The organism is Streptomyces odontotermitis, from assembly GCF_050510915.1.
In the GTDB taxonomy this organism is placed as follows: Bacteria; Actinomycetota; Actinomycetes; order Streptomycetales; family Streptomycetaceae; genus Streptomyces.
Genome location: NZ_JBNJLS010000008.1, coordinates 165,275 through 277,776 on the forward strand (window position 1 = coordinate 165,275; position 112,502 = coordinate 277,776).

Sequence of the window (112,502 nt, forward strand, 5' to 3'; positions counted from 1 at the left end):
GCACCGAGTCCGGGTCGAGCGAGAACAGCTTGGCGAGTTCGTCGGCCACCCAGCGGCTGCCCTGGTTCGAGTCGACGATCTCCAGGCGGCCGTTGTCCCAGCGGGCCGTGGCCGCGTGCGGCTCCATCGAGCTGTGGTGCTCTTCGGGTGTGGTGTAGCGGGCGTCCACGACGTGGGCGGACGCGGCGAGTTCGGCCTCCAGGTCGCCCTTGAGGGTGTCCGCGTCGAAGCCGGGGTTCTCGGGGGTGTAGGTGCCGGGCCGTCCGGCGGAGAAGGAGACGTCGTGCGGCTCCTCCTCGTACTCGACGACCAGCGCCTCGGCGGCCTCCCTGGCCTGCTCGGAGGTCTCGGCGACGACGAGCGCCACCGGCCAGCCCACGAACGGCACGCGATCGTCCTGGAAGATCCGCACGATCGGGTCGGGGCGGCCGAGCGCGCCGATGTAGTCGACGTCGAGGCGGGGCGCGTCGCCGTGGTGCAGGACGGTGAGGACGCCGGGCATCGCCTCGACGGGCTCCGTGTGCACCGCGCGGATCCGGCCGCGGGCGACGGTCGACAACACCATCCAGCCGTGGGCGAGTTCGGTGAAGGGGATCTCCCCCGCGTACCGGGCCGCGCCGGTCACCTTCTCGACGCCCTCCACGCGGGTGCGGGCGGTGCCGACGGCTCCCGTCACGCCGGCGGGGCGGGCCGCGGTCGTCGTGCCGGTCGCGCCGGTCGGGCTGCTCGGTGCCGACGGAGCTGTCAGCTCTGTCATCGGGTCGCCTCCTCGGTGAGTTCGGTCAGCACGGCCACGATGAGGTTGCGCAGCAGCGTCACCTTGTAGCCGTTGTCGGGCAGGGGCTCGGCGGCGGCCAGTTCGGCGTCCGCCGCGGCGGCGTACGCGGTGGCGTCCGCCGGGCCGCCGGTGAGCAGCGCCTCGGCGGCGTGGGCGCGCCACGGCCGGGAGGCGACGGCGCCGAGGGCGAGCCGGGCCTCCCGTACGACACCGTCCTGGATGTCGAGGGCGGCGGCCACGGAGCCGATCGCGAAGGCGTACGAAGCGCGTTCGCGCACCTTGCGGTAGCGGGACGCGGCGGCGGGCGCCGGGGGCAGGGTGACGGCCGTGACGAGCGCGCCCGGCGGCAGCGCCGTCTCCAGGTGCGGGGTGTCGCCGACGGGCAGGTAGAAGTCCGTGAGCGCCAACTCGCCCGGCCCGGTCTCCGTTTCGTACTCCACGACCGCGTCGAAGGCGGCCAGGGCCACGCCCATGTCTGAGGGGTGGACGGCCACGCAGTGCGCGGAGGCGCCGAGGATGGCGTGATTGCGGTGCTCGCCCTCGACGGCGGGGCAGCCGCTGCCGGGGACGCGCTTGTTGCACGGCCCCGCGACATCGGCGAAGTAGCCGCAGCGGGTGCGCTGGAGCAGGTTCCCGCCGACCGTCGCCATGTTGCGCAGCTGACCGGAGGCACCCGCGAGCACGGCCTGTGTCAACGCCGGGTAGCGGCGCCGGACTTCGGGGTGGGCGGCCAGGTCGCTGTTGGTGACGGTCGCGCCGATGCGCAGGCCGCCGGCCACGGTCGGCTCGATGCGGTCCAGGGGCAGTTCACGGACGTCGACGAGGCGCCCTGGCCGCTCGACGCCGCTCTTCATCAGGTCGACGAGGTTGGTGCCGCCGCCGAGGAAGCGGGCCTCCGGGTCGGCGCCGAGCAGCGCGACCGCGCCGGAGACGTCCTGCGCCCGCTGATAGTCGAACTCCCTCATGCCGCGGCCTCCTTGGCCTTGTTTTCGCCGTCTTCGCCGTCTTCGCCCTGCTCCGCGGCCTCGGCCGCCCGCGCGACGGCCTGCACGATGGACACGTAGGCGCCGCAGCGGCAGAGGTTGCCGCTCATGCGCTCGCGGATCTCCTCGGCGGTCAGCGCCGGGACACCCGCCTCGGGCCGCACGTCGGTGGTGGCGGCACTCGGCCAGCCCGCCGCGTGCTCCTCGATGACACCGAGGGCCGAACAGATCTGGCCGGGCGTGCAGTAGCCGCACTGGTAGCCGTCCAGATCGAGGAACGCCTGCTGGACGGGGTGGAGTTGACCGTCTGCCGCCACGCCTTCGATGGTGGTGATCTCGCGGCCCTCGGCCGCGACCGCGAACTGCAGACAGGAGACGGTGCGACGGCCGTCGACCAGCACGGTGCAGGCACCGCACTGGCCTTGGTCGCAGCCCTTCTTGGTACCGGTCAGATCGAGACGCTCGCGCAGTGCGTCGAGCAGGGTGGTGCGGTGGTCGACGGGCAGGGTGTGCTTCTCGCCGTTCACCTGCAAAGTGATGGCACTGGACGTCGAGGGGGCCATGAACAGCCTTCTTTCGCGAATGTCGGGCGAGGGCTGGGGCAAAGGGGGCAACGTCGAAAGAGGAAACAGGGAAGTCGACAGAGGAAACAGGGAAGGGGACGGCTGGGGGCTCTTTCCAGCCGCGGGTCCCGCTATGGTGGAGTCAACCGGACAGCTGTCCGCTACATGAACCTAACGGACAACTGTCCGCTTATCAAGGGCGGCCCGGCCGACATTCCCGGAGGAGGACGCGTGCGGCGGAAAAGCGACGCACCTCTGCGCTCGGACGCGCAGCGCAACCGCGAGCGCATCCTCGAGGTGGCGCTCGCGGAGCTGACGCGCTCGGCGGACGCCCCGCTGAGCGCGATCGCGAAGAAGGCCGGGGTCGGGCAGGGCACGATCTACCGCCACTTCCCCAACCGCGAGGCCCTCGTCCTGGAGGTCTACCGCTACGAGGTCCACCAGGTCTCCGAGACCGCCGAGCAGCTCCTGCGGACCCGGCCGCCGGACCAGGCTCTGCGCGAGTGGATGGACCGCCTCACGCAGTACGCGATGGCGAAGGCGGGCCTGCTGGGCGCGTTGCGCAACGTCACCAGCGCACACGGCACGTTGAAGGGCCTCGGCCACGGCCCGCTGACCGCGGCCGTCACCCTGCTCCTGGACGCCAACGAGAAGGCCGGAACGATTCGTCCCGGGGTGAGCGCCGACGACTTCATGCTGGCCATCGCCGGGCTCTGGCAGATCGACCCGCAGGGCGACTGGGAGGCTCGGGCGGGCCGGCTGATGGACCTGGTCATCGACGGGCTGCGGGCGGGGGCGCCGGGGCGCTGACCGGCCGCCTACTCGCCCTTCAGCCGCTCCGCCAGCGCGTCGGTGTCGGGCAGGAACCAGGTCTGCTGCCCCCGGTTGCACTCCCGCACGAAGTCCGTCAGCGCCGAACTCGCCTCGGTGTACGGGGAGATGTCGCCGACGACGGCGAGCCGCACCCGGTACTGGACGAACTTCTGGATGATGTCCCCCGCGATCCGGGTGCTCAGCTCGAAGAAGTCCGGCGCGAGACGCCCGGCGGGGACCACGACCCACTCGGCACCCTGGTAGCCGGCGTCGCCGATGAGATCCAGGGCGTCGCGCTCGGCGGCGAGGGGCTCGCCCTCGGCGGCGCAGATCAGGACGGGAACGTCGTGGATCGTCTGGATCATCGGCACAGAGCTCATGATCGTCGAGGGTACTTCCCGGGGCGGGAGTGGCAGACGGTGGATCCCGCCCCGGCCGCAGCGGGGCCTGAGCCCTGAGCCTTGGGCTCCGAGCCTTGGGCCTTGGCTTACGAACGCCGCCGCGGCCTGCCGCTCCGGCTGTTCTTTGCGGCCTTGCCGCTCTTCCCGCCCTTGCCACCCTTGGCGCTCCCACCGGACCCGCCGCCGCTCGGGCGTCCGGAACCGCCGCGCGCGGGCTTGCCCTTCGCCTTGGCGCCGGACTGCCGGGCGGCGGGCTTCTTGGCCGCGGGCTCCTCCTTGGCGCGGCCCCGGCTGCTGTTCACGGTGCGGCCGCGGACGATGCCGATGAAGTCCTCCACCTGGTCGGTGGTGGCGTCGGCGGGCCACGACAGGGCGACACGTGACTCGGGGGCGTCCAGGAGCGGACGGTAGGTGAGGTCCTTGCGGTGGTGCAGGCGGGCCAGGGACTGGGGGACCACGAGCAGGCCGATGCCCGCCGCCACCAGTTCGATGGCGTCGGCGGTCGTGTCGGGGCGGGCGTACGCGGGCTTGCCCGGAGGGCCCGCCCAGTCGAGCACGTCGTCCAGGGGGTGCAGCAGGATCTCGTCGGCCAGCTCTTCGGAGGTCAGTTCGTCGGCCGCCGCGAAGAGGTGGTCCTTGGGGACCACGACCACGGTCGTCTCGGTGTAGAGCGGGATCGCGCTGAGGTCGTCCCGGTCGACCGGGAGGCGCACGAATCCCGCGTCGGCGCCGCCCTCGCGCAGCAGCCCGTACGACGCGGCCGCGGTCACCTGGACGAGCTCCAGGGGAATGTCCGGCAGCCGCTCCTTCCAGATCCGCACCCACTTCGCGGGCGTCACCCCGGGGACGTACGCGAGCCGGAAGGACGGCACCGCGGGTCCGGCGCCGGGGGCGGGCGAAGCGGGGGAAGAGGGAGGGGGAACGTCCGAGCCTGTCACCTCGCCAGGCTACCCGCCCTGGTCAGCGGCGGCGCACGCGCTCGTTACCCTTGACGCATGACGTCGCACCAGACCGCCCAGACCATGAAGCCCGCGACCGCGGCGAAGAAGCTGGGTGTGTACCTCGAGGCCACCCCCGCAGAGTTCCAGGAGGGTGTCGTCTCGCGTACCGAGCTCAACGCCCTCCAGGCCGACCCCCCGGAGTGGCTGCGCGAACTGCGGGCCAACGGTCCGCACCCCCGCCCGGTGGTGGCGGCCAAGCTCGGCGTCTCCATCTCGGGCCTCGCCCGCGGCGGGATCACCGAGCCGCTCACCACCGAGCAGATCGAGGCGCTGAAGCAGGAGGCGCCGGAGTGGCTCCAGAAGGAGCGCACCACCCAGGCCGAGGTCCGCAAGGAGACCGTCCGCATCAAGGCGAAGCACGCGGAGCAGGCCGAGAAGAAGGCGCAGCGGTCCGGGAACGACGCGTAGTCGCGCCGCAGTCCTCGTGGCCGGCCTCTGCCCGTACGGGCGGAGGCCGGCCTCTTTGCGTGAGGGGGCCGCGCCTCCGGACGGCTGTGCGTGAGAGGGTGCCGCGCCCTCAGGCGGCGGGCGCCGCGGCCGCCGCCCGCACCGCCTCCACCACCTCTCCCCGCAGCCGCGCGAACGCGGCCGTCGCCCGCAGCGCCCCCGGGTCGGTGTCCGGCGCACGGTCCAGCTCGATCGGGAGTTCCGTCACGATGCGACCCGGGCCGCCCGCCATCACCAGGACCCGGGAGCCGAGGAGGACCGCCTCCTCCGCGGAGTGGGTCACGAACAGCACCGTGGTGCCGGTCGAGGCGGCGAGGGTGCGGACCTCTTCCTGGAGGCGTTCGCGGGTGAGGGCGTCGAGGGCCGCGAACGGCTCGTCCATGAGGAGGAGTCCGGGTTCCGAGGCCAGCGCGCGGGCGATCGCCACGCGCTGTTGCTGGCCGCCCGACAGCTCCCAGGTGCGGCGGCGCGCCATGCCGGAGAGGCCGACGCGGGCGAGGAGTTCCTCGGTCTGCGCGCGCCGCAGCCGCTCCGGCACTCCGTGGCGGGCCAGCGCGAACGCGATGTTGCCGCCGACCGTGCGCCACGGGAAGAGCCGGGGCTGCTGGAAGACCACACCCGTGCCCCGGCCGGGCACCGGCGCGCCGCCCCGTACGCGTGCCGTGCCCGACGCCGCCCGCTCGAACCCTGCGACCAGCCGCAGCAGTGTCGTCTTGCCGCACCCCGACGGCCCGACCAGGACCACGAACTCGCCCTCGGACACGGTGAGGGAGACGTTCTCGACCGCGGCGGGCGAGGGTGTCCGTCCCTCTCCCCGGGCCCAGCGCAACGCGCCTCGGGCCTCGCTTCCGTAGCGGACCGTCACCCCGTCCAGGGCGATGGCCTCTGCGCTCCGTACGGACGTGTCAGCCTGCGGCACGGGACACCTCCTTCACCGCGAGGGCCTTCTCGAAGACGGGGCGGCCAGGCACCGCGTCCACGGCCTTCTGCCCCTTGAGGAACACGGCCGCGTCCCGCAGGTGTCCGGCGAACGCGCCCGGCGCGCCCGGCCTGCCCAGGTACTTCGGCGACGTCTGCTCCTCGGCCGTCAGGAGCACCAGCTGGGCCAGCTGCTTCTTCGCCTCGGCCGCGGGCAGGTTCAGCTCCTTGCCGATCGACTCCGCCGCCCTGTCCGGGTCCGCCTTGGCCTGCTTGACCGCCCGGTCCTCCGCCTTCAGCCAGGCCGTGACGATCTCGGGGTGCTTCGCCGCGAACGCGTCGGTGACGAAGCCCAGGTCGGCGGTGGGCTTGCCGCGCCCCGCCAGCTCGCGGCTGGATGTCAGCACCGAGCCGTCCTTCTTGAGGTCGTCGAGCGTCGGCGTCCACACGTAGGCGGCGTCGACGTCGCCGCGCCGCCATGCGCTCAGCGCGTCCTGCGGCTGCAGGTCGACGATGTCCGCCTGCCCGGGCTTCACCCCGGCCTCGTCGAGCGCGGCGAGCAGCGAGTAGTGCGCGGTCGACCCGAAGGGCGTGGCGATCTTCTTGCCCTTGAGCTCCTTGACCGAGCCGATGCCCTTCTTCGCGACCAGGGCCTCGTTCTCGCCGATGAGGTCGTGGATCCACAGCACCTTGTAGGGGATGTCGAGGGGTTTGGAGAGGCCCTTGGTGACGGGGCTGGAGCCCGCGAGGCCGATGTCCACGGAGCCCGCGATGACGGCGGTGTTCACATCGGCGCCCGAGTCGAACTTCACCCACCGCACGTCGGCGTCGGGCAGCGCCTTCTCCAGCAGCCGCTGGTTCTTGACCACCAGGTCGGCGTTGGGGATCGACTGGTACGCGATCCGCACCTGAGTCTTGCCGCCGCCCGCGCTGTCGGAGGAGCCGCCGTATCCGCAGCCGGTCGCGGACAGGGCGGTCAGAGAGGCGGCCGCGGCCAGGAGTGCGGTGCGGCGGGTGAGTGACGGCATGAACGGGCTCCAGGGGAAGGGACGTTGAGGGGGTACGGGGAAGGGAGAAGAGGCGTGTCAGGTGCGGCCGCGCCAGGGCACCGTGAGTCGTTCGACCGCCCTCAGCAGCGCGTCGAGGAGGATGCCGGAGAGGCCGATGGCGAGGATGCCGACGATGACGACGGCGGTCTGGTTGTAGCGCTGGGCGTCGCGGATCATGCCGCCGATGCCGGGGACTCCGTTGACGGTCTCGGCCGCGACGACCGAGGTGTACGCGACGCCGACGGCGATCCGTATGCCGGTCAGGATCTCCGGCAGGGCGGCCGGCAGCCGCACCGACAGGAGCAGTGAGAGCGGGCCGGAGCCCAACGCGCGGGCCGCCTCGACCAGTTGGCCCGGCACCGTGCGCACCGCGGCGGCCGTGGCGGCGGCGATGGGCGGCAGCGCCGCGATGATCAGGAGCCAGATCTTGGGGGCCTCGTCGATGCCGAACCAGATGACGAGGAGGGAGAGATACGCGAGCGGGGGCAGGGTGCGCAGGAAGGTGACGGCGGGTTCGAGGACCACCGCGAGCGGGCGCACCACGCCGATGAGCAGGCCGAGCGGAACGCCTACGAGGACCGCGTAGCCGGTGCCGATGCCGATGCGGCGCAGGCTCACGCCGAGGTGCTCGATCAGGAGGTGGCCGCTGTAGCCGCGGACGCCGTCGTGCGTCGTGGAGGCCAGCACGAACTGGTGCCAGACGTCGCCGGGCGCGGGCACCAGGACGCGCGGCCACACCTCGGCCACGACGACCAGCTGCCAGGCGGCGAGCAGCACGGCGAGGGCCACGGCGCGCAGGGCGAGCCAGCGCAGGGCGGCGAGGCGGGGGCCGCGACGGCGGGGCGGCGCGGCGGGTGACGGGCTCGGGTCGACGGTTTCCGCCGACTTCTCCGTCCGGTCCGTCTTCTTCGACAGGCCGGTGGTGTCGTCCGTGACGCTCACGCCCGGCCCCCGTCGGCGTCGACCAGCGCGCGCAGCCGGGGCGCGACCTCTTCGCCGACGCGGTACGCCTCTTCGAGGTGCGGGTAGCCGGAGAGGATGAACTCGTCGACGCCCAGGGCCCGGTACTCGTAGAGGCGCTCGGCGACCTCGTCGTGGGAGCCGACGAGCGCCGTGCCCGCGCCCTCGCGGACGAGGCCGATGCCCGCCCAGAGGTTGGGCGCGACGGTGAGGGCGGAGTGCGCGGAGTGCGCGCCGCCGTGCAGGGCGGTCATGCGGGCCTGCCCGGTGGAGTCCATGCGGGCGAACCGTTCCTGGCTGGCGCGCACGGCCTCGGGGTCGAGGCGGGACAGGATGCGGTCGGCCTCCGCCCAGGCTTCGTCGGCGGTGTCGCGGCTGATGACGTGGAGGCGGAGCCCGTGGCGGAGCGTGCGGCCCGCGGCGGCGGCCCGGTCGCGCAGCCGTGTGATGCGCTCGCCGACGGCGGCGGGCGGTTCACCCCACAGCAGCTGGACGTCGGCGCGGCGGGCGGCGACCTGTTCGGCGGCGGGGGAAGCGCCGCCGAAGTAGAGGGGGACGGGGTGCTGGACGGCGGGGTCGGTGAGCCGGGCACCTTCGATGTGCAGGTGGGTGCCGTCGTGGGTGACGGGCTTGCCGTCGAGCAGGTCGCGGAGCACTGCCATGAGCTCGTCGGTGCGGGCGTAGCGGTCGTCGTGCGTCAAGTGGTCGCCGTAGGCGCGCTGTTCGGCCGGGTCGCCGCCGGTCACCACGTTGAGCGCGACGCGTCCGCCCGCGAACCGGCGGAAGGCGTCGGCCTGTTGGGCGACGAGGGTGGGGCTTGCCAGGCCCGCGCGGAACGCGACGAGGAAGCCGATGCGGTCGGTGTGCTGGGCGAGCGCCGAGGTGAGGATCCACGGGTCGGCGCAGCCGAGCCCGACGGGCGTCAACAGCGAGTGGAATCCGGCTTGTTCGGCGGCGCGCGCGACCTGGGCGAGATAGCCGATGTCGGCGGGGCGCCGGGTCGCGGCGGCGGTCCTGGACTGGACGGCGGTGACGCCGCCCGGGTCGCGGCCGTCACCGCCCGTGGGCAGGAACCAGTGCAGCAGGGGGCTTTCGGGCATGGAGGTACCTCGGCGGGGCGCGCACGGCGGCGCGCGGTCAGGGTGCGGCGGGCAGGGGGTGGCGCGTCCCCGGCGGAGAGCGAGCGGGGACGTGCGTCGCGTCGAACGCGTGGGAGCGGCGGAGCTGCCGTACGGGAGGAGTGGCGTCAGGGGCGCGGGACAAAGCGCCCGCGGGGGCGGCTCAGCGCCCGGTCGACGGCCGGGCGGGCCGGGTCAACAGCCGGGCGTACGGCGGGAGATGGCCCGACACTGCATGCTCGCGACACGCAGCAGATCCACGTGACGACGGGATACGAGTACGGGGGCCATGTCCGGCATCCTTTCCGCGCCCGCCCCGGCCTGACAACTCTGTTCCGCATCGTGGACAGTCGGGTACCACGGTTCGGGACGGCGGCCGGGGCCTGTCGTGGGGTCGGACCCTGGCGTCAGCAGTGCGTGACGGGCCCGTAGTGGGCCGCGTCGGCGCCCGTCGTGTGGGCCCAGTAGCGGTCGCCGTAGGACCAGTGCCACCACTCGGTGGGGTAGTTGACCAGGCCGGCCGTGGCGAGGGCGGCGGCGAGGGTGCGGCGGTGGGCGCGGGCGGTGTCGGAGATGCGGTCGGTCTGCGTGTAGCAGGCGCCGTCGCTCTCCTCGGGGCTGGCGTTCACGGGGGTGCCGAGGTCGAGTTCGGTGCCCGAGGTGGTCGCCAGGGTGAGGTCGACGGCGGCGCCCGCGACGTGCGGGCCGACGCCGGGGGGTGACAGGGAGCGGCTGGCCTGCCGGTGGAGGTGGTCCTCGGTCCAGTCGGGGTGGGCCTGTCTGAGCTCGGCGGCGTACGCGTCGAAGTACTGGATCTGCAGGGGCAGGGGCCGATAGCCCTCGGTGACCAGGAGGCGCAGCCCCTCGGGCAGCAGCCGGGCCGCGCGGGCCAGGCGCCAGGCGACGCCCTCGCGCAGCTGGGCGTAGGCACCGGCCGCGTCGGCGAGCCGGTCGTCGACATCCACGAACGGCAACTGCCGCAGATCGACGAGGGGTTCGCCGCACTCGCGGACCGGGATGTCGACGATCCGGGGATCGCTCATGAGGATGATCGGCGGCATGCTGCCCTTTCGCGGCGACGGTGGCCACGGCTCCGGGGGCGGACTGCCGCCCGCCCCCGGAGCCCCCTGACAGTGGTCCTTCCGCGACGACCGGCCCACACGCGCGACGGTGAGCCGTCGTGTGGGCCGGACGGGACGTCAGCGGCCTGTCCCCGTGAATCTCCCCCGTTGAATTCTCCGAGGTCCCCCGTAATTTCCCTGCATTCCCCCGTGGTCCCGCGTCCCACGGCTCCCCCGTGGCCGTCGGCGCAGTGGCCGCCGACATCAGGATCCTGACGCACGGCGCTGCAAATTCTCTGCAAGTCCGCCTCAAGCCCCGCCCTCAGGGGCGCAACTCCCCCCGCTCACGCGCCTCGTACGCCTCGAAGACCTCGCACGCCTCGGCGCGCAGGGCCCGCGCCGCCGCCCCGTCCCCCGCGGCCTCCCGCGCCGTGGCGAGGTCGCGCAGGGTGCGGGCGCGCGGCAGCGGCAGGCCGAGGTCCTGCCAGAGCGCTGCCGCCGCGGTCAGCTGCTCCAGGGCGGTGCCGAGGCGGCCGCCGGCGAGCGCGCACTCGCCGAGAGTGCGCAGCGCGAGGGCCTCGCCGAAGCGGTCGCGGTGCGCGCGGCACACGTCGAGGACGCCGCGCAGGTCCCGGTCCGCCGCCTCATGGCGACCGAGCCGGATCCGGCACTTGGCGAGGGCCTGCACCGCGTACGCCGACATCAGCGGGTCCCCGACGCCGCGCAGCAACTCCACTGCCTGTACGGAGAGTTGCTCGGCCGTCTCGTAGTCGCCGAGGGCGCGGTGGACCAGGCCGAGGGAGCGCAGCGTGAGGGCCTCGCCGCGGCGGCTGCCGAGCCTGCGGTACGCGTGCAGGGACTCGTCGAGGAGGGCGCGGGCGGCGCCGTGGTCGCCGAGTTCGAGCTGGACGGACCCGGCGTAGCGGCAGGACAGGCCGATGCCGGGGTCGTCGCCGAGGGCGCGGAAGCCGTCGGCGGCGCGGACCAGCGCGTCCTGGGCGGCGCGCAGCCGTCCCGACTCCCGCAGGGCACTGCCGAGTCCGGCGAAGGCGGCGGCCCGGCCGCGCTCGTCCCCCAACTCGTCGCAGAGCCGCACCGCCTGCCGGAAGTAGTCCTGCGATTCGTCGAACCGGTCCTGTTCGTAACGGAGTTGGCCGAGTCCGATGAGCAGCAGCGCCTCGCCCGCCCGGTCCTCGGCGCGGCGCGCGGCGGCCAGGGCGGCGTCGTGGGTGCGCCACCACGCCTCGAAGCGGTTGCCGAGGGCGTACGCGGAGGAGCACAGCAGCGCCGCGGCCTCGCAGGCGAGGGTGTGCAGATCGAGCGCGGCGGCGCGTTCGACGGCGGCCGCGATCGCGTCGGCCTCGGCGTCGAACCAGGCGGAAGGGTCGGCGAGGGCGCTGCGGACGGCTTCCGGGCCGACGGTCCTGATGACGTGGTCGAGGGCGTTGCGCGCGGAGGGGCCGGGTTCCCCGGTCTTGCCGGTGTTCCCAGCGTTTTCGGTGTCTTCGGCGTTCTCGGTGTTTTCGGTGTTGCCAGTGGTATCGGTCTGGGGCGGGACGTTGCCGACGCGGCCCGGGCCGCGGTGGAGTTCGACGGCGCCCGAGGGGGTGGCGGAGGCGACGCGGCGGGTGAGCCAGAGCCAGCCGCCGAGGGCGCGGCCGACGGCGGCGGCGCGCAGGGCGGGGGTGTCCTCGGCCTCGGCGCGTTCGGCCGCGTACACGCGCACGAGGTCGTGGAGGCGGAAGCGGGGCTGGCCCGCGCGGTCGACGGCGGTGAAGTGGAGGAGCTGGGCGTCGACGAGCTGGTCGACGACGCGCTCGGCCTCGTCTCCCGTCGCGTCGAGGAGCGCGGCGATCACCCAGGCGGCGACGTCGGGCGCGCCGAGCAGGCCGAGGCGGCGCAGGGCGGTGCGCGCGGGCCCGTCCAGGGCCCGGTAGCTCAGCCCGAGTCCGGCGCGCAACTCCAGGTCGCCGACGGCGAGTTCGTCCAGGCGGCGGTGTTCGTCGCCGAGCCGCTCGGCGAGGGTGCGGGCCGTCCAGTGGCGGCGGGTGGCGAGGCGGGCCCCGGCGATGCGCAGGGCGAGCGGCAGTCCGCCGCAGAGCTCGACGATGTCGCGGGCGGCGTCGGGTGCGCCGCGCAGCCGGTCCTCCCCCGCGACCCGGGCGAGCAGTGCCGTGCCCTGTTCGGTGTCGAGCACGTCGAGTTCGGCGCGGTGGGTGCAGGGCAGTCCGGCGAGGCGGCCCCGGGCGGTGATGAGGACGCCGCAGCTGGGGCTGCCGGGCAGCAGGGGGCGCACCTGGGACTCGCTGCCCGCGTCGTCGAGGACGAGCAGGACGCGGCGCCCGGCGACCAGGCTGCGGAACAGGTCGCGCCGCTCGGCGTCGCCTTCGGGCGGCTCGGCGCCGAGGGCGCGCAGGAGGCGGCCGAGGACGTCGGCGGGGGCCACGGGGTCGGTGGCGCCGCGGAGTTCGGCGTAGAGCTGGCCGTCGGGGTAGGCGTCGGTGACGCGGTGGGCGGCGGTGACGGCGAGGGCGGACTTGCCGACGCCACCGGGTCCGGACACGACGACCACGGGGGTGGCGTCGCGGGTTCCCGTGAGGGCGGCCCGCACGTCGGCGAGGGGCTCGGCGCGGCCGGTGAAGTCACCGGGGGCGGGCGGCAGGAGGGCGGCCACGGGTGCGGCCTTCGCCGGATCACCTGTGGGGCCCGGCTCCTCGGCGGGCAGCAGACCGTCGTCGGCTCGCAGGATCGCTTCGTGGAGCTGGCGCAGGGCGGGCCCGGGGTCGATGCCCAGCTGTTCGGCGAGCACCTCGCGCCCCTCCATGTACACGGAGAGCGCGTCGGCCTGCCGGTCCAACCGGTAGAGCGCCACCATCAGTTGGCCGCGCAGGCGCTCGCGCGTGGGGTGGGTGGCGACCAGGGCGGTGAGCTCGGCAACGAGGTCCGTCTCCCGGCCCGCCTGGGCGAGGTCCGCGGCGATGCGCTCCTCCAGGGCGGCCTCGCGGGCCTCCTCCAGCTGGTCGGCCATGGCCCGCAGGGTCTCCCCGATGCCGCCGAGCGCGGGGCCGCGCCAGAGCGCGAGGGCCTGCCCGAGGAGGCGGGCGGCCGCCGGGTGGTCGCCCGCGGCGGCGGCCTGGCGCCCCTCGGCGGTGAGCCGTTCGAAGGCGACCCGGTCGACCAGGGCGTGGTCCGCGTGGATCACGTAGCCGGGCGGCCGGGTCTCGATGGCGTCGGCGGACAGCGCCCGGCGCAGCGTGGAGACGTACGACTGGATGAGACCGCGCGCCGTGCCCGGCGGCCGCTCGCCCCACAGGGCGTCGATGAGGGCGTCGGCGGAGACGACCCGGCCGGGTTCGAGGAGCAGCGCGGCGAGCAGGGCGCGGGGCTTGGGCCCTCCGAGAGAGAGCCGCCGCCCGGCGCGCCACGCTTCGACGGGTCCCAGTAACCGATAGTCCGTGTCCGTGCTCACGCCTCGCCGTCCCATGGGTCCCCGCCCCGCGCCTCCCCGCCCTTCCCCGTCGGCCGCCCGCCTGGTCATGCTACGCAGGCGGGGGCGCTGTTCCCGCGCTGATGAGGGGGATTCGGCCAGGTGGCGGCGGTGGGCAGAAGGGCGGCGGATGTCGACCTTCAACCGGCCAACCCGCCAACCCGCCAACCCGCCAACCGGTGACCCGCTCCCCCGCTCCCCCGACGGCCCCACCCCTCACGGGCTCACCACTCCACCCACACCCACCCGTAGTACGGCACGTGCCCCTGCGGTCGGAGGCTATTGCCGTCCCGTGTGAGCGGGACGTCTCGCGGCGGCGCCAGCGGGGCCAGCAACGTCGCGCGGGCCGCCTCGGGTGCGGTGTCGGGCCACGCGACGCGGGGGCGGACCGGGTCCGCGCTGCCGTTGGCGAGGGCCAGGCGGTGTGTGCCGTCGTTCCGGGTCAGGCGGGGGATCAGGTGGGGGCCGCCGGAGACCAGCGGGAGCGTGGGGTGCTCGCCCTCCAGGAAGCGGATCGCCGCGTGCACGAGGCGGCGACCGGTGTCGCTGCGCGCCAGTGCGCGCGGCTCCGTCCCGGCGAGGACCACCACGCGGCCGCCGAGCCGGTTGACGTACGCGCTGCGGCCGACCCCCCACGGACGGCCGTCGGGCGTGCGGACCCCGGTGAGCACGGTGGCGCCCTCCGCCGCGTCGAGGCGGGCCAGGGCGGGCTGCACGTCGACGCTCAACACTGCGTCGGCGTCGGGGAGATGGCCCTCGGGCACCTCCCCGACGTGTTCCGACGCGTACGGCCCCGACCGGTCGTCCTCCTCGCGTCCGACCACGCCCCGTACCCGTACGCCGAGCAGATCCGCGAAGCCGCGTGCGGCGAGAATCGCGGCGGCCGTCCCGTCCAGCAGCAGGCCGCCGCCGAGCAGTGCGAGCAGCTCGTCGTCGTCGAAGGCATCCGCGAGCCGCCCGAACAGGGCCTGCACCGGGGCCGGTTCGGCGGTGACCGGAACGCCGTAGCCGAGCAGGAAGTCCGCCGCCGGTTCGGGGTCGACGGCGAGGTCGGCGATGCGGGGCCCCGGGGCGCGTACACGGCTCGCGGCGTCCTGACGGAAGGGCAGGCCGACGCCGAGCGGCTGCGGTGAGCGGTCCGTGCGTGCGGCCGTCCAGTCGAGGGCCGGTCGGGCGCGGCGCAGCAGGGACTCGACCTCGGGGTAGCGCTCGGGGCGGGCGCCGTGGGTCGGGTAGAGGTTCAGCAACAGGGCGTCGGCGCCGTGGAGTTGGGCCGTGACCAGTTCGGACCAGGTCTGGGTGTCGGACTTCGCCCAGGAGGTGTGCGGCCAGTTCTCGATCTCGGGCTCGGTGGTGGCGGCCGGCGGGCGCAGCGTGCGCTGGAGTTCCAGCGACCAGAACCCGGAGGTGAGTCCGCGGCCCGGCGCGTCCGCGTACGGGGCGAAGTGCGGCCGGTGCACCACGTGGCCGTCGACGGCGGCCAGGGCCTGGAAGAGGGCGGGCCAGTCGCGGCCCTCCGCAGAGGAGAGGTCGGGCCGCGAGCTCATCAGGCCGAGGCGGGAGCGTCCGGCGGAGCGGTCGGCGACGACGCGGGACAGCGTGTCGGCCACCTCCAACTGGGCGGTGCGCCACACCTGTTGGAGGAGGCGGCGCCAGGGGTGGGGCGGGCCGGGGGCGGTGAACGCGCGCGCCGCGGCCTCGCGGGTGACGGGCTCGCCGGCGAGCGCGGAGAGCCGCTCCAGCATGAGGGGTTCGAAGCCGCCGCCCCAGTCGAGGGGCGCGTGGTTGTGGATGCGGAAGTCGTCCTCGATCCACAGCACGCGCAGACCGAGCCCGGCGAAGCGCCCGTAGTGCGCGTACAGCCACTCCCGCCACCTCGGGCAGGCGAACGACGCCTGGGCGGCGGCCACTTGGCCGGTCGGCGACACCATCGGCGCGAAGCCGTGCGGGTCGCGGCGGCCCCGGTCGGCATGCCCGACGGTGACCCAGGGGTTGAGGCTGACGCCGACGCCCTCGGCGGCGAGCACGTCGCGGGCCTCGGCGACCGTGTCGTACCAGCGGTCCTCGGCGGCCCCGGCGAGGTGCCCGGGGTGGGCCTCTTCGGCGGCGAGCAGCAGCACGACCTCGTCGACCCCGGCCGCGCCGCACGCCTTGGCGAGCGCGGCGGCGTCCTCGGCGACGTGCCCGGAGGGGCGGATCTGGAACCGCAGGTGGTAGCGGGCCCCCCGCGGGCCGGGGGCCATCTGGCCCGATCTGTCCGTCACTTGACGCTCCCCGCGACCAGGCCCGAGCGCCAGAAGCGCTGCAGACAGAGGAAGAGGACGACGAGCGGCACGACGGAGATCAGGGCGGCGGTGATGACCACGTTGTACGGGACGGCGGTGCCGATGCCGCGCTGGGCCTGCCAGCCGACGATGCCGACGGTGACCGGCTGCAGCTTGTCGTCGGCGAGCATCAGGACGGGCAGCAGGTAGTTGGTCCAGATGCTCACGAACTGGAAGAGGAAGATCGTGACGAGGGCCGGAGACATCACGCGCAGCGCGATGGTCGCGAAGATGCGGGTCTCCCCCGCCCCGTCGACGCGGCCCGCCTCGATGAGCTCGTCGGGCACGGACGCGGCGGCGTAGATCCGCGCCAGATACACCCCGAACGGGCTGACCATGCTGGGCAGCAGCACCCCCCAGTAGCTGTTGACGAGGTGGACGGGCGAGAACATCAGGTACAGCGGGATGGCGAGCAGCGGCTGCGGCACGAGCACGGCGGCGAGCACCACGTTGAAGACCAGCTCCCGCCCGCGGAAGGCGTACTTGGCGAGGGCGTACCCGGCCGCGGCGGAGACGACCGTGCTCACGGCGGCGCCCCCGACCGCGTACACGGCGCTGTTGAGGAGCCAGCGCGAGAACACGCCGTTCTGCTGTGAGAAGACGGACTGCACGTTGTCGAAGAACGCGAAGTCGCCGAACCAGAAGCCGTTTCCGGTGAACAGCCCCGAGCTGGTCTTCGTCGCGGAGACGAGGAGCCACCAGACCGGCAGCAGGAAGTAGCAGGCGGCGATGCCCATGACGCCGAGGACCACCCAGCGGGAGGCGCCCCGGCCGGGGTGCGCCGGGCGGCGGGCAGCGCGGGCGGAGCCGGTGACGCGCCGCCGCTGCTCAGGGGTTTCGAGGGTCGCGGTCACAGGGCCTCCCCCTTGCGCTGGACCAGCTTGAGGAAGCCGAAGGACAGGACGAGGGCGAGCAGCGCGAGGATCACCGACTGGGTGGCGGCGTAGGGGAAGTTCCCGGCGTTGACCGCGTTGTAGGCGGCGAAGATCGGGGTGTAGTCGCTGCTCAGGTTGGGGGCGACGTTGTGCAGGATGGACGGCTCGTTGTAGAGCTGCGCGGTGCCGATGATGGAGAACACGGTGGTCAGGACGAGGGCGGGCCGCACCATCGGGATCTTGATGCGCCAGGCGATGCCGAGGGCGGAGCAGCCGTCCATGGTGGCGGCCTCGCTGATCTCGGGCGGGATGGACTGCAGCGCGGAGTAGATGATCAGCATGTTGTAGCCGGTCCAGCCCCAGGTCAGCATGTTGCCGATGACGGGGCCGAGCAGGCCGTCGGAGGTCAGGTCGAGGTGCAGGCCCAGGTGTTCGGCGGCGGCCGTGATGGGGCTGAGGCCGGGCGCCACCAGGAACGACCACATGATCGCCCCGATGACGCCGGGCAGCGCGTACGGCAGGAAGTAGGCGAGCCGGAAGAACCGCTTGAACATGGTCTGCTTGGCGTCGAGCAGCAGCGCGAGGGCGAGCGACAGGCCGAGCATCAGCGGCACCTGGACCACGCCGATGAGCAGGACGCGCAGCAGTGAGGCGCGGAAGCCCTCGTCGCCGAGGGCGCGGGTGTAATTGGCGAGCCCGGCGAAGGACTTGGTGGGCGCGCCGAGGCCGAGTCCGGAGCGGTGCTGCTCGAAGAGGCTCTGGTACACGGTGTACGCGATCGGCGCCAGGTACATGCCGACGAACAGGACGGCGAAGGGGGCGAGGAAGAGAAGGGCGGTCCGCGTGCGGCGGCGCGCGTGCCGCGAGGGGCGGCCGCGCGGGGGCGCCGCCGCCTTCCCGGGTGCTGCGGTGGTGGTCACGGGGTGCTCCGGTCAGTACGTGTGGTGACTCAGTGCGTGGCGCTCATGTCTCGGTGCGAGGTGGTGACGCCTCAGCGCGAGGTGGTGACGTCGAGGCCCTGCTGCTTCATCTCGCCGACGGTCTTCTTCTGCGTGGCGGCGAGGACGTCGGGGAGCTTCTTGCTGCCGCTGCCCGCGGCGCCGAGGCCGTCGGCGACGTCCGTGGAGGTCTGCGTCATCGTGGGGCCCCACTGCCAGCTGGTGTCGATGTGCGGGGTCTCCTTCTTGAAGACGTCGTAGATCTTCTGACCGCCGTAGAAGGGGTCGGGCTTGGACAGGGCGGGGTGGTCGAGTCCCGCGGTCGCGGCCGGGTAGATGCCGGTCTTCTTGATGAGCGTGGAGAGGCTGTCCTTGTCCGTGCTGAGCCAGGTCGCGAACTCCGTGGCCTGCTCGGGGTGTTCACAGCCCTTCATGACGGCCGTCGCGGAGCCGCCGTCGTTCCCGTACGCGGGCTTGCCGGCGTCCCAGACGGGCATGGGCGCCACCGCCCACTTGCCGGAGGTCGACTTGACGCTGGAGGCGAGGATGGGCGCGGCCCAGACGGCGTTGACGTCGGCGATGACCTTGCCGGCCGCCATGTCCTTGTAGAGCGAGGGGTCGAAGCTCGGGTGGGAGGCGAGGAGCTTCTTGTCGAGGAGGCCCTGCCAGTAGCCCGCGACCTTGCGGCCCGCCGTGCTGTCGAGGGTGACGTGCCACTTGTCGCCGCCGGTGCCGAACCACTTGGCGCCCGCCTGCCAGGCGAGGCCCGCGTAGTTGTAGGCGTCGTTGCCGAAGGAGCCGAGGGAGACGTCCGGGTCGGCCTTGTGCACCTTCTTGGCGGCTGCCTCGTACTCGGCCCAGGTCGCCGGGGGCTTGTCGATGCCGTACTTGGCGAACAGGTCCTTGCGGTAGAAGAGCGCCATGGGGGCCGTGTCGACGGGGGCGCCGTAGGTGTGGCCCGCGACGGTCACCTGGTTCCAGGTCCAGTCGGCGAACTTCTTCTTGCTCGGCGCGGCGTACTCGGTGACGTCCTGGAGGGCGCCCGCGGCGACGAAGCTCGGCATGGTCTCGTAGCCGACCATCGCGAGACAGGGCGCGTTGCCCGCCTTCGCGGCGGTCAGCATCTTGGTGTAGCCGCCCTTCGAACCGGACGCCGTCTTCTGGTAGTTGACCTTGATGTCGGGGTGCGACGCGTTGAACTGCGCGACGGCCTCCTCGTAGCCAGGCGCCCATCCCCAGAAGTCGAGGGTCACCTTGCCGCCGGCCCCCGCCGAGTCGCTGTCGTCCGACGAACAGGCCGTCACGGCGGTGGCCGCGACCAGCACGGAGGCGGCCAGGGCCACCGCTCGTATCGCTCGCATCTTCAACGTCGTCTCCCTCGCTGGCAATTAGTTCGAGTAGGATCCAAACTAACTTCGGGCCCGTCAAGGGAGTTGAGGCAACGAACTAAGTTGGCGTACTGAAGGGGATGCCGGTGACGATCGAGCCGAGCTACATCGAAGGACGAGGACAGGGAGCAGCCGCGTGAAGGCGGACCTACGGGATGCGGGTGTGCGGAGCCTCGGCATGGCGGGGCCGCCGCGGGCCACCGACCGGGCGTCGGTGCGCAGGACCAACCTGGGTCTCGTGCTGCGCCTGCTGCGCGACGCGGGCGCCCGCTCGCGGACCCGGATCGCCGCCGAGACCGGACTGCCCAAGGCCACGATCACCAGCCTGGTGACCGAACTCGTCGAACTCGGCCTGGTGCGCGAGGGCGAGGCCGAGCGCGACGGGTCCGTGGGCCGCCCGAGCCGCACCGTGGAGCTCGACGGCCGCGCGATCTGCGGCATAGGCGTCGAGATCAACGTCGATTACGTCGCACTGGCCGCCCTCGACCTGCGCGGCGAGGTCACCGTGGAGCGCCGCACGGCCCTGGACGCCCGCGGCGCCGACCCGGGCCCGGTCCTGGACGCGACGGCGCGCCTGATCGAGGAGACGGTCACCGGCCTGCGCGATCAGGGCGTGCGCACGGTGGCGGTCACGGTCGCCGCGCCCGGCGTCATCGAGCGGGACTCGGGCGTCGTCTCGTACGCACCCAACATCGGCTGGCGCGACGTGGACGTGGCCACGGGCCTCCGCGACCGCCTCGGCCGTTCCTCCCCTCCCCTGCGCGTGGAGAACGACGCCAAACTCGGCGCGGTCGCCGAGTACTTGGTGGCCTCCGCGGCCGACATCCACGACCTGATCTACGTCACCGGCGAGACCGGCGTCGGCGGCGGCATCATCAGCGACGGCCAACTCCTGCGCGGCTCGGCCGGGTTCGCGGGCGAGATCGGCCACATGCCGCTCGACCCGGCGGGCCACCCCTGCGCCTGCGGGCGCCGCGGCTGCTGGGAGACGATGGTCGGCCTCGCTGCTCTGCTGCGCCGCGCGGCTCGCGACGACGACCCCGTGCTCGACCCCACCGTCGACCTCGAACACCGCCTCGCCGAGCTCCGCCGTCGCGCCGACGCCGCCGACCCGGCCACCCTGGCCGCGTTCGACGAGGTCGCCGAGGGCCTCGGCGTGGGCCTCGCCCTCCTCGCCGACGTCCTCAACCCCCGCGCGATCGTCCTCGGCGGCTACTTCGCCTACTTCGCCGACCTCCTGACCGACCGCGTCCGCGAGGTCCTCCACGCCCGGGTGATCGCCCCCGACGCCGGGGGCTGCGCGCTCCTGCCGTCCACACTGGGGTTCACGGCGCCGGCGCGGGGCGGGGCGTACTTGGCGCTCGACTCCGTGTACGGGGATCCGAGCGGGGCGTCCGCCTGACAACCCGTACGAGAGCTGCCGATCACTTGTGCGCGGGCCGGAGCCGAACTCGCGCGGTGGGCGGCAGCGCAGGCGCGTGAGTGGCCGGATCGAGCGGGTGGAAGCCGCCGTCCGCCGCCTCGTACTCCCACTCCAGGGAGCGTGTGACCACCCCGGTGATGGGGTGGTTGAGGTAGAAGCGCTGCCAGTCCGGCCAGGGCCAGGTGCGGTCGCCGTCGGACAGCGCGGCGAGGCGGGACCGCTCCGCGGCCAGGGCGGCCTGGATGCGCTTGGCATGACGCCGCACTCCGTCGACGTCCTCGGGCCAGGTGCGGCCCTTGTAACCGGTGGGCGAGCGGAACGGCGCGGTCGAGCGGGTCGTGGTGCCGTCCGTGTCGGTCCAGTCGACGGTGACCTGCCCGCTCTCGTGCACGGTGATGACGGCCTCCGCGGCGGAGTTCCACCACAGGGCGCCGTGGCCGATCCAGCCGACCGTCAGCGTCCCGTCCTGCTCCAGCCCGAGCCGGGGCACGGTGCGCTCGGCCAGCTCATGGGGCGGGACGCCCAGCCGGGCGGCGGCCTTCTTCACGGACTTCACCAGCACTCGCTGGGGGTGCCGGGAGTCCGACACCCAGTAGTGCAGGTTCCACAGCTCCTCCAGCACGGCCTGGCCCCGCAGTTCGCCCAGCGAGGCGAAGGCGGCTCCGGCCAGGTCGTCGTCCACCCGGTAGTAGGTGTCCATGGCCTGCACGTTCTTGCGGGCCACCAGCGCGAGGTCTGCGGCCAGCGAGCCCGGGTCCTGACGGATCCACCCCGCAGCGAGCGTGCAGCCGATCGCCGGCCCGCGCGCCGGAGAAGGCGGCTTGTCCTGGCCCAACTCCTTGATCACGTGGTCGGGTTCGGCGGCCCCGTGGAAGGAGTGTCCCGCGGCGAGTTCCCGGACCAAGTACCGGACCAGGTCCTCGGCGCCGTCCGCCTTGAGGAGTTGCTTGGTGCGGCGCTTCCATTCCGTGTCGACCTTGTATCGCCAGTTCCAGAAATCCAGTGCGGTGCCGAGGTGACAGACCAGCTCTGTCAGGTCGGACGGCAGACCGGTCAGCCGGTCCCGGGTGCGCGCGCTCCATTCGTTGCCAGGGTCGAGCAGATGCGCTGTCGAGTCGTTCATTCCTTGATCGTGCCAGGGAGCACTGACATCGGGCCGTGGGAGGCGGGCCCAGAGCCGGGCCCAGAGCCGGGCCCAGAGCCGGGCCGAGGGTCGGCTCGGCTCAGCAGCGCCGCATACAGGTCCAGCCTGTGGTCGAGCCGCGACAGATCCCGCCCCGTGAGTGCCTCGATGCGCTGGACCCGGTAGTGGACCGTGTTCACGTGCACGTGGAGGGCCTCGGCCGTGCGGGCCCAGGAGCAGTCGTGGGCCAGGAATGCCTTCAGGGTATCCAACAGCACGTCGCGGGAGCCCTGTTCGCCGTTCACGAGGGGGCCAAGGACGGTGGTGCGGTAGATCGTGCGGACCTCTTCGGGGATGCCTGCGAGGAGCGGGGCGAGTGCGGTGATGTCCTGGACCGCGGTCACGCGGGGGCCGTGCGGGTCGGTGGCCGTGGCCGCCACGCGGGCGTAACGGGCTTGCGCGAGGGCGGAGTTGAGGGTGGTGGGGTCGGTTGCCGGCGTGCTGAGGCCGCCGTGCGGGAGGGCGTCGGGGGCGCAGGCGTGGAGCAGGGGCCAGGTTTCGGCGAGGCGTGCGGGGGTGGTCGCGTCGGGGTCGGCCATTTCCTCGGGCCCGGCGGTCCCGTCGGTCTCGGCGGGCTCGGCGGTCTCGGCGGGCTCGGCGGGCTCCTTCTCGGTCACGGTCGGCTCGGGCCGCTCCTGGAGCACCGCTATCGCCTCGCCGTGCGGGAGTCGGCCCACTGCGAACCGCGCACCCGGGAGGTGGCCCAGCGCTTCGGTGAGGGCCGCGGCAGCATCCGCGTCGTGCGGGCCGTCGGTGCCGGTCAGGGTCGTGGAGAGGACGCGGTAGGGGCCCTGCGCGCGCGGGAGGGCGCAGGCCGTCAGGGCGGAGTCGAGGGCCATGGCGTCGGCGGCCGGGGAGTCGACCAGGGCGGCGAGGTGGTCGGCCGCCCGGCGACGGGCCGTGCGGTGGCGTTCCCGTTGGGCCCGGTGCTGCGCGATGACCTCGGCTATGTCGTGCAGGACGCGCGGCGGGGCCTCGGTCGTGCCCGGCAGGTGGAGGTGCCAGCTGTCGTACGGGGTGGCGTCGCTGTCGACGCGCAGCGTGAAGCCGTCGCCGCCCGCGAGGCGTGCCGCGGCCTTGCGGGCGGACAGCGGGGGCGCCGCCCGGGTGCGGGCCAGGGTGCGGCCGGTCGCGGTGAAGAGGTAGCAGGGCAGCGGGCCGAGCGGGGCGAAGGCCCGGTCGAGGAGTTCGGCGGTGGGGGCGTCGCGGTCGAGGAGGCGGCCCAGTTCGGTGCGGACGTTCTCGGGGAGGGCGTAGTGGTCGGTGGAGCGGCGGCTCAAGTCGCCCCACTGGCGCAGGTAGACGGTCTCCGTGATGGCCCGGAAGGTGGTGTGCGCGGGCACGGCGAGGAGTGGAATGCCGTGCTTGCGGCACGCCTTCACGACGTCCTCGGGGACGGTGCCGTGGTGCTCCTCGCCCGCCAGGAGCGCGACGGCCCCGGCCGTGCGCAGGGCCGAGACGAAGCGCTCGGTCCTCGCCGCGCCCTCCTCACGGTTCCACCACACCAGGGCGCTCAGCACGATCTCCCCGGACTGCAGGAAGCGGACCGGGTCCTCCAGGTCGGTCGTCGTCACTCCGCCGATCTCCCGGGCGAGCAGCGGCGGCTCGCCCCACAGGAGTCGCAGGCCGAGCTCTTCGAGCTGGAGGAGGTGGTCGACGTGCATGCGGTGGCTCCTTGTGTGACTGCCGGGGAGGGGACGGGCAGCGGCCCCGGCACCTCGCATTCGCCGGGCGAGCACGAGTGCATGCATCGTAGATGCAAGATCAACAGTCGGCGAAACCCCTTGCAGCGCCCCTCGGTCGGCGTCTCGGACGATGCCTCGAAGCCGCTCCGCGCCCTTCGGTCGATCCGCCAGTTGCCCTGCCACGGGGCAGCCGGATATCCGTAGAGAGAAGTGCGCATCTGCCAGGGGCGCTCTCATCATCACTTCATGTATGCGAGGAATCTATCGGATTCGGCTCGATTCTGAGATCCTCCTCTTCTTGATGGACCGGCGGATCGGCGGCAGGGGGCGGGCACATGGACCAACTCGGCACGCGCACAGGGACGTTCGCGCTCCGGGGCGAGCTGCTGCGCCCCGCGACGCTGTCCGTCGCCGACCTGCGCCGGGGCTGGCCCCCGCACCGCGCCGAGGTCACCTTCGACTGTGCGACGAACGGCCCCCAGCACCACGTCTTCGAGGGGCCGTTGCTGCGGGACGTGGTCGCCGACGCGCGTCCCGCCTTCGACGCCCGTCGCCGCAAGGACCGCTCGCGCTTCCTCCTGGCGGTCCGGGGCGGCGACGGGCACCACACGGTGCTGTCCTGGGCGGAGCTCGACGCCGACTTCGGCGACGTGCCGGTCCTGCTCGCCACCTCGCTGGACGGCGCGGACCTGGACCGGGCGGGCAGCCAGCTCGTGGTGCCGTCCGACCGCTGCGGGGCGCGCTACATCAGCGCCATCACCCAGGTGTGGGTCGGGGCCTGCGCCGTGCCCGGCGAGGTCCTGCCCGCAGCCGGGTAGACGGGGGCGCCCGGCTGGTGGATGGTCGCGTCATGGAGAGAGCCGACCGACCCGAGTTCGACGTGACCATCGAGATTCCCCAAGGGTCCAGGAACAAGTACGAGATGGACCACGCCTCCGGGCGCATCCGCCTGGACCGGATGCTGTTCACCGCCACCCGCTACCCCGCCGACTACGGCTACATCGACGGCACCCTCGGCCGGGACGAGGACCCGCTGGACGCCCTCGTGCTCGCCGGCGAGCGGACGTTCCCCGGCTGCACCATCCGCTGCCGGGCCATCGGGATGTTCGTGATGAGCGACGAGAAGGGGCCCGACGAGAAGGTCCTGTGCGTGCCCGCGCACGACCCCCGGCACGAGAACGTGCAGGACATCAGCGACATCCCCGAGTTCGACCGCCGCGAGATCACGCACTTCTTCGAGGTCTACAAGGACCTGGAGCCCGGCAAGTCCGTGGAGGGCTCGCACTGGGAGGACCGCGACCACACCTACGCGGAGATCGCGGCGGCCCGCCTCCGCCTGCAAACAAACCGTTCACAATAATCCGTTGACGCGTTCTTGTGTGGCCCACCACCCTGGACGCATGGCACCCACTTCTGCCCCTGAACCCGCCGAATCCGCCGCATCAGTTGGATCCACCGAACTCGCCTCGTCCGACGCCGCGTTCACTCCCCCGGACCCCGACCAGGCGCGGGCCCGACGGGCCCCCGCGGCCCTCTTCCGCATCGCCGAGCGGCACGCGGCCGACGCGGCGCAGCGCGGGCGCCAGGTCCACCCCGCGGTGCTCGCGCCGCACGAGGCGATCAGGCTGGTGTCGTTCCTGCTCAGCGGCGCGGCCCAACTCACCGACGGGGAGGCCGAGGTGGACCGCGCGGACCTCACCGCCGCGCTGACCCTGATACCGCTGGCGCGCGGCGAGATGGACGAACTGGAGGCCGGGCTCCTGCAGATGGCGCGCGGCCGCGGCATGACCTGGCCGGAGATCGCCTTCGGCCTCGGTCTCGGCACCCCGCAGGCCGCCCGGCAGCGCTATGAGCGGCTGGTCTCCCGTACGACAGCGGACGCCGCTCCTGCGACGGCGGACGTCTCCCCCGCAGCGGCGGAAGGAGATCGCGACCGTTAGGTAGGGTGGCCCGTGCAGCTGGTTCGCCCCGCCCGCCAGGCGGGAGCGTCGCAAGAGGGAACCCGGTGGGAATCCGGGACTGCCCCGCAGCGGTGAGCGGGAACGACCGCCGTCACACGCACTGGCCCCGGGAAGGGGCTGGGAAGCGACGGCCAGTAGATGTCCTCCACGTGAGGACGCGCCCGCGAGTCCGAAGACCTGCCAACTGCCCGCGCACGAACCACTCGTGCACGGACATCCCGGTGACCTCGAGGGCGGGTCGGCGTACATACCAGGCGGACGAACCGTGCCGTGCCGTGCACGCTCGCCCCGCCGGGTCCGTCGCCCTTCGCGCTCTCGTCCCGTCCCCGGGATCTCAGGGATTCATCTCGCGAAGGAGATCTCCGTGACCACCAAGCCCGCAGCCGCGGCAGCACGGGCCACCGTGTACGGCTACCCCCGCCAGGGCCAGAACCGGGAACTGAAGAAGGCGATCGAGGGCTACTGGAAGGGCCGCGTCGACGCCGACGCCCTCCGCGCCACCGCCGCCGAACTGCGCAGCGCCACCTGGCGGCAGCTCGCCGACGCCGGCCTCCACGAGGTGCCGACCGGCGACTTCTCGTACTACGACCACGTCCTGGACACCAGCGTCATGGTCGGCGCCGTCCCCGACCGCCACCGCACGCCCGTCGCCGCCGACAGCCTCGACGGATACTTCGCGATGGCGCGCGGCACCCAGGACGTGGCGCCGCTGGAGATGACCAAGTGGTTCGACACCAACTACCACTATCTGGTCCCGGAGTTGGGACCGGACACGGTCTTCACCGCCGACTCCACGAAGCAGGTCGCCGAGCTCAAGGAGGCCCTGGCACTCGGCCACAACGGGCGGCCGGTCCTCGTCGGCCCGGTCACCTACCTGCTGCTCGCCAAGCCCGCGCCGGGCGTCGCCGCCGACTTCGTGCCGCTGACCCTGCTCGACCGGCTCCTGCCGGTGTACGCGGAGGTCCTCGCCGACCTGCGCGCGGCGGGTGCCGACTGGGTGCAGCTGGACGAGCCCGCCCTCGTCCAGGACCGCACCCCGGCCGAACTGGGCGCCGCCGAGCGCGCCTACCGGGACCTCGGCGCGCTCACGGACCGGCCGAAGCTCCTGGTCGCCTCGTACTTCGACCGGCTCGGCGACGCGCTGCCCGTCCTGGCCAAGGCGCCGGTGGACGGCCTTGCCCTGGACTTCACCGGGGCCGCCGCCGCCAACCTCGACGACCTCGCGGCCGTCGGCGGTCTTCCTGGCAAGCGGCTCGTCGCGGGCGTCGTCGACGGCCGCAACATCTGGATCAACGACTTCGAGAAGTCCCTCGCGACGCTCGGCACCCTGCTGGGTCTGGCCGGCCGGGTCGACGTGGCGGCTTCCTGCTCACTGCTGCACGTGCCGCTCGACGCGGCCGCCGAGCGGGACATCGAACCGCAGATCCTGCGCTGGCTGGCCTTCGCGAAGCAGAAGTCGGCGGAGGTCGTCACGCTCGCCCGCGGCCTGGCCCGCGGCATCCACACCATCGCCGCCGAACTCGCCGCGAACCGCGCCGACCTGGCCTCGCGCGCAGGCTCGGCGATCACCCACGACCCGGCGGTGCGCGCCCGCGCCGCCGCCGTCACGGACGCGGACGGCCGCCGCTCGGCGCCGTACGAGCGGCGGGCCGAGGCCCAGCGCGCCCAGCTCGGCCTGCCACTCCTTCCGACCACCACGATCGGCTCGTTCCCGCAGACCGGCGCGTTGCGCACCGCCCGCGCCGACCTGCGCGCCGGACGGATCGACACGGCCGCGTACGAGGAGCGCATCGAGGCCGAGATCCGCGACGTCCTCGCCTTCCAGGAGAAGGCGGGCATCGACGTCCTGGTGCACGGCGAGCCCGAACGCAACGACATGGTCCAGTACTTCGCCGAGCAGCTCACCGGCTATCTCGCCACGCAGCACGGCTGGGTCCAGTCCTACGGCACCCGCTATGTGCGCCCGCCGGTCCTGGCGGGCGACATCTCCCGGCCCGAGCCGATGACGGTGCGCTGGACGGCGTACGCGAACTCGCTCACCGACCGGCCGGTCAAGGGCATGCTGACCGGCCCGGTGACGATGCTCGCCTGGTCCTTCGTCCGCGACGACCAGCCGCTCGGCGACACCGCGCGCCAGGTGGCCCTCGCGCTGCGGGACGAGGTCGAGGACCTCGAAGCGGCCGGGACGTCGGTCATCCAGGTCGACGAGCCCGCCCTGCGCGAGACCCTGCCGCTGCGCGCCGCCGACCACCCGGCCTACCTGGCGTGGGCGACGGAGGCGTTCCGGCTGACCACGAGCGGCGTGCGCGCGGCCACGCAGATCCACACGCACATGTGCTACGCGGAGTTCGGCGACATCGTCCAGGCCATCGACGACCTCGACGCCGACGTGATCAGCCTGGAGGCCGCCCGCTCCCACATGCAGGTGGCGCGCGAGCTCGCGGCGCACGGCTATCCGCGCGAGGCCGGGCCAGGGGTCTACGACATCCACTCGCCGCGCATCCCCAGCGCGGAGGAGGCGGCGGCCCTGCTCCGCAAGGGACTTGAGGCCATTCCGCCGCAGCGGCTCTGGGTCAACCCGGACTGCGGCCTGAAGACCCGCGGCTGGCCCGAGACCCGGGCGTCCCTGGAGAGCCTGGTGGCCGCCGCCCGTACGGTCCGCGAGGAGATCACCCCGTCCTGACCGGCATCACCCCGTCCTGACAGGCAGCGTCCGCTGGTCCGGCCCCGCGTACGAGGCGAGGGGCCGGATCAGCGCGTTGTGGGCGAGCTGCTCGGTGATGTGGGCCGTCCAGCCGGTGATGCGGCTCATCACGAAGATCGGTGTGAAGGCCGGGGTGTCGAAGCCCATCAGGTGGTAGGCGAGGCCCGCCGGGTAGTCCAGGTTCGGGTGGAGGGACTTGCGGGCGAGCATGGCGTCGCGCAGGGCCGTGTGCAGAGTGGCGAGGCGGGTGGTCTCCGGGTCGGCGGCGCGGGCGACCAGGCGGTCCAGGGCGTCCTGCATGACCGGGACGCGGGAGTCGCCGTCCTTGTAGACGCGGTGGCCGAAGCCCATGATCCTGCGGCGGGCGGCGAGGGCCTCGTCCAGCCACTCCTCGGCGCGCGCGGGGTCGCCGATCTCGTCCAGCATGCGCATCACGGCTTCGTTGGCGCCGCCGTGCAGGGGGCCCTTGAGGGCGCCGATCGCGGCGGTGACCGCGCTGTGCAGGTCGGAGAGGGTGGAGGTGACGACCCGGGCGGTGAACGTCGAGGCGTTGAAGCTGTGTTCGGCGTACAGCGTCAGGGAGATCTCGAAGCAGCGCACCACCTCGGGGGCGGGCACGCCGCCGAAGCACATGTGGAAGAAGTTCTCGGCGTAGCCGAGTTCGGGGTGCGGCGGGATCGGGGCGAGCCCCCGGCGGCGGCGCTGGTCGGCGGCGACCACGGTCGGCAGCTTCGCGAGGAGGGCGAGGGACTTGGCGCGCTGGGCGGCGGGGCTGCCGTCTTCCTCCGTGGGGTCCTCGGCGCCGAACAGGCTGACGGCGGTGCGCAGGACGTCCATCGGGTGGCAGGTCTCGGGCAGCCGGGCAAGCAGCTCCGACGTGGTGCGGTCCAGGGGGCGCAGGGCGCGCTCGCGGGCCCGGAAGGCGTGCAGCTGCGCGGCGTCGGGGAGTTCGCCGTGCCACAGGAGGTGGGCGACCTCCTCGAAGGAGCGGTGGGCGGCGAGGTCCTGCACGGGATAGCCGCGGTAGGTCAGGGAGTTGGTCTCCTGGATGACGGTGGAGATCGCGGTGGTGTCGACGACGACACCGGCGAGGCCGCGGTGGATCGCGGGGGCGGTGGTGGGCATGGAGGTGCCTCCGAAGCGTCAGGTGCCGGGTGCGGGGCGTCAGATGCGGGGTGCGGGTGCGTCAGGTGCCGGGCGGGAGCGTGAAGTCGAAGACGGCCGTGTCGAAGGCCGCGTAGTCCTCGTAGCCGAGGAGCCCGTACAGCCGGGAGCGGGTCTGCATCCGCGGCAGCAGGGCCTCCTGGGTGCCGTCGGCGGCCAGCGTGCGCAGGCCGTCCTCGACGGCGCCCATGGCCAGGCGGAGCAGGGTCACCGGGTAGAGGGCGATGTCGTAGCCGAGGTTGTCCAGCGTGCGCGCGTCGAGCAGCGGGCTCTTGCCGAACTCGGTCATGTTGGCGAGCAGGGGGACGTCCACGGCCTTGCGGAACGCCTCGAACTCGGCCTCGCCCGCGAGTGCTTCGGGGAAGACCGCGTCGGCACCGGCGTCGACGTACGCCTTCGCCCGGTCGATCGCGGCGGCCAGTCCCTCGGCGGCGCGGGCGTCGGTGCGGGCCATGAGCAGGAAGTCAGGGTCGCGGCGGGCGTCGGCGGCCGCGCGGACGCGGCGGCACATCTCCTCGCGTGCCACGACCGTCTTGCCGTCGAGGTGGCCGCAGCGCTTGGGGTTCACCTGGTCCTCCAGGTGCAGCCCGGCCAGGCCCGCGTCCTCCATCAGCTGGACGGTGCGGGCGGCGTTGAGGGGTTCCCCGAAGCCGGTGTCGGCGTCGACGAGGACGGGCAGGTCGGTGACCCGGGTGGTCTGCTGGGCGCGGGCGGCGACCTCGCCGGCGGTGGTCAGGCCGATGTCGGGCAGGCCCAGGTCGGCGGCGAGGACGGCGCCGGAGAGGTAGGCGGCCTCGAAGCCGGTGTCCTGGATGAGGCGGGCGGAGAGGGGGTTGAGGGCGCCCGGCATGGTCAACAGGCCCCCGGTGGCGAGCCGTTCGCGCAGGGCGCGGCGGCGCTGGGCGGGGGTGGTGCGGGTGTGCAGCATCAGGAGTGCCCCTTCGGCGTCACAAGGGTTCATGGCGGTTCCACAGCAGGGCCTGCGGGATCAGAACAGCCCCTTCGGCAGCCGTGCGTCGTACGCCGTCACGGCCTCGCCGTCGACGGCCGGGAAGAGGCCGTCCAGGTCGGCGGCGCCGAGGTCGGCCAGGTGCGCGGCGGCGGCCAGGAAGCGGTCCTGGTCGGCCGGGGCGACCGTGCCGTCGGCGAGGGTGCGGAACTTGCCCTCGTAGGCGGGACGTTGGAAGGGGCGGGCCCCGGCCGGGTGGGCGTCGGCGACGGCGAGCTCGTCCTCGATGACCGAGCCGTCGTCGAGGGTGAGGACGGCGCGGCCGCCGAAGGCGCGCCGGGCCGGGTCGGGGTCGTGGTAGCGGCGGGTCCACTCCGGGTCCTCGACGGTGCTGATCTTCCGCCAGAGCGCGACGGTCTCCGGGCGGCGGGCGCGCTCGGGGGCGTAGGACCGCTCGTGGTGCCAGACCCCGTCCTCCAGGGCGACGGCGAAGATGTACGGCACGGAGTGGTCGAGGGTCTCGCGGCTGGCCGTGGGGTCGTACTTCTGCGGGTCGTTCGCACCGGAGCCGATGACGTGGTGGGTGTGGTGGCTGGTGTGCAGGACCACGGAACGGACCCGGTCGAGCGGGCCGGTCTTCTCGCGCAGGCGCCGGGCGAGGTCGATGACGGCCTGGGCCTGGTACTCGGCGGAGTGCTCCTTGGTGTAGGTGTCGAGGATCGCGCGGCGCGGCTCGCCGGGCCCGGGGAGCCGGACGGTGTAGTCGGCGCCGGGTCCGTCCAGCATCCAGGCGAGGAAGCCGTCCTCGCCCTCGTAGATCGGCGAGGGGGAGGTCTCGCCGCGCATCGCCCGGTCCACCGCCTCGACGGCCGCCTTGCCCGCGAGGGCGGGGGCGTACGCCTTCCAGCTGGAGATCTCGCCCTTGCGGGACTGCCGGGTCGCGGTCGTGGTGTGCACGGTCTGCTGCACGGCCTGGTACACCGTCCCGGTGGGCAGCCGCAGCAGGGCGCCGAGGCCGCAGGCGGTGGCGGCGCCGAGGTGGGCGACGTGGTCGATGCGGTGCTCGTGCAGGCAGATGCCCTTGACCAGGGCCACCTGGATCTCGTACGCGGTGATGATGCCGCGCAGCAGGTCGGCGCCGGTGCGGCCGGTGTGCTGGGCGACGGCGAGGAGCGGCGGGACGGTGTCGCCGGGGTGGGAGTAGTCGGCCGCCAAGTAGGTGTCGTGGAAGTCGAGTTCGCGGACGGCGGTGCCGTTGGCCCAGGCGGCCCACTCCGGGGAGACGCGGGTACGGGCGCCGAAGACCGAGGCGCCACGCGTCGTCCCGTTCGCGCGGTGGGCGGTGGCCTGGGCGCGGGCGACGGCGACCGGGCGGCGGAGCAGGGACGCGACGGCGACCGCGGCGTTGTCGATGACGCGGTTGACGGCCATGGCGGCGCTGTCGGTGTCCAGCTCCTCGGTGGCGGTGGCGACGGCGGCGAGTTTCCAGGCGAGCTGGTCCTCGCGCGGGAGGCGGTCGGCGCTGGGGTGGACGCGGACGCGGTGGTCGATCACGGGGCTCCTCGTACGGGGGTCCTGGTGGGTGCTGACGTATCGAGGCTGCCCCCGCCACGGCCTCCGGGCCACCGCTCCAACCTGCGGATTCGGTCCATGTTCTGACGGTGAATCCGCGAATCTTGCGAAGAGTGCGGATGTTAGGTTCGCAAGGGCCGCCGCCCACAAGGAGGTCCGCGATGGCCCGGCGACCCGCCGACCGCAAGATCTACGCCCACGCCAAGCTGCGCAGGCTGCGCCGCGAGCACGGCATGAACCAGGTCGACATGGCCCGCGCGCTCGCCATCTCCACGAGTTACGCCAATCAGCTCGAACAGAGCCAACGGCCGCTCACCGCTTCGGTGTTGCTGCGGATCGCCGAGGTCTTCGGAGTGGACGCGGAGTTCTTCTCCGAGGCGGCGGGCGACCGGCTCGCCACCGATCTGCGGGCGGCGCTGGCCGACGAGGCGTGCGGAATCGAGCCGCCCGGCGCCGAGGAGGTCACGGAGGCCGCCCGCGACCACCCCGAGGTGGCCCGCGCCCTGGTCGCCCTGCACCGCCGCTACCGCGACGCCGCCGAGCAGGCCGCCGCCCTCGCCGCACCCGGCCGGGCCGACGGCGCGCTCCTCCCGCCCGGCGAACCCCACGACGAGGTACGGGACTTCTTCTACGCCCACCACAACCACTTCGAACCGCTGGACACCGCGGCCGAGCACCTGGCCGAGGAGTGGCGGCTGCGGCCCGGCCGCTGCGCCGACCCGCTCACGGCACGGCTCGCCGAACGGCACGGCGTCACCGTGGTCCAGGCACCGACGGGACACTCCCCCGACGCCCGCCGCTTCGACGCCGACGCCGGACTCCTGTTCCTCTCCCCCTGGCTGAGCGACGGCCAGCGCGCCTTCCAACTGGCCACACAGCTGGCCCTGTTGGAGCACGGCCCGCTGCTCTCCGGGCTCTGCGCGAACGCCGCCGCCCTGACCTCCCCGGAGTCGCGCACACTGGCCCGCATCGGCCTGGCCAACTACTTCGCGGGCGCCCTGCTCCTGCCGTACACCGCCTTCCACACCGCCGCGGAGGAGGTGCGCTACGACATCGAGCTGCTGTCCGCGCGCTTCGGCGTGGGCTTCGAGACGGTCTGCCACCGCCTGAGCACCCTGCAGCGCACGGGCCGCCGGGGCGTGCCGTTCTCCTTCCTGCGGGTCGACCGGGCGGGCAACATCTCCAAGCGGCAGTCCGCGACCGACTTCCACTTCTCCCGGCTCGGCGGCACCTGCCCGCTGTGGACGGTGTACGAGGCGTTCTCCGCCCCGGGCAGGATCCTCACCCAGGTCGCCGAAATGCCGGACGGCAAGCGGTACTTCTGGGTGGCGCGGACCCTCACCCGGGGCGGCTTCGGCCACCACGCGCCGCGCGCCGAGTTCGCCGTCGCCCTCGGCTGCGACCTGCGGCACGCACACCGCCTCGTGTACGCGGAGGGGGTCGCCCTGACCGATCCGCGCGCGGCGACGCCGATCGGTCTGGGCTGCCGGATCTGCGAGCGCCGCGACTGCGCGCAGCGGGCCCGGCCCCCGGCGGGCGGCCGCCTCGCCGTCGACCCGGACCGGCGCCCGTACGTGCCGTATCAGGTGGAGAACGGCGGCCACCCGTGAGGGAGTGCTTCAGCGGTGCCGGAACTCCGGCGGCCGCTTGTCGGCGAAGGCGCCCATCCCCTCCTTCTGGTCCGCGGTGGCGAACACCGCGTGGAACAGGCGGCGTTCGAAGCGGACGCCCTCGGTGAGCGTCGTCTCGAAGGCCCGGCCCACCGCCTCCTTGGCCATCATCGCGACCGGCAGCGACATGCCCGCGACGGTCTCGGCGACGGCGAGCGCCTCGGTGAGCAGCACGTCGGCCGGGACGACCCGGGAGACGAGTCCGGCGCGCTCGGCCTCGGCCGCGTCCATGGTGCGCCCGGTCAGGCACAGCTCCATGGCCTTGGCCTTGCCGACCGCCCGGGTCAGGCGCTGGGAGCCGCCGATGCCGGGGATGACGCCCAGCTTGATCTCGGGCTGCCCGAAGACGGCCGTGTCGGCAGCGAGCAGGATGTCGCAGAGCATCGCGAGTTCACAGCCGCCGCCGAGCGCGTAGCCGGCGACGGCGGCGACGGTGGGGGTGCGCAGCTGCCCGAGCCGGTCCCAGGCGGCGAACCAGTCGCTGAGGTACATGTCCATGTACGTCTGCGGCTGCATCTCCTTGATGTCGGCCCCGGCGGCGAACGCCCTGGCCGAGCCGGTGATGACGAGACAGCCGCACCCGGGGTCCCGGTCGAGGGCCTCGGCGGCGGCCACGACCTCGTTCATGACCTGGAGGTTGAGGGCGTTGAGGGCCTTCGGCCGGTCGAGGGTGAGCAGGGCGGTGCGGCCCGTGCGTTCGACCCGGATGGTCTCGTACGCGTGCGACGCGGGGTCGGCTGTCGCTTCCTTCGTCACGTCCGCTCTCCGCTCTGGTCCCTGATCGTTCGTACGATGCCGGAGAAGTCCTCCGTGGCACCGGCGCGTTCGGCGTACGCGGCGTACAACTCGGCGGCGCGCAGACCGAGTTCTGCGTCCACTCCGCCTGCGCGCACCGCGTTGGCGGCCAGGCCCAGGTCCTTCGCCATGAGCGACGCGGCGAAGCCGGGCCGGTAGTCGCGGTTGGCGGGGCTGGTGGGGACGGGGCCGGGGACGGGGCAGTTGACACTGAGGGCCCAGCACTGGCCGGACGCCGTGGACGCCACGTCGTAGAGGGCCTGGTGGGACAGGCCGAGGCGCTCGCCGAGCACGAACGCCTCGCTCACGGCGATCATCGAGACGCCGAGGATCATGTTGTTGCAGATCTTGGCGGCCTGTCCCGCGCCCGCGCCGCCGCAGTGGACGGCCTTCTTGCCCATGGCCTCGAGCAGGGGGCGCGCCCGCGCGAACTCCTCCTCTCCCCCGCCCGCCATGAACGTCAGGGTGGCGGCCTCGGCGCCCACCACGCCGCCGGAGACGGGGGCATCGAGGGCGCGTGCTCCCGCGGCGACGGCCCGTTCGTGGGCGGTGCGGGCGTCGGCGACGTCGATGGTCGAGCAGTCGACGAAGAGGGTGCCGGGGCGGGCGGCGGCGAGGAGGTCGTCGTAGAGGGCGAGGACGTGGCGCCCGGTGGGGAGCATGGTGAGGACCACGTCCGCGTCGGCGGCCGCCCCGACCGCCGACGCGGCGGGTTCCACCCCGGCCCGCGCGGCGGCGTCGAGGGCGTCGGCTTGGAGGTCGTGGCCGAGCACCCGGTGTCCGGCCTTGACGAGGTTGGCCGCCATCGGGCCGCCCATGTGTCCGAGTCCGATGAACGCGACGGTCCGGTTCACCAGGCCACCTCCTCGGTGGTGTCGGGTCCGGCGAGGCCGCGTTCGAGCCCGAGTTCGCGCTCGCCGAGAGGGGTGAAGTGGCGCCGTACGTCGGCGTCGGTGACGTCGGCGAGTGCGGCCGGGGACCAGCGCGGAGCGCGGTCCTTGTCGATGACCTGGGCGCGGATGCCCTCCACCAGGTCGGGGCCGGAAAGGGCGGCGCAGGAGACCCGGTACTCCTGGTCGAGGACCCGTTCGAGCGGGCCGAGCCCGCGGGCGGCGCGCAGGGACGCCAGGGTGACCTTCAGTGCGGTCGGTGACTTGGCGAGCAGCGTCTCGGCGGCCTCCTTGGCGTCGGGGTCGCCGTGGGCGAGCAGCCTTCGGACGATCTCCTCTACGGTGTCGGCCGCGTAGCAGGAGTCGATCCAGTCGCGCTGCGCGGACAGCACCCCTGAGGGCGGCGCCTGCACATGGCGGGCGAGGACCTCCCTTACGGGGAGCGCGGCGAGGTCGTCGACGAGTACCGGCAGCGCGGCGGACGGCACGTAGTGGTCGGCGAGTCCGCACAGCAGGGCGTCGCCCGCGCCGACGGGCGTGCCCGTCAGCGCGAGGTGGGTGCCCAGTTCGCCCGGGGCGAGGGCGAGCAGGTAGGTGCCGCCGACGTCGGGGACGAAGCCGATGCCGGTCTCGGGCATCGCGATCCGGGAGCGTTCGGTGACGACGCGGACGCTGCCGTGCGCGGAGACTCCGACGCCGCCGCCCATGACGATGCCGTCCATGACGGCGACGTACGGCTTGGGGTAGCGGGCGATGTGCGCGTTGAGGCGGTACTCGTCGCGCCAGAACGCCGCGGTGGCGCTGCCGTCGCCCGCGCGGGCGTCGTCGTGGATGGCGCGGATGTCGCCGCCCGCGCACAGGCCGCGCTCCCCCGCGCCGGTGAGGACGACGGTCTCGACGGACGGGTCGTGCTCCCACGCGGTGAGCGCCGCGTCAATGCGGCGGACCATGGGGTGGGTGAGGGCGTTGAGGGCGCGGGGGCGGTTGAGTGTGAGGCGGGCGGCCCGCCCTGTGGTGTGCAGCAGGACGGACTGCGCCACGTCGGTGGTCGTACGGACGTCGTCGGCCGTCGTCCGCGCGTCGTCGGCGCTCATGCGATCGCCTCCGTCAGGCCGCGGGCCACGATGACACGCATGATCTCGTTGGTCCCTTCCAGGATCTGGTGGACCCGCAGGTCCCGGACGAGCTTCTCGATGCCGTACTCGCTCAAGTAGCCGTAGCCGCCGTGCAGTTGGAGCGCCCGGTCGGCGACCGTGTAGCCGGTGTCGGTGGCGAACCGCTTCGCCATCGCGCACAGGTACGGCGCCTGCGGGTCGCCCTCGTCCAGGGCCTGTGCGGCCTGGCGTACGAGGGCGCGGGCGGCGGCCAGTTCGGTGGCCATGTCGGCGAGGCGGAAGCGCAGCGCCCCGGCGTCCAGGAGGCGGCGGCCGAACGCCTCGCGGTCGGCGAGGTGGGCGAGGCTGCGGTCCAGGGCGCTGCGGGCGCCGCCCAGCGAGCAGGCGGCGATGCCGAGGCGGCCGCCGTTCAGGCCGTTCATGGCGATGCGGAAGCCCTGGCCCTCGCTGCCGAGGAGCCGGTCTCCGGCCACCCGGACGTCGTCCAGGACGACTTGGCGGGTGGGCTGGGCGTTCCAGCCCATCTTGCGTTCGTTCGCGCCGAAGGAGACGCCGGGGTCGTCCTTGTCGACGACGAAGGCGGAGACGCCGTCGGGTCCCGCGCCGCCGGTGCGGGCCATCACCACGTACAGCTGGGCGGCGCCCGCGCCGGAGATGAACTGTTTGACGCCGGTGAGCAGCCAGTCGTCGCCGTCGCGGACGGCCCGGGTGGTGAGGGCCGCCGCGTCGGAGCCCGCGCCGGGCTCGGTCAGGCAGTAGCCGGCGAGGTCCTCCATGGCGCACAGCCGGGGCAGCCACCGTTCCCGCTGGCCCGGGTCGCCGTAGTGGTCGATCATCCAGGCGACCATGTTGTGGATGGACAGGTAGCCCGCGAGGGACGGGCAGCCGGAGGCGAGGGTCTCGAAGACGAGCACGCCGTCGGAGCGGGTGAGGCCGCTGCCGCCGGACTCCTCGCGGACGTAGACGCCGCCGAGGCCGAGCCCGGCGGCCTTGCGCAGCACGTCGACGGGGAAGTGCTTGTCGCGGTCCCAGTCGAGGGCGTGCGGGGCGATGTGGTCCTGGGTGAAGTCCAGGGTGGTCTCGACGAGGGCCTGCTGGTCCTCGGTCAGGAGGGTGGAGGTCATCGGCGTCAGCCCATCGTCGGGAGGGTGAAGCTGGCGCCCTCGCGCAGTCCTGAGGGCCAGCGGGACGTCACCGTCTTGGTGCGGGTGTAGAAGCGCACGGCGTCCGGTCCGTGCTGGTTCAGGTCGCCGAAGCCGGAGCGCTTCCAGCCGCCGAAGGTGTGGTAGGCGACGGGCACCGGGATGGGCACGTTGACGCCGACCATGCCGGTGTCCACGCGCCGGGTGAAGTCGCGGGCGGTGTCGCCGTTGCGCGTGAAGAGGGCCACGCCGTTGCCGTAGAGGTGTTCGCTGGGCAGCCGGAGGGCCTCCTCGTAGTCGGCGGCGCGCACGACGCACAGGACGGGCCCGAAGATCTCCTCGCGGTAGATCCGCATGTCCGGAGTGACCCGGTCGAAGAGGGAGGCTCCGGCGAAGAAGCCGTCCTCGTGTCCGGGCAGGGTGAAGTCGCGTCCGTCGACGACGAGTTCGGCGCCCTCCTCGACGCCGAGGCCGACGTAGGAGCGGACCCGGTCGACGGCGTCCCGGCCGACCAGCGGGCCGAAGTCGGCCTCGGGGTCGTCGCTGCGGCCGATGCGCAGCGCGGCGATGCGCTCCTTGAGGCGGGCCACGAGGGCGTCGGCGGTCTCCTCCCCGACGGGGACGGCGACGGAGATCGCCATGCAGCGTTCGCCCGCGGAGCCGTAGCCCGCGCCGATCAGCGCGTCCACGGCCTGGTCGAGGTCGGCGTCCGGCATCACGATCATGTGGTTCTTGGCGCCGCCGAAGCACTGGGCGCGCTTGCCGTGGGCGGCGGCGGTGGCGTAGACGTGCGCGGCGACGGGGGTGGAGCCGACGAAGCCGAGGGCGGCGACGCGCGGGTCCTCCAGGAGGGTGTCGACAGCTTCCCGGTCGCCGTGCAGGACGTTGAGGACACCGGGCGGCAGGCCCGCCTCCAGGAACAGCTCGGCGATCCGCAGCGGCACCGACGGGTCCCGCTCGGAGGGCTTGAGGATGAAGGCGTTGCCGCAGGCGAGGGCGGGGGCGGCCTTCCACAGCGGGATCATCGCGGGGAAGTTGAAGGGGGTGATGCCCGCGACGACGCCGAGGGGCGCGCGCAGCGAGTGGACGTCGATGCCGGTGCCCGCGTTGTCGGTGAACTCGCCCTTGAGCAGATGCGGGATGCCGGCCGCGAACTCCACGACCTCCAGGCCGCGTTGGATGTCGCCGTGGGCGTCGGCGATCGTCTTGCCGTGCTCGGCGGACAGGAGCCGGGCCAGGGCGTCCTTCTCGTCCTCGACGAGCTGGAGGAACCGCAGCAGCACGCGGGCGCGGCGCTGCGGGTTCCACTGGCCCCAGCCGGGCTGCGCGCGGGCGGCGTCGGCGATCGCCGCCTCGGTCTCGGCGCGGCTCGCGAGGGGCACGCGGGCCTGGATCCGGCCGGTGTTGGGGTCGTACACGTCGCCGTGGGAGCCGGAGGTTCCCGGGGTGTGCCTGCCTCCGATGAAGTGGGTCAACTCGCGTACGGGGGCGGGGGCTTGGTCGCGGACCATGGGTGTGCCTGCTCTCGTCAGGTGATCCGGGATGGCGCGCCGCCGCGCCGTGCGCACGCGGTGGCGTGCGGGAGCGGGGCTGCGCGAGACCGCGAAGGTCGGTGGGCCGTCAGGGGGTTGCGACGGCCGATCGGCGCTCGCCGTGCGGGGGCCGCGGCCGTCGGGCCGCGGCTTTGCCGGGGACGCGTGTGCACACCGGTGCCATGCGTGTCAGCTCCATCCTCGTGGACAACACGGAACATCCCGCGGCCGGTATCCTGACTCCCGGATCTGCGCGCGCCGCCCGCCTTCCCAACTCCCCCTTCAGGGCGAGTCGGTGGCGTACCGCTCGACGGCACACTCCCCGGTCACAGTGGCGGGACCGTGCCGGATTCACACCGGCTTCCCTGCACCGCGGGCCTTGGTCGCGACTATATAGTTGGACGTCCTAGTAAATCTAGGCTCTCTCCCCGGCCCCTGCCCCTAGGCCCCTTCGTAGGCGTGGAACCCCCGCCCGCTCTTCCGCCCGAGCAGCCCCGCCTCCACCATCCGCTGGAGCAGCGGCGGCGGGGCGTACAGGGGTTCCTTGAACTCCTCGTACAGGGACTCCGCGATGGACGCGACGGTGTCGAGGCCGATGAGGTCGGCCAGTCTGAGCGGTCCCATGGGGTGCGCGCAGCCCAGCTCCATCCCGGCGTCCACGTCGGTGGCGGTGGCGAAGCCCGACTCGGCCATCCGGATCGCGGACAGCACGTACGGGATCAGGAGCGCGTTGACGACGAAGCCCGCACGGTCCCGGGAGCGGACGGCCGTCTTGCCCAGCGTGCGCGTGACGAACTCCTGCACCCTGTCGAGGACTTGGGGCGCGGTGTGCAGCGAGCTCACGACCTCGACCAGCGGCAGCACCGGCACGGGGTTGAAGAAGTGCAGGCCGACCACGTGGTCGGCGCGCCCGGTGGCCATGCCGAGGCGCATCACGGGGATCGAGGAGGTGTTGGTCGCGAGGATCGCCTCCGGGTCCTCGACGATCTTGTCGAGTGCGGTGAAGACCTCCGTCTTGGCGTCGGTGTTCTCCACGACCGCCTCGATGACGAGCTGGCGGTCGGCCAGGTCGTCGAGGCTGCCGGTGAAGGCCGTGCGGGCGAGGGCGTCCTCGGCGGCCGCCCGGTCCGACTTGCCGCGCCGGACGGCGCGTTCGAGGGAGGCGGTGACGCGGTCACGGGCGGCGTGGGCGGCGATCGCGTCGGCCTCGCAGACCAGGGTGTCGAGCCCGGCGCGGGCGCAGACCTCCGCGATGCCCGCGCCCATCTGGCCGCCGCCGACGACGCCGACTCTGGTGATGCCGACTCCGGTGATGCCCGCGTTCGTTCCCGAGGTGCTCATGCGGGGATCTCCGTTCGCGCGGCGAGGTGGCGGGCGTAGGCGTCGGTGGTGAAGAAGGCGGGCAACTCCCGCCCCAGGGCGGTGCGTTCGAAGAGGGAGCGGACCTCGTCGACCCGGGCCCAGGGATGCTCGGCGCCGAGGGCGGCCGCCTCCTCGTCGACGATGCGCAGGACCGTGTCGCGGTCCACGAGGCGGTGCCGGAGCCACTGCCAGATCTGCACGCGGGCGATCTCCGCCGTCGCGGCGTCCTCCATCAGGCCGCCCAGTGCCACGGCCCCCTGCCCGCGCAGCCACGCGTCGAAGTAGCGCAGGGAGACGGCGACGTTGGCGCGAACGCCCTCCGGGGTGGGCGGGCCGACGGTGCGACGCACCGCCAGGAGGTCGGCGGGGGTGACCGCGACGTCCTCGCGGGTGCGGTCCAGCTGGTGCGGGCGCTCCCCGAGGACCTGGTCGAAGACGTCCCGGCACACCGCGACGAGCCCGGGGTGGGCGACCCAGGAGCCGTCGAAGCCGTCCTCGGCCTCGCGTTCCTTGTCGAGCCGCACGGTGGCGAGCGCCGCCGCGTGCGCGTCCGCGTCCCGGCCGGGGACCTGCGCGGCCATGCCGCCGATCGCGTGGGCGCCCCGCCGGTGACAGGTGCGCACGAGCAGTTCGGTGTACGCGCGCATGAAGGGCGCGGTCATGGTGACCTTCGCGCGGTCGGGCAGCACGAAGTCGGGCCGGTGCCCGAGGTTCTTGATCAGGCTGAACAGGTAGTCCCAGCGGCCCGCGTTGAGCCCGGCGCTGTGCTCGCGCAGCTGGTGGAGGATCTCCTCCATCTCGAAGGCGGCGGTGACCGTCTCGATGAGGACGGTGGCGCGGATGGTGCCGCGCGGGATGCCGAGCAGCTCCTGGGCGAGGACGAAGACGTCGTTCCAGAGCCGGGCCTCGTGGTGGTTCTCCAGCTTGGGCAGGTAGAAGTACGGTCCGTGGCCCGCGTCGAGCTGGCGGCGGGCGCAGTGGAAGAAGTACAGGCCGAAGTCCACCAGGGCGGCGGGCAGCGGGCGTTCGTCGATGACCAGGTGCTTCTCGACGAGGTGCCAGCCGCGCGGGCGCACCACGATGGTGGCGAGCTCGTGGCGGTCGCGGAGCCGGTACTCCTTGCCCTCGGGGCTGGTGAAGTCGATGCGCCGCTCGATGGCGTCCAGCAGGGTCAGCTGGCCGCCGACGATGTTGTCCCAGGTGGGTGAGGTCGCGTCCTCGAAGTCCGCCATCCACACCTGGGCGCCGGAGTTGAGGGCGTTGACGGCCATGCGCCGCTCGGGCGGGCCGGTGATCTCCACGCGCCGGTCGGTCAGCCCGGGCGCGGGCGGCGCGACCCGCCAGTCGGGGTCCGAGCGGAGCGCGGCCGTGGTGAGCGGGAAGCCCAACGGCACGCCGGAGGCGATGCGTTCGGCGCGGCGGCGCCGCTCGGCGAGCAGGTCGAAGCGGCGTGCGGCGAACGCCTCGTCCAGGCGGGCGAGGAAGTCGAGCGCCTCGGGGGTGAGGATCTCGTCGTGGCGGTCGCCCGGCCTGCCGGCGACGCGCACCCGGCCGGCGGTCCTGGTGGCACTCATGGCACTCATGGGAATCTCCTCGGCGTGAAGGGAGGGAGGGGGGTGAGGGCCGGACGGAGCGGAGGTGTCCGGCCCTCACCGGATCGGTCACTGGCCGAAGAAGCGGCTCAGTGGAACTGCTCCTCCTCCGTGGAGCCGGAGAGCGCCGTCGTGGAGGAGGCCGGGTTCACGGCGGTGGAGACCATGTCGAAGTAGCCGGTGCCGACCTCGCGCTGGTGCCGGACCGCGGTGAAGCCGTGCTCCTGCGCCGCGAACTCCCGCTCCTGCAGGTCGACATAGGCCGTCATGCCGTGCTCGGCGTAGCCGCGGGCCAGGTCGAACATGCCGTGGTTGAGGGAGTGGAACCCGGCCAGGGTGATGAACTGGAAGCGGTAGCCCATCGCGCCCAGCTCCCGCTGGAACTTGGCGATCTGGTCGTCGTCCAGGGCCGCCTTCCAGTTGAAGGACGGCGAGCAGTTGTAGGCGAGCATCTGGTCCGGGTACCGGGCGTGGATCGCCTCGGCGAACTCACGGGCCTGCGCGAGGTCCGGGGTGCCCGTCTCGACCCAGATCAGATCGGCGTACGGGGCGTAGGCGAGGCCGCGCGCGATGACGGGGGCCATGCCGTTCTGAACCCGGTAGAAGCCCTCGGCGGTGCGCTCGCCGGTCACGAACTCCCGGTCGCGCTCGTCGACATCGCTGGTCAGCAGGTTCGCGGCGAGCGCGTCGGTGCGGGCCACGACGAGGGTGGGGACGTCGGCGATGTCGGCGGCGAGACGGGCCGCGTTGAGGGTGCGGATGTGCTGGGCGGTGGGCACCAGGACCTTGCCGCCGAGGTGGCCGCACTTCTTCTCGGAGGCGAGCTGGTCCTCGTAGTGGATGCCGGCGGCGCCCGCCGCGATCATCGCCTTGGTCAGCTCGAAGGCGTTGAGCGGACCGCCGAACCCGGCCTCCGCGTCCGCGACGACCGGCGCGAGCCAGTCCACGGAGGTGTCGCCCTCGGAGGTGGCGATCTGGTCGGCGCGCAGCAGGGCATTGTTGATCCGGCGCACCACCTGGGGAACGGAGTTGGCCGGGTACAGGCTCTGGTCGGGATAGGTGTGCCCGGCCTGGTTGGCGTCGGCGGCGACCTGCCAGCCGGACAGGTAGATGGCCTGGAGCCCGGCCCTGACCTGCTGCACGGCCTGGCCGCCGGTGAGCGCGCCGAGCGCGTGGATGTAGTCCTGTTCGTGCAGCTGGCGCCACAGCCGCTCGGCGCCGCGCCGGGCCAGGGTGTGCTCCTCGCGGACGCTGCCGGAGAGCCGGACGACCTCCTGTGCGCCGTAGGTGCGCTCGATGCCGCGCCAGCGCGGGTCCGTCGCCCAGCGCCGCTCGAGCTCCGCGGCCGTCGTGCCCTGCTGACCTGCCTGAGCCATGGTCGTCTCCCAGAGTGTGTGGTGAAGTGTGCCAACTCCTGGCACTGGGTGTCGCTGTAGAGCGGGCGCGACCCGCCGGAATCGCGGGGAGGCGATGCTGCGCAACTGGTGCGCCGTGGGCCGCAGTTCGACTCTGGCAGTGGCACTGAGTGCCCTCAACCGTGGACCCATGCCAAGTTCTGCGCATCTTCGGACCCGGAATTGCCAATCTTGCGAAGCCCTCAAACCAGCGTGATCGTCATAGGCTTACGGGCATGAGCAAGACGTACGCGGGGGCGCGGCTGCGCAGGCTGCGCGAGGAGCGGCAGTTGAGCCAGGCCGAACTCGCCCGGGTCCTCGCCATCTCACCGAGCTACCTCAACCAGATGGAGCACGACTCGCGCCCGCTCACCGTGCCCGTGCTGCTCCGGCTGACCGAGACCTTCGGCGTCGACGCCGCGTTCTTCTCCGAGCGGGACACCGGCCGCCTCGTCGCCGATCTGCGCGAGACCCTCGCCGCGGAGGTCACGGCGAACCGGGTCTCCCCCGCCGACCTGGCGGACCTCGCCTCCCGACTGCCCGCGGTCGCCCAGGTGTTGGTGGACCTGGGGCGGCGGGCCCACGCGCTGACCGAGCACCTGGCCGAGACGGCCGACGGCCGGCACGAAGCCTCCGGGGCTCCGCGCTCCGCGCACGAGGAGATCCGCGAGTTCTTCTACCGCCGCCGCAACTATCTGCACGACACCGATCTCGCGGCCGAGGCCCTCGCCCGCGAGATCGGCATCCGCCCCGGCGAGGTCGTGCGCGCCCTGTCCGGGCGGCTCGCTGAGCGGCACGGCGTCCGCCTGGCCACGGGAACGGACGCGGCCGCCCGGCTGCACCACTACGACCCCGAGGCCCGCGTCCTGCACCTGTCGGGGCGGCTGCGCCCCGGCCAGCAGGCGTTCCGCATGGCGACGCAGCTGGCCCTGCTCGAACACGACGCGGAGCTCGACCGGCTCGCCGAGGAGGACTTCGCGGCCGGCTCCCCCACCCACGCCCTGGCCCGCATCGGCGTCGCCAACTACTTCGCGGCCGCGCTCGTGCTGCCGTACACGGCCTTCCACACGGCGGCCGAGGAGGTCCGCTACGACATCGAGCGGCTCACCGACCGCTTCGGCCTCGGCTACGAGACGGTCTGCCACCGCCTCAGCACCCTGCAGCGGCCCCGGCTGCGCGGGGTGCCGTTCTCGTTCGTGCGGGTGGACCGGGCGGGCAACATGTCCAAGCGCCAGTCCGCGACGGGCTTCCACTTCTCGCGGGCGGGCGGCACCTGCCCGCTGTGGAACGTGTACGAGGCGTTCGCCGCGCCCGGCCGCATCCACGTACAGATCGCCTCGATGCCGGACGGCCAGCGGTACTTGTGGACCGCGCGCGCCGTGACCCGCCACCGGGGCGGCTGGGGCGAGCCCGGCAAGACGTTCGCGATCGGGCTCGGCTGCGAGCTGCGCCACGCCCACCGGCTCGTCTACTCCGACGGCCTCGACCTCGCCACCACGGCGGCGGCCACCCCGATCGGCATGGGCTGCCGCGTCTGCGAACGCCTCGACTGCCCGCAGCGGGCGGTCCCGCCGCTCGGCCGCCCGCTGGCCGTGGACGAGCGGAGCAGCACGTTCGTCCCGTATCCGGTGGCGGACGCGCAGCCGTAGCGCCCCGGCCCCGCGCAGACGGCAGCCTCGCTCAGACGGCGCGCGCCTCCTGCCACACGGGCTCCCCAAGGCCCCGCCGCGCCAGCCACCCCCGCAGCTCCTCGACGTCCGCCGCGTCGAGGAGCGCGGGGTCGACGGTGGTCCGCAGCTGGTGCGCCACCCCGGAGTCCACCAGCAGACCCAGGCTGCGCAGCGCGGGCGCGGCGCTGCCCCGCACGCCGGTCACGCGCCCGTACGCCGCCGGGGCCGCCTTCACGTCGAAGCCGACCCAGTCGACGAGGCCCGCGCCCAGGAGCTGCCCGAAGCGGCGCGGGTAGGCGCCGCCGGTGTGCAGGCCGACCTGGAAGCCGAGGCGGCGCACCGCGCGCATCGCGTCGGCGAGACCGGTCTGCAGCAGGGGTTCGCCGCCGGAGAAGACGACGCCGTCCAACAGGCCCCGGCGGCGGGCGAGATGGGCGGTCACCTGGGCCCAGTCGACGGCGGCCGGGGCACGCGGGTCGAGCAGCGCGGGGTTGTGGCAGTAGCCGCAGCGCCACGGGCAGCCCTGGCAGAACACCGTGGTGACGAGGCGGCCCGGCCAGTCGCAGCTCGACAGGCGCGCCCAGCCGCCGATCCGGATCACACCGCCGCTTCCTGGAAGTGCACGCGTTCGGCGTGCTCCCCCTTCTTGCCGATGTTGAAGGACGCCACGGGCCGGTGGTAGCCCATGACCCGCGTCCACACCTCACAACTGCCGCCGCAGGTCGGGCAGTCGTGGTGCTCGCCGGCGAGGTAGCCGTGCTCGGGGCAGATGGAGAAGGTCGGGGTCACCGTGAGGTAGGGCAGCTCGAAGCGCTCCAGCGAGCGCCGTACGAGACTGCGGCACGCCTCGGCCGTGGAGATGCGCTCGGACATGTACAGGTGCAGCACGGTGCCGCCCGTGTACTTGGTCTGCAGCTCGTCCTGGCGCTCCAGTGCCTCGAAGGGGTCGTCGGTCCAGCCGACGGGCAGCTGCGAGGAGTTGGTGTAGTAGGGGTTCGTGTCGGTGCCCGCCTGCAGGATGCCGGGGAAGCGGCGCCGGTCCTCCTTGGCGAAGCGGTAGGTGGTGCCTTCGGCGGGGGTCGCCTCCAGGTTGTAGAGGTGGCCGGTGCGCTCCTGGAACTCGGCCATGCGGGCGCGCACGTGGTCGAGGAGGCGGACGGCGAAGGCGTGCCCGCGCGGGTCGGTGATGTCGTACGCGTCGTGCGTGAAGTTGCGGATCATCTCGTTGATCCCGTTCACGCCGATGGTGGAAAAGTGGTTGCGCAGCGTCCCCAAGTAGCGCTTCGTGTACGGGAACAGGCCGCCGTCGATCAGATCCTGGACGGTGACCCGCTTGACCTCCAGGCTGTCGCGGGCGAGGCCGAGGAGCCGGTCGAGGGCCGCGAGGAGGGCGTCCTCGTCGCCCGCGTGCAGATGGCCGAGGCGGGCGCAGTTGAGGGTGACCACGCCGAGGGAGCCGGTCTGCTCGGCGCTGCCGAAGAGGCCGTTGCCGCGCTTGAGCAGCTCGGTCAGGTCCAGCTGGAGGCGGCAGCACATGGAGCGGATCTGGTGCGGCGCGAGGTCGGAGTTGATGAAGTTCTGGAAGTAGGGGAGCCCGTACTTCGCGGTCATCGCGAAGAGCCGCTCGGCGTTCTCGCTCTCCCAGGGGAAGTCCGCGGTGATGTTGTAGGTGGGGATGGGGAAGGTGAACACCCGCCCGCCGGCGTCCCCTTCGGTCATCACCTCGATGTAGGCGCGGTTGACGAGGTCCATCTCGGCCTGGAGCTCGCCGTAGGTGAAGTCCGCCTCCTCGCCGCCGATGACGGGCACCTGCGCGCGCAGGTCGTCCGGGCACGTCCAGTCGAAGGTGAGGTTGGTGAAGGGGGTCTGGGTACCCCAGCGCGAGGGGACGTTCAGGTTGTGCACCAGCTCCTGCATGCACTGGTGGACCTCCGCGTACGTCATCGCGTCCTTCCTCACGAAGGGCGCCATGTACGTGTCGAAGGAGCTGAACGCCTGCGCGCCCGCCCACTCGTTCTGCAGGGTGCCGAGGAAGTTGACGATCTGGCCGACCGCCGAGGAGAAGTGCCGGGGCGGCGCCGAGTCGATCTGCCCGGGCACTCCGTTGAACCCCTCGGTGAGCAGGGTGCGCAGCGACCAGCCCGCGCAGTACCCGGCGAGCATGTCGAGGTCGTGGAGGTGCAGGTCGCCGTCCCGGTGGGCGTCGGCGACCGCCGCCGGATACACCTGGTCCAGCCAGTAGTTGGCGACGACCTTCCCGGCGGTGTTGAGGATGAGCCCGCCCAGCGAGTACCCCTGATTCGCGTTGGCGTTGACCCGCCAGTCGCTGCGGTCCACATATTCGGTCACCGAAGCCACGGCGTCGATCTGAGTCACGTCGGCCCTCCCACGAGGCAGTACGGAGAAAGGTCCTCGCCGCGCGGAGATGCGCGGGAGGCGGCCGGCAGGTATCGGACTCGGGCCGTCGTGCGGCACTCACCGTTGCGGGGCAGCCCCGGACTCGCACCGGGTTCCCTGTTGCCTCGGCGGGCAGTTGAGCGCCCGCCGAACCGACTGCCGAAACACTACATGTGGGGTTATGGGCGACACGCCGACGCTAGATATTGGGTGACGTTGGGCCCTGGTGGCGGGTCTTTGGTCCCGCGAGCGCGCCCTACGCCTTCCGCTCAACTCCCGCCGCCCCCGCGGTTTCCGTGGCGCCCGCGGCTCCCCCGGCGCCCGCGCCCCCGTCCTCCTTCATCGCCCGCGTCTCGCTCTTGAGGATGCGCAGCGACTTGCCCACCGCCCGCGCGCTGTCCGGGAGCTTCTTCGAGCCGAAGAGCACGACGACGACGAGCGCCACGACCACCAGGTGCCAGGGTTCCAGTGCATTGCGGAGCATGGCCGCCCCACCCCTTCTCACATCGGCCCGAGAGGCGCACCCCCGGCGGACCGCCCGGATGCCCCCTCAGGAAAGGTTGCTACATTGCGCAACTGTACAACCATGGAGGAGGAGCACCCTTGGCAGCCAGTCACAAGCGCAAGCGGGGCCGGGGGCGGCGCGCGCTCCTGACCGTCGTGTCGTTCGGCGTCCTCGCGACGGCCGGTGCGGGCTGGGTGTATCTGCGGCTCAACGGCAACATCAACACCTTCGGTTCGGACGGCATCTCCGACGAGCGGCCGGGCGCGGACTCGTCGAAGGGACAGAACGTCCTGGTCATCGGCTCGGACGCGCGCACCGGCGGGAACAGTGCGCTCGGCGGCGGCGACAAGGGCGACATAGGCCGCTCGGACACCGCGTTCCTGCTGCACGTGTACGCGGACCGCAAGCACGCCGTCGCCGTGTCCATCCCGCGCGACACCCTCGTGGACATCCCGCCCTGCCGGCTGCCGGACGGCTCCTGGACGAAGACGCAGCCGGACACGATGTTCAATGCGGCGTACTCGGTCGGGCAGACCGCCAAGGGCAACCCGGCGTGCACCCAGAACACCGTCGAGAAGCTCACCGGGCTGCGCGTCGACCACACCGTCGTCGTGGACTTCAAGGGCTTCGCCTCGCTGACGGACGTGGTGGGCGGGGTCGAGGTCTGCCTGCCGAAGGACGTGTACGAGGGAGACCTCAACCCCAACCGGGGCAGCCGGGGCGACCGCCTGTTCCGCAAGGGCCCGCAGGAGGTGTCGGGCACCGAGGCGCTGGACTACGTCCGCATCCGGCACGGCATCGGCGACGGCTCCGACATCGGCCGCATCAAGCGCCAACAAGCCTTCGTGGCAAGCCTGTTGAAGAAGGTGAAGAGCGACGGCCTCACCCCGACCAAGCTGCTGCCGCTGGCGGACGCCGCGACCAAGTCGCTGACCGTCGATCCCGGCCTGGGCTCCGCCGACAAGCTCATCTCCTTCGCGATGTCGCTGCGGGACATCGACCTGGGCAACACCACGTTCGTCACCCTCCCCTGGCGGTACGAGGGCTCGCGCGTCGCCGTCGTCCAGCCGGACGCCGACGCGCTGTGGGCCTCGCTCAAGGACGACCGCACGCTCGACGGGAAGGACGCGGGCGGCGGCGGGCGCGACGACGACCGGCCCGCACCCAAGGACAGCGGCCCCGTCCGGGGCGCCGGCATCGAGGTCGCCGTCCGCAACGGCACCACCGTCACGGGCCTCGCCGCCCGCGCCGCCGGGACGCTCACCGAGCACGGCTTCACCGTCACCGGCACCGCGACGGCCGACCGCCAGGACCACACCACCACCCTGATCGAGTACGGGCCCGGCCAGAGGAAGAAGGCCGAGTCCGTAGCCCGGCTCTTCGCGGACGCCGAGCTCAAGGCGGCCCCGGCCGACGCCCCGGGCATCCGGATCACGCTCGGCCGCGCCTACGCCGCCGACCCGTCAGCCACCGCGTCAGACAAGCCCTCCGCCACCCCCTCGCCCGTCCCCTCCAAGGTCGCCGCCGACGCCCGCTCCGGCGACGCCGACGCCTGCTCCGACCTCTCGTACGGCTGACCCTTCGTACGACTGACCTCTCGTACGGCCGACCCTGAGATGTCCCTGATCCGCCCGTGAGCTGCGTCAGGAGACTTTGACAGGCCCCGAGGTACATGTCAGCGTTTCTTGACAGGCACGAGAGAGAGGCCGCGATGGCCGGGGAAAGCGATCGGGAGCCGACGGGCGACCAACTGCTCAAGGTGCTCTCGGCGCTGGGCAATCCGCATCGCATGCGGATCGTCGCGGCGCTCCACGAGAAGCGCAATTACGTGAGCGCGCTGGCCCGTGAGATCGGCATGGGCCGCCCGCTGCTGCACATGCACCTGAAGCTGCTCGAGGGCGCCGGTCTCGTCGTCGGCACGCCCGAGGTGGCGGCGGACGGTAAGACCATGAAGTACTTCGAAGTGGCGCCCTTCCTCTACGAGTTGACGCCCGAGGTCGTCCACCGGTCCGCCTCGACCCTCACCGAGAAATCAGCGAACGAGGAAGCCAAGCGAACGGACAATCGGTGACGCTCGCCGACGGTGACGCGAGCGCCTGGGTGGGTGCCGTCGGCGCGGGCGGCACCTCCCCGTGACGGACGCGGAGTCCCACGCCGTGAGCCGGACGCCGTGAGACCGACTCCGTGAGGCCGACGGGCCCGGACCCTCGGTGGGGTCCGGGCCCGTCGCACGGTCCGCGGTTCAGGCCGCGGCGCCCACGAGTGCGGGGCGCTCGGCGGCCTCCAGCGACTCGATCAGCGAGAGCCGGGCCCGGGACACGCGCGACCGCACCGTGCCCACGGGGCAGCCGCTGATCAGCGCGGCCTCCGCGTAGCTGATGCCGAGGAGCTGGGTGAGGACGAACGCCTCGCGCCGCTCGTCGGGCAGGCCGTCGAGGAGCTCGGTGAGCGCGATCCCGTCGTCGAAACCGGGCAGCCCGCGCGACTGGGTGTGCTCGGCGAGCAGCTGCCAGTCGTCGGTGTCCGAGATCCGGGGCCGGGCCGCGGTGCGCCGGATGCTGTCGACGACCGCGCGCCGGGCGATGGACAGCAGCCACGTACGGGCGGAGGACCGCCCCTCGAACCGGTGCAGGCTGCCGAGGGCCCGCAGGAACGTGTCCTGGGTGAGGTCGTCGGCGGCCTGGGGGTCCGCGCCCAGATAGGTGACGTAGCGGCGCACGTCGAGGTGGAGGGCGCGGACGAAGTGCTCGATCGCGTCGGGGTCACCGCCGCGGGCGGCGAGTGCCCACGCCGTTATCGACTCGTCGCGCGAGGGCGACAGGGCAGGAGTGATCACCTGGTGTCCTTCTCGGGAATCCGGACCGAGGACGGGTGGCCTCTCGCGTACTGCCTGGCGCGTTCTGCCTGGCGCGTTCTGCGCACGCGTCAGCGGATCCGGTGGCGTGAAGTGGTGGGGGACGGCCGGGCGTACGGAGCCGCGTGGTCGGTGCGGTGCGGATCCGGATGAGTACGCGCACGGCCGATGCCTGAGGCACCGCGCGCTGGACGCGCACATGGCCTCGGGAAACCGGCTGTCTCAGATGACAGCGGTCCCCATGGGCGGACCCCGAGAAGTGATGGCGTGGACGAGGAGAAGGCCCGGCACCGCACGGTGCGAACGGGTCCTGCGGACCCGGATCCGCGGGCGGTGCGGCGGCGCGGGCAGCACCAGGGGCACCCGCAGCGGCGCGACCAGCCAGCCCGCGAAGGCCCGCGCGATACGGAAAGCGGCGCGCTCTCCGTACGCGAGCCAGAGGCCGCTCACGAGGGCGGCGAGAAGGTGGGCGGCGAGCATGCCGGTCGGGGACATGCCGCCCATGTCATGGTTCATACCCATGCCGTGGCCCATGTCCATGCCGTGATCCATGCCCATGCCATGGCCCATGTCCGCACCGTGCCCCATGTGCCCCATGTGCCCCATGTCGCCCATGTGCTCCATGTGTTGCCGTGCCGACATAGAAGGCATGGATGTCATGGATGTCATCGACGACATGGCGCCCATGTCATGCACGGACGCTCCGGAGCCGGAGCCGGTCCCGCCCCCGCCTCCGCCCCCAACAGCCCCACACGTCACATCCTGCATCCACCGCGTCGCGAGGGAAGAACCGCCCGGCTGAGCGGGGGCCGCCAGCGTCTGGGCGAGCGTGAACGTGGAGTGGAGGGCCGCCTGGGCGGCCACGGTGGCCGAGACCACGACGAGCAGGCCGCGTTCGGTTCCGGCCAGGCACCAGGCGGCGCCGCCCGTGGCGACGGCGCCCGCGGCGAGCGTCCACCCGGGCAGCCCCGAGCCGGACATCAGCACGTGCCCCAGGGCTGCGAGCAGCACACAGACGGCCGCGAACACCGCGGCCCGGACCGTGCGAGACACCCACTCAGCAGTCATGGCGGGGTCATCCTTGCATTCGCCTCAGGCGCGGCAAGAGCCGGTCCGGAAATTGCCCATGCGGCAAGGGCGCACGGAGAGTTGTGACCCAGGCCACAACAACGTGCGGGAACTGGCGGCGCGTTCGGCCCGACCTCTAGCGGACGTACAGGTCAGGGTTGAAGGGGATGAGGGACGGCTGTGGCGGCGGAACACCGGGCCCGACCGGGCGGAGCGCGACCTGACACGGAAGTACCGGGCCGAGCGGGTCCGGACACGGGCCACGCCGCAGGCGGCCCGACCACGGGCGAACTCCCGGAATCCGCGCCCTCCGCCCGCTCCACCACCGCGCTGCTGACCTGTGCCATGGCCTTCTCGATGCTCCAGCTGTTCCTGCTCGGCGCGCTCGGCCCCCGCCTGGTGGACGAACTCGGCGTGTCACCGGCCACCCTGGGGCTCACCACGACCATCGGTTTCGGCACGGCCGCCGTGCTCTCGCCGCTGGGCGGCCGGGTGGTGGACCGGGTCGGTCCGCGCCGCTGCCTGGTGGCGCTGCTCCTGGTGTCGGCGCTGGCGCTCGCGCTGATCGGCGCGGCCCGGAGCGCCGGGTTCCTGCTGGCGGCGGTCGGCGTCGGCGGGCTGCCGCAGGCGCTGGCCAACCCCGCGACGAACAAGGCGATCCTGGCGGCCGTGCCGCCCGCCGCACGGGGCCGGGTGACCGGGACGAAGCAGTCCGGTGTGCAGCTCGGGGCGTTCGCCGCGGGGCTGCCGCTCACCGCGCTCGCCGGGTGGGTGAGTTGGCGGGGCGCCGTGTGGACGGCGGCCGCGGCCGCGGTGGTCGCTGCCGTCTGGGCGGCGCGGGCCCTGCCCGCCGATCCGCCTCCGAAGTCCGTGCGCGCGGCGTGGGTGCCGCGCGGCATGATCGCCTGGCTCGCGGCCTTCTCCCTGTTCCTGGGCTGCGGCATCGCGTCCGTGAACACGTATGTGGCGCTGTACGGGACGGAGCGGCTCGGCTTCGGGCCGACGGCGGCGGGCGCCCTCGTGGCGGTGCTCGGAGTCACCGGGATCGTGGGCCGGGTCGGCTGGTCGAAGGCCGCGGGGCGACCCGAGCGCGCGGTGTGGCTGCCGGGCGGCCTCGCCGTGGGCGCGGTCGCGGCGGCGCTCCTCCTCACGGCCTCGTCGTCGGCCCAGGTACTGGTGTGGCCTGCGGCGGTGGCGGTCGGAGTGTTCGCGGTGGCGGCCAACGCGGTCTCGATGGTGCTGGTTCTGCAGCGCGCGGCACCGGGCCGCGCGGGCCAGGACTCGGCCCTGGTGGCGGCGGGCTTCTTCGCGGGCTTCGCCGCGGGGCCCCCGCTGTTCGGTCTCTTCGCGGAGGCCGGCCGCTACGGCACCGGCTGGCTCCTGGTCGCGGCCGAGTTCACGGCGGCGGGGGCGGTGGCGCTGGTGTGGGCGGTACGGGACCGTCGGCGTGCGGGAGTGGGCGCGTGAGCGACTCCGGCCGCGCTGAGCAGGTGGACGTCTTCGGCCGCACTGAGCAGGTGAACGTCTTCCGCCGTACTGAGCAGGTGGACGTCTCCGGCCGTACGTCAACGGGTTCACCTTCCGTCGGCGCCGAACCCGACCGGGCGGGTCGGGCGGACCGGCGGTCCGACGCCGCCACCACCCCCTCCCTCACCCCCGACTGGGCCGGGCCGGCCCTCGACTCCCTCCTCACCCGTGCCGCCCGCACCCGGGCCGAAGTCGGCGCCCGCTTCCCGCTGTTCGCGGAGCCCGGGGACGGGCGCTGGACCACGACCGGGCGGGGGTCGTGGACCGGCGGGTTCTGGGCGGGGCTGCTGTGGCTGCGGGCCCGGCACAGCGGGGAGCACGGCGACCGGGCGGCCGCGCGCGACTGTGCCGGGCGTCTCGCGCCGTGGATCGACGCCGACACGGCGACCCGTGGCCTGATCCTCTGGTACGGCACCGCGTTCGCCGACGGCGCGGACCGGGACGCCCTCGCACCGCTGCGGCTGCGGGCGGCCCGCTCCTGTCGCGGCGCGTTCGACGAGCGGCTCGGCCTGGTGCCGTGGGGCTCGGCCTTCGGCGGCCCCCGCCTGCTCGCCCGCGTCGACGGGGTGCCGGGCCTCGTGCCCCTGCTGGCCCTGGTGGACCCCGAAGCGGCCCGCTCCCATCTGCGCGTCCACCTCGAACTCTGCCTCGGGCGGCGGCCGTTCCACTGGGCGTGGCGCCGGGAGGAGGGCGAGCGGTGGGCACCGTGCGCCGAACCGCCGCCCGGCTGGGGGCGGGGGCCCGCCTGGCTGCTGCTCGCCCTGGCCGACGCCCGGCACGCCCTCGGGGAGTCCGGCGCGGGTGATCTCACCCCCGCCGTCGAGCAGTTGACCCCGACCGCCCTCGTACCCGCGGCAGACGCGACCGGCACGACCGTCCGTTCCGACACGACCGACCGCTCCGACAACCCCGACAACCCCGACAACCCCGGCGCCCCCGAAGACCCCGGCGGCCCCGCCAACACCCACAGTCCCGCCGATCCCCGCAGCCCTGCCAACACCCGCAGCCCCGGCAACCCCCACGTCCCCGACCGCCCCCTCGACACCTCCGCCGCCGCCATCACCGCGCTCGCGCTGCTCAAGCTCGGCGAGCGCGAACGGGCCGTGGCGGTGCTCGAACGGCTCGTCCACCGCCATCTCACCGCCGACGGCCGCCTGTTGGACGGCTGCTACGACCTGGGCTCCGCGACGGCCGTCCGACATGAGTTGATCTGGGGCGACTTCTTCCTCGCGCACGCCCTCGCCGCGCTCACGGGCCTGGTGGGACCGCACGAGGCATAGGCGTCGCCCGCCCGCGCTCCCCTGCCCCGCGCTACCCGCGCGCCCCTGCCCCGCCCTCCTGGGCGAGCACCCGCCGCGCCACCGACGCGATGTGCAGCTCGTCGGGACCGTCGAGGATCCGGGCCAGCCGCCCCGTGCGGAACAGGGCGGGCAGCGGGCTGTCGGGGGAGAGTCCCGCCGCGCCGTGGACCTGGATCGCGGAGTCGGCCACCTGCTGGAGCATCCGCGCCGCCGCGACCTTCGCGAGCCCCACCTCCACATGGGCGTCCTGCCCCGCGTCCAGGCGGGCCACGGCCTCGTACACCAGCGGCCGGGTGGTGCGCAGCGCGAGCAGGGCCTCGAAGACGTGGAGCTGGACGAGTTGCAGGTCGGCGAGGGGGCCGCGGGAGCGGATGCGGGTCGTGGCGCGGTCCCGCAGGAGGTCGAAGGCGCGCCGGGCCTGGCCGAGCCACCGCAGACAGCGCAACGTGCGGCCGAGTTGGAGGCGTTCGGCGGCGACGGCGAGCGCGCCGCCCCGGGAGCCGATGAGGTGGTCGGCGTCCACCCGGACGTCGTCCAGCACGAACTCCCCCTGTCCGGCCGCCCCGAGCACCGGCAGCTCCCGCACCACCCGGAAGCCGGGTGCGTCCGTCGGGACCAGGAGAAGGGACAGGCCCTGGCGGTCGGGCGCCGTTCCGTCGGTACGGGCCAGCACCGTCACCAGGTCGGCGTCGCCGATCCCACTGGTGAACCACTTCCCGCCGTTCAGTCGCCAGCTGCCGTCCGGCCCCGCCTCGGCGCGGGTCTCGGTGAGGAAGGGGTCCGTGCCCGGCGTCTCGCGCTCGGTCATCCCGTAACAGGCGCGGACGTCCCCGGCGACCAGCCGCTCCACGTACCGCTCGCGCACGCGCGGGCTGCCGTGCCGCCAGAGCATCAGCGCGTCGAGGAAAGAGTGCGAGCCGAGCGCCGCGGGGCCGTGGTCGCTGGCGCCCTCGGCCTCGGCGATGTGCGCGTACGAGGTCAACGGGAGCCCTTGGCCGCCGAGTTCGACGGGGAGGGGCAGCGCCCACAGGCCCGCGTCCTTCGCCTCCTTCTGGAGGCCGCGCAGCGTGGCCGCCGCGTCCGGGCCGCCCGCGTCGAGCACCGGCTCACAGGGCACGACCCGGCGGCGTACGAACTCCGTGACGCGGTCCCGCACGTCCACGGCCTCCGCCGGGCACGGGGCCCCGCCCACCGTCTCCCACTCCCGGTCCCGCTCCGGCTGGGGCTCCCGCTCCGCTGCCACCGACTCCGCTTCCGTCATCACTTTCCTCCAGCCCCCGGGAACCCCCGGCGACGGCGATCCGACTGTCTGTTCCGTGGAACAGGTCGGGGGCGACCGCCTCCGAGTTCCCGCGCGACGGCATGCGCATCACGAAGGGCAGGGGACGAGGCAATGGGGACACCAGCCACACCGACGGCCGCGCGGACGGTCGGGCAGCCGCTCGACGGACTGCGACTGGAGACTTCGGCTCAGCAGGGCCCACCGGGGCCGCCGGGGCCGGGAGCGGACGTGGTGGTGGAGCACCTGAGGCGCCTCGGCGCCGAGGGGGGAAGGGACGCCGAAGGAGGAAGGGACGGCGAGGACGGCGAGTTCAGGGCCGGTGGCCGGCACATCGCCCTCGGCGGCGCCGAGTTCGGGGACGTCTCCCTCGTCACGGCCTGGGGCGACTCGGCACGCGACGCCACCGACGAAGCGACCGTGCAGGCCACGACCGGCATGATGGCGGTGCACGGCCGCCGCGACGGCTCCCCGCGCGGACTCGCCGTCGACTACGCCGCCACCGCGACCGGCGTCCTCGCCGTGCAGGGCCTCCTCGCCGGACTGCTCGCCCAGGCGCGCGGCACGGCGGCGCCCGGCCGGGTGCGGGTCAGCGCCGAGCGGGCCGGGCTGCTCGCGGTGTCGCAGTATCTGGCGGCGGCCGGGGCGGAGGAGGACGAGGCGGCCGAACTCGCCCCGGGAGGCCCGCCGTTCACGTCGTCCGACGGGACCGTGTTCGAGCTGGAGACCCTCGACCCCGGCGTGTGGGCGGCGTTCTGGCGCGGGCTCGGTGCCCCGCAGGAGGCGATACGCCGGGGCTGGCGCCCCTTCCAGTTCCGGTACGCGACGGCCTGCGCGCCCTTCCCGCCGGTGCTGCACGACGTGGTGCGGGCGCACGCCTGGGGCCGGATCCGGCACGTGGCCGAGGCGTCCGGCGCCGATGTGTGCGCGCTGCGGTCGATCGCGGACCGGGTCGGGGAGGCGGACGGCGCGGCGCCGTGGCAGATCGGTTCGTACGAGGACGCGTACGCACCCTCGTACTCAGGAGACGACGGCTCCCGCACGCGGCCCCTGGCCGGGATCACCGTCCTGGAAGCGGGCCGGCGCATCCAAGCGCCGCTCGCCGCACACCTGTTGGGGCTGCTCGGCGCCGACGTGGTGCGCGTCGAGCCGCCGGGCGGTGATCCGCTGCGCGGGATGCCGCCCGCCTGTGCGGGCGTGTCGGCGCGCTGGCTCGCCCTGAACCGCGGCAAGCGGGCCGTGGAGGTGGACATCAAGTCGGCGGCGGACCGGGCGCGGCTGCGGGAGCTGGTGGCGGGCGCCGATGTGTTCCTGCACAACTGGGCGCCGGGCAAGGCGGCTCAACTGGGCCTGGACAGGGCCGGCTTGGCGGCGTCCGCCCCCGGTCTCGTCTACGCGTACACGAGCGGCTGGGCGGACCGTGTCCCGGACGCGCCGATGGGCACGGACTTCATGGTGCAGGCCCGCACCGGGGTGGGCGAGGCCGCGCGCCCCGCCGACGAGCCGCCCGCGCCGTCGTTGATGACGCTGCTCGACGTGCTGGGCGGGCTGCTGGGCGCCGAGGCGATCCTCGCGGGCCTGCTGACGCGGGAGCGGACCGGGCGCGGCGTGGGCGTGGAGTCGTCGCTGCTTGCCGCCGCCGATGTGCTGACGGCGGCCGCGCGGGCCCGCGTCGCGGCCGGTGGCACGGCCCGCAGGACGGCCGGGTTCCGCCGGCCGCTGCCCACGGCGGACGGCTGGCTGTCCCCCACCGACGCGAGCGCGCCCGCGGCAGCCGCGTACGACCTGCGCCAACTCCCCACGCACGTGGCCGTGGACCTGCTCCGCGGCCACGGCCTGTCCGCGGCCCCGGTCACCACCGATCTCGCGGACCTGCTGCGCTCCCCCGGCCCCTGCGGCCCGATCCCCCGCGACACCCACGGCGCCCCGGCGGTCCCGGCGCCCTGGGTCTTCGCGTGAGCGCCCGCGCCCTCCCCGCGACCGCCGCCGCTCTCCCGCGCGCCACCCACCACTCCGACTCCCAGGAGCCACCCATGACCCTCGCCCTCCCCGACCTCCTCCCCGCCGGCCTGCGCAGGTCCTGGGCCGCCGACGGGACCTGCCCCGACCTGGACCTCTACAGCCTGTTCCGGGCGCGGCAGATCGCCGACCCGCATCGCACCGCCGTCATCGACGGCAAGGGGAAACTCTGTTACACCGCGCTCGACCGGAAAGCGCGATGTCTGGCCGCCGGGCTCGCGGGGCTCGGGATACGGGCGGGCGACGTGGTGGGCGTGCAGCTGCCCAGTGGCCGTCATGCCGTCGTCGCGGATCTCGCGCTCGCCGCGCTCGGGGCCGTCGCGCTGCCGTTCCCCGTGGGGCGGGGCGGGCGGGAGGCCGCGTCGCTGCTGCGCCGGTCCGAGGCGGTCGCCGTGCTCGCGGCGACCGAGCACCGGGGCGCCCACCACGCCGCCGACCTGCTCGCCCTCGCCGGGGAACTCCCCCATCTGCGCACGGTCGTCGCCACCGGCCCCGCGGCGGACGTGCCCGCGGGGGCCGTCGCCCTGTCCGCCCTCCTGCGTGACGGCGACCCCGCCGCCGTCACGCCGGTGCGGCCCGACCCCGACAGTGCCGCGCGCATCCTCGTCTCCTCCGGTTCCGAGGCCGAGCCGAAGATGGTCGCGTACTCGCACAACGCGCTGGCCGGAGGGCGCGGCAACTTCCTCGCCTCCCTCATGCCGGACAACGCCCCGCCGCGGTGTCTGTTCCTGGTCCCGCTGGCGTCGGCGTTCGGCAGCAACGGCACCGCCGTCGCGCTCGCCCGCCACGGCGGCACCCTCGTGCTCCTCGACCACTTCACGCCCGAGGCGGCCCTGGACGCGATCGTCGAGCACCGGCCGACGCACGTCCTCGGGGTGCCGACGATGGTGCGGATGCTCCTGGACCGCGTCACGGGCGGCGACGGCATCACGAACGGCGGCGCCCGCCCCGAACTGCCCTCCCCCACCGCCCTCGTCGTCGGCGGCTCCCCCCTCGACGAGGCGACGGCCGCGGAGGCCCGGCGCGTCTTCGGCTGCCCGGTCGTGAACCTCTACGGCTCCGCCGACGGTGTCAACTGCCATACGGGGCTCGACGCACGCCCCGTCCAGGAGGAGCACGCCGCCGGGGTGCTCGCGGGCCGCCCCGACGCCCGCGTCGCGGAGATACGCATCGCCGTGCCGGACGCGCCCGGCCTCGTCGAGGCGCCCGTGGGCGCCGTGGGCGAGATCGTCGCGCGCGGCCCCATGACGCCGCTCTGCTACGTCGCCGCCCCCGACCTGGACGCCCGCTACCGCACCACCGACGGCTGGGTGCGCACGGGCGACCTGGGGCGGCTCGACGCGGACGGGACGCTGCGGGTCGTGGGGCGGCTCAAGGACGTGGTGATCCGGGGCGGCGCCAACATCAGCCCGGCGGAGGTGGAGGTCGAGCTCGCCGCGCACCCGCTGGTGCGGGACGTGGTGTGCGTCGGGGTCCCCGACCCTCTGATGGGCGAACGCCTCGCGGCCTGCGTGGTCGCGTCCGCCGCTCACCCGCCCACGCTCGCCGAGCTCTCCGCCCACCTGGACGCCCGCGGCCTGGAGCGCCGCAAGCACCCCGAACATCTTCTTCTCGTAGGGGAGTTGCCGCTGACCCCGGCGGGCAAGCCGGACCGCCCGCTGCTACGGAAGCGGCTGGCCGGCGAGGGCGAGGGGGCCGAGGCGGGGCAGCCGTCGCTGGCCGGGGCGGTCTGATCGGGGGCGGCCCGATCGGCCCTACGTGAGGGGGCCACCCGGAATGTCCGGGTGGCCCCCTCACATCTGCACGTGCCGCTACGGGTGGCGGACCCCGCTCAGCTTCCGCCCATCCCCTTCTTCACCGTCCCGGCCGCGTCCCGGTACACCGCCAGCAGGTCCAGGTCGTCACCCGGGTAGTTGACGATCTCCACCTGCCGGGCGCCGGAGTCGGGCAGGACCTTGCCCGTCGTCATGTGGGCGTTGTCCAGGACGAGGGCGGGCTTCTTCTTCGACAGGTCGGCCAGCTGCTTCGCCGTCACGGCCTCCGGGCCGTACGTGCCGACGACGTCCGCGCCCGCGAGCTTCGCGGACCACGCGGTGAACGTCTGCGCGGCGACCTTCGGCGCCTTGCCGCCGGGCCAGGACGCCGTCAGGTCCTTGCGCAGCTTGCCGTACTCGGCCTTGAAGGTCTTGTTCCAGCGGGCGGCCGCCGCCTCGGTGCCGAACTTCCTGCCCAGGCGCGTCACTTCGGCACTCACCTTGGCGGCGTCGTTGTCGAGGCCGACCTCGACGAGCTCGGCGTCGGAGCCGGCCGCGTCCTTGATCTTCGCCGCGTACGGTTCGAAGGGCGCGTAGAGCACGAAGTCGGCGTCGGCGACGGCCGCGAGGTCGGACGGCTTCGGGTCGTAGTCGGGGGCGTGGTGCACCGACTTCGGGACGATCACCTTGACGTCGCGGGCGCCCGCCGCCTTGGCGAAGGCGCCCTCCCAGGTGGTGGTGACCACGACGGACGGCGCCCCGCCCTGGGAGCCCTTGCCCGCGGAGCCGGACTTCTCGCTGTCGCCCCCGCAGGCCGTCGCGGTGAACGCGAGGCCCGCGGCCAGGGTCAGTGCGAGGGAGGCAGGGACGGGGCGGCGGGAGGGGACTGCGGGGATACGGACGCGGGTGCGCGCCATGAGCTGATTCTCCGTTCGGGGATGAGATGGACAGCGAGGACCACGGCCCCGGCCGTCAGGACAAGCACGGGGCCCGGCGGCAGGTCGAACTTGAGCGCGACGAGGAACCCGGAGAGGTTCACGGCGACGCCGATGCCGACCGCCCAGGCGGTGATGGACTTCAGGGACGACCCGAGGCGCCGGGCGGCGAGCGCGGGCAGCAGGGTGAGCGCGTCGACGAGCAGCGCGCCGGTGAGTTTGATCGCCCCGGCGACGGCCACCGCGACCAGGACGAGCAGCAGCAGGGTGAGCCGCTCGACGCGGACCCCTGAGGACAGGGCGAGTTCACGGTCGTACAGGAGCAGGGCGAGGTCGCGGCGGCGCCACCAGAACAGCGCGGGCACGGCGACGGCAAGCGCTCCGACCACCCACAGGTCGGCGGCGCCCACGGAGAGGATCGAGCCCCACAGGAGCGCGAAGGCCCCCGAGGCGTTCACCCCGGACACCGCGAGCACCAGGAGCGCGGCCGCGATCGCGAGGCTCATCAGCAGGCCCATCGCCCCCGAGAGGCCGTCCGGGGTGCGGGCGAGCGGGGCGACCGAGGCGCCCGCGAGCCCGCAGGCGACCAGGGCGCACAGCATCGGGTCGAGGCCGGTGAGCAGGCCCACGGCGATGCCGAGCAGCGCGACATGCATCATCGCGAACCGCACCGGCATGATGTCGAGCCCCACGATGACGACCCCGATCACGGGGAGCCCCAGAGCCGCCAACAGCAGTGCCGCGCCCGCCCTTTGGACGGGCAGCAGCTGCAGCAGGACGCCGAGGTCGGCCGACGCGACGGCGGTCACCGCGCGCCCCCCGCCGCCGAGGCGCCGCGCGCCACCTCGCGCAGGGTGCCCGCGGCCATCTCCAGGGTCCGGTCGCAGCGATCGGCGAGGGACCGGTCGTGGGTGACGACGAGGACCGTCACGGGCAGCGACAGGAGCACATCGGCGGCCTCCTCCTGCCCCTCGAAGTCGAGGGCGGCGGTGGGTTCGTCGGCGAGCAGCACCCCGGCGCCCGCGGCGACGCAGCCGACCGCCCGCGCCAGGTACATGCGCTGGAGCTGGCCGCCGGACAGGGTGTGCAGGGGCCGGTCCGCGAGGTGGGCCACGCCCAGCCTCCCGGCCGCTTCCCCGGCCGGGCCCGCCGCGCCGCCGCCGGCCAGCAACTCCCGTGCGAGCAGCGGGAACCGGCCGACGGCGGGCTTCTGCGGGATCCATGCGCAGGCGCGCCGCCGCCACGCCCACTCGGCGGCGTTGCCCGCCGTACGGCCGCCGACGCGGATGGTCCCGCCGACCCGGCGGTGCAGGCCGAGCACGGCCCGCAACAGGGTCGTCTTGCCCGACCCGTTGGTGCCGGTCAGGGCGATCCGCTCACCGGCCGCGACATCGAGGTCCACGCCGCGCACGGCCTCGACCCGCCCGTGGCGGCAGGAGACGTCGCGCATCCGTACGTCGAGACCGTCGTCCATCCCGCTCCTCACTCCCGCTGTTCCCCTCTCCCGTTGTTCCTGGTTCCTCGACAGGAGTCGGGGCGCGGGGCCGGTGAGTTCCCGGGAGATTCAAGTCCGGTGTCGCGTCAGCCACCGGGCCGGACCACGACCGCCTCCGCCGCGACGCGGCCCCCGTGCCGGAAGGTCAGCTCGAACCGCACCCGGTCCCCCACCCGCCAGTCGGTGCGCGCCGTGAGCATGATGTCCAGGCCGTCGGGCGCCATCGCGAGGGTCGCGCGCGCCGGGACGGTCGCGGAGCCCACCATGCGCATGGAGGCCGCCCCGCCGCCCGACGGCGCGTACCGGCCGAGCATCACGTCGTCGACGCCGGGCGCCGCCACGGACACCAACTGGTCGGCCGCGCCACCGGAGTTGGTGATCCGGAAGAACGCGGCGGTGTCCGTGGTGTCGCCGTAGGGGAGGAAGACGCGCCCGGCGTCGACCTCGATGCGCGGCGGACTGCCCGCGGCGCCGGAGCCGGTCCACAGGACGAGCCCGCCCAGGGCGACGGCGCTCGCCGCCACGGGGGCGAGCCCGGCACGCACGGCGTCCCAGACCCGTCGCCCGGTCCGCACTGTGGTGGTCATCGCAGTCCTCCTCGTACGGGCTGCCAGGTGCGCAGCCGCAAGCTGTTGCCGACCACCAGGAGCGAGCTGGCGGACATCGCGGCGGCGGCGACCATCGGATTGAGCAGCCCGACCGCGGCGAGCGGCAGCGTGACGGCGTTGTAGCCGAAGGCCCACAGGAGGTTGATCCTGATGGTGGCGAGGGTGCGCCGGGCGAGCCGGACCGCGTCGGCGACGGCCTCGATGTCGCCGCGCACGAGCGTCACGTCGGCGGCGCCGATGGCAGCGTCGGTGCCGCCGCCCATGGCGATCCCGAGGTCGGCCCCGGCGAGGGCGGCCGCGTCGTTGACACCGTCACCGATGACCGCGACCCGGCGCCCCTCGTCCTTCAACTGCCTTACGAGGGCTGCCTTCTGCTCCGGTGTGCGGCGGGCGTGCACCTCGTCGATGCCGAGATCCTCGGCGACGGCGCGGGCGGTGGACTCGCGGTCCCCGGTGGCGAGGACGGGCCGCACGCCGAGCCGCCGGAGCCGGTGCACGGCACGGTAGCTGCCGGGCCTCGGCAGGTCCGCAAGGGCGATGAGTGCCGCGGGCTCGCCGTCGACGCGGACCAGGACGGCGGTGTGCGCGGCGGCCTCGGCGTCGGCGAGCGCTCCGCCCAGGACGCCGTCCGGGACACCCTCCAACGCATCGCCCGGCGCGCCCACTTCGACGAGCCGCCCGTCGACGCGGCCGCGCACGCCCCGCCCGGCGTCGGCCCGGAACTCCCGTACCTCCGGGAGCCCTTCGTCGCCCGCGCGGCTCCTCGCGTACGCGGCGACGGCCCGCCCCACCGGGTGTTCCGACCCTTGCTCCACGGCTCCGGCGAGCCGCACCACAGTGTCCGCGCCGATACCGGTGCCGTCGTCGTCGGGGCGGGCGGTGACGCGGGTGACGCTCATGTGCCCGGAGGTGAGCGTGCCCGTCTTGTCGAGGACGACGGTGTCGATGTGGCGCAGCGTCTCCAGGGCGCGGGCACCGCTGACCAGGACGCCGAGCCGGGCGCCGCGACCGGTGGCGGCGAGGAGCGCGGTGGGGGTGGCCAGGCCGAGTGCGCAGGGGCAGGCGACGACGAGGACGGCCACACCGGCGGTGACGGCGGCCTGCGCGTCGGCCCCGGCGCCGAGCCAGAACCCGAGCACGGTGACGGCGAGGGCGAGCACGACCGGCACGAACACCCCGGCCACCGCGTCGGCGAGCCGCTGGGCGCGCGCCTTGCCCGCCTGAGCGTCCGTCACCATGCGGGTGATGCGCGCGAGTTGTGTGTTGGCGCCGACCGCCGTGGCGCGCACGAGCAGCAGCCCGCCCACGTTGACGGCGCCTCCGGTCACCGCGGAGCCCGGCCCGACCTCGACGGGCTCGCTCTCCCCGGTGACGAGCGACAGGTCCACGGCGGAGCCGCCCGCGTCGACGACCCCGTCGGTGGCGACCCGCTCCCCCGGCCGCACGACGAAGACCTGCCCCTTCCTCAACTCCCCGATGGGTACGCGGCGTTCGGTCCCGGTCCCGGTCCCGTCCCCGTCGTCCCGTACCGCGACATCCTTGACCGCGAGCCCGGCAAGGGACCGCAGTGCCGCCCCGGTGCCGCGCCGCGCCCTCGCCTCCAGATAGCGCCCGGCGAGCACGGACAGCGGCACCCCGACGGCCGCCTCCAGGTACACGTGCGCGACGCCCTCCTGTCCCGCGCCGGAGACCCACAGGGTGAACGGCATCCGCATGCCCGGCGCCCCCGCGCCGCCCAGGAAGAGCGCGTACGCGGACCAGGCGAACGACGCGGCGACACCGAGCGACACGAGCGTGTCCATGGTCGCCGCCGAGTGCCGCAGCCCACGCACCGCCCGGATGTGGAAGGGCCACGCACTCCACACGGCGACCGGCGCGGCGAGCACGAAGCACAGCCACTGCCAGTTGCGGAACTGGAGGGCGGGCACCATCGAGAGGGCGAGCACCGGGGCGGACAGGAGGGCGGTGACGAGGAGACGCCGCAGGTCGTCGCGCGACCCCAACTCCGCTTCGCCCGGAGGCCGTTGCTGTTCCTTGGTCTCGGGCTCCGGAGGCAGCTCCGCCGTGTACCCGGCGCGCTCGACGGCGGCGACGAGCTCTTCGGGCGCGAGGTCCGGCGGGTGGCTGACATGGGCGCGACCGGTGGCGAGGTTGACCGTGGCGGTCACCCCTTCAAGGCGCCCGAGCCGCTTCTCGACGCGCTTCACACAGGCCGCGCAGGTCATGCCGCCGACGGTCAGGTCCGTGGTCACGACGGCGGAGTCGGCGGTCACGGCGGCGTCGTCCACCTGACCGCCACCCACCCGCTCTTCGACGCCGCTCACCCGTGTCCTCCGTGCATGCCGCCCATGTCACCCATGTCGTCACCCCCGCCTCCCCCACCGCCCCCGCCGCCACCGGGGTCCCGCGTATCACTCCGGTGCATACCGGGCGCGACCGGCCCGACGGCCGACCCCACGGCGTAGGCCACCGCGAACATCGCCGCGAGCAGCACAAGGAAGGCGCAGAGGGCGAAAGGAATCCGGGACTTGCTCATCACTCCTCAGGAGTCGGACGACGACGGCCGCGAGTTCCCGACGGGATTCCCTCATCCCCCTTGCCCTGCCGAGTAATAAGCAACAAGCTTGACTGGTCCTTACCTACCGTCCAGGAGGCGGAGCCTTCGCATGCCCACGTTCGTGCCGGTCGCCGGGCCCCAACGCACCCTCGCCGCGACCAACTTCGTCTACACCGTCGGCAGCGGCGTCTACCTCACGGCGGGGGTGCTCTACTTCACGGAGGCCGTGCGCCTCCCGGCCGGACAGGTGGGGCTCGGGCTCGGCGTCGCCGGGCTCGTCTCGCTGCTCGCGGGCATCGCCGTCGGGCATCTCGCGGACGCGCGGGGAGCGCGCGGCGTCTACGCGGGGACGCTCGTCGTGCAGGCCCTGGCGACGGCCGGGTTCGTGCTCGCGGACGCCTTCTGGCCGTTCGTCCTCGCGGTGACCGCGGCCACCGGGGCGAAGGCGGCAGGCGTGGCCGCGCGCTCGCCGCTCATCCGGCACTACGGAGGCGAGCGGCCGCAGGAGTTCCGCGCCTATCTGCGCGCCGTGACCAATGTCGGGGTCTCACTGGGCGCGCTGCTGGCGGGCTGGGCGGTACAGGTCGACACCCTCACCGCCTACCAACTCCTCGTCGCGGGGAACGCGTTCGCTTTCCTGGCCTCGGCCGTGATGCTGGTCCGGCTGCCGTCGGTCGCGCCCTCGCCCGCCGCGCGCGGACCGCGCTGGGTGGCCCTGCGGGACCGCCCGTACCTCGTCCTCACCGCGCTCGACGGCGTGATGGCCGTCCAGTTCAAGGTGCTCACGGTGGCCGTGCCGCTGTGGCTGGTGGCGGCCACGAGCGCGCCGCGCTGGCTCATCTCGGGGACCATGCTCGTCAACACGGCCCTCATCATCGCCCTGCAGGTGCGGGCGAGCCGCTCCGTCGACTCGCCCGCGGCCGGGGGCCGCGCCTACCGCCGTGCCGGTGCGGCCTTCCTCGTCGCCTGCGCGCTCGTCTCCTTCTCGGCGGACGTCCCGGCGTGGGCGGCCGCCGCCCTCCTCATGGCCGCGGTGGTCGTCCACACCGTCGGTGAACTCTGGCACTCCGCAGGCGGATTCGAGGTCTCCTTCGCCCTCGCCCCGCACCACGCCACCGGCCAGTACCTGGGCGTCTTCGGCCTGGGCGCGGGGCTCGCCGAGGCCCTCGGCCCCGGTCTGCTCATCTCGCTCTGCATCACCTGGGGCCGCCCCGGCTGGTACGTCGTCGGGGCCCTGTTCGCCGTGACGGGTCTCGCGGCGCCGCTCGCCGTCCGGTGGGCGGAGCGCTCCCGCAGGGGATGTGTCAGTGCGGCGCGTGGCGGCGCGCCTCGTTCTGGCGCCACTCCCGGCCCGCCGCTCGCATCAGTGCCGGGTACACCCCCAGGTACCGGAAGGGCTTGATGCCCAGCATGTACAGGGCGCCGAAGCGGCCGTTGGGCCTGACCAGGACGGCCATCTGACCCCGGTAGCCGCCGTCGCCGTCCGGGACCCAGCCGATGTGCAGCACCCCGTGCATGGTCTTGTTGGCGTACTCGGCGGCCCACTCGTCGTGCGTCTGGAAGATCGAGGTGAAGGGCGCGGAGTCGGGGCCTCGCGGCCCCTTCCGCAGATCGTCCGGCAGCCGGTCGCGCAGCGTCGCCACCCGGCCGCCGACACCGGACTCCGGACCGTCCCAGCCGAGCAGCGCGCCGAGCTTCCAGCGCACCGCGAAGAGGACGCGGCCCACGGCGTTGGCGCCGGTCGGCTTCTCGTCCCCGTCGGCCGCGATCTGCTCGACGAGGTGGTGCAGATCGTCCGGGCCGCCGGGCGTCGGCATCATCCACACGTCCTCCAGCCGGAAGTCCCCGGCGATCTCGTGGATGCGCCAGGCGCGGTGGGTGTGGTCGGTGGCGGGAAGTCGCAGGCTGCTCATGACGGACCCCTGTCCATACGGTCTATACGGTGCCGTATAAGTCGAGCATAGACCCGTCTATACGGCGCCGTATACTCGTGGCAGGCCAAGGGGCTTGTGAAAGGGGACACAATCATGGGCGCGGTCCGCACCCCGCGGGAGAAGTGGATCGAGGAGGGTCTGCGGGCCCTCGCCGCGGGCGGCCCCGAGGCCGTCCGGGTCGAGGTCCTCGCCCAGGCGCTCGGCGTCAGCAAGGGCGGCTTCTACGGCTACTTCCGCAACCGTGCCGCCCTCCTGGAGGAGATGCTCGACACCTGGGAGCGCGGGGTCAGCGACGACGTGATCGAGGAGATCGAGCGCGACGGCGGCGACGCCCGCGAGCGGCTCGGGCGGCTCTTCGACTACGTGGGCGGGCACGGAACCCACGTCACCAGCGCCGCGCTCGAACTCGCGATCCGCGAGTGGGCGCGCCGCGACAAGAAGGTGGCGGCCTGGCTGCGCCGCGCCGACAACCGGCGCATGGACTATCTGCGCGGGCTGTACGGCGCCTTCTGCCCCGACGAGGGCGATGTCGAGGCCCGCTGTCTCATCAGCTTCTCGCTGCGCATCGGCGACCATCTCATCGCGGCCGACAACGGCCCGCGCAGCCGTACGGAAGTCCTCTCAGCGGTCAGGGAGAGGCTGCTCGCCTGAGCGGCGCGGGCAGTTCACGCACCCGCGCCCTCCGGCTCAACTCCACTCACCTCAACTCGGCTCGGCTCGGCTCGGCTCGGCTCGGCTCAGCTCGGCTCAGCGCCGCGCCTTCGCCCGCTCCAGGCCCGCGACGCCGACCGCGGCCAGGCCGATCTGGATGGCCAGTTCGATCCAGTCGATGCCCTTGGTGTCGGCGACGTCGAACGCGGCGGCGACGGCGGTGCCGACGAACGCCGCGGCGATGCCGACCAGGATCGTCCACAGCACACCGATGTGCTGGCGGCCCGGAAGGGCCAGGCGGCCCAGGACTCCGATCACGATGCCGATCAGGATCGCGCTGATGATGCCGGAAATCTCCATGCCGCTCGCCTCTCGTCGACAGAGCACTCGACTTGATGAGTGCCCACGTCAAGGCGGGGCAGTCCTCGGCCCGACCCGGCGCGCACCCGTCCGTTACGGGTGCGACAGGGGCGGGTCACCGAGGCCGTCGCGCAGGAAGGGCAGCATCCCCCGCTCCAGCAGCGCCCGTTCCCACGCGTCCCGGGCCGCGCCGACCTCGGCGTCCTCGGCCACGGAGGGGGTGCCCTCCGCCACGGGCCGGTTGCGGGCCGCGGCCGAGAGCAGCCAGGCCAGATCGCCCACCGCCGCGCCGACCGCCACGCACGCGCACACCACCCCGGCCGTGAGCAGCCCGCCGCCGACGTAGTGGCGGCCGTCGACGGCGCTCATCACGAAACCCCACACCAGGAAGACCACCGACGCGATGCCGGACAGGGCCGGCACGACGATCGCGAGCGCGGGCAGGATGCCGTCGCGGGTGCGGGAGAAGGGGGCGGGGGTCTCGTCGACGCCCTGCGCCAGGCCAGGGGCGCGCTGCGCCGCGTGCTCCTTCGCCTCCTGGTAGGCCGCATACTCGGCGGCGGCCGCGGCCTCTATGGCGCCCTTGCCCCGCAGGGCGCTCGCGCGGAGCCGGGCCCGGTCGGCGGCCCGCGCCGGGCGGGCCAGCTCCCGGGCCATCTCACGGGAGTTCAGGGCTCGGTCGAGTATCTCCTCGAAGGCGGCGGCGCGTTCCGCCGTCGGTTCGTCGTACTCCATGATGCGCATGTCCATCCCCCGATGAATGTCCGTGCGGGGCGCAGGGCCCCGCATGTGGACGACGTGTCGGCTTGCCTGGGCGGTTCCGCGTCGGATGTGAAGGGTTCCGGAACGGAAAACGTCCAGGGCCGACCCTAACGGGCCGGCCCTGGACGTCAGCACCGGGTGATCTCCGGAGGACCCGGGCGATCAGGGAACTGCGGTCAGGCGACGTCGAACCGGTCGAGGTTCATGACCTTGTCCCACGCCGCGACGAAGTCCTTCACGAACTTCGCCTTCGCGTCGTCGCTCGCGTACACCTCGGCGACCGCGCGCAGCTCGGAGTTGGAGCCGAAGACGAGGTCGGCACGGGTGCCGGTCCACTTGACGGCGCCGGAGGCGTCGCGGGCCTCGAACTCGTCCTGCGCCTCGGACGTGGACTTCCACTGCGTGTCCAGGTCGAGCAGGTTGACGAAGAAGTCGTTCGTCAGCGTGCCCGGCCGGTCGGTGAGGACGCCGTGCTTGCTGCCCTGGTGGTTGGCGCCCAGGACGCGCAGGCCGCCGACGAGGACGGTCATCTCGGGAGCGCTCAGGTTGAGCAGGTTCGCCTTGTCGATCAGCAGGTACTCGGCGGGCAGGCGGTTGCCCTTGCCGACGTAGTTGCGGAACCCGTCGGCGCTCGGCTCGAGCGCGGCGAACGACTCGACGTCCGTCTGCTCCTGCGAGGCGTCGACGCGGCCGGGCGTGAACGGCACCTGGACCTCGACGCCGCCGTCCTTGGCCGCCTTCTCGACGGCCGCGGTGCCCGCGAGCACCACGAGGTCGGCCAGCGAGACCTGCTTGCCGCCCTGGGAGTTGAAGGACTCCTGGATGCCCTCGAGGGTGCGCAGGACCTGGGCGAGCTCGTCCGGGTTGTTGACCTCCCAGCCGCGCTGCGGCTCCAGGCGGATGCGGCCGCCGTTGGCGCCGCCGCGCTTGTCGCTGCCGCGGAAGGAGGAGGCGGCGGCCCAGGCGGCGGAGACCAGCTGGGCGACCGTCAGGTCCGTGCCGAGGACCTGCTCCTTGAGGGCGGCGACATCGGCGGCGCCGAGGACCTCGCCGGTGCGCTGCGGCAGCGGGTCCTGCCACAGGAGCTCCTCGGCGGGGACCTCGGGGCCGAGGGAGCGGACGACCGGGCCCATGTCACGGTGCGTCAGCTTGTACCAGGCGCGGGCGAAGGCGTCCGCGAACAGCTCCGGGTTCTCGTAGAAGCGGCGCGAGATCTGCTCGTAGACCGGGTCGAAGCGGAGCGACAGGTCGGTGGTGAGCATCGTCGGAAGCTGCTTCTTCGACGCGTCGAAGGCGTCGGGAATGATCGCCTCGGCGTTCTTCGCGACCCACTGGTTGGCACCGGCCGGGCTCTGCGTGAGCTCGTACTCGTACTCGAAGAGGTTCTTGAAGAAGTTGTTGCTCCACTGGGTGGGCGTCTCGGTCCACGTCACCTCGAGGCCCGAGGTGATCGCGTCCTTGCCGACGCCCGTGCCGTGGGTGCTCTTCCAGCCGAGGCCCAGCTGGTCCATCGGCGCGGCCTCGGGGTCGTTGCCGACGGCGTCCGCCGGGCCCGCCCCGTGGGTCTTGCCGAAGGTGTGGCCGCCCGCGATGAGGGCGACGGTCTCCTCGTCGTTCATCGCCATGCGGCGGAACGTCTCACGGATGTCGCGGGCCGCGGCGACCGGGTCCGGGTTGCCGTTGGGGCCCTCGGGGTTGACGTAGATGAGGCCCATCTGGACCGCCGCCAGGGGGTTCTCCAGTTCGCGGTCGCCGGTGTAGCGGGCGTCGCCCAGCCACTCGGTCTCGGGACCCCAGTAGACGTCCTCGTCGGGCTCCCACTCGTCCACGCGGCCGCCGGCGAAGCCGAAGGTCTTGAAGCCCATGGTCTCCAGGGCGACGTTGCCGGTGAGGACCATGAGGTCGGCCCAGGAGATGGACTGGCCGTACTTCTTCTTGACCGGCCACAGCAGACGGCGGGCCTTGTCCAGGCTCGCGTTGTCCGGCCAGCTGTTGAGGGGGGCGAAGCGCTGCTGGCCGCCGCCCGCGCCGCCGCGGCCGTCGCTGATCCGGTAGGTGCCCGCGCTGTGCCAGGCCATGCGGATCATCAGCGGGCCGTAGTTGCCGAAGTCGGCGGGCCACCAGTCCTGCGAGGTAGTCAGGACCTCGGCGATGTCCCGCTTCACGGCGGCCAGGTCGAGGGACTTGAACGCCTCGGCGTAGTCGAATTCCTCGCCGAGGGGGTTGGCCACGGCGGGGTTCTTGGCCAGAATCTTCAGGTTCAGCCGGTCCGGCCACCACTGGCGGTTGCCTCCGCCCTGGGTCGGGTGCGGGGCGCGACCGTGGGCGACCGGGCAGCCGGTCGGATCCGCCGGCTCGGGGTCGGTGACGATCGCGTCGTGGTTCTCAGTCATGGGAATCCTTCCGGACGGGGCGGATCACGATGCTCAGGAACTGCGGGCGGTGGAACAACGAATACGCGGCCATGGAGGTGTGGAAGGCCACACGCACGGCACTGGGAGGAAGCACGGCACACCAAGGAGTACGGCTGGAGAGGAGCTGCGGCTCACGTCGTCCCACACTCCGGAGGCGTTCGCCTCAGCGTGAGCGGGCCCGCTTCCTGAAGTCACGCACCATTCCTCGCTGTTGCCCTGTCCCTTGGCCGTCGGCCGGAACCGATCCTACGATGGACGAAATCCAAGTCAATACGACAGACAGGCCCGTACGGATTCATCCGTCGGACGACGCACAGTTAGGCTGGTGGCATGAGTGACCTGCTCGAAAGGCTTCGTGGACGCGGCTGGCGGCTGACGGCTCAGCGCCGCGTGGTGGCCGAGGTTCTGGACGGCGACCACATCCACCTCACCGCGGACGAAGTGCTCGCGCGCGCCACCAGCCGGCTCCCGGAGATCTCCAGAGCGACCGTCTACAACACCCTCGGTGAACTCGTCTCGCTCGGCGAGGTGATCGAGGTGGCGACCGACGGACGCGCCAAGCGCTACGACCCCAACGCCCACCACCCCCACCAGCACCTGGTGTGTTCGGGCTGCGGCGCGATCCGCGACGTGCACCCGGGCGGCGACCCGCTGGCCGCGCTGCCGGACTCGGAGCGCTTCGGCTTCACGGTCTCCGACGTCGAGGTGACCTACCGGGGCGTGTGCCCCGACTGCGCCTCGACGGGCCCGCAGCTCACGGGCTGAGGGAACACCAGATCCGCTCCGGAAGGACGCGCGCGGCCTGATCGAGGTCGACACCGTCGATGCCGTCGATGCCGGACAGCCATCGGCGCGCCGTCGCGATGACCGGCCCCATGACGAGCGCCTCCACCAACGGCACGGGCAGCGGGGCGAGTTCACCCGCCGCGATGTGCGCGCGCACCCAGTCGGCCAGCGGCGAGAGCCGGGCCTCCTGGGCGTCGCGCAACTGCTTGGCCTGCGCCATCCCCAGCCGGTCGGCGTACGAGGAGTGGAGCAGCCGGGCCGCGTCCGGGTGCTCCTGGACGAAGCCCAGATAGGTCCGCACCAGGGCCCGCACGCCGGTCCTGGCCGTGCGGGACCGCTCCAGGGCCGCGGCGAGTTCTTCGAGGAGACGGCCGAGCCAGCGGAGCAGCAGCGCGTTCATGAGCCCGTCGACGCTGCCGAAGTGGTGGTAGAGACTGCCCGGGCTGACGCCGCTTGACCGGGTCAGCGCGCTGACGGTGACGCCCTGTTCGCCGCAGTCGGCGTACACCCGCAGCGCCGTGTCCAGGAGGCGGTCCGCGGTCTCGGCGCCGCGTTGTTGCTTGGGACTCATGATGCCGGCCAGCGTAACCACTCCCCGCCGGTGTACGCCGACCCCGAGGGGCGCTCCCTCAGATGCGGTCGGCCGCGATGAGCAGATAGTGGAAGCTGCCCTCGCGGTACGCCGTCAGGAAGGGCTCCTCGATGCCGGTGGCGAGCGTCGACTTGGCGCGCAGCTCCCAGTAGGGGATGGTCGCGGCCGTGAGGTCCACGACGTTGATGGGCACGAGGCCGTTGGCGGCGAGCGCCTTGAAGTAGGCGCTGCGGGGGTGGATGTTGCAGGTGTAGTGCTCGTCGATGCGGCTGACGGCCTTGGAGCGCAGGCCGGTCACGTCGTTGGAGCAGCCCGTGATGGTCACGTAGCGGCCGCCGCGGGTCAACTGCCGGGCGTGCTCGGCGAACAGCTCGTGCAGGTCCACGTACATGGTGGACTCGTTGTTCCAGCTGCCCTGGAAGGCGCCGGTGGGCAGGCCGGTGTCGAGCATGTTGCGGAAGTGGTAGCGGACCTTGTCGTCCACGCCGCGCTTGCGGGCCTGAGTGTTGGCGAAGTCGACCTGGGACTCGGAGATCGACACCCCGTCGACCTCGCAGCCGAAGCGGGCGTTGGCCATGACGCTGGTGCCGCCGCGGCCGCAGCCCGCGTCCAGCAGGCGGTGGGCCGGGGCGATCGGACCCAGGTGGTCGAGGAGGACGTCGGCCTGGGCGGACTCCAGGCGGTGCAGCTCGGCGATGATCTGCTTGTCCCGGGTCTCCTCGGGGCCTTCGAGGACGGCGGGGTCCCAGTCGCCGATGCCGTAGTGGTGGTGGTAGAGGCCGTCGACGTCACCGAGGCGGAGGTTGACCGGGTCCTTCTCGTTGTTCCAGTACTGCGCGACGGCCTGCTGGTAGGCGGTGCGCAGGACGCGCGCGGAGGAGGCGGAGGTCGCGGGGGTGGCGGAGGCTTCCGAGGTGGTCGTCATCGTGCGGGCTCCTTACACAACGTGCCGACGGTTGCGCGGCGTTCGGGGCGGGCGGAGGGTGGGGCGGCGGCCGGTGTCAGTCGGCGGTGCGGGACACCTCGACGTTCTCCAGGACGCCGAGTGCGTCGGGCACGAGCACGGCCCCCGAGTAGTAGGTGCTGACCAGGTAGGAGATGACGGCCTGGTCGTTGATGCCCATGAACCGCACGTTCAGGCCCGGCTCGTACTCGTCGGGGATGCCGACCTGGCGCAGGCCGACCACGCCCGCCGCCTCCTCGCCGGTGCGCATCGCCAGGACCGACGTGGTGCCCTCGGCCGAGACCTCCAGCTTCCCCAGCGGGAAGATCGGCACGCCGCGCCAGGCCGGTATGCGGTGGCCGCCCACCTCGGCGTCGCCGAAGTAGATGCCGCGCCGGTTGCACTCGCGGCCGAACGCCGCGATGGCGCGCGGGTGCGCGAAGAACGCCTTGGTCTGGCGGCGCATGGCGAGCAGTTCGTCGAAGTCGTCCGGTGTGGGCGGGCCCGAGTGGGTGGAGATGCGCTGCCCGTAGTCCGCGTTGTGGAGCAGCCCGAACTCGCGGTTGTTGACGAGCTCCCACTCCTGGCGCTCGCGCAGCGCCTCGATGGTGAGCCGCAGCTGCTGCTCGACCTGGTTCATCGGCTCGTTGTAGAGGTCGGCGACGCGCGTGTGCACCTTCAGGACGGTCTGCGCGACGCTCAAGTCGTACTCGCGGGGCTTCAGTTCGTAGTCCACGAAGGTGCCGGGCAGGACCGGTTCGCCCGCGTGCCCGGCGGCCAGCGCGATGTCGGCCTCGCCGCGCTTGTTCTGCGGCCGCTCCCCCTCGGTCTGCCGCCGCCGCACGTGGGAGCTCAGCGCCTCGCTCTGGCCTGCGACCTCCTCGTACGCCTGCCGGGGCAGCGCGAGGACGGTGCACGCGGTCACGGCGCGCACGGTGAACTCCCAGTCGCCGGGCTCGGCGGAGACGACCTGGCCGCCGAAGAACCCGCCGTCGGCGATGATGCCGAGCCGGGTCTCCTCGCCGTACTTGCCGGTGCCGACCTTCTCCGCCTTGCCGTGGGCGAGCAGATAGACGTGGTCGGCGGGGCGGCCCGCCTCAGCGAGGACCTGGCCGGGCCCGAACTCCCGCTGCTGGAACCGCTCGGCGAGCGCCTGCAGCGCGTCGGCCTCGTCGAAGCCGCGCAGCAGCGGCAGCTCCGCCAGCTCGGCGGGCACCACCCGCACGTCCGCGCCTTCCTGTACGAAGGTGACGCGCCCGTCGCCGACCGCGTACACCAGACGCCGGTTGACCCGGTAGGTGCCGCCGCGCACCTCCACCCAGGGCAGGGTCCGCAGCAGCCAGCGCGAGCTGATGTTCTGCATCTGCGGAACGGTCTTGGTGGTGGTCGCCAGATTGCGCGCCGCCGCGATGCCCAGACTCAACTGGGCCTGTCCCGCACTCTGTTCAGGCTGTTCCGACTGCTCCGCCGACGATGCGGTCGTCATCCCTGTTCCCTTCCACTGCCATTGGGGGCTGCGCGCCGCAAGTGAATCAGCGTGCGACGAGAGTGGTCGAGGGTGACCACAGATGCACACAACGCGTTTGCGCCATGGGCTGCGCACCCCGGCTGGGCCCGCCACGTCCACCGATGCGCTCGCGCGCCGATCACGACCGCCATGGAGGACGTCCGGATTTCGGCGCAAGACCTCAGCCATCGTTCAGACCTTCAACTACCTGGGCTTTTCTCGATGGTGAGGATGTGTCAGAAGTGGCCGCGGATGCCGGGAGCACGGTAGAGGTGTCCTTGTCCGTCCCCCGCGCGCCGTGCTATCCCTTCGTCGTGTGTGCGCCGAGCCGAACCCCTGTGAACGGAGTTGCGGATGGAAACGCTGAACCGGCTGCTGTCCGGCCCCTCCGGGCTCGGCACGAGCTCGCTGCGCCTGGCTCCGGACCCGCAAGAGGCTGATCCGCCGACCGCCGCGCCGTCCCCCTCGCCCTCCCCCTCCCCCTCCTCGCGCATCGAGGGCCTGTACTGCCCGCCCGCCGTGCGGGACGACCGCGCGCTGGCCGACGAGGTCAACGAGCTGGTCGTGCAGTGGGCGGAAGAGGAGGTGGACCTGTATCCGGACACCGATCTGCGCGCGGCCCTGATCGCCTTCGATCCCGGGCGTTCGGTGATGCTGTGCCACCCGGACGCGCCCGGACTCGACCACCTCATGGCCGCCGCACGGCTGTTGGTCGCGGAGAACGCCGTGGACGACTACTTCTGCGAGGAGGAGTACGGCGGCCGCGCGGACCGGCGCGGCGCGGCGCTCGTCGTCGCCCAGTCGGCCATCGACCCCGCCCACAACACCCCGCGCTACGAGGCCGACGGGCGCGCCGCCCTGCACTCCCACCCCGCCCTGCGTTCGATGCGCTCGGCCATGGACCACTTCCTGGAGCTGGCCAGTCCGGCGCAGGGGCACCGCTACCGGCACGACATCGCGAACCTCTATCTCGGCTACAACGCGGAGGGCGACTGCATCACCCGCAACCGCACCCCCGCCGTGTGGGAGTACCTGGTGCAGCGGCAGTTCAACAGCTTCCGCGCCTGTCTCACCATCACCGACGCCATCGGCGGCTACGAGCTGCCCGCCGCGCTCTTCGCGGAGCCCGGCATCCAGCGCGCGGTCGCCCTCTCCTCGAACGCGGCGACGCTCTGCAACGACCTCTACTCACTGCGCAAGGAGCAGCAGAGCGAGCGCTTCCACTACAGCCTGCCCACGGCGATCGCCGCCGAGGAGGACTGCTCCATCGACGGGGCGTTCCAGCTGGCGATCGAGGTCCACAACGACATCGTCCACCTCTTCGAGGAGCAGGCCGCCGCGCTCTCCCCCACGCACCCGGTGGTGGCCCGCTTCATGACCGGGCTGTCGAACTGGATCGGCGGCAACCACGAGTGGCACTCGGGGAACGTGGGCACGCGCTACGCGACGTCGCCCTGAGCGGCGCGCCGCACAGCACGGCCTACGCCATGATCGTCGCGCCCGCTCAGCCGACGGGACCGCGCAGAGTCCAGGCGGACTCGTGCCGGGTGAAGCCGATGTGCGGGTAGTAGTCGACGGCGGCGGGCGCGGACAGGAGGATCACCTTCGCCTGCGGGGCGGCTTCTTGGGTGGCGGCGATGAGTGCGCGGCCCACGCCCTGGCCCTGGAACGCGGCGTCCACGGCGAGGTCACCGAGGTAGGTCGAGTAGGCGCCGTCGGTGAGGGCGCGGGCGATGCCGATGAGGCGGCCCTCCTCGGTGCGGGCGACGACGACCAGATTGGCCCCGGCCAGCATCTTGGTGAACCGCTCGACGTCGTCGACGGGGCGGCGCGCGTCCAGGGTGGAGGCCCGGTACAGGGCGAGGACTTCCTGGACGTCCAGCCCGGCGCCGACAACGTGCTCACACTTCCACATGCGGGGTGACTCCTTGCTCGGTTCTCTCTGGGGGCAGCGGGGGTGTGCAGGTCCCGGTCCAGCTCTTCCAGGCCGCGGCGAGGCCCGTCCCGTCCGCCCACACCTCGGTGGCGGCCGCCTGCACCGGGCGGCAGGCGGATGAGCCCCTGGGGGGCCTCGACGTTACGGGCGATGCGCTCGGGGAACACCCGCAGGCCGCGCAACAGCCCGGCGGCGGAGACGAGTTGATGGTGCGTTCGTGCCACAGCGCGATGTTCTCGTACGTACGCGGCTCCGGCGTTCGCGCGCAGCAGCCGGGCCAGTCCGCACAGCCGCTCGCTCGTCGTCGGGTTGCGCCTGTGCGGCATGTTGTCACATGCCGTTTCGCTGTCAGTCGATGACCGCCGTGGCCTCGATCTCCACCAGGTGCTCGGGGAAGGCCAGCGCCGCGACCCCGATCAGGGTGCCCGGCGGCACGGGAGTGACCCCGAGCTTCGCGGCGGCGCGGGCTGCCCCCTCCAGGAACAGGGGCATCTTGTCGGGGGTCCAGTCGACGACGTACACGGTCAGCTTCGCCACATCGCCGAAGGACGCCCCGACCCCCTCCAGGGCGGTGGCGATGTTGAGGTAGCACTGCTCGACCTGGGCGGCGAGGTCCCCGGCCCCGACGGTGACCCCGTCGGCGTCCCAGGCGACCTGCCCGGCGAGGAAGACCTGCCGGGTCCCGGAGGCGACCGCCACCTGCCGGTACGCGTCGACTTCCGGCAGCCCAGGGGGGTTCACCAAGGTGATGGCCATGTCGCTGTCGTCCTCTCTCGTGGTTACCGGGGAACCGTAAGAGAGCCCGCGCCGACGTGGAAGAACGCACTTTTGGGAGAGTGGGGAACCTCGCGGTGACCCAGCAGCTCAGAGCCTTGAACAGGTCAGGGACCAGGACCGTCAGGGACGGGGACCGTCAGCGCCGCGCGTGCCGGATCGTCAGCCGCCCGAACCCGACGACCCCCGAGATCCGGATCGTCGGCCCGCCCGGCCGGGCATTCCGCGGGGGCCTGTAGCGCGGCTCCTTCCACCCGACGCTCAGCCCCTCCAGGTCCACGGTCGCGTCGCGCGGCACCGTGATCCTGCTCCTGCCGGTACCGAGCTGCACCTCGATGTCGACCACCGGGGTCTCGATGACCGCCCGGGACAGATCCAGGTTCACCCGCCCGAACCCGGTCACCACCTTGAGGGTCCGGGGCACCCGCCAGACGCCGCGCCTGCGGATCCGGCCGGCGGGCGCCGAGATCGTGGCCGTGTCGCCCGCCTGCTCCGCCGGGAGCGAGGCCAGCGCCGACTCGATCTCGCCCCGCGTGCCGGCGGCGAGCACCCGGCCCACGCGCTCGTCCATCTGCTCGTGCGAGAGGTACCCCTCCGCGTACGCCTGCTGGAGGCGCCGGGCGGCACTGTCGCGGTCGTCGTCGCCGACAAGCTGGGACGGATCTTCGGGCAGCTGGGTCACCGCTTCACTCTAGGCCGTACCCACCCCCGTGACTCACCCCCGTACGGTGACCTCGAGCCGCTCCGAGGCCCGCCACTCGCCGGTGGCCCGGTGCACGAGGTAACTGACCCGCGCCGTACCCGGTTTGGGGCCGGACACGGTGAAGACGATGCTGTGGCCCACGTCCTCGGCGCCGACGACATGGCCGTCGATCCGGGAGGTGCGCAGCACCCCGGTGTCCCAGCGCAGCTGCACCTGGTCCCCGCCGCTCATGCCCTCGTACGGCTCTACGCGGACGACGAGCCGCCGGGCCCCGCCCTGCTCCAGCGGGACGACGAGCCGTGGCACCCCGCCATGCGCGGGGACGGTGACGCTGTCCGCCGCGTCGATGACGGGTGCCGCCAAGGGCCCCGAGAACACCTCTGCCGTGTCTGTCATCGTGACTCCCTCGCATCCCGATGCGCCGACGCGCGAACCTGAGCAGGGGCTGCACGCCGCCCCGCCCCTCTCCCCTCATCATCCTCGGCCCGGCCTCCGCCGGTATATGCTCATTCACCCTTTCTTCGCGGCCAGTTCGGCTGGCTGACACATGCCGAAGACACCCGCCCCGGCCCCCACTCACGCCCCTGGTCCACCGGCCGCGCGGGCGTCGGGGAGGATGGGGGCATGACGACGGTGGAACCCTTGGGCGCGGTGCGCGAACGCGTGCTCGCCACGCTGCGCCAAGAGATCATCAGCGGTCGCCTGCACCCCGGAGACCGCCTGGTCGAGCGCGAACTCGCGGACCGTTTCGGGGTCTCGCGGGTCCCGGTGCGCGAGGCCATCCGGGCGCTGCTCGCCGAGGGCTTCGTGACCTTCGAGACGCCGCGCCGCGCCGTCGTACGGACCCTGACGCGCACCGACGTCGCCGAACTCTTCGAGCTGCGCGAGGCGTTGGAGGTCTACGCGGCCGGGCGCGCCGCCGAACGCGGCACCCGCGACGACGTGGCACGCCTGGAGGAGCTCCTGGACGCCGCCGCCCGCGCGACGGACAGCGGCGAGGCGGAGGCCATCACCGACATCAACACCCGCTTCCACGACCACGTCCTGGCCATGGCGGGCAACGGCCTGCTGATCTCCGTCATGGAGCCGGTCGACGGCCGCCTGCGCTGGCTGACCCGGCAGAACGAGGAGTGGCGCCACCTCCTCACCGAACACCGCTCGCTGTACGAGGCCGTGGCCTCCGGCGACGCGGACCGGGCCCGCGACATCGCCCTGGCCCACGTCCGCACCAACTACCGCTCGACGGTGCGGCACCTGTTCGGGGACGACAGCGACGACAACTGACACAGCCGACACAGCTGACACAGCCGGCTCTGTATCGGCCGTGTATCACCCAGGACGGCGTCGGCCATCGATCCGGCGTCCGGGCCCGCATCCCGGGTGATCCGTGCTGAGCCGGGGTTATCGTTCGGTATCACGTGGCATAAAGCCACCTCAAGCCACGTCAAGCCGTACGAAATGGAGCGCCGCCCCGTGTCCCCGTCCGCCCCGGCCCCGGGCTCCTCCCGTCCCCTGCGCGTGCTGCTCGTGGAGGACGACGACCTGATGCGGCGCTCCTTCACCGTCGCCCTGGAGCGCTACGGCTACGAGATGAAGGCCGCGGCCGACGGGCTCACCGGGCTCGAACTCTTCCGTGAGCACAGCTTCGACCTGCTGATTCTCGATGTGATGCTGCCGGGGCTCGACGGGATCGGGCTGTGCCGCAGGGTCCGGGAGAGCAGCCTGGTGCCGGTCCTGATGATGTCCGCGCGCGGCGACGGGCTCGACGTCGTCGCGGGCCTGGAGGCCGGGGCCGACGACTACGTGGTCAAGCCCGTGGACACGTACGTCCTGGTGGCCCGCATCCGCTCTCTGCTGCGCCGGGCGACGTACGCGCCCGCGGTGAGCACCGAGCAGGCCGCCGTGGAGGGCCCGCCGCCCGACGAGGGGCAGATCCTCGCCTTCGGGGACCTGACCGTCGACACCGGCGGACTGGAGGTGTCCGTGGCCGGTGAGCCCGTGGCGCTCACGCCGACCGAGCTGAAGCTGCTGCTCGAGTTCGCCGCCCACCCGGGCATCGTCCTGGAGCGGCACACCCTGCTGCGCAACGTATGGGAGTACGGCTGGGACGGGGACAGCCGGGTCGTGGACCTGTGCGTGCAGCGGCTGCGCGGCAAGCTGGGCCGGGACAGGATCGAGACGGTCCGCGGCTTCGGCTACAAGCTCAGGCGCTGACCCCGGTGCGCCCCCTTCGCCGACCGTCCCTCCTGCACCGGCTGCGGCCCGCCCGCGCCTCCCTGCGCTGGAAGATCGCCGCCCTCGCCGCGGGCACCGCCTGCCTCGTCGTGGCGACGGTGGGCGTGCTGGTCCATCTGTGGACCGCGCGCGACATCCGTGAACGGGCCGAGGCGCAGGCGTTCAACACCGTGTACTCAGCCATGGACGTCTACCGGCGCACGGGCACCCTCGCCGACGGCGCCGAGCTGGATCCGGCCGGTCTGCCCGCGTCCTTGCGCCACCCGGACGACGACAAGCGGCACACGGCCTACGACGGGCACGTCGACGCGGACTCCAACACGGGACCGACCGCGTGGGCCGCCCAGCGGACCGGCGGGCCCGGCAGCCCGGTCCTCGCCGTCAGGATCAACATGAGCTCCCAGTTCCACACTCTGCGGCGTCTCGACATGACCATGACGGTGGCCTCGCTGCTCGCCCTCGCGGCGGCCGTTCCGCTCACGGCCTACGGCGCCGGACTGATCGGCCGCAGGCTGCGGCGGGTGTCCGAGACGGCGGGGCGGATCTCCGCCGGGGACCTCGACGCCAGGACGGGCCCCACCGCGGGCGGCGACGAAGTGGCCGACATCGCCGCCACCGTCGACCTCATGGCCGACACCCTCAGCCAACGGCTGCGCACCGAACGGCAGTTCACCGCGGACGTCGCCCATGAGCTGCGCACCCCCGTCGGCGGTCTGCTCGCCGCGGCCGACCTGCTGCCGCCCGGCGAGACGGAGGATCTGCTGCGGGGCCGGGTGCGCGACCTGCGCGCCCTGATCGAGGACCTGCTGGAGATCTCCCGGCTCGACGCCGGTGCCGAACTGCCGGTCAGCGCGCGGGTGCCGCTGGCAGACGTCGTCCAGGAGGCCGTGACGCGCACAGGTCTCGCGACCACGGTCACGGCGGCGGCCGCGGCCACCGTGGAGACCGACCCGCGCCGCCTCGAACGCATCGTCAGCAACCTCGTCGTCAACGCCCACCGGCACGGCGCCACCCCCGTCGAGCTCACCGTCGAGGACCGCACCGTCGTCGTGCGCGACCACGGCCGCGGCTTCCCCGAGGAGCTGCTGCGCACCGGTCCGCGCCGCTTCCACACGGGCGCCGCCGAGCGCGGCACGGGCCACGGCCTGGGCCTGACCATCGCCCTGGGCCAGGCGCGCCTGCTGGGTGCCGAACTGCGCCTGGACAACGCGCCGGACGGCGGCGCCGTCGCCACGCTGCGGCTGCCCGCCTGAGGGGACCCCGGCGGCGCCCCGCGCGGAACTGCTGCGGAGCGGCGCCGTGACCGATACACGGCGGCGCAGGTCCGGATACGTTCCCCGGACACCCTTCGGAGTGCACATGACCGCACCCGAAGAGGAGTCCCGGTGACCGCCGAACCCCTGGCCCCGTACGTACCGCAGCGCCCCGCCCCCGGCATCGCGGCCGCCACTTCCGGCCTGTCGAAGGCATACGGCACCGGTGACGCCCGTGTCGTCGCCCTCGACCAGGTCAGCATCGCCTTCCGGGAGGGCGAGTTCACCGCGATCATGGGCCCGTCCGGCTGCGGCAAGTCGACGCTGATGCACTGCGCCGCCGGGCTCGACACGGCCGACTCGGGCTCCGTGCGCATCGGCACGACCGAGCTGAGCTCCCTCAATGACCGGCAGCTCACGGAACTCCGCCGCGACCGGGTCGGCTTCATCTTCCAGGCGTTCAACCTGCTGCCGACGCTCACCGCCCTGGAGAACATCACGCTGCCCCTCAGCATCGCGGGCCGCAGGCCCGACCCGGCGTGGCTGGACCGCGTGGTCTCCATGGTCGGGCTCGCGGAACGGCTCGGGCACCGGCCCGGCGAGCTCTCCGGCGGGCAGCAGCAGCGCGTGGCGGTGGCGCGGGCGCTGGTCTCCCGGCCCGCGATCATCTTCGGCGACGAGCCCACCGGGAACCTGGACTCGCGGGCCGGCGCCGAGGTCCTCGGCTTCCTCCGCGACTCGGTGCGCGAACTGGGCCAGACCGTCGTCATGGTGACGCACGACCCGGTCGCCGCCGGATTCGCCGACCGCGTGGTCTTCCTCTCCGACGGCCGCCTGGTCGACGAGATGACGCGCCCCACCCCGGAGCGGGTCCTGGACCGGATGAAGGAGCTGGACACCCGCTCCCGTACGAGCTGAGCCCTCCCTCAGCGAAGCCGCTCGTAACGAATCCGCGCACGCCTCGCCCACGCGTCACGGCACCTGGCCCACACGTCACCACACCTGACCCACACGTCACCACACCTGGCCCACGCCCCACATCCCCGAAAGCCACCATGCTGAAATCAGCCCTGCGCAACGTCCTCGCGCACAAGGCCCGTCTGCTCATGACCATCCTCGCGGTCTGCCTGGGCGTCGCCTTCGTCTCCGGCTCCCTCGTCTTCGCGGACTCGTCCGCCGCGGCCTACCGTGCCGCCGCGTCACGGAACTTCGCGGACATCGCGGTCTCCGTGACGGCGAAGGAACCCCCGCCCGGAGCCACGGCCGACGCCCGCCGGAACGGCTCCGTCCTCGACGACGCGCTCGCCCGGAAGCTGGCCGAGGTCCCCGGCGTGAGCGACGTACGGCCGACCGTCCACGGCACGGCGACCCTCAACTCCGCGGACGGCACGCCGCTTCGGGCCGGCAGCGGCTGGTCCAACCTGGCCGGCGCCTATGTGCCGGGCAAGGACGGCAAGGACAGCCGCCATCCGCTGGTGGAGGGCCATGCCCCGCGCACGAGCGGTGAGATCGCCGTCGACAGCGGCACCGCGGCCGCCGGCGGCTTCTCGCTCGGCGACGAGGTCACGCTCGCCACCGACGGCCCGGCCATGACGAAGCGGCTCGTCGGCATCGTCACCACCAAGGACAGCCGGGTGACCGCGGGCGGTACCCTCGCGCTCTTCGACAAGGCCACCGCCCAGCGGCTGTTCGAGACGCCGGGCCACTACTCGGCAATCGACCTGTCCGCCGCGCCCGGCACCGACCAGGGCACCCTCGCCGGGCGGGTCGGCGCGATGCTCCCGGCGGACCGGGCCGAGGCCACCAGTGGCACCGCCCTGGCCGCCCAACAGGCCACGAACGTCGACATGATGACCCGGGGGCACCAGAAGCTGCCGATGGTCTTCGCCGGGGTGGCGCTGTTCATCGGCTCGTTCCTCATCGTCAACACGTTCACGATGCTCGTCTCCCGGCGCACGCGGGAGATCGCGCTGCTGCGGGCCATCGGCGCCTCCCGCCGCCAGGTGGTGCGCTCCGTCCTGTGGGAGGCGGTGCTGCTCGGGCTCGCCGCGTCGGTGGCCGGATTCCTGCTCGGCCTGGGCATCGCCGCCGTACTGCCCGAGGCCCTCACCACCTCGCAGAAGGCGCTGCCGAGCGGGCCGCTGGTGATCGGTCCGCGCCCGGTGGTGGCGGCGCTCGGCGTGGGTGTCGGCGTCACGGTGCTCGCGGCCTGGCTGCCGTGCCGCAGGGCGGCGCGGATCGCGCCCGTCGAGGCGATGCGCGCGTCCGAACAGCCGCCCACCGCCACCCGGTCCCGGATCCGCAGCGCGACGGGCCTCGCCCTGCTCGTCCTCGGCGCCGGACTGCTGATGTCGCTCAGCGGGGCGAAGGACGCTTCGGAGGACAACCTGCAGAGCGCGATGCTCGGCTGCGCCCTCCTCGTCGCCGCCCTGATGGTCCTCGCGCCGCTGCTCGCCGCCCCCGTGATCCGGCTGAGCGGCCGGCTGACCGCCCGCTTCGGGATCACCGGCCTGCTCGCCCGCGAGAACGCGCTGCGCGACCCGCGGCGCACCGCCGCGACCGCCTCCGCCCTGATGGTCACCACCGCCCTGGTCGCCGGGCTCGCCGTCATCGGCCACTCCACCGGGCAGGCCCTCGACCGGCAGGCCGCCGCCGGGCTCGGCGCCGACTACGTGATCAGTACGCGCACGTCCACGGACGGCCTCGACCAGGCCGCCGTCCGGCGGGTGGCCGGCACCGAGGGCGTACGGACGGCCAGTCCCGTCGCGGACTCCTCCCTGTTCGTCGGCGGCGGGGTCCGGACGGTCTCCGGCGTCGACCCCGCCACCGTGAACTCCGTGATGAGGCTCGACTTCGTCAGCGGCTCCGCCAAGGACCTCGGCCCCGGCCGGATCGCCCTCTCCCGCACCCTCGCCCGGCAGCAGGGCGTGACCACCGGCGGCCGGATCGAGGCGAGCCTGGGCCGCGGCCAGAAGCCCGAGCACTACACCGTCGTCGGCGTCTACCAGGACAACCCCATCGCCCAGGACGCCCTGGGCGCCCGCGGCGAAGTGCAGCGCACCGCGTTCAAGCCCGACTCGGTGCAGCGGATCCTCGTCCGCACGGACAGCGGCACGGTCTCGAAGTCGATGGAGGACCGGCTGCGCGCGGCCGTCGGCAACAACCCCCTCCTGAAGGTCCAGGACCGGCGGGCGCTCGTCGACGAAGCGGCCGGAGCCATGGCCGACCTGCTGACCCTGATGTACGGGCTGCTCGCCATCGGCGCCGTGATCTCGGCGCTCGGCATCGTCAACACCCTGGCCATGTCGGTCTCGGAGCGCACCCGGGAGATCGGCATGCTGCGCGCCCTCGGCATGAACCGCGCGGGCATCCGGCGCATGATCCGCCTGGAGTCGCTGACCGTCGCCGCCTTCGGCACCCTTCTCGGCCTGGCCGCCGGGCTGTTCGGGGCCTGGACGGTCGGCGCGCTGGCGGCCGGCGCGATGTCCGAGTACTCCCTGGCGCCGCCCTGGGGGACGCTGGCCCTGATCTGCCTGGTGTCGCTCGCGATGGGCGCGCTCGCGGCGGCGGTTCCGGCCCGCAGGGCCGCCGGGCTGCGGCCGTTGGAGGCGGTCGCGGAGTCCTGAGACGTGCTCCACGTCACCCTCTTGACCGGTGATGGACACCCCTGACAGAGTCGTCACCTGTTGAACCGGTGATGCATCGGTGACGCACATGGCGGCCGGAGCCGGAAAGCACGAGCCGGGAGAGAGGTCATGGTGAAGTTCTGCGACATCGAGGTCGAGGTCGTCGTCTTCGACGTCCTCGGCACCCTGGTCGACGAACCGGGCGGTCTGCGCGCCGCGTTGCGCGAGGCGATGCCCGCGTCGGACGACTCAGAGGACTCGGAGAACTCGGAGAACTCGGACGAGGCGTCCGTCGAACGGCTGCTGACCGTGTGGCAGCGCCACGTCGAGGAGGAGCAGCGGCGCATCGCGGAGGGCGAGCGCGCGTACGCGAACTCGGAGGTCATCGACGCGGAGGCCGCCCACCGCGTGGCCGACCACGCGGGACTGGCCGACCCGGCGGCCATCGCCCGGCTGGCGACGGCCGGGCAGCGTCTGCCTCCATGGGGGGACACGGTGACCGGCCTGGAGCAACTGGCCCGCCACGTCCCCGTACTGGGCCTCTCCAACGCCTCCGGCAGGACCCTGCTGCGGCTCGACGCGCACGCCGGGCTGCGCTGGCACCAGGTCCTGTCCGGCGAGTCGGTCCTCGCCTACAAGCCGGACCCGCGGATCTACCGACTCGCCCTGGACGCCGCCGGATGCGCACCGGAGCACGTGCTCATGGTGGCCGCGCACGCCTGGGACCTCCGCGCGGCCCGGGCGAGCGGCCTGCGCACCGCCTACGTGCGGCGCCCGGCCGGTGATCCGCCGACGGACTCCGACGCCTTCGACGGGCACTTCGACAGCCTCGACGACCTGGTCGCCGCGCTGAGCGATCAAGCGAGCTGAAGGTCCCGTACGACGTCGGCGACCATCCTGATGGACGCGGCGTCGAGGACGTTGCCGAACTCGATCACCCGCACCCGCCCCTCCAACTGCCGCTTCAGGTCCGGCATTTCGCTGGGGATGATCACGAGGTCGACGCCCCGGAGGTCGTCGTCGCCCGTCCCGGCGAGGACCTGGATGTTGGTGACACCGGCCTGGGCGAGGGAGTCGCGGATGCTCACGGCCTGGTCGTCGGTCGAGTAACGCAGCCCCACCGCACGGTTCTTGGGCACCTGGGCGATCTGGAGCAGCGTCTGGATGTGCGGAGCGACCACGATCGCGATGACGTCGGTCGTGGGGCGGCGCAGCATGCCGCGCACCTCGGCGAGGTGGAAGAAGGTCGTCAGGACCAGGTCGGGGTGCTCGTCGGCGGGCTCGAACTCGCCGAGGACCAGGGGCTTCACGGGGATGCCCACATGCTTCTGGAGCTCGTCGGAGAAGTACGTGGCCCGCTCGACGTTGCATTCCACGAAGGAGACTTGAGGCACCTTGTCGGCCGCGCGCAGCGCGAAGTCCATGACGAGTTCCTGGATGTCGGACGGCCGCAGCCCGAGCTCCATGCACTCGCGGGCGGCCGACTCCAGGATGGAGCGGGCCCGGTCCCGGGCCGCCGAGGTCGAGCGCGCCCGCTCGCCGCCGACCACCACCATGCCGTTGCGCCCCCGCGCCTCGACGAGACCGAGCTCCCGCAGCTCGCTGTAGGCGTGCGCCACGGTGTTGCGGTTGATGCCCAGGTTGTCGGCGAGCAGCCGGGTGCCGGGCAGTCGCTCGCCGTCCCGCAGCTCACCCATCTCGATCATGAACGTCAGCTGCGTGACGATCTGCCGGTAGATGGGGACGTCGGAGTGCTGACTGACACTGACGTTACTGGCGCTGGCGCCCATGACCCTCCGGATCTCCTTTATGACCTAGCCGAGAGTGTAGCGCGGTAGGCCATAAAGTCCCTCTGCTTGCATCACCTTCTATTTGGCATAGCATCCTGTGCCATAGAACGCGGACGACGTTCGATCCGTCGTCCACCCTTGGGCATCCATCAGCACCCATCAGCACCCATCGGCACCCATCGGCGGCTCCGGCGCCGCCACGCACCAGCAAGAGGAGGTCCCCCATGACCGCGGACACCATGTGGGCTGACGTCGAACGTCATGTGGTCCGGTACGGCGCGAGCTTCACGCCGCGCATCATCGAGAGCGCGAGCGGCTCCTACGTCTACGACAGCGACGGCGGGGCCCTCCTCGACTTCACGTCCGGGCAGATGAGCGCCGTCCTCGGGCACTCGCACCCGGACATCGTCCGCGCCGTCTCGCAGTCGGTCGCCTCGCTGGACCACCTGTTCAGCGGCATGCTGAGCCGGCCCGTCGTGGACCTGGCCAAGCGCCTGTCCGCGACGCTGCCGGACCCCCTCACCAAGACGCTGCTCCTGACGACCGGCGCCGAGTCCAACGAAGCCGCCCTCAAGATGGCGAAGCTGTACACCGGCAAGTACGAGGTCGTCTCCTTCGACCGGTCCTGGCACGGCATGACGTCCGGCGCCGCGGCGGCGACCTTCTCCGCCGGGCGCCGCGGCTACGGCCCGACCATGCCGGGCAACCTCACCCTGCCCACCCCCAACGCCTACCGCTCGCCGTTCCGCCGCCCCGACGGCTCCTACGACTGGGAGGCGGAACTCGCGTACGGCTTCGCCCTCGTCGACCAGCAGTCCACCGGCTCGCTCGCCGCGTGCCTGGTCGAGCCGATCCTGTCGTCCGGCGGCATCATCGACCTGCCGCCCGGCTACCTCGCCCGCCTCAAGGAGATGTGCGCCGAGCGCGGCATGCTCCTCATCCTCGACGAGGCCCAGACCGGCCTCGGCCGCACGGGCCAGATGTACGCCTTCGAGCGCGACGGCGTCACCCCCGACGTCCTCACCCTCTCCAAGACGCTCGGCGCCGGGCTGCCGGTCGCGGCGGTGGTGACCAGCGCCGAGATCGAACAGGTCTGCCGGGACCGCGGCTTCCTCTTCTTCACCACCCACGTCTCCGACCCCCTCGCGGCGACCGTGGCGCTCACCGTCCTCGACGTCATCGAGCGCGACGGGCTCGTGGAGCGGTCCGCGAAGCTGGGCGAACAGCTCAGCGAGCGCCTCCTCGGCCTGCGCGACACGTACGAGGTCGTGGGCGACGTCCGGGGCCGCGGCCTGCTGCAGGGCATCGAGCTGGTGCAGGACAAGGAGAGCAGGACCCCCGCGGACGCGCTCGGCCAGGCCGTCACGGCGGCCTGCCTCGACCGGGGGCTGCACCTCAACATCGTCCAACTCCCCGGCATGGGCGGCATCTTCCGCATCGCCCCGCCGCTCACGGCGACCGAGGACGAACTGCACACGGGCATCGACATCCTCACCGACGCCCTCAAGGCAGTTCTGGCAACCGGGAGCTGACCCCACCCCCGGCAGCGCACGGCCCACCCTGAGCCGCCCGCAGGTCACTTCCACCCGTAGGCGTACGCGGCGACCCAGGTGATCTCCAGCTGTGCACTGCTGCCCGGCGCCGCCCCCGGCCCCTCCAGCGCGCTCTCGTTCTGGAGGACCCAGGACAGGGGGTGGTCCGGCACTCCCCTGGTGTCGTGGCCCGTCTCCCGTCCGTCCACGAAGAAGCGCACACTCCCGGGGGTCCACTCGGTCGACACCGTGTGCCACTCGGTCCAGTCGTCGGCGCCGCGGAACGAGCCCTGCTCGCCGCCGCCGCACGGGTGGTGGAAGGCCGTGAGGGATCCGGTCCAGTTGCCCTCGGGGTGGTCCATCTCGCAGCCGCCGCCGTAGTGCAGCCAGGCCGACTTGTATCCGGGGGCCGGACGGGTCACCTTGATGCGGGCGCTGTACTTGCCGTACTTCATCTGCATGACGGCGCGCGGCACGACCGCCGCCGCATGGACCGGCCCTCCGTCGGCGGGCCGCCACATCCGGATGCGCATGCGGCCGTCACCGTTCTGCGCAGGCCCCACGCTCACGGTGTCCTCCGGGTGGTAGACGCCGACGACGTCACGCCCCCGGTCGTTGGCGGTGTCGCGCCAACCGGTCGGGTAGGCCCACCAGTTGTCCCGGTACGCGCCGTCGAGGCCGCCGCAGTACGCGGCCGAGGTGTCGACGTGGTGCTCGCAGTCGCTGAACGCGCCGAGCGGCACCCGGTCGCCGGTGAAGTCCTCGGCGAGGACCTGCCAGAACGGCCCGCAGTCACCGCGCGGCACCTCCGTGGCGCCGGTCGCACCGCAGGCATCCCCCGGCCGCGGCGCACCCCCGGCGCTCGGGATGCACAGCAGGGCGGCGAGCAGCGTGGCGCCGACCGCCACGAGCACGACCGGCCTGCGCCGTCTCCCCGCCGCATGTGATCCCATCGCGATGCCCTTCCTCCCGGCCGCGCACACCCGACGTCATCCGTCCACGGACGCCCCGCACGCGTCAAGCCCCACGGCGGCTCCAGCAGACCACGACATGGCGCCCCGCACGCGCACACCGGAACAAGGAACTCCCCCTGAAGGCGGGCGAGTTGCCCCTCAGCAGCTCCACGGCTCCACGCCGCCACGGCTCCGCAGCTCCACGGCTCCACAGCCCGAAGGGCGGTCCCCATGACCCGCATCGCCTCCGTACACAAGGTCACCGCTCCGCACCGGCACACCCAGGAGACGCTCGCCGCCCGCCTCCGGTCCGCGCTCCCCGACGCCGACCCGGAGCTGCTGCGCCGCGTGCACGCCTCCTCCGGCGTGCGCACCCGTCACCTGGCCCTCCCCCTCGACGCCTACGACACGCTCACGGGCTTCGGTGACGCCAACGACGCGTATCTGCACAGCGCGTCGGAGCTGGGCACCGAGGCGGTCGACGGGGCGCTGAGGTCGGCGCGGGTCAGGCCCGCGGACGTCGACCTGCTGGTGTTCGTCTCGACGACCGGCCTGGCCACCCCGTCCGTCGACGCCCGCCTGGTCCCCCGTCTCGGGCTACGGGACGACGTCGTCCGCCTGCCGGTCTTCGGGCTCGGCTGCGCAGCCGGTGCGGCGGGCATGGCGCGCGTCGACGACGTGCTGCGCGGCCGCACCGACGCGCTGGCGGTCCTGCTCTCCGTGGAACTCCCCACCCTCACGCTCCAGCGCGACGACCCGTCCCCCGCCAACCTCATCGGCAGCGCCCTGTTCGGCGACGGGGCGGCGGCGCTGGTGATGTGCGGACCAGGGCACCCCGCAGCCGCGACCGCTGCCGGACCGGCCGTCGTGGCCACCCGAAGCCTGCTCATCCCGGCCAGTGAACGCGCCTTGGGCTGGGACTTCACCTCCACCGGCTTTCGCGCGGTGCTCGGCCCGGAGATCCCCGACCTGGTCCGCACCCACCTCCCGGACACCGTCGACGCCTTCCTGACGGACCACCACCTGACCCGCCCCGACATCGGCTCCTGGATCTGCCACCCAGGCGGCCCCAAGGTGCTCGACGCGGTCGAGACCTCCCTCGCCCTGCCCGCCTCGGCGCTCGCCCCCTCCCGCACCTCCCTGGCCCAGGTGGGGAACCTCTCCTCCGCGTCGGTGCTGCACATCCTCGCCGACGTCACGGCGGCAGGCGTCGCGCCGGGCACCTGGGGCCTGGTCCTCGGCTTCGGACCCGGCTTCTCCGTCGAACTGGCCCTGCTGCGCTGGGACTCGGCCCGCGCCGGGCGGATCACCCCTGCCCGAAGGGGCAATGCCCCATGGGACGATGCGCATTTTCGATCTTGGTCGTAGTGTCGGGCAGATGAACAAGACGATGGGTTCCGTGGTGGCCTCGGGGGCTGCGATAGCGGCGATGGCTGGTGGCGTGGTGGTGCAGGGTGCTGCACCGGCGGAGGCGAAGGTGCGGCTGAGCAACATTCAGCTGCACTCGATGTGGGGGAAGAACCTCTGCCTGTCGATGGCGGGGAGCAAGAAGAGCGGGGCCGCACCGCGGATCGCGAAGTGCTCGAAGCACAAGACGCAGCGGTGGACGTTCAAGTACGAACGCTATGGGTCGTACGGGTACAAGCTGAAGAACGACCACTCAGGCAAGTGCCTGTATGTGGGCAGCACCCGGCAGGGCGCGGCGATCAAGCAGGCGACCTGCCCGAAGTACAACGACCAGAAGTTCCGGTGGCGTCCGGTCAACAAGGCCGGGGCCGAGAAGGGGCATGTCAGGAACTACGAGAAGCTGCGCAACGCGTACTCGGGGAAGGTGATCACCTTCGGTTCCCGTGTCGGTTCGAAGGCGGTCAGCGGGAAGGCGAAGACGGGCAGCAAGCATCAGTCGTGGTATCTGCCGGCGTTCGTCTGAGCGTTCATCTGAGCGTTCGCCTGCGGTGCACGGGGGCGAGAGGCGCCGGTCACGTCCGCTGGTGTCGGCGCCGGACGGGCTGGGAGTGTTCGGCGGGCAGTGCCCGCCGATGTCCCCGCAACGCATGAAGGTGCCCGATGAACCTGGAAGCCCGGATCAGTTCTCTCGCCGCCGCCACCGACGGTGACGACGCCCCTTGGCGGCCGGAGCTGTACGCCCTCGACGACCTCGCGCAGCGAGCGGCCCTCGGCGCGCTGCTCGAGCGCGGCGAAGTGACCGCGGTGCGGGACACGGTGGCCGAGCAGGTGGCGGAGCTGCTGATGTCACGCAGGCCCGACTGGCGCCCGGACACGGGCGAGTTGGCCGCGGCGGTGGCGGCGCACCTCGGCGGGCCTGCGAGCGCGTACGGGTCCTGGGTCCGGTATCCGTGGTCGCACCGGCTCGTCCACGTCCTGCCCCGGGACGAGTACCGCGAGCTGCGGCAGTCCCGCAACCGGTACAAGATCACGGCCGAGGAGCAGGCGCTTCTCACGGACCGGACGATTGCCGTCATCGGGCTGTCCGTGGGGGCCGCGAGCGCGCTCACACTCGCCCAGGAGGGGGTGGGCAGCCGGTTCCGGCTCGCCGACTTCGACCGCCTTGCGCTGTCGAACCTCAACCGGCTGCGCGCCTCGGTCGACGACATCGGCCTGCCCAAGGTCGTGATCTCCGCCCGGCAGATGTACGAGATCGATCCGTACCTCGACATCGAGGTGTGGCCGCACGGGCTCGCGGAGGACAACGTGGACGCCTTCCTGACCGGCGGCGGCCGCGCCGATCTCCTCGTGGAGGAGTGCGACGACCTCTACATCAAGGTGTACGCCCGCGAGCGGGCCCGCGCGCAGGGCATCCCGGTGCTCATGGAGACCAACGAGCGCGGCATGCTGGACGTGGAGCGGTTCGACCGTGAGCCCGAACGGCCGCTGCTGCACGGGCTGTTGGGCGGCGTGGAGGCCGCCGACCTCAAGACGCTGTCCACGCGCGAGAAGGTCCCGTACGTCCTGCGGATCCTCGACCAGGACCGGCCGTCGGAGCGCTTCGTCCCCTCGCTCGTCGAGATCGGGCAGACCATCTCCTCGTGGCCGCAGCTCGCTTCGGGCGTGGCGTTGGGTGCCGCCCTGGTCACCGACACGGCCCGGCGGCTGCTCCTGGGGACCTTCACCTCGTCGGGTCGCTTCTTCGTCGACCCTGGGGAGCTGGTCAGGGACGGTGGAGAGGTCCCCGTGCGGGCGGCCGGGACCGCCCCTTGGACCGGGCCGGCGCCGGAGTCCGACGCGCCCGCTCTCGTCCTGCCCGAGCCTGGCCGGGACATGGACGAAGAGACGGTGCGCCGTCTGATCGCGTACGGAACACAGGCCCCGTCCGGGGGCAATACCCAGCCCTGGCTCTTCGTCTCGCGGGGCCGGGTGCTGGAGTGCCGCGTCGACGACAGCCAGCCGCCGACCCTGCTCGACTTCGAGCGATCGGCCAGTCATCTGGCGATCGGTGCCGCGGTGGAGAACATCGACCTGGCCGCCCGGGTCGCCGGGTGGAGGTGCACGGCACGCCTCTTCCCCGACCCGGCCGATCCCGGCCTGGTCTGCGAACTCACCTTTGCCGAAGGCACCGAAGGCAGCGCGGGCGAGGACGTGCCGTCCGTGTCGCTGGCCGAGTGGATCGGGCGGCGTACGACCAACCGCGCCCTCGGCTCGGACGCCCCGCTCGCGCGGCGGGCGGCAGCGGCGCTGACACGGTGCGCGGACGAGAGCGGAGCACGCCTCCACCTGGTCACCGAGCGCGGCCAGTTGGACGAACTGGGCCGCGTTCTGGGCGCCGGTGACCGGCTGCGCATGATGTCGAGGCCGCTGCACCACGACATGATGGCCGAACTGCGGTGGGGCGACGAGGCAGTGCTCCGCACCCGGGACGGCATCGACGTGGCCACGCTCGAACTCGATACGACGGACCTGGCCGGAATCTCCATCGCCCGGCACTGGCCGAACCTCGCCTTCCTGCGACGGATCGGAGGCGGCACCTCGTTCGAGGAGGGCGCCCGCAAGCTCGTCGCGGCGTCGTCGGCGGTCGGCGTCCTGAGCATGCCCGGCACGACACCCTGCACCTATGTCCGAGGGGGACGAGCACTCCAGCGCCTGTGGCTGACCGCCACCTCACTCGGCCTCGCGGTCCAGCCGCTCAGCTCGCTGCCCTACCTCTTCGCGCGCGTCGAACGGGGCGGCGGGGCCGGGCTCGACGCGGACGAGAGCACCACGCTGCGGGAGCTGCGCGCCGGACTCGCCGCGATCGTGCCGCACCACCCCGACGAGGCCGAGTTGCTGCTCTTCCGGATCTCCGACGCCCCGGCCCCCACGGTCCGCTCGCTGCGCCGCGACGTCGGCTCGGTCCTGCGTTTCGCCGGGACCGGGCACGCCTGACGCGTCGACCGTCACGGCGAGGAGGAAGGGCCGCTTCGGAGGAGGTATCCGAAGCGGCCCCCATTCCTGATCCCTGAGCCGCGCCGCGGCGGCGGTCGCCGCGATGGCTACTTCAGGCCGCGGTCCAGGGTGTTGAACAGGATGTTGTCCGAGGTGTCTCCGGACATCTCCCAGATCATGCCGCCGAGCAGGCCCTTGGACTTGATGTACTGGGTCTTCTTCTCGATGGACCAGGCGTCGTCGAAGGACCACCACTGCCCGTTCGCCCCGGTGTAGCCGTACGTGGAGACGGACTGCTCGTCGTGGTAGACGGTCAGGTTCGGGAAGGCGGCGACGAGGTTGTCGTAGCCGCGGGTGCCCGCCTCCTCCTGGAACTGGCCCGGCGCGGCGCCGTTCGCGCTCTGCCACTCGCCGTGCGCGCCGCCGTCCGCGACCTGCTGCCAGCCGCGCCCGTAGAACGGGAAGCCGATGGTCAGCTTGCGCGGCTTGACGCCCTGATCGGTGTACGCCTTCACGGCGTCGTCGATGCTGAAGTCGTTGGCGTACGGGCTCTGCGCGTCCTTGTACAGGTTGGCCTGGTGGCCGGTGCGGTTGGGTTCCCAGGAGTTGTCGCTGCCTGCGCCGTGGAAGTCGTAGCCCTGGACGTTGCCGAAGTCGAGGTGCTTGAAGACCTCCTGGAGGTCCCAGCCCGCGTCGATCTTCTTGGGGTCGGCCGGGGTGAAGGCGGTGAGCAGCCGGTGGCCGCCCCCGAGCGCGTCGAGCTGCTTGCGGAACTCGGCGATCAGGGCGGTGTTGTTGGCCTTGTCGTCCGTGCTCCAGTGGTTGCCCGGGTGACCGTCCGGCGACCCCGGCCACTCCCAGTCCAGGTCGAAGCCGTCGAAGATCCCGGCTGCGACGCCGTCACCGCCCGCTCCGTTGTACGCGGGCAGGTTGCCCTTGATGTACATGTCGATGCAGGACTTCACGAACTTCTTCCGCGAGTCATCCGTCTTGGCGACGTCGGAGAAGTACTTGGAGTAGGTCCAGCCGCCGAGCGAGACGACCACCTTGAGGTTCGGGTGCTTGGCCTTGAGCTTCTTCAGCTGGTTGAAGTTGCCGCGCAGCTTGCCCCAGCCGTCGTCGGCGACGCCGTCCACGGACTGCCCGGCGGGGAAGGCCCGGCCGTAGTCCGCCTCGGCGTCCCCGGCACCATCGCCCTGGTTGGGGTCCTGGGGGTTCTGGGTGGTGCCCTTGGTGACACCGTTGAGGCAGGTGAGGTTCTTGGGATCGATGTTCGCGAAGGCGTAGTTGACGACGTCGAGCTTGCCGGCGGCGCCGGACGTCTCCAGGTCCCTCACGAAGTACTGGCGTCCGTAGATGCCCCACTGCACGAAGTAGCCGACCTTGGCGTAACCGCCCTGGCCGACGGCCTCCTTGGTGGTGACGGACAGGGTGTTGCTCGCGGGCGAGGTGTTGTCGGCCGCGTCCCGCGCCTTGACGGTGAAGGCGTACTGCGTGTCGGGGGTCAGCCCGGTCACGGTGCTGGTGAGGGTGTCGGCGGGCAGGCTCTCCACGAGAGTCGTGCCACGGTAGACGTCATACGCGGCGACGCGCTGGTTGTCGGTGGCGCTGTCCCAGTCGAGCCTGACAGTGCTCGAAGTGACGTCACTGGCACGGAGGTTGCGGGGCGCGGTGGGCGGCACGGTGTCGGTCGCCGGGTCCACGGTGGTCGCGCTGACAGGCGCGCTCGCCTCACCCGCGTTGCCGCGCGAGTCCTTGGCGCGGACGCTGAACTGATAGGCGGTCGCCGGTTCCAGGCCGCGCACCGTGGCCTCGGTGGTGGCGCTGGCGGCCACGACGGTGGTCCCGCGCAGCACCTCGTACGAGGCGACGGGGAAGTCGCCCTGGACGGCCGCCGTCCACTTCAGGCTGACCGTACGGGCGGTGGTGTCGGCGACGCTCAGCCCGGTGGGGGCCTTCGGGGGCACGGCCGCGGTGCCGTCGCACTTGTCGCCGTTGATGAGGCAGCCGGTCGGGGGCTTGAGCTGGCCGCTGCCACGGAAGCTGTAGCTGTACGGCTCGGTGTCGCGGCCCGCGGGGACACGGGCGTTGTAGTAGGCGGGCGTCACGACGACGTGCCTGCCCTTGATCTCCGCGGTGCCGTGGGTGTGGTCGCTGATGGTGACGCCGTCGGGCAGGTCGAACTCCAGGGACCAGGTGTCGACGGCGGTGTCACCGCTGTTCTTCACGACGAACTTGCCGGTCCAGGACGAGCCGCTGCCCTCGCTGACGAAGGTGGCGGTGAGCTTGGCGGCCGCGTGGGCGGGGGCCGCGAGCGAGGTGAGTCCGGCCAGCGCGAGTGCGAGCACGGCGAGGACGGCGATGAGGCGTCGGGGCGAGGCCAGGACCTCGTGGGATCTGTGGGATCTGTGGGATCTGGCCGCTGTTCTGAGTGGGGACACGGCTCTCCTCGGGGGAAGGTGAGGCGTCCGTCCGTGCCGGGCCCGCCGGGGCCGGATGCTCGGGCTCGCCGGGAGGCTCTCCTTCGGTTCGCGTCCGTGTGTCCGCCGCTGCCGGGGGCGCACGAGGGCAGCGGCGGATGCGGGAACGGGTCCGATGGGGGCGGGGGTCGGACGCGCTTCCTGCGGTACAGACCTCTTAGGGAACCACCCACCGCGAGCATGTCAACGCGGTCGGGAGGCCCCCCGGGCCGTACCAATTCACGGCGCCCGAGCCTTCTGCCACGCTCCCGCCCCCGTAAAGGACTGGACCAATCCGGCAAGGTTTTACTTCGCCTTGACCCGGCCTGGCCACCTCCGGCCCCAACCCCCCTGGCACGCACGGCCGTTGTGGCATGACACAAGGCGAAAAGGATGAAGGACGCGAGTCTTGTCCACCCATGAACCATGTGCAATTTTACATGTCACATGTGCTATGTGTTCATGTCAAGCATGATCGCTCGCCACATCCCCGCAGAACCCGCAGAACCCGCAGAACCCGCAGAAGGAGAAGCCCCGATGTCCCTACGGCGCTACATCACGCCCTTACTGATAAGTACCGCCCTCATAGCGGGGGGTGGCGCGCAGGCGCTCGCCGCGCCTCTCGCTCCGGAGCCCGCCACCACCACTGCCGCCCCTGACCCTGCCGCCGCCCCCGACCCACGCGGCAAACCGGTCTCAGGACCCACCAAGATCGTCGAGCAGGACAGACCCGGCAGGCGGCAGAGAGCCGAGCGGCTCGAACCGCTCACACCTCCCGCCAAGACGGCCCCCAAGGCGCTGCGGACGACCGGAGCCGCGGCCGACTGCAGGGTCTCCGACTTCACCGGCAACACGGGTACGGCCCTGGTCGACGCGATCAAAGCCGCCTCGGTCGGCTGCATCAACTCGCTTTTCAGCGTGACCGGTTCCGACCAGTACCACGCCTTCCGTGAGGCGCAGATGGTCACCGTGGCAGGCGCACTGCGGACGAACGCCGCCTCGTACAACGGGACCAACGCCGCAGGCACGGAGCAACTCGTCCTGTATCTGCGCGCCGGGTACTACGTCCAGTACTACAACCCGGACACGGTCGGCCCCTACACCGGCACCCTGGCCACCGCCACCAGGCAAGCGCTCGACACCTTCTACGCCAACCCCGCCACCCGCACCGTGAGCGACGCGAACGGGGAGATCCTCGGGGAAGCCGTCACCCTCATCGACAGCGCCGGGGAGAACGCGCGCTACCTGTACGTCGTCAAGCGCCTGCTCGCCGCGTACGACAGCGCCCACAACGCGAACTGGTACATGCGCAACGCGGTCAACAACGTCTTCACGGTCCTGTTCCGCGGGGAGTGGGCGGACGGCTACCCGGCCGCGGTGCAGGCCGACCCGAGCATCGTGGACGCGGTCTACGACTTCGCCGCCAAGCACCTGGACCTGTTGAGCACGGACTCCGCCTTCCTGGTGGCCAACGCCGGTGGGGAGACGGCCCGGTTCGTGCAGTACGCCGCCCTGCAGAGCAAGGTCCGCCCGCTGAGCAAGTGGCTGCTCGACAACAGCGCGATCACCGGCGACCGCGCGAAGCTGTGGGTGCGGGTGGCCGTCGTGGCCAACAGCAAGGACGCGGCCAACTGCTCCGCCTACGGCACCTGTGACCTGGACAAGCAGCTCAAGGCCGCGGTGCTGCCCCAGAACCACACCTGCAGCGCCGGAGTGCTGCACATCCTGGCCCAGAAGATGACCGACGACGAGTTCCAGGCGGCCTGTTCGAGCCTGCTCCGGCAGAACACCTACTTCCACGACGTGGTCCAGGACGGCGGGCGGCCGGTGGCCGACGACAACAACACCAACATGGAGGTGGTCGCCTTCAAGTCCAGGGACGACTACCAGACCTACGCCGGCGCGATCTACGGCATCGACACCAACAACGGCGGCATGTACCTCGAAGGCGACCCCTCGGCCACGGGCAACCAGCCGCGTTTCATCGCCTACCAGTGGGACACGGACAACGGCTTCGCGGCCCGCATCTGGAACCTCAACCACGAGTACACCCACTACCTCGACGGCCGGTACGACATGTACGGCGACTTCAACGCCGGACAGACCTATCCGGCCGTGTGGTGGATCGAGGGCGCGGCCGAGTACGTGTCGTACTCCTACCGCAACCTCCCCTACGACGACGCGCTCAAAGAGGCCCCGAAGCACACGTACGCACTGAGCACCCTCTTCGACACCACCTACGCCAACACCAACACGGACCGGACCTACCACTGGGGCTATCTGGCGTCGCGGTACATGCTGGAGAAGCACCCCGCCGACGTGACCAGGCTGCTCGGCTACTACCGGGCGGGGAAGTACGCCGACGCGTACAACTTCACCAAGTCGCTGAACTACGACAGCGCCTTCAACACCTGGCTGGACGGCCTCTCCGGCGGCGGCACGACCGAATGCACGGCGTCCGACACCCGGGCCCTGGGCCAGAACTGCGGGCGCAGCAACGTCTCTGCGACCACCGGCAACACCGCCAGCTTCTACATCTGGATCCCCTCCGGCACGACGTCCCTCACCATCAAGACCTCCGGCGGCACCGGCAACGCCGACCTCTACTTCAACCCCGACACCTGGGCCACGCCGAGCGCGCACACCGCCCGGTCCACAGGACCGGACAACACCGAGTCCCTCACGGTGACGGGCCTGCGGCCGGGGACGTACGCCTACATCAGCCTCCACGCCGCGACCTCGTTCACGGGGGCGACCGTCAGCACGAGCTACTAGCCACGCGCGGCTGAACGGCCGGCCGGGCAGGCACCCTCCCGGCCGGCCGCTCCGCTGCGTCACGTCTTCGTCGTGTCGCCCCCGCCCTCGCGCGCCCACAGCGACCGCACATGGCCGAGGTGACGGGTCATGCACTGCTCCGCGCCCTCGGCGTCGCCCGCCAGCATCAGGTCGAGGAGTTCGACGTGCTCCTCGGCCGACGGGACGAGCTGGTCGCTCTCGTCCAGGCCCGTCAGGCCGTACAGGCGGGAGCGCTTGCGCAGATCGCCGACCGTCTCGACGAGACGGTCATTGCCGCCGAGCGCCAGCAGCGAGAGGTGGAACTGCCGGTCCGCCTCCACATAGCCGATGAGGTCGTGCTCGCGCGCGGCGCGCACGATCTCCTCGGCGACCGGGCGCAGCGCCTCCAGGTCCTCGCGGGCGGCACCGCGCGTGATCCGCCCGATCATGGGCACTTCGATGAGCAGCCGGATCTCGGTGTACTGGTCGAGGTCACCCTCGTCGACCTCCGTGACGCGAAATCCCTTGTTGCGTACGGGTTCCACGAGGCCCTCGCGGGCCAGGTCCAGCATCGCCTCGCGCACCGGCGTCGCGGAGATGCCGAAGTCCTCGGCCAGGCCCGGCGCCGAGTAGACCTGGCCGGGCTCCAGTTCGCCGGAGATGAGGGCGGCACGCAGCGCGTGGCCGACCTGGTCACGGAGCCGCTCGCGGGGCACGCCCAAGTTCCGCTTCAGGTAGCCCATGACGTTCCCTTTCGATCCTGCCGCCGCGCCGCCTCAACGCACAATGTCACGTTGTTTTCGCTGGTGACAGGGTGGGAGCACACCTGAGATCAAAAAAGAATCCGCCGGACATCTTGTCAGTGCAATTTCACATTACTACCTTACGCATCACATGCCGCTCCAACTGTCGCTGTGTGAACGGCAGTTGAAGCACCGTGCTCGCTCGCCTCCGTGGCGGCGACACGGCCCAGAGCTTGTACGGGATCCCCAACTCCCGTGACCCGCACGGTCCGCGCACCCCCCACCGCCGCGCCTCACGCATCCGCGCGGCGGCCGACCGGCCGGAGGCCACCTTGATACCCAGATCACCCACCGCGCGAAAATTCGCGGGGTTCCTCGTCGCAGCGCTGATCGCCTGCCTGGGGTTCGCGCTGCTCGCCCCCACCGAGAAGGCGTCCGCGGCCAAGGCCCCCCAGGCCCCGCCGAAGTCCGACGTCGCCCCGCAGCCCGCCACCCCCACCACGGTCGCCGCCGGGACCGCACCCGACGCCGGCCGCGCGGACAGGCCGACAGCAAACGCGTCGAAGCGCCCGCCGGTCTCCGCGACGCCGAAGGCCGCCCAGCGCAAGCGGATCGAGGCCGCGGCCCGGCCCAAGTCCGCGGCGGCCTGCGACGTCGGCGACTTCACCTCCAAGACCGGCGACGAACTGGTCAAGCAGATCAAGTCGGTGGAGACCTCCTGCATCAACTCGCTGTTCGCCCAGACCGGTGAGAACGCGAAGGGCCTGTTCCGCGAGGAGCAGATGGTCACGGTGGCGAAGGCGCTGAGCGACGTCGCGGCCACCTACCCGGGCGACAACAGCACGTCGACCGAGCAGGTGGTGCTGTACCTGCGCGCCGGATACTTCGTGCAGTACAACCACCCGGACGACGTGGGCGAGTACGGCCCGGAGCTGAAGAGCGCCGTCCAGGGCGGCCTCGACGCCTTCTTCGGCTCGGCCCGCGCCTTCGACGTGAACGACAAGAACGGCGAGATCCTGGCCGAGTCGGTCATCCTGATCGACAGCTCCGGCGAGAACGCCCGCTACCTGAACATCGTCAAGAAGCTGCTGACGTCCTACGACTCCTCGTACGACGACTTCTACTGGATGGTCGCAGCGGTCAACAACACGTACACCGTGCTGTTCCGCGGCCACTACCTGCCGGAGTTCGTGTCCGCCGTGGAGGCCGATCCGAGCGTCCTCACCGGGCTGCGCGACTTCGCCGTCGCCCACCTCGACCTGCTCGGCACCGACAAGGCGTACCTGGCGTCCAACGCGGGCCGGGAGCTGGGCCGCTTCCTGCAGCACGACACGCTCAAGGACACCGTCCGCCCCCTCGCCAAGGAGCTGCTCGGCCACAGCAAGATCGACGACCGCACCGCGGCGCTCTGGGTCGGCGTGGCCGAGATGACCGACGAGTTCGACAAGGACAACTGCGCCGACTACGACACCTGCAACCTCAAGGAGCGGATCCGCGAGGCCGTCCTGAAGGTCGAGCACACCTGCGCCCCGACCCTGAAGATCGTCGCCCAGGCGCTCACCGACGACCAGCAGTCCGCCGCGTGCACCAGCCTCCTCGGGCAGGACAAGTTCTTCCACGGCGTGGTCAAGGACAGCGGGCCGGTCAAGGACGACCACAACGACGCCCTCGAAGTGGTCGTGTTCCACTCCAGCCTCGACTACCGGACGTACGCCGGAGTCCTCTTCGGCATCGACACCAACAACGGCGGCATGTACCTGGAGGGCGACCCCGCCAAGGAGGGCAACGTCCCGCAGTTCATCGCCTACGAGCAGAACTCCGAGATCTGGAACCTCAACCACGAGTACACCCACTACCTCGACGGCCGCTTCGACATGTACGGCGACTTCGCGGCGGGCCAGACCACCCCGACCGTGATGTGGGTGGAGGGCTTCGCCGAGTACGTCTCCTACGCGTACCGCGACGTCACCTATGACGACGCGATCGAGGAGGCCGGAAAGAACACCTACAAACTCAGCACCCTCTTCGACACCACCTACGACAACACCGACACCACCCGGACCTACAACTGGGGCTACCTCGCGGTCCGTTACATGCTCCAGTCCCACCCGGACGACGTCGCCACCCTGCTGGGCCACTACCGCTCCGGCGACTGGAACGCCGCCCGCACCCTGCTCACCGACACCATCGGCACCAAGTACGACGCCGACTTCGCCGACTGGCTGGGCAAGTGCCACGCCGGCGACTGCGGCAGCCTCCCGGCCGCCGCCCGGTGACGGTGCGCCCGTCCCCACGCAGCACACCCGACCGGTGAGTCGGGGGACGGGCTGACACCTCGGAGGTCCCGCATCCGCACGGGGGATGCGGGGCCTCCTTCCTTCGCACAGGAACGGCGGCGCTCTGGTGTCCGCTCAGCCCTGTCGGGCAGCGTCGGCCGCGTCCCGAGGGGCCTCGGCCGGGCTGCTCTTCCCGCGCCGGACGAGCTTGGTGTGGCGCCCGTCGTCGATGCGCAGCCCCGTGAGGGCGGTGACGGTGACGAGTGCGAAGGCGACGGCGCCGACCACGAACGCGGTCGTGTACTGCGCCTCCTCGGGCAGCGCCGGGACACCGGCGGGCAGGCCCTCGATGAGGTTCGCGGTGAGCAGCGAGGTGATGACGGCGCTGCCGACCGAGCTGCCGACCGAGCGTGCGATGGAGTTGATGCCGTTGGCGATGCCGCTCTGGTGCACCGGCACTCCCGCCACGATGAACGCGGGCAGCGAGGCCAGGCCGAAGCTGACGGCGACGCCCGTGAGCATGCCGGCGGCGATCACCGAGCCGGTGCTCCCGTGCTGCAGCGCCAGCCACACGTACCCGAGGACGCCGAAGACGCCACCGGTCGCGAGCGTGATCCGGCCGCCGATGCGGCGGACCAGGACACCCGCGATCTGCGCGCCCACGAGGGAGGCGGCCGTGGCGGGCAGCAGGTAGGTGACGGCCGCGGACAGCACGGAGGCGGTGAAGCCGTAGCCGGTCAGTGCGGTCGGCGTCTGCACCAGGTACGAGGTGGCGATGAACTGCGTGAACATGCCGAAGCCGAGGAGCAGACCGGCGATGTTCGTGAACAGCACGGGCCGCATCACGAACATCTTCATGTCGACGAGCGGTTCGCGCACCCGCCGCTCGACGACGACCCAGATCGCCGCCATGACGACGGCCGCCGCGAAGAGTGTGAGGGTGCGGGTCGAACCCCAACCCCACGTGTTGCCCTGGGAGATGGGCAGCAGGAACAGCACGAGCGTGGCCGCGAGCGCGCCCGCGCCGAGCCAGTCCGTGCGGCCGCCGTGCGGCTTGGGCGAGGGCGGGACGACGACGGCCGCGACCGCGAAGGCGAGCGCGGACAGCACGGTGGCCAGCCAGAACACGTGGTGGTAGTCGGGGTTGTCGCCCTGGGTGAGCAGTCCGGCGCCGACGAGTGCGAGTCCGCTGCCGACGGCGAGGGTGCCGCTGACCAGGCCCATCGCTCCGGGCAGCCGGTGCGGCGGGAGTTCGTCGCGCAGCACGGACAGCGCGAGCGGGAAGATCGCGGTGGCGGCGCCCTGCATGGCGCGGGCGGTGAGCAGCAGCGGCAGGGAGTCGGTGGTCGCGGCGAGCACCGAGCCGACGACCGTCAGGGCGAGCACGCCGAGCAGGACGGGCCGCTTGCCGCGCTGATCACCGAGCCGGCCGAGGAGTGGAGTGAACACGGCGGCGGACAGCAGCGTCGCCGTGGTGAGCCAACTGGCCGACGACGTGGTGATGTCCAGGTCCTGCTCGATGATCGCGAGGATCGGCACGACGAGGGTCTGCATCATCGACACGACCATCGCGGCGAGGCCCAGGGCCAGGACGAGGCCGGTGCCCGCGCTCGGGGACTCGGATCTCTCGCGGTGGGCGGCGTGCGGGGGCTGGGAAGGCATGGGGCAGGCTCTTTCAGGTCTTTTCGGGGCGGTCCGGGTCTGTCCAGGACGGTCCGGGGCGGTCCGGGGCGGTTCGGGCTGGCTCGGGGCGGTCCGGGCTGGTTCGGGTCTATGAGGGCGCCCTCCGGTGGCGGCGCACCGGAGGGACGCGGAGGGAGAGGGGTCAGCTCAGCGGGACGTCGAGGCGGGCCCGGCGGTGGCTGAACGCGGCGATGGAGTGCGGCCCGTGGTAGGCGCCGATCCCGGACTCGCCGACGCCGCCGAACGGCAGGTCGGGGACGCGGAGATGGGCCATCGGCAGCCCGAGGCCGAGCCCGCCGGACGAGGTCTCGGCGGCCAGACGCCGCCGGGTCGTCTCGTTCTCGGTGAAGCCGTACAGGGCGAGCGGCTTGTCGCGGTCGTTGATGAAGGCGATGGCCTCGTCCAGGTCGGCGACCTCGACGATCGGCAGCACAGGACCGAAGATCTCCTCCTGCATGACCGGGGCGTCGCCCTTCACCCCGGCGAGCACCGTGGGGGCGATGTACAGGTCGTCGCGGTCGGTGCGCCCGCCGAGGGCCACGTCGCCGGAGCCGAGCAGCGCGGCGACCCGGTCGAAGTGCCGCTGGTTGACGAGGCGTCCGTACGCGTCCGAGACCTGCGGGTCGGCTCCGAAGAGCCGCTCGACGGTCTCGGCGAGGGCGACCTGGAGCGCGGCCGAGGTCGCGGGGTCGGTCAGGACGTAGTCGGGTGCGACGCAGGTCTGGCCCGCGTTGCGGAACTTGGCGTCCGCCAGCCGGTCGGCCACCACGGACACATCGGCGTCGCGGTCCACGAACACCGGTGACTTGCCGCCGAGTTCGAGGGTGACCGGCGTGAGGTGCTCGGCGGCGGCCCGCATCACGATGCGGCCCACGGTGCCGTTGCCGGTGTAGAAGATGTGGTCGAAGCGGTGCGTGAGCAGTTCCGTGGTCTCGGGGACGCCGCCCTCGACGACGGCGACGGCCTGCGGGTCCAGGTACTGCGGCACCAGGCGGGCCAGCAACGAGGAGGTGGCCGGGGCGAGTTCGCTCGGCTTGAGCAGGACGGTGTCGCCCGAGGCGAGCGCCCCCGCGACGGGCACGAGGGAGAGCTGGACCGGATAGTTCCACGGGGCGATGACGAGCACGGTGCCCAGCGGCTCGTACTGCGTGCCGGCGGTGGCGCCGTCCGGCAGGCCCGCGAGGGACTCGGCGGCGAGCGGCTGCGGGGCGAGCCACGCGTCGAGATGGGCGAGCGTGTGGTCGATCTCCCGGACCGGGAGGTCGACCTCGGCCGCGTACGACTCGGGTCGCGGCTTGCGCAGATCGGCGTGCAGCGCGTCGGCGATGGCTTCGCGGTGCTCCGTGAACAGGGCGCGCAGCGCGGCCAGTTGGGCCTTGCGCCAGGCCAGGGGCCGGGTGCGGCCGGAGCGGAACGTGTCGCGCAGGGTGCTGACGGCAGCAGATATGTCGGACATGGCGGTCAGTCCTGCGGAAGGCGGACGAGCATCTTGCCCGTGTTGGCGCCGCGCATCATGGCCCCGAACGCCTCGAAGGCGTGGTCGATGCCGTCCACGACGGTCTCGTCGGCTACGAGGGAGCCGTCCGCGAGCCAGCCGCCCACCTTCACGGCGAACTCGGGCACCAGGTGGAAGTGGTCGCTCACGTTCATGCCGCGCAGGGTGATGCGCTTGCCGATCGCGAGCGGCAGGTGCGGCGGACCGGCGGGCAGCTCGGTGGCGTTGTACAGGGAGATGGCGCCGACCAGCGCGACGCGTCCGCGCAGGTTCATGACCTGGAGCGCGGCGTCGAGGTGATCGCCGCCGACGTTGTCGAGGTAGACGTCGATGCCGTTCGGCGCGGCCTTGGCCAGCTGCCCGGCGATATCGCCCTCGCGGTAGTCGAGCCCGGCGTCGAAGCCGTAGTCCTCGGTGAGCCGCTTGACCTTGTCGGGGCCGCCGGCCGAGCCGATGACCTTCGAGGCGCCCAGCTTGCGGGCCAGCTGCCCGGCGACCGAACCGACGGCACCCGCGGCGCCGGAGACGAAGACGACGTCGCCCTCCTCGACCGGAGCGACCTCCTTGAGAGTGGCCCACGCGGTCAGGCCGGTGGTGCCGAGGACCCCCAAGTAGGACTGAGCGGGCGCCAGTTCGGTGTCGACGAGCTGGACCTGGCCGGCGGGCAGGAGCGCGTACTCGCGCCAGCCCAGGAAGTGCGTGACGGTCGCGCCGACCGGAACGTCGGCGGACTGCGAGGCGACGACCGTACCGACGGCCGTGCCGGTCATCGGCTGGTTCAGCGCGAAGGGCGGCAGATAGGACTCGCGGTCGTCCATCCGTCCGCGCATGTACGGGTCCACGGACAGGTAGTCGTTGCGGACGACGACCTGCCCCGGGCCCGGGTCGGGCACGGTGGCGGTGACCAACGCGACGTCGGAGGCGGTGGGCTCGCCGACGGGGCGGGCCACGAGGTGCCATTCACGGCTGGAAAAAGACATGGTGATCCTCAGAAGGGTGTGGAGGGAGATTCGAGGTGCGGAGGGGGGATTGAGGAGAAGGTCAGCGCCCTGATGAGGCGGGCGCGCCGAGCAGGCCGGTCACGAGGGCGTCCGACGCCGGGGCAAGCAGCTCCCGGGCGTCCGCCGCCCGTTCCAGGCCCATGACGAGCGCGATGCAGATGTCCGCGGCCTGAGCGGGCTCGACACCGCCCGTGGTGCCCGTCTCGGTGAACAGGCCGGTGAGCAGGGTGCGCAGCTCGCCGACGAAGGAGGTGCAGATGCCGCTGAAGAGGCGGGCCTTCTCGTCGAGGAGCTCGGCGGTGTGCGGGGAGTCCCCGGACAGTTCGAGGACGAGGTCGAGCTTGGCGGTGAGCACGCCGTGGACCCGGTCCGCGTGCGGCAGGCCGGTGTCGGCCGCCGCCCGGCGGGCCCGGACGAGCGCCTGCTCGTGCAGGCGCTCGGCGAGCCGCCGGACCGCGTCGTCCTTGTTGCGGACGTACTGGTAGACCGCGGACCGGGACACGCCCATGGTGGTGGCGATGTCGTCCATCGTGGTGCGCCGAACGCCGTACCTGGTCAGGCAGTCGTACGTCGCGTCGAGGACCTCGTCGAGCCGGTCGGTGCCCATGGCGCTCAGGCCAGCTTCTTGAGCAGTTCGGCGGCGAGCGGCGCGGACGAGGCGGGGTTCTGGCCGGTGACCAGGTTGCCGTCGACGACCACGTGGGGCACCCACGGCTCGCCGACCCGGACGTTGACTCCGGCCTCGGCGAGGCGGGTCTCCAGCAGCCACTTCGCCTTGTCGGCGAAGCCGGCCTGGGTCTCCTCGGCGTTGGTGAAGGCGGCGACGTCACGGCCCGCGAATGCGTTCGTGCCGTCGGGCCGGGTGGCGGCGAGGAGCGTGGCGGGCGCGTGGCAGACCACGCCGAGCGGCGTGCCGCTCTCCAGGGCCAGGGCGAGGAGCCTGCCGGAGCCGGCGTCGACGGCGAGATCTTCCATCGGGCCGTGGCCGCCGGGGTAGAAGACGGCCGCGTAGTCGTCGAGGCGCACGTCCTCCAGGCGGATCGGGGACTGCAGCTCGGTGAACGAAGCGAGGGCGGCGGCGACCTTCTCCGCGCCGTCCGGGCCGCCGTTCACCTCGGGCGCGAGGCTGCCCTGGTCGACGGTGGGCACGACGCCGCCCGGGGTGGCGACCACGATCTCGTGCCCCGCCGACGTGAACGCCTCGTACGGGGCGACGGCCTCCTCGGCCCAGAAGCCGGTGGGGTGCTTGGTGCCGTCGGCCAGCGTCCAGTGGGTGGCGCCGGTCATCACGAAAAGGATCTTCGACATGAGTGCTCATCTCCGGGGAGTGGCGAAGGTGACGTTCTGCGTCCGAAGTGTCAGTTCGGCGATGTCCTCGAAGGTAGGTCGCGCGCGGAGCGGTGACCAATGACAGGTCCAATGCCACCCATAGGAAAGTTCATGGATCCGGCGGAACAGCGCTGCGGGCCGCCCGCGGCAGGCTGTGCCGGAGTCTTCTAGGCTCCTGAATGTGATCCACAGCAACCCCGTCGGCCCGGCGGAGACCTCGGCCCCGCCCGACCTCAATCTGCTGCGCACGTTCCTCGCCGTCTACCGCTTCGGCTCCTTCACCGCGGCGGCACAGGCCCTGGGTCTGTCGCAGCCCACGGTCACCACCCAGATCCGCAACCTGGAGCGCCAGACGCGCCGCGAACTGTTCGAGCGGCTGCCCCGAGGGGTCGCCCCGACGTCGGTCGCCGACGAGCTGGCCGCCCGGATCGCCGCGCCCTTCGACGCGCTCACCGTGGCCGCGGGCCACGGCATGGCCGAGGGCGTGCGTGCCGAGCCCGTGCACCTGGCGGGTCCCGCCGAGATGCTGTCCGCCTTCGCCCTCCCGGCCCTGGCACCGCTCGTCGCCGAGGGGGTGCGGCTGCGTGTGACCCTGGGCCTGACCGATCCCCTCCTGGACGAGCTGCGCGCCGGACGGTACGACCTGGTCGTCTCCACGACGCGGCCCCGGGGACGGTCCTTGGACTGGGTGCCGTTCGCCGACGAGGAGTTCGTCCTGGTCGCCGCGCCGGTGTGGGCCGACCGGATCGAGGAGCCGCTGGCCACGGAAGGCCCCGCCGTCCTGCACACCGTGCCGCTCGTCTCCTACGCCGAGGACCTGCCCATGGTCCGCCGCTACTGGCGGCACGTCTTCGGCGAGCGCCTGAACGGCCATGCGGCCGTCACCGTGCCCGATCTGCGCGCGGTGAAGTCCACGGTCGTCGCCGGTGCCGGATTCGGCGTGCTGCCGCGCTACCTGTGCGAGGCGGAACTGGCCTCCGGCGCGCTCGTCCTCCTCAACGACCCCGAGGATCCCCCGATCAACACCGGCTACCTCGTGCAGCGCCCGGGTGTCTCCGCGACCCCGGACGTCAACCGCGTGCGCGACCATCTGGTGGAGGCGGCTCGCTCCTGCTGAGGGGTCGGGAGCGGTCGGCGCGCTCACGGCCCCGGCAACGCCATGGCGGTGCGTGTCCAACTGCGTGACAACGCCGAGACACAGCCGCGAAGACGCGTGGACGTCGGCGGACCATCAGCGCAGGTGACGCGCGAATGAATCCGTACTCGGACAAAGGGCTGCTTCTTTCGTGGTGGAGTGTGGTGAGCGTCGCCACGACGCCCCTCTAGATCAGCGGTTTCGTAAAAGACCCCGCAACCCTCGCGAATTCTTCGACGGTGATCACGGGGACAAAGACGGAATCGGCCTCCATGCCTTCGGGTAGGTGCGACCGCATGTCCTCACGGCACAAGAACGTGCCGTCAGGGATAAGGATCGCCCCGCTGGCACGGTCAGCCAGCTCGATGATGATTCTCCAGACAGCCCCGACCTGCGGACGCTCGATGCCAATGACACAGTCGACGACATCGACCTCGACCTCGCTGCCGTCCGCGGCCCGGACCCAGAACTCTGCACTGTCCCCTGTCGTCCTCTCAGGCACTGCGGAGTAGGGCGCAAGAATCGCCCGCACCTGATCCCTGTCCGGCGGGACAGGAACACCGTTCTGGAACTTGTAGAGGCTCAGGCTGTAACTCACTGCACCGGCCCTGCCCTGAACACGAACTTGATCCCCTTCACGTCGGTGTCGAGCACCCATCGCACCAAGGCGAATCGGGTCTTCTCCTCGGACAAGTACCACACGGCGAGGGTGCCCTTCGCCTCCTTGGCCTGCTTCACCATCGCAGTGGTCCCGCCTTTGGACCGCTGATCACCAGGGGCGGGGACCTTGAGGACCACCGCGTGAAGAACGTCAACGCCGTGCGCCGCGCGCTCCGCAGCGTGTTTGAGGATCTGACCGCCCCCTGTCACGCCAAGTGGCGGGGCCCTGCCGACGAGGCCCCTGCCTTGCGCAGAGGCTGCCCGGTACGGGGGACCCGGACGGTCAGGTGAAGTCCATGCGGATGTCCACCACGCCCTCGACCGCACGGGCGAGCCGAGCGGCGATCGGGACGAGATTCTTGTCGCGGATCGTTCCGTGCAGGGTGACGACGCCCTCTTCGACGGAGGCCGTCACGGTCTCGCTGGGGAAGAGGTGTGCGACCACAGCGCGGTTCACCTCGTCTGCGATCTCGTCGTCGGTGCGCAGGAACACCTTGAGGAGGTCGCTGCGGCTGACCACACCCTGGAGCAGGTTCTGGGAGTCGACGACCGGCAGCCGCTTCACGTGGCGCTGGGCCATGATCCGTGCGGCCATGGGGAGTTTGGCGTCGGGGTGCACGGTGACCGCGGGGGCGGACATCAGCTCGCCCGCGGTCACCGCGCCCGCCTTGGCCAGGTCGGAGAGGCGGCGGAGCTGGTCGAAGCGGGAGGGGTCGCTGTCCCGGAACTCCTCCTTGGGCAGCAGGTCGGCCTCGGAGACGACCCCGATGACGCGGCCTTCGCCCTCCAGGACGGGCAGGGCGCTGACCTTCCACTGCTTCATGAGTTCGACGATCTCCTTGAAGGGTGCGTCACGTCCGACGGCGATGACGGTGTGCGTCATGACGTCGCTGACGGTGCGCGGAGAGTCCTCGTAGGCGGAAGCGGACATGGCTGGGTCTCCTCAGCTGGGTGGCGTGCTCGGCGGTGCATTCGCGGAAGTGGGTGGGGGGAGCTTCGGCTCTCTCCGAAAGCGCGGGCGGAGCGGGGCCGGTGAGCGGCCTGACGTCTCCCCGGCGTCCGTCACCACCGGTGCCGGCCGTGCTCGTCACGGTCACGTCCGCCACCGATGTAGTGCCGTTCCTCCACGACGGTCTCGCGCTCACCCGGCAGCCGGCGTGTCCCAAGGCCCGTGTACGCGTTCAGGCCCATGATTCCGCCGACCAGAAGGACCAGGCCCAGCACTCCGGCGTGGAAACCGAAGAGCAGGCCGGCGCCGAGGACGGTCGCGCCGAGCAGAACGATCAGACCGAACATCTTGGACTCCTCACCTCACGGGTCCAGTTGCGTCAACTCCTTACCTCAAGAGTGGGCGTGGCGGGCTTCGTTCGCCCGATGCCGAACGTCCCCGACAGGGGCGGATCGGCTCCGCCGCCCGGCCCCTCTCCCCCGACCAGCGATGACTCCGGTGCCGTCACGCCTACGGGAACGCTCTCCGCCTCGCCATGACGTCCCGGGCGATCTCCTCCGACCACACGGTGATCTGTCCGAAGTCCCGGAAGTCACCGCCCCTGCCGGACTTGACGATCATGCGGGCGACACGGCCCCGGGCATGCTCGTCGAGGCAGCCGCCGAACGTGAGGTGGCCCTGTGCGTCGAGCCTGTCGGCGATGCGGCGCACGCCGGGCACCGGGGGAATCTCGCGCTCGGACGCCGCGGGGCCCAGCGGGCCGCTGCTGAACAGCCACACCGGACGCGCCCCCAGCGACCGGCGGGCGCGGCGGACGAGCCGGGCGGCGTCGCGGTGCCAGCGGTTCCCGTACAGACCGCCGCCGAGCACGACGGCGTCGTACGCGGACACGTCCTTGGACACCTGACGCGCGGGGCACACCGTGGTGGCGCAGCCCGCCTTGTTCAGGACGTCACCGATGTGCGCGGCGATCTCCTTGGTCGAGCCGTACTTCGTTCCGTACGCGACGAGCACGCGGGGATCCCTGTGCTCCATTCTCCTCAACCTCCCTTGGTCAAGGGCGCGTTGTCGCACGGCACCGGGAGGCGGGCCGAGGGGCTTCCGTCCGGGCGGCCGTGCGTTCACAGCTTGCGCAGCCACTCCTCGCTGACGCCGGGTACCGCCGGTTCGCCCGGCCGCAGACCGGCGTCGTCGGTGCGGTACGTCAGCTTGTCGACCACGGCCACCACACCGTCGATGTGGCCGGTCATCCGGGCTGCGATGTCCTTCTCGCTGTGCCGTTCGACCTGCCCGGCGAGGGTGACCACCCCCTGGTGCACCTGCACGGTCAGGGCCGTCGGCGTGAGCCACAGGCTGCGGACGAGGACCTCGTCGACGACCTCCCGGCGGATTTCTTCGTCGGGCCGCAGGAAGACCTGGAGCAGATCCCGACGGGTGACGATGCCGACGAGCCGGCCCTCGGTGTCCACCACCGGCAGGCGCTCCACCTTGCGGTGGGCCATGGTGCGGGCGGCCTCGGCGATGGTGTCGGTGGCGTGGACGGTGACGGGCGGCTCCGACATCAACTCCCCTGCCGTACGGGCCTTCGCCTTGCGCCGCTCGGTACGGGTTCCGCGCCGCAGCCCCGGCCGGTGAAGGCGGCGTTCATAGCCGTAGGGCC

Annotated in this window: 98 protein-coding genes and 3 riboswitches (2 of these 101 running past the window's edge); of the genes, 32 read left to right on the plus strand and 66 right to left on the minus strand. The window is 72.6% G+C overall.

The window, feature by feature from the left end; all coding sequences use genetic code 11:
* The 3 genes in view from ACQB60_RS23825 to ACQB60_RS23835 are tightly spaced (each overlapping or abutting the next) and all read right to left on the minus strand, a layout consistent with a single transcriptional unit that may run on beyond the window.
* Window positions 1-757: the start of a xanthine dehydrogenase family protein molybdopterin-binding subunit gene (locus ACQB60_RS23825; protein ID WP_496928121.1), read on the minus strand. 1,451 nt of this gene lie to the left of the window's left edge; the window shows 757 of its 2,208 coding nt (coding positions 1-757); the start codon lies at window positions 755-757; its stop codon lies beyond the left edge, outside the window.
* Window positions 754-1,743: an FAD binding domain-containing protein gene (locus tag ACQB60_RS23830; protein WP_496928122.1), complete on the minus strand. Its 990-nt coding sequence runs from the start codon at window positions 1,741-1,743 to the stop codon at window positions 754-756. Before ACQB60_RS23830 ends, ACQB60_RS23825 begins: the two co-directional genes overlap by 4 nt.
* The gene (locus ACQB60_RS23835) at window positions 1,740-2,324 is read right to left on the minus strand and encodes a (2Fe-2S)-binding protein (RefSeq protein WP_496928123.1); all 585 of its coding nucleotides are present in this window, start codon (window positions 2,322-2,324) and stop codon (window positions 1,740-1,742) included. Before ACQB60_RS23835 ends, ACQB60_RS23830 begins: the two co-directional genes overlap by 4 nt.
* A 231-nt stretch (window positions 2,325-2,555) precedes the next feature.
* On the opposite strand from ACQB60_RS23835, the gene ACQB60_RS23840 reads away from it, so the two are divergent.
* A complete protein-coding gene (locus ACQB60_RS23840; protein ID WP_496928124.1) occupies window positions 2,556-3,134 on the plus strand; it encodes a TetR/AcrR family transcriptional regulator in 579 nt (192 codons plus the stop codon).
* Window positions 3,135-3,142: 8 nt separating this feature from the next.
* On the opposite strand, the gene ACQB60_RS23845 is transcribed toward ACQB60_RS23840, so the two are convergent.
* Together ACQB60_RS23845 and ACQB60_RS23850 are read right to left on the minus strand one after the other, a co-directional pair.
* Window positions 3,143-3,517: a DUF4180 domain-containing protein gene (locus ACQB60_RS23845; protein ID WP_496928125.1), complete on the minus strand. Its 375-nt coding sequence runs from the start codon at window positions 3,515-3,517 to the stop codon at window positions 3,143-3,145.
* A 107-nt stretch (window positions 3,518-3,624) separates the two neighbouring features.
* The gene (locus ACQB60_RS23850; RefSeq protein ID WP_496928126.1) at window positions 3,625-4,476 is read right to left on the minus strand and encodes a LysR family transcriptional regulator substrate-binding protein; all 852 of its coding nucleotides are present in this window, start codon (window positions 4,474-4,476) and stop codon (window positions 3,625-3,627) included.
* Window positions 4,477-4,533: 57 nt separating this feature from the next.
* Here ACQB60_RS23850 and ACQB60_RS23855 point away from each other — a divergent pair, with 57 nt between their 5' ends.
* Complete coding sequence (locus ACQB60_RS23855) at window positions 4,534-4,947, plus strand: DUF5997 family protein (RefSeq protein ID WP_496928127.1); 414 nt, start codon at window positions 4,534-4,536, stop codon at window positions 4,945-4,947.
* 109 nt (window positions 4,948-5,056) lie between these two features.
* Here the strand turns inward: ACQB60_RS23855 and ACQB60_RS23860 are convergent, their stop codons facing one another.
* The 10 genes from ACQB60_RS23860 to ACQB60_RS23905 all read right to left on the minus strand — a co-directional run bounded on the left by ACQB60_RS23860 (window position 5,057) and on the right by ACQB60_RS23905 (window position 19,077).
* The gene (locus ACQB60_RS23860; protein ID WP_496928128.1) at window positions 5,057-5,905 is read right to left on the minus strand and encodes an ABC transporter ATP-binding protein; all 849 of its coding nucleotides are present in this window, start codon (window positions 5,903-5,905) and stop codon (window positions 5,057-5,059) included.
* Complete coding sequence (locus tag ACQB60_RS23865) at window positions 5,892-6,932, minus strand: taurine ABC transporter substrate-binding protein (protein ID WP_496928129.1); 1,041 nt, start codon at window positions 6,930-6,932, stop codon at window positions 5,892-5,894. The genes ACQB60_RS23860 and ACQB60_RS23865 overlap by 14 nt, the downstream gene beginning before the upstream one ends.
* A 57-nt stretch (window positions 6,933-6,989) precedes the next feature.
* Window positions 6,990-7,895: an ABC transporter permease gene (locus tag ACQB60_RS23870; protein ID WP_496928130.1), complete on the minus strand. Its 906-nt coding sequence runs from the start codon at window positions 7,893-7,895 to the stop codon at window positions 6,990-6,992.
* Window positions 7,892-9,013 carry an LLM class flavin-dependent oxidoreductase gene (locus ACQB60_RS23875; protein WP_496928131.1) on the minus strand — a complete coding sequence of 374 codons (1,122 nt, stop codon included), beginning with the start codon at window positions 9,011-9,013 and terminating at the stop codon, window positions 7,892-7,894. Before ACQB60_RS23875 ends, ACQB60_RS23870 begins: the two co-directional genes overlap by 4 nt.
* A gap of 425 nt (window positions 9,014-9,438) precedes the next feature.
* Window positions 9,439-10,092 carry a M15 family metallopeptidase gene (locus ACQB60_RS23880; protein WP_496928132.1) on the minus strand — a complete coding sequence of 218 codons (654 nt, stop codon included), beginning with the start codon at window positions 10,090-10,092 and terminating at the stop codon, window positions 9,439-9,441.
* Window positions 10,093-10,414: 322 nt separating this feature from the next.
* Window positions 10,415-13,561 carry an AfsR/SARP family transcriptional regulator gene (locus ACQB60_RS23885; RefSeq protein ID WP_496928133.1) on the minus strand — a complete coding sequence of 1,049 codons (3,147 nt, stop codon included), beginning with the start codon at window positions 13,559-13,561 and terminating at the stop codon, window positions 10,415-10,417.
* 242 nt (window positions 13,562-13,803) lie between these two features.
* Window positions 13,804-15,843: a hypothetical protein gene (locus tag ACQB60_RS23890; RefSeq protein WP_496928134.1), complete on the minus strand. Its 2,040-nt coding sequence runs from the start codon at window positions 15,841-15,843 to the stop codon at window positions 13,804-13,806.
* Window positions 15,840-16,757 (minus strand): carbohydrate ABC transporter permease, encoded by a 918-nt coding sequence (locus ACQB60_RS23895; protein WP_496928135.1) that lies wholly within the window; start codon window positions 16,755-16,757, stop codon window positions 15,840-15,842. Before ACQB60_RS23895 ends, ACQB60_RS23890 begins: the two co-directional genes overlap by 4 nt.
* Entirely contained in the window at window positions 16,754-17,698 is a 945-nt protein-coding gene (locus ACQB60_RS23900; RefSeq protein WP_496928136.1) for a carbohydrate ABC transporter permease, read from the minus strand. Before ACQB60_RS23900 ends, ACQB60_RS23895 begins: the two co-directional genes overlap by 4 nt.
* Before the next feature lie 71 nt (window positions 17,699-17,769).
* Window positions 17,770-19,077 (minus strand): ABC transporter substrate-binding protein, encoded by a 1,308-nt coding sequence (locus ACQB60_RS23905; RefSeq protein WP_496928137.1) that lies wholly within the window; start codon window positions 19,075-19,077, stop codon window positions 17,770-17,772.
* 163 nt (window positions 19,078-19,240) lie between these two features.
* Here ACQB60_RS23905 and ACQB60_RS23910 point away from each other — a divergent pair, with 163 nt between their 5' ends.
* On the plus strand, window positions 19,241-20,506 hold the full coding sequence (locus tag ACQB60_RS23910; protein WP_496928138.1) for an ROK family protein: 1,266 nt from the start codon (window positions 19,241-19,243) through the stop codon (window positions 20,504-20,506).
* 22 nt (window positions 20,507-20,528) lie between these two features.
* On the opposite strand, the gene ACQB60_RS23915 is transcribed toward ACQB60_RS23910, so the two are convergent.
* Together ACQB60_RS23915 and ACQB60_RS23920 are read right to left on the minus strand one after the other, a co-directional pair.
* The gene (locus ACQB60_RS23915) at window positions 20,529-21,650 is read right to left on the minus strand and encodes a DUF4132 domain-containing protein (RefSeq protein ID WP_496928139.1); all 1,122 of its coding nucleotides are present in this window, start codon (window positions 21,648-21,650) and stop codon (window positions 20,529-20,531) included.
* Window positions 21,647-23,374 carry a PucR family transcriptional regulator gene (locus ACQB60_RS23920; RefSeq protein WP_496928140.1) on the minus strand — a complete coding sequence of 576 codons (1,728 nt, stop codon included), beginning with the start codon at window positions 23,372-23,374 and terminating at the stop codon, window positions 21,647-21,649. The genes ACQB60_RS23915 and ACQB60_RS23920 overlap by 4 nt, the downstream gene beginning before the upstream one ends.
* 356 nt (window positions 23,375-23,730) lie before the next feature.
* Here ACQB60_RS23920 and ACQB60_RS23925 point away from each other — a divergent pair, with 356 nt between their 5' ends.
* From ACQB60_RS23925 to metE, 4 genes are all read left to right on the plus strand, one after another.
* Window positions 23,731-24,213 carry a molybdopterin-dependent oxidoreductase gene (locus ACQB60_RS23925; RefSeq protein ID WP_496928141.1) on the plus strand — a complete coding sequence of 161 codons (483 nt, stop codon included), beginning with the start codon at window positions 23,731-23,733 and terminating at the stop codon, window positions 24,211-24,213.
* Window positions 24,214-24,245: 32 nt separating this feature from the next.
* The gene (locus ACQB60_RS23930; protein WP_496928142.1) at window positions 24,246-24,755 is read left to right on the plus strand and encodes an inorganic diphosphatase; all 510 of its coding nucleotides are present in this window, start codon (window positions 24,246-24,248) and stop codon (window positions 24,753-24,755) included.
* 40 nt (window positions 24,756-24,795) lie between these two features.
* Window positions 24,796-25,335 carry a DNA-binding protein gene (locus ACQB60_RS23935; RefSeq protein ID WP_496928143.1) on the plus strand — a complete coding sequence of 180 codons (540 nt, stop codon included), beginning with the start codon at window positions 24,796-24,798 and terminating at the stop codon, window positions 25,333-25,335.
* A 2-nt stretch (window positions 25,336-25,337) separates the two neighbouring features.
* A riboswitch (cobalamin riboswitch) is annotated at window positions 25,338-25,555 on the plus strand.
* Window positions 25,556-25,720: 165 nt separating this feature from the next.
* Window positions 25,721-28,039 carry a 5-methyltetrahydropteroyltriglutamate--homocysteine S-methyltransferase gene (gene metE, locus ACQB60_RS23940; protein ID WP_496928144.1) on the plus strand — a complete coding sequence of 773 codons (2,319 nt, stop codon included), beginning with the start codon at window positions 25,721-25,723 and terminating at the stop codon, window positions 28,037-28,039.
* Between the two features lie 6 nt (window positions 28,040-28,045).
* Here the strand turns inward: metE and ACQB60_RS23945 are convergent, their stop codons facing one another.
* From ACQB60_RS23945 to ACQB60_RS23955, 3 genes are all read right to left on the minus strand, one after another.
* Window positions 28,046-29,185 carry a bifunctional 2-methylcitrate synthase/citrate synthase gene (locus tag ACQB60_RS23945; RefSeq protein WP_496928145.1) on the minus strand — a complete coding sequence of 380 codons (1,140 nt, stop codon included), beginning with the start codon at window positions 29,183-29,185 and terminating at the stop codon, window positions 28,046-28,048.
* Window positions 29,186-29,246: 61 nt separating this feature from the next.
* Window positions 29,247-30,152, minus strand: coding sequence for a methylisocitrate lyase (prpB, locus tag ACQB60_RS23950; protein WP_496928260.1), 906 nt, complete (start codon window positions 30,150-30,152; stop codon window positions 29,247-29,249).
* A 60-nt stretch (window positions 30,153-30,212) separates the two neighbouring features.
* A complete protein-coding gene (locus ACQB60_RS23955; RefSeq protein WP_496928146.1) occupies window positions 30,213-31,727 on the minus strand; it encodes an MmgE/PrpD family protein in 1,515 nt (504 codons plus the stop codon).
* Between the two features lie 179 nt (window positions 31,728-31,906).
* Here ACQB60_RS23955 and ACQB60_RS23960 point away from each other — a divergent pair, with 179 nt between their 5' ends.
* Window positions 31,907-33,355: a short-chain fatty acyl-CoA regulator family protein gene (locus ACQB60_RS23960; protein ID WP_496928147.1), complete on the plus strand. Its 1,449-nt coding sequence runs from the start codon at window positions 31,907-31,909 to the stop codon at window positions 33,353-33,355.
* A gap of 9 nt (window positions 33,356-33,364) precedes the next feature.
* On the opposite strand, the gene ACQB60_RS23965 is transcribed toward ACQB60_RS23960, so the two are convergent.
* The 8 genes from ACQB60_RS23965 to aceA form a co-directional block, all read right to left on the minus strand.
* Entirely contained in the window at window positions 33,365-34,171 is an 807-nt protein-coding gene (locus ACQB60_RS23965; RefSeq protein ID WP_496928148.1) for an enoyl-CoA hydratase, read from the minus strand.
* The gene (gene mmsB / locus ACQB60_RS23970; RefSeq protein ID WP_496928149.1) at window positions 34,168-35,064 is read right to left on the minus strand and encodes a 3-hydroxyisobutyrate dehydrogenase; all 897 of its coding nucleotides are present in this window, start codon (window positions 35,062-35,064) and stop codon (window positions 34,168-34,170) included. Before mmsB ends, ACQB60_RS23965 begins: the two co-directional genes overlap by 4 nt.
* A complete protein-coding gene (locus ACQB60_RS23975; RefSeq protein WP_496928150.1) occupies window positions 35,061-36,194 on the minus strand; it encodes an enoyl-CoA hydratase/isomerase family protein in 1,134 nt (377 codons plus the stop codon). Before ACQB60_RS23975 ends, mmsB begins: the two co-directional genes overlap by 4 nt.
* A complete protein-coding gene (locus ACQB60_RS23980) occupies window positions 36,191-37,339 on the minus strand; it encodes an acyl-CoA dehydrogenase family protein (protein ID WP_496928151.1) in 1,149 nt (382 codons plus the stop codon). The genes ACQB60_RS23975 and ACQB60_RS23980 overlap by 4 nt, the downstream gene beginning before the upstream one ends.
* A gap of 5 nt (window positions 37,340-37,344) precedes the next feature.
* On the minus strand, window positions 37,345-38,868 hold the full coding sequence (locus tag ACQB60_RS23985) for a CoA-acylating methylmalonate-semialdehyde dehydrogenase (protein WP_496928152.1): 1,524 nt from the start codon (window positions 38,866-38,868) through the stop codon (window positions 37,345-37,347).
* A 230-nt stretch (window positions 38,869-39,098) separates the two neighbouring features.
* Window positions 39,099-39,279: riboswitch (cobalamin riboswitch) on the minus strand.
* A 51-nt stretch (window positions 39,280-39,330) separates the two neighbouring features.
* Entirely contained in the window at window positions 39,331-40,230 is a 900-nt protein-coding gene (locus ACQB60_RS23990) for a 3-hydroxybutyryl-CoA dehydrogenase (protein ID WP_496928153.1), read from the minus strand.
* Window positions 40,227-41,825, minus strand: coding sequence for a malate synthase A (aceB, locus tag ACQB60_RS23995; RefSeq protein WP_496928261.1), 1,599 nt, complete (start codon window positions 41,823-41,825; stop codon window positions 40,227-40,229). Before aceB ends, ACQB60_RS23990 begins: the two co-directional genes overlap by 4 nt.
* A gap of 107 nt (window positions 41,826-41,932) precedes the next feature.
* Window positions 41,933-43,219 (minus strand): isocitrate lyase, encoded by a 1,287-nt coding sequence (gene aceA, locus ACQB60_RS24000; protein ID WP_496928154.1) that lies wholly within the window; start codon window positions 43,217-43,219, stop codon window positions 41,933-41,935.
* A gap of 254 nt (window positions 43,220-43,473) precedes the next feature.
* Here aceA and ACQB60_RS24005 point away from each other — a divergent pair, with 254 nt between their 5' ends.
* Window positions 43,474-44,886: a short-chain fatty acyl-CoA regulator family protein gene (locus ACQB60_RS24005; protein WP_496928155.1), complete on the plus strand. Its 1,413-nt coding sequence runs from the start codon at window positions 43,474-43,476 to the stop codon at window positions 44,884-44,886.
* Window positions 44,887-44,917: 31 nt separating this feature from the next.
* Here ACQB60_RS24005 and ACQB60_RS24010 read toward each other — a convergent pair whose 3' ends face one another.
* The 3 genes from ACQB60_RS24010 to tatA form a co-directional block, all read right to left on the minus strand.
* A complete protein-coding gene (locus ACQB60_RS24010) occupies window positions 44,918-45,508 on the minus strand; it encodes an anaerobic ribonucleoside-triphosphate reductase activating protein (RefSeq protein WP_496928156.1) in 591 nt (196 codons plus the stop codon).
* Window positions 45,505-47,283 carry a ribonucleoside triphosphate reductase gene (locus ACQB60_RS24015; protein ID WP_496928157.1) on the minus strand — a complete coding sequence of 593 codons (1,779 nt, stop codon included), beginning with the start codon at window positions 47,281-47,283 and terminating at the stop codon, window positions 45,505-45,507. Before ACQB60_RS24015 ends, ACQB60_RS24010 begins: the two co-directional genes overlap by 4 nt.
* Window positions 47,284-47,332: 49 nt before the next feature.
* A riboswitch (cobalamin riboswitch) is annotated at window positions 47,333-47,476 on the minus strand.
* Between the two features lie 84 nt (window positions 47,477-47,560).
* Window positions 47,561-47,788, minus strand: a complete 228-nt coding sequence (gene tatA / locus ACQB60_RS24020; protein WP_496928158.1) for a Sec-independent protein translocase subunit TatA — start codon at window positions 47,786-47,788, stop codon at window positions 47,561-47,563.
* A 92-nt stretch (window positions 47,789-47,880) separates the two neighbouring features.
* Here tatA and ACQB60_RS24025 point away from each other — a divergent pair, with 92 nt between their 5' ends.
* Complete coding sequence (locus tag ACQB60_RS24025) at window positions 47,881-49,386, plus strand: LCP family protein (RefSeq protein WP_496928262.1); 1,506 nt, start codon at window positions 47,881-47,883, stop codon at window positions 49,384-49,386.
* Window positions 49,387-49,520: 134 nt separating this feature from the next.
* Window positions 49,521-49,880, plus strand: a complete 360-nt coding sequence (locus ACQB60_RS24030) for an ArsR/SmtB family transcription factor (protein ID WP_496928159.1) — start codon at window positions 49,521-49,523, stop codon at window positions 49,878-49,880.
* A 171-nt stretch (window positions 49,881-50,051) separates the two neighbouring features.
* On the opposite strand, the gene ACQB60_RS24035 is transcribed toward ACQB60_RS24030, so the two are convergent.
* Together ACQB60_RS24035 and ACQB60_RS24040 are read right to left on the minus strand one after the other, a co-directional pair.
* Complete coding sequence (locus ACQB60_RS24035) at window positions 50,052-50,645, minus strand: sigma-70 family RNA polymerase sigma factor (RefSeq protein WP_496928160.1); 594 nt, start codon at window positions 50,643-50,645, stop codon at window positions 50,052-50,054.
* A gap of 240 nt (window positions 50,646-50,885) precedes the next feature.
* Window positions 50,886-51,731, minus strand: a complete 846-nt coding sequence (locus tag ACQB60_RS24040; protein ID WP_496928161.1) for a hypothetical protein — start codon at window positions 51,729-51,731, stop codon at window positions 50,886-50,888.
* 345 nt (window positions 51,732-52,076) lie between these two features.
* Here ACQB60_RS24040 and ACQB60_RS24045 point away from each other — a divergent pair, with 345 nt between their 5' ends.
* A complete protein-coding gene (locus ACQB60_RS24045; protein ID WP_496928162.1) occupies window positions 52,077-53,198 on the plus strand; it encodes an MFS transporter in 1,122 nt (373 codons plus the stop codon).
* Window positions 53,195-54,538, plus strand: a complete 1,344-nt coding sequence (locus tag ACQB60_RS24050) for a sugar ABC transporter permease (RefSeq protein ID WP_496928163.1) — start codon at window positions 53,195-53,197, stop codon at window positions 54,536-54,538. Before ACQB60_RS24045 ends, ACQB60_RS24050 begins: the two co-directional genes overlap by 4 nt.
* Before the next feature lie 31 nt (window positions 54,539-54,569).
* Here the strand turns inward: ACQB60_RS24050 and ACQB60_RS24055 are convergent, their stop codons facing one another.
* Window positions 54,570-55,820 (minus strand): acyl-CoA dehydrogenase family protein, encoded by a 1,251-nt coding sequence (locus ACQB60_RS24055; RefSeq protein ID WP_496928164.1) that lies wholly within the window; start codon window positions 55,818-55,820, stop codon window positions 54,570-54,572.
* A 132-nt stretch (window positions 55,821-55,952) separates the two neighbouring features.
* Here ACQB60_RS24055 and ACQB60_RS24060 point away from each other — a divergent pair, with 132 nt between their 5' ends.
* Entirely contained in the window at window positions 55,953-57,797 is a 1,845-nt protein-coding gene (locus tag ACQB60_RS24060; RefSeq protein WP_496928165.1) for a CoA transferase, read from the plus strand.
* A 74-nt stretch (window positions 57,798-57,871) separates the two neighbouring features.
* Entirely contained in the window at window positions 57,872-59,590 is a 1,719-nt protein-coding gene (locus ACQB60_RS24065) for an AMP-binding protein (protein ID WP_496928263.1), read from the plus strand.
* A gap of 98 nt (window positions 59,591-59,688) precedes the next feature.
* Here the strand turns inward: ACQB60_RS24065 and ACQB60_RS24070 are convergent, their stop codons facing one another.
* The 6 genes from ACQB60_RS24070 to ACQB60_RS24095 form a co-directional block, all read right to left on the minus strand.
* Window positions 59,689-60,528 carry an ABC transporter substrate-binding protein gene (locus tag ACQB60_RS24070; protein WP_496928166.1) on the minus strand — a complete coding sequence of 280 codons (840 nt, stop codon included), beginning with the start codon at window positions 60,526-60,528 and terminating at the stop codon, window positions 59,689-59,691.
* A complete protein-coding gene (locus tag ACQB60_RS24075) occupies window positions 60,459-61,355 on the minus strand; it encodes a metal ABC transporter permease (protein ID WP_496928167.1) in 897 nt (298 codons plus the stop codon). Before ACQB60_RS24075 ends, ACQB60_RS24070 begins: the two co-directional genes overlap by 70 nt.
* Window positions 61,352-62,020, minus strand: a complete 669-nt coding sequence (locus tag ACQB60_RS24080) for a metal ABC transporter ATP-binding protein (RefSeq protein WP_496928168.1) — start codon at window positions 62,018-62,020, stop codon at window positions 61,352-61,354. The genes ACQB60_RS24075 and ACQB60_RS24080 overlap by 4 nt, the downstream gene beginning before the upstream one ends.
* A 107-nt stretch (window positions 62,021-62,127) precedes the next feature.
* The gene (locus ACQB60_RS24085) at window positions 62,128-62,628 is read right to left on the minus strand and encodes a copper chaperone PCu(A)C (RefSeq protein WP_496928169.1); all 501 of its coding nucleotides are present in this window, start codon (window positions 62,626-62,628) and stop codon (window positions 62,128-62,130) included.
* Entirely contained in the window at window positions 62,625-64,922 is a 2,298-nt protein-coding gene (locus tag ACQB60_RS24090) for a heavy metal translocating P-type ATPase (protein ID WP_496928264.1), read from the minus strand. Before ACQB60_RS24090 ends, ACQB60_RS24085 begins: the two co-directional genes overlap by 4 nt.
* Window positions 64,923-64,969: 47 nt before the next feature.
* Entirely contained in the window at window positions 64,970-65,185 is a 216-nt protein-coding gene (locus tag ACQB60_RS24095) for a hypothetical protein (protein WP_496928170.1), read from the minus strand.
* A 130-nt stretch (window positions 65,186-65,315) separates the two neighbouring features.
* Between ACQB60_RS24095 and ACQB60_RS24100 the strand changes: the two genes are divergently transcribed.
* A complete protein-coding gene (locus ACQB60_RS24100) occupies window positions 65,316-66,608 on the plus strand; it encodes an MFS transporter (protein ID WP_496928171.1) in 1,293 nt (430 codons plus the stop codon).
* Here the strand turns inward: ACQB60_RS24100 and ACQB60_RS24105 are convergent.
* Entirely contained in the window at window positions 66,511-67,119 is a 609-nt protein-coding gene (locus tag ACQB60_RS24105; protein WP_496928172.1) for a DUF2867 domain-containing protein, read from the minus strand. The two genes, ACQB60_RS24100 and ACQB60_RS24105, sit on opposite strands and share 98 nt — an antisense overlap.
* A 114-nt stretch (window positions 67,120-67,233) precedes the next feature.
* Here ACQB60_RS24105 and ACQB60_RS24110 point away from each other — a divergent pair, with 114 nt between their 5' ends.
* Window positions 67,234-67,791 (plus strand): TetR/AcrR family transcriptional regulator, encoded by a 558-nt coding sequence (locus ACQB60_RS24110; RefSeq protein ID WP_496928173.1) that lies wholly within the window; start codon window positions 67,234-67,236, stop codon window positions 67,789-67,791.
* Window positions 67,792-67,887: 96 nt separating this feature from the next.
* Here ACQB60_RS24110 and ACQB60_RS24115 read toward each other — a convergent pair whose 3' ends face one another.
* The 3 genes from ACQB60_RS24115 to katG form a co-directional block, all read right to left on the minus strand.
* On the minus strand, window positions 67,888-68,151 hold the full coding sequence (locus ACQB60_RS24115) for a GlsB/YeaQ/YmgE family stress response membrane protein (RefSeq protein ID WP_496928174.1): 264 nt from the start codon (window positions 68,149-68,151) through the stop codon (window positions 67,888-67,890).
* A 93-nt stretch (window positions 68,152-68,244) separates the two neighbouring features.
* A complete protein-coding gene (locus ACQB60_RS24120) occupies window positions 68,245-68,895 on the minus strand; it encodes a hypothetical protein (protein ID WP_496928175.1) in 651 nt (216 codons plus the stop codon).
* A gap of 194 nt (window positions 68,896-69,089) precedes the next feature.
* Window positions 69,090-71,306 (minus strand): catalase/peroxidase HPI, encoded by a 2,217-nt coding sequence (katG, locus tag ACQB60_RS24125; RefSeq protein ID WP_496928176.1) that lies wholly within the window; start codon window positions 71,304-71,306, stop codon window positions 69,090-69,092.
* 351 nt (window positions 71,307-71,657) lie between these two features.
* Here katG and ACQB60_RS24130 point away from each other — a divergent pair, with 351 nt between their 5' ends.
* Window positions 71,658-72,092, plus strand: coding sequence for a Fur family transcriptional regulator (locus ACQB60_RS24130; RefSeq protein WP_496928177.1), 435 nt, complete (start codon window positions 71,658-71,660; stop codon window positions 72,090-72,092).
* On the opposite strand, the gene ACQB60_RS24135 is transcribed toward ACQB60_RS24130, so the two are convergent.
* The 3 genes from ACQB60_RS24135 to ACQB60_RS24145 form a co-directional block, all read right to left on the minus strand.
* Window positions 72,082-72,684 (minus strand): TetR/AcrR family transcriptional regulator, encoded by a 603-nt coding sequence (locus tag ACQB60_RS24135; RefSeq protein ID WP_496928178.1) that lies wholly within the window; start codon window positions 72,682-72,684, stop codon window positions 72,082-72,084. The two genes, ACQB60_RS24130 and ACQB60_RS24135, sit on opposite strands and share 11 nt — an antisense overlap.
* A gap of 58 nt (window positions 72,685-72,742) precedes the next feature.
* Window positions 72,743-73,630 (minus strand): geranyl diphosphate 2-C-methyltransferase, encoded by an 888-nt coding sequence (locus ACQB60_RS24140; protein WP_496928179.1) that lies wholly within the window; start codon window positions 73,628-73,630, stop codon window positions 72,743-72,745.
* Between the two features lie 76 nt (window positions 73,631-73,706).
* Entirely contained in the window at window positions 73,707-75,134 is a 1,428-nt protein-coding gene (locus ACQB60_RS24145; protein ID WP_496928180.1) for a family 2B encapsulin nanocompartment shell protein, read from the minus strand.
* A 375-nt stretch (window positions 75,135-75,509) separates the two neighbouring features.
* Here ACQB60_RS24145 and ACQB60_RS24150 point away from each other — a divergent pair, with 375 nt between their 5' ends.
* Complete coding sequence (locus ACQB60_RS24150) at window positions 75,510-76,613, plus strand: family 2 encapsulin nanocompartment cargo protein terpene cyclase (RefSeq protein ID WP_496928181.1); 1,104 nt, start codon at window positions 75,510-75,512, stop codon at window positions 76,611-76,613.
* A 46-nt stretch (window positions 76,614-76,659) separates the two neighbouring features.
* Here ACQB60_RS24150 and ACQB60_RS24155 read toward each other — a convergent pair whose 3' ends face one another.
* The 4 genes from ACQB60_RS24155 to ACQB60_RS24170 all read right to left on the minus strand — a co-directional run bounded on the left by ACQB60_RS24155 (window position 76,660) and on the right by ACQB60_RS24170 (window position 78,964).
* A complete protein-coding gene (locus tag ACQB60_RS24155; protein ID WP_496928182.1) occupies window positions 76,660-77,070 on the minus strand; it encodes a GNAT family N-acetyltransferase in 411 nt (136 codons plus the stop codon).
* Between the two features lie 369 nt (window positions 77,071-77,439).
* Entirely contained in the window at window positions 77,440-77,847 is a 408-nt protein-coding gene (locus tag ACQB60_RS24160) for a RidA family protein (protein WP_496928183.1), read from the minus strand.
* Between the two features lie 157 nt (window positions 77,848-78,004).
* A complete protein-coding gene (locus ACQB60_RS24165; protein WP_496928184.1) occupies window positions 78,005-78,547 on the minus strand; it encodes a DUF1707 SHOCT-like domain-containing protein in 543 nt (180 codons plus the stop codon).
* 33 nt (window positions 78,548-78,580) lie between these two features.
* Window positions 78,581-78,964, minus strand: a complete 384-nt coding sequence (locus ACQB60_RS24170; protein WP_496928185.1) for a hypothetical protein — start codon at window positions 78,962-78,964, stop codon at window positions 78,581-78,583.
* 228 nt (window positions 78,965-79,192) lie between these two features.
* Here ACQB60_RS24170 and ACQB60_RS24175 point away from each other — a divergent pair, with 228 nt between their 5' ends.
* From ACQB60_RS24175 to ACQB60_RS24200, 6 genes are all read left to right on the plus strand, one after another.
* Window positions 79,193-79,852, plus strand: coding sequence for a GntR family transcriptional regulator (locus tag ACQB60_RS24175; protein WP_496928186.1), 660 nt, complete (start codon window positions 79,193-79,195; stop codon window positions 79,850-79,852).
* Window positions 79,853-80,026: 174 nt separating this feature from the next.
* On the plus strand, window positions 80,027-80,782 hold the full coding sequence (gene cseB, locus ACQB60_RS24180; RefSeq protein WP_496928187.1) for a two-component system response regulator CseB: 756 nt from the start codon (window positions 80,027-80,029) through the stop codon (window positions 80,780-80,782).
* A gap of 5 nt (window positions 80,783-80,787) precedes the next feature.
* Window positions 80,788-82,056: a sensor histidine kinase gene (locus tag ACQB60_RS24185; protein WP_496928188.1), complete on the plus strand. Its 1,269-nt coding sequence runs from the start codon at window positions 80,788-80,790 to the stop codon at window positions 82,054-82,056.
* 147 nt (window positions 82,057-82,203) lie between these two features.
* Window positions 82,204-82,974: an ABC transporter ATP-binding protein gene (locus tag ACQB60_RS24190; RefSeq protein ID WP_496928265.1), complete on the plus strand. Its 771-nt coding sequence runs from the start codon at window positions 82,204-82,206 to the stop codon at window positions 82,972-82,974.
* A 137-nt stretch (window positions 82,975-83,111) separates the two neighbouring features.
* On the plus strand, window positions 83,112-85,682 hold the full coding sequence (locus ACQB60_RS24195) for an ABC transporter permease (protein ID WP_496928189.1): 2,571 nt from the start codon (window positions 83,112-83,114) through the stop codon (window positions 85,680-85,682).
* Between the two features lie 129 nt (window positions 85,683-85,811).
* A complete protein-coding gene (locus tag ACQB60_RS24200; RefSeq protein WP_496928190.1) occupies window positions 85,812-86,552 on the plus strand; it encodes a haloacid dehalogenase type II in 741 nt (246 codons plus the stop codon).
* Here ACQB60_RS24200 and ACQB60_RS24205 read toward each other — a convergent pair.
* Window positions 86,540-87,472, minus strand: a complete 933-nt coding sequence (locus ACQB60_RS24205; protein WP_496928191.1) for a GntR family transcriptional regulator — start codon at window positions 87,470-87,472, stop codon at window positions 86,540-86,542. The two genes, ACQB60_RS24200 and ACQB60_RS24205, sit on opposite strands and share 13 nt — an antisense overlap.
* Before the next feature lie 224 nt (window positions 87,473-87,696).
* On the opposite strand from ACQB60_RS24205, the gene ACQB60_RS24210 reads away from it, so the two are divergent.
* The gene (locus tag ACQB60_RS24210) at window positions 87,697-89,004 is read left to right on the plus strand and encodes an aspartate aminotransferase family protein (RefSeq protein ID WP_496928192.1); all 1,308 of its coding nucleotides are present in this window, start codon (window positions 87,697-87,699) and stop codon (window positions 89,002-89,004) included.
* Window positions 89,005-89,048: 44 nt separating this feature from the next.
* Here the strand turns inward: ACQB60_RS24210 and ACQB60_RS24215 are convergent, their stop codons facing one another.
* Complete coding sequence (locus ACQB60_RS24215; protein ID WP_496928193.1) at window positions 89,049-89,957, minus strand: glycoside hydrolase family 16 protein; 909 nt, start codon at window positions 89,955-89,957, stop codon at window positions 89,049-89,051.
* A gap of 231 nt (window positions 89,958-90,188) precedes the next feature.
* Here ACQB60_RS24215 and ACQB60_RS24220 point away from each other — a divergent pair, with 231 nt between their 5' ends.
* The 3 genes from ACQB60_RS24220 (at window position 90,189) to ACQB60_RS24230 (ending at window position 94,337) form a co-directional block, all read left to right on the plus strand.
* Window positions 90,189-91,325 (plus strand): type III polyketide synthase, encoded by a 1,137-nt coding sequence (locus tag ACQB60_RS24220; RefSeq protein WP_496928194.1) that lies wholly within the window; start codon window positions 90,189-90,191, stop codon window positions 91,323-91,325.
* Window positions 91,326-91,335: 10 nt separating this feature from the next.
* Complete coding sequence (locus tag ACQB60_RS24225; protein ID WP_496928195.1) at window positions 91,336-91,887, plus strand: RICIN domain-containing protein; 552 nt, start codon at window positions 91,336-91,338, stop codon at window positions 91,885-91,887.
* A 137-nt stretch (window positions 91,888-92,024) separates the two neighbouring features.
* Entirely contained in the window at window positions 92,025-94,337 is a 2,313-nt protein-coding gene (locus ACQB60_RS24230) for an Rv1355c family protein (protein ID WP_496928196.1), read from the plus strand.
* 107 nt (window positions 94,338-94,444) lie between these two features.
* Here ACQB60_RS24230 and ACQB60_RS24235 read toward each other — a convergent pair whose 3' ends face one another.
* Entirely contained in the window at window positions 94,445-96,685 is a 2,241-nt protein-coding gene (locus ACQB60_RS24235; protein ID WP_496928197.1) for a glycosyl hydrolase family 18 protein, read from the minus strand.
* Between the two features lie 648 nt (window positions 96,686-97,333).
* Between ACQB60_RS24235 and ACQB60_RS24240 the strand changes: the two genes are divergently transcribed.
* Window positions 97,334-99,571, plus strand: a complete 2,238-nt coding sequence (locus ACQB60_RS24240) for a M9 family metallopeptidase (protein ID WP_496928198.1) — start codon at window positions 97,334-97,336, stop codon at window positions 99,569-99,571.
* A gap of 59 nt (window positions 99,572-99,630) precedes the next feature.
* Here ACQB60_RS24240 and ACQB60_RS24245 read toward each other — a convergent pair whose 3' ends face one another.
* Window positions 99,631-100,314 carry a GntR family transcriptional regulator gene (locus tag ACQB60_RS24245; RefSeq protein WP_496928199.1) on the minus strand — a complete coding sequence of 228 codons (684 nt, stop codon included), beginning with the start codon at window positions 100,312-100,314 and terminating at the stop codon, window positions 99,631-99,633.
* A 398-nt stretch (window positions 100,315-100,712) separates the two neighbouring features.
* Here ACQB60_RS24245 and ACQB60_RS24250 point away from each other — a divergent pair, with 398 nt between their 5' ends.
* Window positions 100,713-102,590 (plus strand): collagenase, encoded by a 1,878-nt coding sequence (locus ACQB60_RS24250; RefSeq protein WP_496928266.1) that lies wholly within the window; start codon window positions 100,713-100,715, stop codon window positions 102,588-102,590.
* 135 nt (window positions 102,591-102,725) lie between these two features.
* Here the strand turns inward: ACQB60_RS24250 and ACQB60_RS24255 are convergent, their stop codons facing one another.
* The 5 genes from ACQB60_RS24255 to ACQB60_RS24275 all read right to left on the minus strand — a co-directional run bounded on the left by ACQB60_RS24255 (window position 102,726) and on the right by ACQB60_RS24275 (window position 108,077).
* Window positions 102,726-104,252, minus strand: coding sequence for an MFS transporter (locus ACQB60_RS24255; protein ID WP_496928200.1), 1,527 nt, complete (start codon window positions 104,250-104,252; stop codon window positions 102,726-102,728).
* A gap of 163 nt (window positions 104,253-104,415) precedes the next feature.
* Window positions 104,416-105,729 carry an aldehyde dehydrogenase family protein gene (locus ACQB60_RS24260; protein WP_496928201.1) on the minus strand — a complete coding sequence of 438 codons (1,314 nt, stop codon included), beginning with the start codon at window positions 105,727-105,729 and terminating at the stop codon, window positions 104,416-104,418.
* A gap of 5 nt (window positions 105,730-105,734) precedes the next feature.
* A complete protein-coding gene (locus ACQB60_RS24265; RefSeq protein WP_496928202.1) occupies window positions 105,735-106,748 on the minus strand; it encodes an NADP-dependent oxidoreductase in 1,014 nt (337 codons plus the stop codon).
* A gap of 61 nt (window positions 106,749-106,809) precedes the next feature.
* Window positions 106,810-107,376 (minus strand): TetR/AcrR family transcriptional regulator, encoded by a 567-nt coding sequence (locus ACQB60_RS24270; RefSeq protein ID WP_496928203.1) that lies wholly within the window; start codon window positions 107,374-107,376, stop codon window positions 106,810-106,812.
* A 5-nt stretch (window positions 107,377-107,381) separates the two neighbouring features.
* Entirely contained in the window at window positions 107,382-108,077 is a 696-nt protein-coding gene (locus ACQB60_RS24275; RefSeq protein ID WP_496928204.1) for a type 1 glutamine amidotransferase domain-containing protein, read from the minus strand.
* Window positions 108,078-108,279: 202 nt separating this feature from the next.
* Between ACQB60_RS24275 and ACQB60_RS24280 the strand changes: the two genes are divergently transcribed.
* On the plus strand, window positions 108,280-109,215 hold the full coding sequence (locus ACQB60_RS24280; protein ID WP_496928205.1) for a LysR family transcriptional regulator: 936 nt from the start codon (window positions 108,280-108,282) through the stop codon (window positions 109,213-109,215).
* Window positions 109,216-109,420: 205 nt separating this feature from the next.
* Here the strand turns inward: ACQB60_RS24280 and ACQB60_RS24285 are convergent, their stop codons facing one another.
* The 6 genes from ACQB60_RS24285 to ACQB60_RS24310 all read right to left on the minus strand — a co-directional run.
* A complete protein-coding gene (locus ACQB60_RS24285) occupies window positions 109,421-109,831 on the minus strand; it encodes a hypothetical protein (RefSeq protein ID WP_496928206.1) in 411 nt (136 codons plus the stop codon).
* Window positions 109,828-109,974, minus strand: coding sequence for a hypothetical protein (locus ACQB60_RS24290; protein ID WP_496928207.1), 147 nt, complete (start codon window positions 109,972-109,974; stop codon window positions 109,828-109,830). Before ACQB60_RS24290 ends, ACQB60_RS24285 begins: the two co-directional genes overlap by 4 nt.
* Window positions 109,975-110,176: 202 nt before the next feature.
* Window positions 110,177-110,824 (minus strand): CBS domain-containing protein, encoded by a 648-nt coding sequence (locus tag ACQB60_RS24295; protein WP_496928208.1) that lies wholly within the window; start codon window positions 110,822-110,824, stop codon window positions 110,177-110,179.
* 131 nt (window positions 110,825-110,955) lie between these two features.
* Window positions 110,956-111,189 carry a hypothetical protein gene (locus tag ACQB60_RS24300; RefSeq protein ID WP_496928209.1) on the minus strand — a complete coding sequence of 78 codons (234 nt, stop codon included), beginning with the start codon at window positions 111,187-111,189 and terminating at the stop codon, window positions 110,956-110,958.
* Window positions 111,190-111,352: 163 nt separating this feature from the next.
* Window positions 111,353-111,877, minus strand: coding sequence for a flavodoxin domain-containing protein (locus ACQB60_RS24305; RefSeq protein ID WP_496928210.1), 525 nt, complete (start codon window positions 111,875-111,877; stop codon window positions 111,353-111,355).
* Between the two features lie 86 nt (window positions 111,878-111,963).
* Window positions 111,964-112,502 carry the 3' portion of a CBS domain-containing protein gene (locus ACQB60_RS24310; RefSeq protein ID WP_496928211.1) on the minus strand. The gene runs 202 nt beyond the window's last position, so 539 of the gene's 741 nt are visible here — the last part of the coding sequence; its start codon lies off the right edge, out of view; the stop codon is at window positions 111,964-111,966.

What these genes read in the sequence shown, in the direction of transcription:
- ACQB60_RS24080 (WP_496928168.1), bottom strand. Translation starts at nt 62,020, where the DNA reads ATGGACGACGGTCTCGACGTACGGATGCGCGACGTCTCCTGCCGCCAC.
- ACQB60_RS24100 (WP_496928171.1), top strand. Translation starts at nt 65,316, where the DNA reads ATGCCCACGTTCGTGCCGGTCGCCGGGCCCCAACGCACCCTCGCCGCG.
- tatA (WP_496928158.1), bottom strand. Translation starts at nt 47,788, where the DNA reads ATGCTCCGCAATGCACTGGAACCCTGGCACCTGGTGGTCGTGGCGCTC.
- ACQB60_RS24215 (WP_496928193.1), bottom strand. Translation starts at nt 89,957, where the DNA reads ATGGGATCACATGCGGCGGGGAGACGGCGCAGGCCGGTCGTGCTCGTG.
- ACQB60_RS24135 (WP_496928178.1), bottom strand. Translation starts at nt 72,684, where the DNA reads ATGAGTCCCAAGCAACAACGCGGCGCCGAGACCGCGGACCGCCTCCTG.
- ACQB60_RS24240 (WP_496928198.1), top strand. Translation starts at nt 97,334, where the DNA reads ATGTCCCTACGGCGCTACATCACGCCCTTACTGATAAGTACCGCCCTC.
- ACQB60_RS24270 (WP_496928203.1), bottom strand. Translation starts at nt 107,376, where the DNA reads ATGGGCACCGACCGGCTCGACGAGGTCCTCGACGCGACGTACGACTGC.
- ACQB60_RS24175 (WP_496928186.1), top strand. Translation starts at nt 79,193, where the DNA reads ATGACGACGGTGGAACCCTTGGGCGCGGTGCGCGAACGCGTGCTCGCC.
- ACQB60_RS24210 (WP_496928192.1), top strand. Translation starts at nt 87,697, where the DNA reads ATGACCGCGGACACCATGTGGGCTGACGTCGAACGTCATGTGGTCCGG.
- ACQB60_RS23945 (WP_496928145.1), bottom strand. Translation starts at nt 29,185, where the DNA reads ATGCCCACCACCGCCCCCGCGATCCACCGCGGCCTCGCCGGTGTCGTC.
- ACQB60_RS23975 (WP_496928150.1), bottom strand. Translation starts at nt 36,194, where the DNA reads ATGAGCGCCGACGACGCGCGGACGACGGCCGACGACGTCCGTACGACC.
- ACQB60_RS24265 (WP_496928202.1), bottom strand. Translation starts at nt 106,748, where the DNA reads ATGTCTTTTTCCAGCCGTGAATGGCACCTCGTGGCCCGCCCCGTCGGC.
- ACQB60_RS23960 (WP_496928147.1), top strand. Translation starts at nt 31,907, where the DNA reads ATGGCCCGGCGACCCGCCGACCGCAAGATCTACGCCCACGCCAAGCTG.
- ACQB60_RS24300 (WP_496928209.1), bottom strand. Translation starts at nt 111,189, where the DNA reads ATGTTCGGTCTGATCGTTCTGCTCGGCGCGACCGTCCTCGGCGCCGGC.
- ACQB60_RS24290 (WP_496928207.1), bottom strand. Translation starts at nt 109,974, where the DNA reads ATGGTGAAGCAGGCCAAGGAGGCGAAGGGCACCCTCGCCGTGTGGTAC.
- ACQB60_RS23880 (WP_496928132.1), bottom strand. Translation starts at nt 10,092, where the DNA reads ATGCCGCCGATCATCCTCATGAGCGATCCCCGGATCGTCGACATCCCG.
- ACQB60_RS24005 (WP_496928155.1), top strand. Translation starts at nt 43,474, where the DNA reads ATGAGCAAGACGTACGCGGGGGCGCGGCTGCGCAGGCTGCGCGAGGAG.
- ACQB60_RS24195 (WP_496928189.1), top strand. Translation starts at nt 83,112, where the DNA reads ATGCTGAAATCAGCCCTGCGCAACGTCCTCGCGCACAAGGCCCGTCTG.
- ACQB60_RS24130 (WP_496928177.1), top strand. Translation starts at nt 71,658, where the DNA reads ATGAGTGACCTGCTCGAAAGGCTTCGTGGACGCGGCTGGCGGCTGACG.
- katG (WP_496928176.1), bottom strand. Translation starts at nt 71,306, where the DNA reads ATGACTGAGAACCACGACGCGATCGTCACCGACCCCGAGCCGGCGGAT.
- ACQB60_RS23925 (WP_496928141.1), top strand. Translation starts at nt 23,731, where the DNA reads ATGGACCAACTCGGCACGCGCACAGGGACGTTCGCGCTCCGGGGCGAG.
- ACQB60_RS24105 (WP_496928172.1), bottom strand. Translation starts at nt 67,119, where the DNA reads ATGAGCAGCCTGCGACTTCCCGCCACCGACCACACCCACCGCGCCTGG.
- ACQB60_RS24295 (WP_496928208.1), bottom strand. Translation starts at nt 110,824, where the DNA reads ATGTCCGCTTCCGCCTACGAGGACTCTCCGCGCACCGTCAGCGACGTC.
- ACQB60_RS23845 (WP_496928125.1), bottom strand. Translation starts at nt 3,517, where the DNA reads ATGAGCTCTGTGCCGATGATCCAGACGATCCACGACGTTCCCGTCCTG.
- prpB (WP_496928260.1), bottom strand. Translation starts at nt 30,152, where the DNA reads ATGCTGCACACCCGCACCACCCCCGCCCAGCGCCGCCGCGCCCTGCGC.
- ACQB60_RS24220 (WP_496928194.1), top strand. Translation starts at nt 90,189, where the DNA reads ATGACCCGCATCGCCTCCGTACACAAGGTCACCGCTCCGCACCGGCAC.
- ACQB60_RS24200 (WP_496928190.1), top strand. Translation starts at nt 85,812, where the DNA reads ATGGTGAAGTTCTGCGACATCGAGGTCGAGGTCGTCGTCTTCGACGTC.
- ACQB60_RS24070 (WP_496928166.1), bottom strand. Translation starts at nt 60,528, where the DNA reads ATGGCGCGCACCCGCGTCCGTATCCCCGCAGTCCCCTCCCGCCGCCCC.
- ACQB60_RS24255 (WP_496928200.1), bottom strand. Translation starts at nt 104,252, where the DNA reads ATGCCTTCCCAGCCCCCGCACGCCGCCCACCGCGAGAGATCCGAGTCC.
- ACQB60_RS24205 (WP_496928191.1), bottom strand. Translation starts at nt 87,472, where the DNA reads ATGGGCGCCAGCGCCAGTAACGTCAGTGTCAGTCAGCACTCCGACGTC.
- ACQB60_RS24115 (WP_496928174.1), bottom strand. Translation starts at nt 68,151, where the DNA reads ATGGAGATTTCCGGCATCATCAGCGCGATCCTGATCGGCATCGTGATC.
- ACQB60_RS24225 (WP_496928195.1), top strand. Translation starts at nt 91,336, where the DNA reads ATGAACAAGACGATGGGTTCCGTGGTGGCCTCGGGGGCTGCGATAGCG.
- ACQB60_RS23830 (WP_496928122.1), bottom strand. Translation starts at nt 1,743, where the DNA reads ATGAGGGAGTTCGACTATCAGCGGGCGCAGGACGTCTCCGGCGCGGTC.
- cseB (WP_496928187.1), top strand. Translation starts at nt 80,027, where the DNA reads ATGGAGCGCCGCCCCGTGTCCCCGTCCGCCCCGGCCCCGGGCTCCTCC.
- ACQB60_RS23990 (WP_496928153.1), bottom strand. Translation starts at nt 40,230, where the DNA reads ATGAGCACCTCGGGAACGAACGCGGGCATCACCGGAGTCGGCATCACC.
- ACQB60_RS24145 (WP_496928180.1), bottom strand. Translation starts at nt 75,134, where the DNA reads ATGACGACCGCATCGTCGGCGGAGCAGTCGGAACAGCCTGAACAGAGT.
- ACQB60_RS24085 (WP_496928169.1), bottom strand. Translation starts at nt 62,628, where the DNA reads ATGACCACCACAGTGCGGACCGGGCGACGGGTCTGGGACGCCGTGCGT.
- ACQB60_RS23930 (WP_496928142.1), top strand. Translation starts at nt 24,246, where the DNA reads ATGGAGAGAGCCGACCGACCCGAGTTCGACGTGACCATCGAGATTCCC.
- aceB (WP_496928261.1), bottom strand. Translation starts at nt 41,825, where the DNA reads ATGAGTGCCACCAGGACCGCCGGCCGGGTGCGCGTCGCCGGCAGGCCG.
- ACQB60_RS23865 (WP_496928129.1), bottom strand. Translation starts at nt 6,932, where the DNA reads ATGCCGTCACTCACCCGCCGCACCGCACTCCTGGCCGCGGCCGCCTCT.
- ACQB60_RS24045 (WP_496928162.1), top strand. Translation starts at nt 52,077, where the DNA reads ATGGCCTTCTCGATGCTCCAGCTGTTCCTGCTCGGCGCGCTCGGCCCC.
- ACQB60_RS24230 (WP_496928196.1), top strand. Translation starts at nt 92,025, where the DNA reads ATGAACCTGGAAGCCCGGATCAGTTCTCTCGCCGCCGCCACCGACGGT.
- ACQB60_RS23935 (WP_496928143.1), top strand. Translation starts at nt 24,796, where the DNA reads ATGGCACCCACTTCTGCCCCTGAACCCGCCGAATCCGCCGCATCAGTT.
- ACQB60_RS24030 (WP_496928159.1), top strand. Translation starts at nt 49,521, where the DNA reads ATGGCCGGGGAAAGCGATCGGGAGCCGACGGGCGACCAACTGCTCAAG.
- ACQB60_RS23915 (WP_496928139.1), bottom strand. Translation starts at nt 21,650, where the DNA reads ATGAACGACTCGACAGCGCATCTGCTCGACCCTGGCAACGAATGGAGC.
- ACQB60_RS23905 (WP_496928137.1), bottom strand. Translation starts at nt 19,077, where the DNA reads ATGCGAGCGATACGAGCGGTGGCCCTGGCCGCCTCCGTGCTGGTCGCG.
- ACQB60_RS24260 (WP_496928201.1), bottom strand. Translation starts at nt 105,729, where the DNA reads ATGTCCGACATATCTGCTGCCGTCAGCACCCTGCGCGACACGTTCCGC.
- ACQB60_RS24150 (WP_496928181.1), top strand. Translation starts at nt 75,510, where the DNA reads ATGGAAACGCTGAACCGGCTGCTGTCCGGCCCCTCCGGGCTCGGCACG.
- ACQB60_RS23855 (WP_496928127.1), top strand. Translation starts at nt 4,534, where the DNA reads ATGACGTCGCACCAGACCGCCCAGACCATGAAGCCCGCGACCGCGGCG.
- ACQB60_RS24120 (WP_496928175.1), bottom strand. Translation starts at nt 68,895, where the DNA reads ATGCGCATCATGGAGTACGACGAACCGACGGCGGAACGCGCCGCCGCC.
- ACQB60_RS24055 (WP_496928164.1), bottom strand. Translation starts at nt 55,820, where the DNA reads ATGACGGAAGCGGAGTCGGTGGCAGCGGAGCGGGAGCCCCAGCCGGAG.
- ACQB60_RS23920 (WP_496928140.1), bottom strand. Translation starts at nt 23,374, where the DNA reads ATGCACGTCGACCACCTCCTCCAGCTCGAAGAGCTCGGCCTGCGACTC.
- ACQB60_RS24305 (WP_496928210.1), bottom strand. Translation starts at nt 111,877, where the DNA reads ATGGAGCACAGGGATCCCCGCGTGCTCGTCGCGTACGGAACGAAGTAC.
- ACQB60_RS24110 (WP_496928173.1), top strand. Translation starts at nt 67,234, where the DNA reads ATGGGCGCGGTCCGCACCCCGCGGGAGAAGTGGATCGAGGAGGGTCTG.
- ACQB60_RS24155 (WP_496928182.1), bottom strand. Translation starts at nt 77,070, where the DNA reads ATGTGGAAGTGTGAGCACGTTGTCGGCGCCGGGCTGGACGTCCAGGAA.
- ACQB60_RS23875 (WP_496928131.1), bottom strand. Translation starts at nt 9,013, where the DNA reads ATGCCCGAAAGCCCCCTGCTGCACTGGTTCCTGCCCACGGGCGGTGAC.
- ACQB60_RS24170 (WP_496928185.1), bottom strand. Translation starts at nt 78,964, where the DNA reads ATGACAGACACGGCAGAGGTGTTCTCGGGGCCCTTGGCGGCACCCGTC.
- ACQB60_RS24245 (WP_496928199.1), bottom strand. Translation starts at nt 100,314, where the DNA reads ATGGGCTACCTGAAGCGGAACTTGGGCGTGCCCCGCGAGCGGCTCCGT.
- ACQB60_RS24040 (WP_496928161.1), bottom strand. Translation starts at nt 51,731, where the DNA reads ATGACTGCTGAGTGGGTGTCTCGCACGGTCCGGGCCGCGGTGTTCGCG.
- ACQB60_RS23985 (WP_496928152.1), bottom strand. Translation starts at nt 38,868, where the DNA reads ATGGTCCGCGACCAAGCCCCCGCCCCCGTACGCGAGTTGACCCACTTC.
- aceA (WP_496928154.1), bottom strand. Translation starts at nt 43,219, where the DNA reads ATGGCTCAGGCAGGTCAGCAGGGCACGACGGCCGCGGAGCTCGAGCGG.
- ACQB60_RS24160 (WP_496928183.1), bottom strand. Translation starts at nt 77,847, where the DNA reads ATGGCCATCACCTTGGTGAACCCCCCTGGGCTGCCGGAAGTCGACGCG.
- ACQB60_RS23980 (WP_496928151.1), bottom strand. Translation starts at nt 37,339, where the DNA reads ATGACCTCCACCCTCCTGACCGAGGACCAGCAGGCCCTCGTCGAGACC.
- ACQB60_RS24060 (WP_496928165.1), top strand. Translation starts at nt 55,953, where the DNA reads ATGGGGACACCAGCCACACCGACGGCCGCGCGGACGGTCGGGCAGCCG.
- ACQB60_RS24065 (WP_496928263.1), top strand. Translation starts at nt 57,872, where the DNA reads ATGACCCTCGCCCTCCCCGACCTCCTCCCCGCCGGCCTGCGCAGGTCC.
- ACQB60_RS23835 (WP_496928123.1), bottom strand. Translation starts at nt 2,324, where the DNA reads ATGGCCCCCTCGACGTCCAGTGCCATCACTTTGCAGGTGAACGGCGAG.
- ACQB60_RS24140 (WP_496928179.1), bottom strand. Translation starts at nt 73,630, where the DNA reads ATGACGACCACCTCGGAAGCCTCCGCCACCCCCGCGACCTCCGCCTCC.
- ACQB60_RS24095 (WP_496928170.1), bottom strand. Translation starts at nt 65,185, where the DNA reads ATGAGCAAGTCCCGGATTCCTTTCGCCCTCTGCGCCTTCCTTGTGCTG.
- ACQB60_RS24275 (WP_496928204.1), bottom strand. Translation starts at nt 108,077, where the DNA reads ATGTCGAAGATCCTTTTCGTGATGACCGGCGCCACCCACTGGACGCTG.